The sequence below is a fragment of the Petrotoga sp. Shatin.DS.tank11.9.2.9.3 genome, assembly GCF_003665005.1.
Taxonomy (GTDB): domain Bacteria; phylum Thermotogota; class Thermotogae; order Petrotogales; family Petrotogaceae; genus Petrotoga; species Petrotoga mobilis.
Window position 1 is genome coordinate 57672 of sequence record NZ_JGVT01000006.1, and the last position, 115343, is coordinate 173014.

Sequence of the window (115343 nt, forward strand, 5' to 3'; positions counted from 1 at the left end):
TTGAAAAAGTTCTCTCAACATTTTTATTTTTGTGTAATAAATTATTCTGTTATATTTTATAATAGGTTTAACTAAAAAATCTTAGCAATGGTAATTCTCATTTCAATATATATCATATATACTTGAAAAGATAAGCAGTTTTTCTTATAACTTATATCACTCTGCAACTCTTTAGCTACAATCTAATGATACAAAAAATACATTTTTGTTTAAAAAGATTTTTAGCATGTTATTTACTTTTCCTACTGCTTATTAAAAGCAAAAACCATTAATCATTATTAAGATATTTTTTTTCTAATATTAATAAATCTTTTTTCCTATCTTTTATGGGTTTAGCAGGTATTCCAAAATAAATTTTCCATGGTATTGTTGATTTAGTAACTAATGAATAAGCACCGATAGAACATCCTTCTTCTACCCGCACGCCGGGGAAAATTGTACTACCTGTCCCCACAATTACGTGTCTTCCAATATAAACAGGGGCTTTTGTAACATTCTTGTATTTATTTGGAACAGTAGGATTAGTCAATGTTTTTCCACTATAATCGTCAGACCTCGTAAAAACATTACAAAAATAAGCTAATCCAGAAAAGTCCTCCATCTCGATCCCTTCTTCCCCTCCAGCTAAATTACAAAAAACTGCTATATGTACATTCCTACCTAATTTTATTTTTCCAGACAAAACACAGAAATCATCTACTCTACAATTATCTCCTAAAAAAATATTTTCAGGATCATAAAAACTAGCTTTTTTACTAAATTTAACGTTTTCCCCAACGTATTTAAAACCGATATTTTTAAGTTCTTCTTCTGAATAGAAACTCATTTTTCCTTCCTCCTATCGTACAAATTTTTATTGATCAACGGATATTTATTTATCGAAATAAGAAAATAAAATTTGAACCAACTTTCCTACAATTTGTGATTATCTAAATGAAGACAAAATCTACATGATGAGTACCTTATTTACCCTTTTTTCTGATAGATCTTAAAAATAAATCAAATTCTTAACTATCCATAAAGTTGGTAGGAGAAGACGTTACCCGTTCAAGATAATCTTGTATTTTTTCTACTATATATTTAACCTCTCTTAACTCTAAAGAATAATACATTGGCAATCTCAGCAATCTTCTACTTAGGTTTTCAGTTATAGGTAATTTAAAACTACCAAATCTTTCTTTTGAATATTTTGATTCGTGTAATGGAATATAATGAAAAACGCTATGTATACCGTTTTCTTTTAAGTAATCCATTAGATTGTCTCTTTCTTCTTCTGTGTTCAAAATTATATAAAACATGTGATAATTAGTTCTAGCATATTCATTTATTATGGGAAGTCTTAGCTTTCTTTTATGTTGTAGCGGCATTAGTCCGTTATAATAAGCTTCAAATATTTCCTTCCTTTTTTGGTTTATTTTCTCAATATTTTCAAGCTGATGATACAATACAGCAGCGTTTATATCTGAAAGTAAATAGCTAGATCCAATATCTACCCACGTATACTTATCTACTTCTCCTCTAAAAAATTGACTCCTGTTGGTTCCTTTTTCTCTTATTATTTCAGCTCTTTCTAAATATCGAGGATTGTTTACTGATACAGCTCCACCTTCTCCTGCTGAAAAGTTTTTTGTTTCATGAAAGCTATAACAACCAATGTCACCTATCGTTCCTAAATATTTGTCTTTATACTTTGCATCTACCCCCTGAGCTGCATCTTCTATAACTAAAAGATTATATTTTTTAGCAATTTTCATAATTTTATCCATATCACACGCGACTCCTGCATAATGAACGGGGACAATGGCTTTAGTCTTATCTGTTATTAGACCTTCGATTTTTTCTTCGTCAATGTTTAAGTTGTCTTCTCTTATATCGCAATATACTAATTTTGCTCCTCTTAATACAAAGGCATTTGCAGTAGATACAAAAGTGTAAGAAGGTAATATCACCTCATCACCTTCTTTAATATCAGATAATAATGCAGCTAATTCTAAGGCATCCGTTCCTGATGAAGTTAATAAAATCTTTTTTGATTTAAATCTTTCTTCCATGAAATTTGAACACAATTTCGTATATTTCCCATCGCCTGAAACCTTACCATTATCAAAGGCATCTTTTATATATTCTAACTCTTTTCCAAATAGATTTTGTTTATTAAAAGGTATCATTTCTTGTCATCTTCCTTCGCCAGTATAATTAGGTATTTCCCATATTCAGTATTTTCATATTCTTTTCCTAATTTATTCAATTCTTCTTTTGTGATCCATTTGTTCCTGTAAGCTATTTCTTCCAAACAAGCAATGTATAAACCAGTTCTTTTTTGAATAGTTCTAACAAAGTCAGCGGCGTTCGCAAGTCCATCGTAGGTGCCTGTGTCTAACCATGCAAATCCTCTTCCAAGAAGTTCAACTCTCAATTGTTGTTCTTTTAAATACACTCTGTTTAAATCAGTAATTTCTAATTCTCCTCTTGCGGAAGGTTTCAAATTCTTAGCCTTTTCAATCACAGAGTTATCGTAAAAATACAAACCGGGAATAGCGTAATTTGACTTAGGCTTTGAAGGCTTTTCCTCCAAACTTAAGACATTTCCCTGCTCGTCAAACTCTACAACACCAAACTCACTAGGATTAGTTACATAATAACCAAATATAAAAGCACCTTTTTTTGTCTCGGATGCCTTTTTGAGTTTTGGGCCAAAACCTTGACCATAAAACACATTATCCCCAAGGATTAAACAAACACTGTCTTCCTCGATAAAATCTTCCCCAACAATGAAAGCATCTGCAAGTCCTCTTGGCTTCTCTTGAACTTTGTAATCTATTTTTAGTCCTAAATGACTTCCATCGTTTAATAGCCTTTTGTACATATCAATATATTCTGGATTAGAAATTACTAGAATTTCTCTTATTCCAGAAAGCATGAGAACGGATAATGGATAATATATCATAGGCTTATCGTATATCGGAAGAAGTTGTTTACTTATTCCTTTAGTGATAGGGTATAATCTTGTACCATTTCCCCCTGCAAGGATTATGCCTTTCATCATAAAACCCCCCCTAAGACTCAAATATATTTTTCCACAGTTCAACACATTTTTCTTCTGAAAATTCTTTCGCTATGATTTCCCTGTTTCTTTCCCTCAAATTTTTATCCATATAAATGAGCTCATCAAAAGTTAAATTATCCAATCCATATGTATCGAACATAGTTAAGCCTTTTTCCTTAAAAAAGTCCCATGGCGTTATGTCGCTTTTTATAAAAACTTTCTTTCCTAAATAAAGGAGAGCTAATATATTACCAATGGCTTGTTGCCTATCATGATTAAAAATAGCTATATCTACAGAATTAAGTACTTTTCCATATTCTTCTGGAGATAAAAATTCCAGCAAAGGTTTATATTTTTCTCCATATAAATTCTTGCCAGCCTCATAAACCTTTTTCGCCCATTGCTGATCTCCGTAAGAGAGTGGCGTTATTATTTCAATGTCTTTTTCTTTAAATCTGGATAGTTTATTAAGTATTTCAGTGTGCTTATTTGCAGGGTCCGCAGAATTGCCAACTAGAATAACTTTTCTATCTGTTTCCTTTTTGCTATTTTTAATTTTATCCAAATAACTATAATTAACAGGATTAGGATAAAAAGCATAATGATACTTTGCTTCCGTTTTATACCATTTTTTAGCTAAATAATAATCGCCTGGAACTAAGGTAACTATATGTCCAAAATTTTTGATCACATCTTTTCTTGTAAGTTCATAAGAATCAAATTTTAGATTTTTATTCGTAAATTTGTGATAGTATAAATCTCCGCCCCATAGAACCCAATAAGATTTTTTTAATAAGTGAGACTGTAAAAATAAAAATAACACTAATTCACTAAAAAACAATGAATGAATAAAAATCTTTTCTGCTCTTTTCATTTGAAAAAGCAAAGTTCGTAGGTTTTCCACCTCATTTTGGGAATTTAATATAATCAAATTTTTCCTTCTTTTAAACCTTTGCTTTTCATAATTGCCTAACACAATAAAACAATGATTATTTTTAGGAAAGTTTTTCTCTATGAAATCAAAAAAAGGTTCTGAATATGTTTGGCTAATGCTATTGAATATATGTATAATTATGTTGTTAACTTTTTTTGGAAAATATATTTCCGAAACGATTGTGTTTATCACATCTAGATCGCTGTCTTTTCCTTTATCATTCAAAGGAATTTTTTGACCCTTTACTCTTTCTCTATTATCTGTGTTCAAAATTTCTTCAATCTCATATATCTCCTGCTCCAATGAGTAATTATCTTCAATAAACCTACGGTAACTTTCTGAATCGTAACTTTGTTCGGTTATTTTTTCTACCGCTTCATCAATTGTGTTGTATATAAGCTCATTAGGCCATTGCTCTTTTGAACCACTATAATTTAAAATTACTGGTTTTATCCCTCTTGCCATGCTTTCTATAATGTTATAAGGATAGCCTTCATGTATGCTTGTTGATATTATGTAGTTTTTATCTTCTAAAAATTTTTCTACATTGTTTATCCAGCCATGTAAGATGAAATTGTCTTCCATTTTCATTTCTTTTTTTATGTATTCAAAGTATTCTTTGTACAATGGATCTTGGAAGTCTCCACCTACATGTAATTTGTATTTGTTATCTAAATCTTTTAATTTACCTATTATTTGAATCCATGTTTCTGGATTTTTCCTATAATTTATGTGAGCTAACACTGCTAAATTGTATCCTGGTTTGTGTATAGAGAATTTGAATTTGTCTAAGTCAACCCCGTTGTAAACAATTTCTTCTTTGCACGATTGAAGATCAATGTTAAGATGTAATTGGTGAAATGTTAGTTTCATAGAATTTGCAACAAATATCAATCGATCGATATTTCTCCAATTTATTTTTTCAGGGAATTGTGTAAAGGCTTCGTATCTGTGTAATCTACAAATAACTTTTTTATTTGCTATTTCGGGCACTTTGTTTGTTGCAAATACGGCTAACTCATTTGCCCATTCAAGCCAGACTATGTCCGCCCATTTTATCGCTTGTGTTATTTCGTTTACGTCTGTTGATACTACGAGTTTGACATCGTATCCAAGCGAGAAGGTTTCTACTATGTCTTTTAGGAAGTTGTCTAAGCCAGGAAGGCAAAGGAAGGCTATCTTTGTGTCTTTTTTTATTTTGTTTCTTATTTCTAAGAACTTCTTTTTCATTTGCGGGTTATCTGTTAGCTCTGCTGCTTTTAGGTAAAATCTTAAAGATGCTAATTTGCTTCTGTTTTTGAATTCTATGTCTCCTAAGAGATCATAAGTTGCCCAGTCTTTGTCGTGTATCCTCATGAGGTATCTCCATGATTCCATTTCTTGATTCATTTCTTTTAGTAGATACCCATAGTTGAATAATAGGTCTGAGTCAACTGGGTTTATTTTTAATCCTTTTTCGAATTGTTCTTTGGCTTTTTCGAGTTCTTTTTTGTTGAAGTGTATTAGTCCTTTTAAGTTGTATTTTTTCGGGTCATCATCGGATATTTTTTCTATTTGTTCTTGAGCTTTGTTTATTTCTCCTTTGTTTATCAATTCAAAGATTTCTTCGTACATGGGAATCCTCCTTAGCTTTTGAAGTTGTCTTTAGAAGTTCTAAAACTTGTGTTAGCGCCCCTTCGCCCCGCAGCCCACCCTTTAAGGATGAGCAAAAGGCTTTGCCCTTCGCCCTGCAGCCAGTCCATAAGGATGATCGTATTTTTCATTGCCTTTTAATATTTCTTTTTAAGTAATTGTTTATCCTATTTTTATCGACTGAAATGGGGAAGTTTTTAGCATATTTTTTGGGAAGTGATATTTTCACTTAAAATTTTTGCTAAAAACTGTTGCTTTTAATTTTTAGTATGGTATAATATTTATAAGATTATTATATGTGTTGGTTATAGGTATAAGGGTTCCATTGACAGGGCTTTTGCCCGGAGGAGGAAGGGTCATGGCAGAGGAAAAAAAGAAAAAACAAGATAAGCCAAAAGATAAACCAAAGAAGTAGATAAGTGATATTGATCGGAAGGAAGGCAGATAATTATTTATCTGCCTTCTACTTTTTATTTTTTGCTTATCGCCCTGTACCCCTTTGAAAATCAAAAACTTATTTTTGAAAATTACGAAGTTTCTAAAATAATCATTCTATCTAAGTTTGCGCCCCTTCGCCCCGCTCCCCACCCATAAGGATGAGCAAAAGGCTTTTCCTTTCACCCTGCTCCCCACCCTATAAGGATGAATGAAAGAACTATTCATCCAATTGCTCGCCCAAAAGGATGAATGGAAGGGCTCTTCGCCCCGCAGCCCGCCCTTAAGGATAAGCAAAAGGCTGTGCCTTTCACCCAGCAGCCCGCCCATATGTTGACTTCTTAGGTAAAATTGTGTATAATGTTATATATACGTATGCCTAAGGAGGAAGTTTTATGTATTTTTTTGATAATCTTTTGGATATTAAAGGGCGGGAGGAGGAGTTTTTTAATAAGGAGATTAGTATAAAAGGCAAAATTTTTTATGTTGATGAGGCAAAGGATTTTTATTATTTGTTTGTTACTGATTATAGTTATTCTTTTTTGTGCAAGTCAGAAAGGAGGAAGACGCCCCGAACGAGCTCAAGGAAAGAAGAGTGGTTTAGATTTGAAGGAGTATTAGAGTACGATAGTGAAATGGGGAGTTATTCTTTGAATGTGGACACAATAAAAGTTGCTGTTCCATTGGCTTGGCACGATCTTTCGGTAGAAAAGAGGGTTGAACTTCATGCGCATTCAAAGATGAGCTCAAAGTTGTCCATATTGGATATGGAGGAGTTAGTGGATGCTGTTTCTTCGTTTGGGCAAAAGGCGGTTGCTATTACGGATAACGAGAATGTGCAGATAATTCCTTATTTCTATGAGTATGCTAAGAGAAAGGGTGTAAAAGCCATTTTTGGTTGTGAGTTGAATGTGCACGATGAGAGAAGAGGGATCGTGAAACATGTGAATGTGCTGGTCAAGAATAAAGAGGGGTTGAAGAATCTTTATAAGATAGTATCGATTTCTCATATGAACGTTGTGAATAAAAGTGCTATAATTTCACTTTCTGATTTGAAGAATTTAAGAAAAGGGCTACTTTTAGGCTCTTCACTGGATGGATTTTTGCTTTACGACTTTCTGAATAAGTATTCTACCGACAATTTAAAAGAATGGATAACCTTTTTTGATTATATAGAGCTTTTCCCGATGGATTGTTATAACGATTTATGTTTGGAGAAGGGTAAGATTATCGATTATTCTAAAACAGTATATGAGATTGCAAAAGCTTTCAAAAAGCCTGTTGTTATGTCCGGTGATGTTCATTATTTGAGAGAAGAAGATCGAGAGTATTTAAACGCTATGATCGTTGGTACCTCCACAAAGAGTAAACCAAGAAAGACTATGCGGAGTGTTAATTATTTTAGAAGCACTTCTCAGATGTACGATGAAGCGTTTGAGATCTTTAAAAAGCGTGGCATTGCAAAGGAAATCGTTGTGAAAAATCCAAATAAAATCGCTAGTGAAATAGAGGAGTTTGCTCCTTTTGATTTTAAATTGAAGGCGCCCAATATCCCCTCTGCCGACCAAAATTTGAGAGATATCGTATATAACAATGCAAAAAAGAGGTATGGGGAAAAGTTGCACCGTATAATTATAGATAGGATAGAGAAGGAATTGAAAAGTATAATAGATAATGGGTATGCTGTGATATTTTTGATCTCAGCCGATATGGTCAAAAAGTCTTTAGAGATGAGTTATCCAATCGGTTCGAGGGGTTCTGTTGGTTCTTCGCTTGTGGCTTTTCTTTTAGGAATAACAGAGGTTAATCCGTTGCCACCACATTATTTTTGTGAGAGTTGTGGGTTTATTGAGTTCAGCGAGGATTTGAACTTGAGTGGTTTTGATTTAAAAGAGAAGTCATGCCCAAATTGTGGTACGATTTTGAACTCCGATGGACATAATATAAGGTTTGAGGTTTTTATGGGGTATTCTGGTGAGAAGATCCCAGATATAGACGTGAATTTTTCGGCAGAGATCTTCAACGATATACAGAGGTTCTTGGAAGAGAAGTTTGGTAGGAACTATTGTTACAAGGCAGGTACGATAAGCACCATCTCAAGGTACAACGCTTTGAAGATGGCGTTCAATTATTTCAAGGATGAAGATATGAATTTTGCACATCTTTTTTGGATTTCTCAAAAAATAAAAGGGACAAAGTTGAATACAGGTCAACATCCATCGGCTATGATAATAATCCCTCAAGAGTACGATGTTCACGATTTTACTCCTTACCAATATTCTGCAAATTCTCCCGAGATTGGTATCGTTACGACACATTATGATTTTAAGGCTTTAGAAAATGATTTGCTGAAAATAGATGTGTTGTCTCACGATGGTCCAACATTTTTAAAAATGCTTAAGGACTTAACCAGTTATGATTACAACGATATTTCAATGCATGATGAGCGGGTTCTTTCACTTTTCTCTTCTACAAAGGAGTTGGGGGTGGATCTTTCGGAGATAGGTACGGAGATTGGAACGTTGGGTGTACCGGAAGTTTGGACGCCTTTTTCCCATAAGATGCTCACCGAGACAAAGCCTAAAACTTTTTACGATCTGTGTAGAACGAATTCACTTGCACACGGAACGGATATTTGGTTCAACAACGCCCGTGAGATAGTTTTGAAGAATGTTGCAGGTATCGATCAGATCGTTAGCTGCAGAGACGATATTTTGACAACGCTTGAATATTTCGGAGTGGAACCCAAAACAGCTTTTATGATTATGGAAAAAGTGAGAAAAGGGAAAGAGCTTACAGAGAAAGAGTTGAAGGCGATAGATGATTCAGAAGCTCCCGAATGGTATCTTGATTCTTTGAAGAAGATTCATTATCTATTCCCAAAAGCCCATGCGGTTGCCTACATGATAATGGCGTACAAGATAGCGTTTTACAAGCTTTATTATCCTCTTGAGTTTTACAGCGTTTATTTTACTATCAGAGCAAGGTTTTTTGATATTGATATTATAATGGATGAAGCATTGACGGTTCAGGCGATTAAAAAACTTTCAAAAAATGAATACCAACATAATTACGAAGAGTCCAACTTTTATTCCACACTTAAGACTGCCTACGAGATGAGAAAGAGAGGTTTTGGCTTTTTAAGACCGGATCTTTACAAGAGTGAAGCAAATGTTTTTAAAATTGAAGGGGAATATTTGAGGATTCCTCTGACCAAAGTGAGAAATATTGGGAGTAAGAATGCCCAGCGGATCCTGAAGGAAAGGGGAGGGCCCACAGAGAAAACTCTCCTTTCAAATTAATGTTATCACAATCAAAGAAATTAATAAAAATTTAATAAATTTATGATATTATATTAATGTTATGTTTTTCATTTTCAAAAAAATCAACATCAGGAGGGATCGGTATGAAAAAGATAGTGGTTTCTTTATTTGCTTTAATAGTTTTAACTGCGGTTGTTTTTTCGGCTCCATTAGGTTTAGGTGTAAAAGTTGGTGAACCAACGGGGTTGTATATAAGAAGTTACACTAGTAATACAAGTTTTGCCGGTATCACAGCTGCGTGGTCTTTTACTCACAACAGTTTCACCATACAAGCTGATTTTAACGGTGTTTCTCCAAATCTTTTTGGTGATATTGATTTTAGTTATGGTGCAGGCATTCATCTTGGTGTACAAGATAATTTAAATTTAGGATTACGCTTCCCATTGGGTTTGAATTTTGCTATTCCTGAAACTCCATTGATCACATTTTTGGAAATTGCACCAGGTTTTAAAGTTACCCCTGAAACAGATTTTGATTTAAGCGGAGGACTAGGTTTGTTTTATACTTTTTAATTTGACATAATTATCAGATTATGATATAATAAGTTGGTAAGAATTATAGATTAAGGAGTGTTAGACGTGAAACAAGGTATACATCCAGAAATGAAACTTATAACCGTAAAATGCGCCTGTGGTGCCGAACATACTTTGTATTCAACAGTTGACAATTTCAGATTAGATGTCTGTTCTGAGTGTCATCCTTTCTACAGAGGAGAATTAGGTTCACAAATATTGGATACAGAAGGTAGAGTTCAGAGGTTTAAGAACAAATACAAAGATTTTCTTGAAAACTAAAATCTCTAATTTTCTTGTTGGGGGGGATTTATTAGAGTTAAGGAATAAACTTATCAAGAGATAAAAAGCGTTATCCAGTTGGACCTTGCTATTGGCAAATTTTCACCAATATCCAGCTGGAAACATAACAAAAAATCTCGGAGGTGAAAACCAACGCCCGGACCCAGGCCATCCGTATATGAAGGGTGATATCACGACTTAGCAAGGTTCTCGTGGTTAAGAAAAAAGGGCAAGGTAATTATTTTGGTAAATGAAAGTTTAGCAACAGGGGATTCTGTGAAAGGCAAAGTGGTCGATATCAAAAAGTTTGGTGCTTTTTTGGAACTTGAAAATGGTGAAGAAGGATTTGTACACATTTCAAAGATTTCAAAAAAGTATGTTAGAGAGATATCCAGTTTTCTAAAAATCGGTGATGAAGTTCATGGGAAAATCATAGGAAGGACAAAAGACGGAAAGTATGAGTTGTCTTTGAAGGATTTTGATGAGGAAAAAGAGGATACGGGGAAATCACACAATTTTGAAAAAAGATTGAACCAGTATCTAAAAGACAGCGAAAAGAAGATATCCGAGTATAAAAAGCACTTAGATAAGAAAAAGAATACACGTAGAAGATAATTAATTATAGGTTATGCATATATAGAATAACATCTGAGAGGGAGATTTTCTCCCTCTCAATTATTTTTTATGTCAAAAAAATCTAAACTCTGACCTTTTCTTTTTAAAGTTACATACTTTGTGGTAAAATAATTGAGAAAGCTGGGAGCGGGACGAAGGGTCGCTCTAAAATAAGTTTTAAAGAGTCTAAAGACATTATAATAAAGTTCTAAGGAGGATTAGCATTTGAGTACATATACAAGAATAAAAGGTACAAAAGATATTTTTGGCGAAGAAGTTAAGTATTGGGAATACATAGAAAATACAGCAAAGAACCTTTTTAAAATATACGGATACAAAGAGATAAGAACCCCATTAATCGAAAAAACCGAACTTTTTAGCAGAGGAATAGGTCAAGAAACAGATATTGTCCAAAAAGAAATGTATACTTTTGATGATAAAAAAGGAAGGTCATTAACTTTAAGACCGGAAGGAACCGCTTCGGTAGCAAGGGCTTATATAGAAAACTCTTTAATAACCCTTGGATCTCCTCAAAAATTATTTTACATAGGTCCTATGTTCAGATATGAAAAGCCACAAGCTGGCCGTTATAGAGAGTTTTATCAAATAGGAGCAGAGATTTTTGGAACAGACCATCCTTTAGCAGATGCAGAATTAATCACATTTGTCCACGACTTCTTCAATAAGTTAAAATTGAGCAATTTTAAAGTGAAAATCAACAACATAGGTACGTTTGAAAGTAGAGAAAAATACAAAGAAGTATTGAAAACGTATTATCAACCATTGTTACCCAACCTATGTGAAGATTGTCAAAGACGTTTCAATACCAATATTATGCGCTTGTTGGATTGTAAAATCGACGTGGAAGCTGCAAAAAACGCTCCATCAATTTTGGATTATTTAGACGAAGAAAGTCGTGAACATTTCCACAATCTCCAAAAGTACTTGAAGGCTTACAATGTACCTTATCAAGTTGATCCAAAAATTGTTAGAGGTTTAGATTATTACACGAAAACAGCCTTTGAGGTAGAACATTCTGATTTGGGTGAGCAAGCGGTCATAGCAGGTGGTGGTAGATACGACGACCTCGTTGAACAATTAGAGGGTCCTAAAACTCAAGGGGTTGGTTTCGCGATAGGGATTGAAAGGGTAATAGAAGCCCTAAAAAGAGAAAATGTCGAGGTTGAAAGTGAAAGCGAAATAGATGTTTACGTGGCTTTTCAAGGTGAAAAGGGTGAGATGGCGGCTATTACTTTATCGAAAGAACTTAGAAAGAAAGGCATAAATACTTTTTTAAATATATCGAAAAGGAATTTATCAGGGCAATTTAAACATGCCAATAGATTAAACGCTAAATATGTGGTAGTAATAGGAGATGAAGAGATTTCTAGAGATATCGTCACAATAAAGAATATGAAAAGCGGAGAACAGACCCAGATTGAAAGAAATTGGGTGTCTGAAATCATTGTAGAGAAATTGAGAGAGGAATAAAGACTTTTTTAACTGGAGGAAATAAAATGATTTTGTTGAGACCTTTTATTATTTTTATAACCTTTGTTTTATCATACATACCTGTCCTACAATTCGTTGGAGTGGCGTTATTATTTTTTATTTATCACGTTTTGATCAGAAATAGAAATCTTCATATTGAACGAATGAAGAAGGTCTACCAATCGAATAATTTGAACTTTCCCGATATAAAAGAAAAGAACCCAATAATTTGGTTTGTTTTGTACATGATTTCTTTTTTGGTATTAAATATTTTTTATCTATACTTGATACAACAAGTAGGGAGTTTAACTTTAGAAGAAATACCAACTTTTACACTACCTAGTTGGCAGATTTATTTATTTTTAGGAAGCTTTCTATTAAGCTGGATCTCCTATGCTAGTATGATAAATAGGATTGACAAAGATCAATGGCAGCTTCAAGAGTCTGAAATTAGTAATAAAATAGTTAAAAATCGTTTCATTAAATTGAGAGACGGAAACGTCGTGATGTTATTGAGAATTGTTACCCTTGATGTATACCAGTGGTTTCTTTTGTTTTTCTTAATAAGAGAAACAACGATACATTATTTTGAAGATGGAACCGCTACGGGAAGATATCTTGAACTAATCAAAAAGGATGAGAAACAAACACAAAACGAAACTTCAACAAAAAACACAACGGAAAAACCGACACAAGAGGACCCTTATGAAAAAATAATCAATCAAATTAAAAATATGGGGGAAGATGAAAGATATAGCACAATTTTTTCTCATGTTACGTCCATATCAGACAAAAAGAAAGCCGAAGAGATATTAGAAAAGTTGCTGGAAGATGGTTATATAAAAGAGGAAGAATACAAAAAACTCCAACAATTTTTGTAATTTTTGTTGGGTGGGCAGCGGGGCGAAGGGGCGCTATATAAAGGATTATAAAATATTTTTGTAAGATCTTAAGGGGCAAAGCCCTCGTGCAGCTTTGTGCAAAAAAATTTTTTAAATAAAACTAGGTTTTGGGGATCTTAAGGGGCAAAGCCCCTTAACGCGTGGAGGCGATACCAACTATGTTTGTCCCATTATCAGGTGCAGATATTACTGACTTAGAGAAAAAAACCATCATGGATGTTTTGAATTCTGAAAGACTGGCTTTGGGCCCTTATTTAGAAAAGTTCCAAGAAATAATAAAAGAATATACTGGAATGAAATACGCTCTGGCTGTGAACAGCGGGACATCAGCCTTACATTTGGTTTTAAGGGCTTTAGATTTTCAACAAAATCAAAAGATGATCGTAACGCCTTTCACTTTTATTTCTTCAGCCAACGTGGCTTTGTTTGAGAAGGGAGTACCGGTCTTTGTTGATATAGATCCTCATACTTACAACTTATCCGTTAAAAATTTACAAGAATTCATAGACAAAGATTACAAAGACGACGTTACGACTTTTATGGGTGTGGATATTTTTGGAGTCCCCTTGGAATGGGATGAGATACTTGAGATTCTTCCAGATAAAATTAAAATAATTGAAGATTCTTGTGAAGCATTAGGTGGAGAATATAAAGGGCGTAAATTAGGAACTTTTGGAAAGGCTGGTACATACGCCTTTTACCCAAACAAGCAGATAACCACAGGTGAAGGTGGGGTTATCGTTACTGATGACGAAGAAATATTTGACTTATGTAAGTCCATGTGTAACCAAGGTAGAGGTAAAAATGGAGAGTGGTTAATCAGTGAAAGGCTCGGATACAATTATCGCATGGATGAAATGTCTGCAGCACTTGGTTTTGCTCAAATGAAACGGATAGAGGAAATAAGTTCTAAAAGAAAAGAGAAGGCTATGAATTATTTTGAGTTGTTCAAAAATGAAGAAAGAGTAGTTCTACCCTTTATTCCTCAAGAAGCTACCTCTCAAAGTTGGTTTGTTTTCGTTTTGAGATTGAACTTAGATTGGGTATCAGAGTTAATTCATATACCCGAATGGGTTAGAAATTTTGACTTACCTATAAAAATTGAATGGGAACAGAATCGAAAAGAATGGAAAGAATTAATAAATAAGATTAGAAATATCTTACAAACCTTCTTAAAAAAATTGAATGAAAAAGGTGTAGAATCCAAAAATTACTTTTATCCTGTTCACTTACAACCTTTTTATAGAAAAATGTTCGGCTATGAAGAAGGAGATTTCCCGGTCACGGAGCTGATCTCATCTTTAACTTTTGCGATCCCATTTTTCTCCAATATCAGTCTTGAAGAACAGAATTACGTATATCAAATAATAACAGAAAGCTTAACGGAGATAAAAAATGAAACATTTGTCTAAAAGATCTTTTAGATTGATGATAATTGACTATATTTTGTTTTTCCTTGCTTACATTGTTGCAATGTTCATAAGGTTTCAATTTGACTTTGTGGAGATGAGAAAGTACATCTCCCCCATCTTTTTCTTTCCTTTGCTTATGGTAATTGTTTTTTATTACTCTGGAATATATAGATACATTTGGAGATTTGCCACTCTCAACGAATTAAGACCTGTATTCAACAGTGGTTTCATAGGTTTTCTTATCAACTTTTTTGTTTTTGAGTTTGTAAGAAGATATATAAGCGATATTTTCACACTTCCTTTCAGTGTGGCTGCGACTGCATCAGTGGTTGGAGTTGTCTTTGTTTCAGCTAGTAGGATATATTGGTTTTCAAGGCATTCTCGAAATTATAAAAAGCGACTAAACGGCATTAAAAATATCCTTATAATCGGCGCAGGAGATGCGGGGACAGAATTGTTGGGAGAATATGAGAGGCATCCAGAAGAGGGATCAGTTGTTGGCTTTTTGGATGATGATCCAGAAAAGATAGGAAGAAATATTCGAGGCTATCCTGTACTGGGGAAGATAAACCAAGTTATGGATTTTGTTGAAAAATACAACGTTGAAGAGGTTATAATAGCTATTCCCAGTGCTTCATCAGATCAGATAAAAAAAATCATAGATTATGTTGATACAACAAAGGTTAGGCTAAAAACTTTGCCAGGAATCTTGGAAATTTTAGATAACAAGTTATCGCTTGGTTTTCTACGAGAGGTCGATATTTCCGATTTATTAGGTAGAAAGGAAGTTAGTGTTGATTTAAAAGAGATCAAAGATTACATAAAAGGCAAAAAAATACTCGTTACTGGTGCAGGGGGAAGTATAGGCTCTGAAATATGTAGACAGGTTTTACCAATGGGTCCTAAAGCTCTTTTCTTACTTGGAAAAGGTGAAAACAGTATTTTTGAAATATCAAATGAACTGAGAGACAAGTTCTCAGATGCGTTTATAGAAGAAATTATCGCAGATGTATCCGATGAAAACAGAATGAGATATTTGTTTTCAAAATATAAATTTGATGTTGTTTTTCACGCCGCTGCTCATAAACATGTACCCCTCATGCAAAAAAATCCAACAGAAGCCTTCAGGGTCAACACAATTGGAACTTACACTGTTGCAAAACTTTCAGGAGAATATAATGTAGAAAGATTTGTATTTATTTCTACCGACAAAGCTATTAAACCAACATCTATAATGGGTACTTCAAAGAGACTTGGAGAAATTATAGTAAAGACATTGTCTAATTTTTATCAAACAAAGTATGGAATAGTGAGGTTCGGCAACGTTTTAGGAAGTAGAGGGAGTGTAATTCCAATTTTCAAAGAACAGATACAAAAGGGTGGTCCCGTTACGGTCACACATCCCAATATGAAAAGGTATTTCATGACTATTCCGGAGGCTGTCTCTTTAGTATTACAATGTGGACAGTTTGCTCAAAAGGCTGAAATATTCGTTTTAGAAATGGGAGAGCCCGTAAATATTGATCGATTAGCCAGGGATTTGATCAGACTTTCGGGGTACATTCCTGATCAAGATATAAAAATAGTTTATACAGGAATCAGGCCTGGTGAGAAATTATACGAAGAAATATTTTTAGAAGATGAAGATTACGAAAAAACTAGAAACAAAAGAATCTTTATTTCAAAATCTAACAATCACGAAATAAACGAAGAAAAACTAAATGAATTGATAGAACGAATAAATATAATAATAAAAAATAACGATTACAACAGTGTTATTGAGATAATAAAAGATTACATACCAGATTCAAATATATCAGAGATCAGCTAAGAGGCGCTAACAACTACAACCATCATACAAGGAGGCAAAAAACTATGAAAGCATTAATACTCTGTGCGGGAAAAGGAACAAGACTTCGACCACTCACCTTCACAAACGCTAAACCATTGATACCAATAGCTAACAAACCAACCATCATGTACAGCTTAGAAAAAATAAGAGACGCAGGGGTAACAGAGATCGGTTTGGTAGTAAATTCAGAAAATATAGAAGATTTTAAAAACGTCTTAGGAGACGGTAGTCAATTAGGTATAAGATTATCATATATTATACAAGAACATCCAAAAGGTTTGGCTCATGCGGTAAAGGTATCAAAAGAATTCCTTGATAATGACGACTTTATAATGTATCTAGGGGATAACCTGATAAATTTTGATCTTAAAAATTTTATAGACCAGTTTAAGCAAGGAAATTATGAATCTTTTATACTATTGACTTCCGTAGATAACCCTTCCCAATTTGGAATAGCAGTGATGGAAGATTCGAAAGTGACAAAAGTTGTCGAAAAACCAAAAGATGCTCCATCGAATCTTGCAATAATTGGGGTTTATATATTTACCCCAAAGGTTTTTGAGGCAATTGAAAATATTCAACCTTCGTGGAGAGGGGAACTTGAAATAACCGATGCCATTCAATGGTTAATAGATAATTCAAACAATGTCGGAGCTCATATAGTGGAGGGATGGTGGAAAGATACAGGAAAACCTGAAGATTTAATCGAGGCAAATAGAACGATTCTCAGTAATTTAAAAGAGCAAAAAATAGAAGGAGAAATAAGATCAGATTCTTCGGTCCAAGGAATGGTCCACATAGGGAAAAATACGAAGATAATGAACTCTATCGTCAGAGGACCTGTAATAATTGGGGAAAACGTTACAATAAGCAATGCCTACATAGGACCATATACAAGCATCGGTGACAGTGCCTATATAAACTCTTCAGAGATTGAGAACAGTATAATCTTAAGTTATGCAAATATTTCAAATGTGTATATAAGGATAGAATCATCTATTATAGGAGAAAATTCAAAGATTTATTCAGCAGAACGAAAACCATATTCTCTAAAATTGATAATAGGCGATTATAGCAACATACAAATACCAAAATAATAGATAGTTAACTTGGGGGTGAAAATAATAGACGACAAAATAGAGATAATAACTGAACTTTGGAACAAACTGTATTCTGATAACCATAAATTGGAAATTCTTTTAGACTTTTTAAAATCAAAAAAAGATTCTTTCACGTACGCACCAAACGATAAATTTTGGTATAAGAAAGGTTTGGTCTATTCTACTTACGTGGATCTGTTCGCTGGTGATTTTGACAAAATGAAAGAAAAATTAGATTATTTGAGCAATTTAGGTGTAACTATATTATGGCTTCTTCCTATTTTACAGTCTCCAATGAAGGACCAAGGATTCGATATTTCTGATTTTTACAAAGTTCGAGATGAATTAGGTGGAAACGAAAGTTTTTTTGAATTTATCAATCTTGCTCACGAAAAAGGTATAAAAATTCTTTTTGATGTTGCAATAAATCATACTTCTGATGAGCATCCATGGTTTCAAGAGGCAAAAAGATCAAAAGATTCTAAGTATAGGGATTATTACATATGGAGTGACACAGATAAAAAATACTCCCAAGCCCGACTGCTTTTTAAAGGTATGGTAAACAGCAACTGGACCTACAACCCAGAAATGAAAGATTATTACTTTCATAGATTTTACGAAATACAGCCGGACTTAAATTACAAAAATCCTGATGTACTGATAGAGATGATAAAAATTTTTACCTTCTGGAAAGAACACGGTGTGGATGGTTTTAGAATGGATGCAGCACCGTTTTTATGGAAAGAAGAAGGTACTAACTGTGAAAATTTAATTCAAACCCACTGGATTTTAAAAATATTCAGAGCAGCTTTAGATTACCTAAAAGAAGGAACAGCATTGATCGCAGAAGCCAATCAGCCTCCTAAAGACGTTGTTGCTTATTTTGGTAATTCTGATGAATGCCAGGTTGCATACCATTTCCCAGTTATGCCAAAAATTTTTTTGTCTATTGCTGAAGGTAACCCCAATTATATAATAGAAACTCTTTCTGAAAGAGTTACCCCACCCATTCCAGAAAATTGTCAATGGTTCGTTTTTTTAAGGTGTCACGATGAATTAACCTTAGAATTCGTCGATCCAGAAGAAAGGGCAAAGATGTTGAAATACTACTTGCTCGATGAAAGATGGAATTTCAGAGAAGGAGAAGGGATCGCAGGAAGATTGTACAACCAAATGGGTAAGGATTATAAAAAAGTGCTTTTAGCTTATTCAATTTTGTTTTCTTTGGATGGAACACCCATAAATTATTATGGCGATGAAATAGGAATGGAAAATGATGAAGAATTCTATAGAAAAATGACTGAAAAAATAAGCCATAAAGATTCAAGATTTTTCAACAGAGGACCTTTCGATGAAGAGAAAAGAAAAGAGGCTCTTAACAACACTGACAGCGACAGTTATAAGATTTTTCATGGAATAAAAAAGATACTTGATTTGAAAAAGGAAAACGAAGATTTGTTTTCAGAAAAGCCAATCTATGAAAATATCGATGGAGTATTTAAAATTACTCGAAAAAAAGAAAATAAAAGTATTGTTATCTATAACAACTTGACCGCTGATAGCAAATCATTAGATAGTATCATTTTGCAACCTCATGAATATGTTTGGAAAATAAGTTAAAACGCTTTGATGAACCTAATGGAAGGTGCGAAATCCTCTTCCCTGCTGGGCTAGGGACCGCAGGTCCCTTCCTTAAATGGGCGGGAAGCGGGGCGAAGGGGCGCTATATATAAAGTTTCTAAAGATAGTCAAAACCGTTTTAGGAGGAAAAAAGATTGATAAAAAATGATTTCATTGAAATAAAAAGAATAGTCTCTGATGCAGGTGAAAAATTAAAAATGTGGAGCACCCAGAATTTCCATGTTAATTCAAAAAAGTCTCGAACCGATCTTGTAACCGATGTAGATTACCAAATACAGGAATATCTAATAGAAGAGATAAATAAAAGTTTCCCAAATTCATCATTTTTAGCAGAAGAATCAGGACTAACCGAAACCCCTGAGAAAAATGAATATTGGGTTATAGACCCCATAGATGGTACGGTTAATTTTTCAAGGGGCTTGCCAGAACATTGTATCTCGGTAGCCTATGTTGAAAATAAAGAACCAACGATAGGTATTATTTATTCACCTTTTATGAACCTTTTTTACTCTGCCACAAAAAACAATGGCGCTTATTTAAACGATAAAATATTGCGACCACATTGGGCTAAAATTTTTGAAGATGCTATGATTTCCCTTGGAAATGAGAGAGGGAAAACATACAAATATTTTAAAGCATTAGAAGAAAAAGTTATGAGGATTAGATTGTTTGGTACCGCTGCCTTGCAGATCGCTTATGTGGCCTCGGGTTATTTGGATGCCTTCATATCTATAAGATCTCATCCATGGGATGTAGCAGCAGGGCATCTAATATTAAAAGAAGCCGGCGGGGAAATTGTAGATCTCGAAGGGAAAAATGTAGATATTTTTCAATCTGATGCTCTTTACTGTAATCCTTACCTTATTCAAGATCTGATAAATAATTTAAAAAATATTCAAAAATTTCAATGATGGATAATTTGAATGAGCTTTTTCAGAAAATACTAAAAAAGGGAAGAGCTTACAAGTTCTTCCCTTATTGTATTTATAGAGGTTTATCAAAATTGGTTTATGTACCTACTAATCTCCCAATCAGTTACCGCTATCCTGAACTCTTCAATCTCCTTTTCTTTTAATTCTACAAATTTTTCAAATATATGTTTTCCCAAAACATCTTTTATAAGTTCATCATTTTTCAAAGCTTCCAAGGATTCTTGGAGTGACCCAGGTAAATATCTAATATTTTTTTCGTTCTTTTCTCTGTGGTCCATTTCGTAAATGTTTCCATCAACGGGTTGAGGAGGTTCGATCTTGTTTTTTATACCTTCTAAACCAGCTGAAAACACACTTGCTAGCAGTAAATAAGGATTTGCCGTTGGATCTGGAGATCTCAGTTCTAATCTAGTTCCTTCACCTCTTGACATCGGTATTCTTACTAAAGCACTTCTGTTTGATACTGACCACGCGATGTTAACAGGGGCTTCGTATCCCGGAACTAACCTTTTATATGAGTTTATCGTAGGATTTGCCAAAACGGTTATCGAATCAATATGTTTAAAAACACCACCAATAAACCATCTAAGCTCATTACTTAACTGATAAGTACCGTTTGGATCGTAAAATATATTTTTTCCGTCTTTAAAGATACTCAAGTGGGTATGCATCCCTGAACCGTTCATACCAAAAAATGGCTTAGGCATAAACGTTGCCCACAGCCCGTTCAATAGGGCTATCGTCCTTACAACCAATTTAAAAGTTTGAATATTGTCAGCGGTTCTTAAGGCGTTGTCGTACCTGAAATCAATCTCGTGCTGAGAATTGGCTACTTCGTGGTGAGCAGCCTCCACTCTAATACCCATACTTTGTAGAGTTTCCACCATGTTTTTTCTGACCCTTTCCCCTAAATCTATCGGAAGTAAATCAAAATAGCCTCCCTTATCAAGAGGAGATAATACTGGCTGCCTGGTTTCCTCATCTCTTGGGAGAATAAAAAATTCTGGTTCCGGACCGGCATATGGGGTATAACCGTACTCTTTCATCTCATTCATGACTTTCTTCAACACATATCTGGGGTCACCTTGGAAATGCTTCCCATCTGAAGCATAAATGTCGCAAATAAATCTACCCACTTTTTCTCTTTCGACTGTCCATGGTAGAACTGTAAATGTATCTAGGTCAGGTTTAAGTAACATATCCGATTCGTTGATTCTCACTAGTCCCTCAATTGATGAACCATCAAACATAGTCCCGTTTGTCAAAGAAGATTCCAATTCAGTAGATGGAATTTCTACGTTTTTTAATGCACCGTTGATATCTGTAATTTGGAGTCTAATAAACTTTATTCCTTGACTTTCTATCTGTTCCAATAGTTCCTCTTTTGTCATAAATTTTTTTCCCTCCCAATAAAGTAGAATTTTTGATGGACAATTATGAATTCAAATTGATCCAACTTTTACATATCTTGAGTCCTTCACTTGCATCTTTAGCGTAGGCATCACATCCAAAGGTTTCAGCAAGTTTTCTGTTCATCGAGGCACCGCCGGCAATAACTTTCACGTTAAGGTTCAATCTTTTCAGTTCATTTACCACCTCTTCTATTTTTCCCACGGTAGTTGTCATCATAGCCGAGAGCCCTAATATATTTGGTTTTTCTTTTTGTACAGCGTCGATTATTATAGAAGTTTCCACATCTTTGCCAAGATCTATAATTTTGAAGTTAGCGCTTCTTAATACTGCTGCTACTATATTTTTACCAATATCGTGTATATCTCCTTCTACCGTGGCTAGTACGACTTTAGCTTTTTTATCGTTTTGAGATTCAGGAATCAAATTGTTTAGGTAATCAAAAATGGGTTTGACAGTTTCGGCAGCTAACAATAACTCAGGAAGATATATGTTCCCTTGTGCGTAGAGGTCTCCGATCTTTTCCATCGCTTTACCCAGCACATCTTGACTAACTTCTAATGGACTTTTCTCTTTTAACTGATTTTCAATGATTCGTTTTACTTCACCTTCTTCACCTTGTAGGATTTTCTCGGTTAATTCATCTTGTTTTTCAACCTTAGTTGGTATTACAATATTTTTATCCAACAATAGGTTGCCATTCAACGTGTTCATAAGAAACTCATCTTCTGGATTTAAGATGGCTGAAGTCAAGCCTTTACTTTTTGCCCTTGAGAGAAAAGCTGCATTTATATAATTTCTGTTTGGTAAACCGAAACTAAGATTCGAAAGACCCATAGTGGTATTGAACCCATTTTGCGAGAGTAATTTTACCGTCTCCAAGGTAACGTTTGGATCGTTATTGGCAGCAAGGGACAGCACCAATGGGTCAACTATAATTCTATCTTTACTTATTCCTTTACTTTCTATGTATGGCCATTTTCTTAGCATTAGTTGCAGTCTTTCTTCTGCAGATTCTAAGATTTCTTTCTCAAGCGCTAATACTATTAATAACCCACCATATTTTTTAATCAACTCTAGTTTTCTGTCTAGATCTTTTTTACTCAATTTAGAAGAATTGATTATTGGTCTTCCTGGATACTCTTTTAAAGCGCTCTCTAAAAACCCAATATTTTGAATGTCAAAAGAAATAGGAAGAGAAGAGTGTTTGTCTAATTCTATGATAATTTGTTTGAAATGCTCTTCGTTCAAAATCTTTTCGATACCCAAGTTAACGTCTATTGCATGGGCTTTTGCATTTTTTTGATTGTTTGCCCTTTTTATTACATTATCGAAGTTGAATTCTTCAATTTCATTTTGAAATTTTTTGTTCCCCGCAGGATTTATTCTCTCTCCGATAACGGTAAAAGGATAAAATTTGTTTAAGATTGTTCTTGAAGAATACATAATAGGTATTTCTTTAACTATTTTTTTAGATCTTCTTTTTACCATATTCCTAATTACCTTTATGTGTTCTGGAGAGGTACCACAACAGCCTCCAATAATATTTACTCCTAAATCTAAATAGTCTTCAACAAACATTCCAAATATTTCGGGCGTCATTTTGTATTCCAAATTTTTTCCATCAAAAATGGGTTTACCAGCGTTTGGTTCGACTGATAAAAACTTGTTTGTTGAGAGTGATAGACGCTCAAAAACCTTTAAAAGATCCTCGGGACCCAAAGTACAGTTAATTCCTAGTACATCTACATCTAAATCATTAAAAACATTCGCAAAGATTTCCACAGAAGTCCCCGTAACGGAACGGCCGTTCTCTTCAAACGTCATATGAGCTATTAAAGGTAAATCTTCTGTAACTTTTCTTATTCCATATACAGCAGCCTTTAACTCTTTTATATCCGTCATTGTCTCTACGATAAATCCATCTACACCGCTTTCAAATAGAACTTTTGCTTGCTGAAAATACTCATCTATTGCTTCGTCCATTTCAAGAGCTCCCATAGGCTTTGGATACTCTCCTAGAGAAGATAGATCGCCAAAGACCAAAGCTTTGCCTTTTGATGCTTGCTTGGCAATTTCAACTGCTTTGACGTTGACCTTTTCGAATGCTTCTTCATAATTTAGCTCTTTGAGTTTTCGTCGATTTCCACTAAAAGTATTAGTTAAAAGAATGTCTGCTCCAGATTTTACGTATTCACTTTGTAGATTGTAAACTACTTCTGGATATTCGATGTTTAAAATCTCAGCAGGAATATTTTTATATCCTCTTTTTATAAATTCTGTTCCATATCCTCCGTCTAAAATGAGTATCTTTTCATTCAATATTTCTGCAAACTCTTTTCTATTCATCATACCACCCTATCATACATACAGTACTTTTTCTTGGAGTTATGATACCAGTTTCTTTGTTGACAACTACTATCTCTGTTTTGAGTAAATTACAGACGATATCCCAATTTTTTCTCACATCTATATCCGAATATCCAGGAGAAAATCTCCTGGTACCTTTACCGAAATCTTTTCTAAGTTTTTTATCGATAGATTCGTTGAACGCTTCTATGGCTTCTGAAGCCCAAGCATCCATTAACATGGAAGAGAGAGTATTGGCGTTTGATATATAGTTGTCTATTTCGTATCCTAAGGTGGATACAAAAAAAGTGATCGACTTAACACCTTCGAAAGATTTAGGAATCAGCTCTTTTGGAAGTGAGTCTACTTTATATGTGTCACATATGGCTTTTGGTTGTGCTAATTCTAAGCCGATCTTGTATATTTTATTTATTTCTTCTTTTAATTTGTCGTTGATTTGGAATTTAGATCCATTGAAGCCTGCTCGGAGTAAGTATATTTTTTTTTGAGGCATTATTTCATAAGTTTCTGGAATGTAGATTTTAATAAAATTCCCCCTCCTGTTATTTCGATAATAACATCTTTAGAAAGTCCTGTGATAGCGCCCCTTCGCCCCGCAGCCCGCCCATAAGGAAAAGGTTCTTTACCCTTTCATCCAACTCCCCACCCATAAGGAAAAGATTCTTTGTCCTTTTATCCATTTCCCCCCATCTACGGAAGAACAAAAGACTATGCCTTTAGCCACGTCCCCCATCTATGATTAGATCTGCAAGTTGTCCTAAATCGTCAACTACAAGATCCGGTTTTATTGCAGAATCTTTTAGGTCCTCTAATTTTGCTTCCCCGGTTAATACTAATGTAGATAACGTACCAGCGTTTATTCCAATTAATATATCAGTATACAACCTGTCTCCAACTATACAGGTTTTTTCTGGGGTTACTTGATAATCTTTCATTATCATTTCTAAAATCTTGGGATCTGGTTTCCCAAAGATGATGTCGGGTTCTTTATTGCATGCTTTAGATACTACACTTGCAATAGCAGCGGTATCGGGGATAGGCCCTTCTTCAGTTGGACAGTTCAAATCTGGATTAGTAACAAAAAAGAAGGCCCCTTTAGATACAAATATGGAGGCTTTTGCCAATTTATCATAGGTTAAACTTTTATCGAAAGTAACTACCACCATCTCAGGGAAATCTGTAACAATTTCATGGCCTAACTTTTCATACTCTTCTATCATTGAGGGAGTAGCCACCAAAAAAATTCTTTTTGTACCAAATTTATTTTTTATATACTCTGCAGCAGCGATACCTGCTGTGTAGATTTCGTTTTCTTTTATTGGATAGTTTAAAGCGTTAAACTCTTGTAAGTATTCTTTCTTTGATTTGTTGGAGTTGTTGGTTAAAAAGACAAGCTTTTTATTTTGCCTTTTTAAAAGGTTGGAGAATTTTAGTGCGCCGTTAACTAACTTTTGACTGACATAAAAAGTACCGTCTATATCTAAAACGAAGAGTTCTATTTGTTGTAATTTTTCGATTGTTTTTATATCGTTTATCAGAGTAAAAACCACCTTTTTTAAAATTTAATTCTGTTTTTAGAAACTCTAAACCTTTTATTAGCGCCCCTTCGCCCCGCTCCCCACCCATAAGGAAAAGATTCTTTTGTCATTTCATCCAGCTCCCCACCCATAAGGAAAAGGAGCCTTTACCCTTTTGACCCGCAGGCCTGCTTATGCATTTAATTATATCAAAAAATTAAAAGTTTGTTGCTTTTTTTCTATTTCAAACGATAGCTAAGAATAAAATATGTTATAATAAATGGAATAAAAAGTATTCAAATTCTTCTAGATCAAGAGGTGAAATAATGCAAGTCAACGTTTCTAATAGTGGTTTGTATTTATCAAGAATAGTACAAGGGATGATGAGACTTAGAGACTGGAATTTTTCAACAGAACAAACAGAAAAATTTATTATGAAAGCGATAGATTTAGGAGTAACTACTTTCGATCATGCCGATATTTATGGAAATTATACTTGTGAAGGCTTATTTGGAGAAGTTTTAAAGTCAAATCCTTCTTTAAGAGATAAGATGCAAATTGTAACTAAGTGTGGCATAGTACTTCCTAACAAGGAGACAAAAAGAATTCATTATTACGATACTAGCAAAGAACATATTTTGAAATCTGTAGATAATTCCCTTCGTAGTCTTCATACCGATTATATCGATTTACTACTGATACATCGCCCAGATCCCTTCATGAACCCAGAAGAAATTGCAGAAGCCTTCTTAGAATTACACAAATCTGGTAAAGTTCGTTTCTTCGGAGTGTCAAACTTCACCATCAATCAGTTTGAAGCTTTACAATCGAAATTGAATCTTCCTTTGGTGACTAATCAGATAGAAATCTCTCCATTCAACTTAGAACATTTTGAAAACGATAATATTTATTTTCTAAAAGGGAAAAATATCAATCCAATGGCTTGGTCACCTTTGGCGGGTGGGAAGTTATTCGATGGTTCAAACGATAAATCGGTAAGAATATTGACGACGTTGAAAGAAGTTGGCAAAGAACTCGGTATCGATTCTGTAGATACTGTTGTATACGCATGGCTTTTAAACCATACTGTCGGTGTAATCCCTATTTCAGGAAGCGGTAGGTTAGAAAGACTTAAGAACGCTGTTGAAGCTCTGAACGTAGAAATGACGAGAGAACATTGGTTTAAGATCTATGAAGCAGCCCTCGGCCATGATGTACCGTAAAGGAGACGATGATTTTATATGATATTTACAATAACGCTTAATCCATGTTTAGATAGGTACCTTTATGTAGATAAATTAAAAACAGATGATACTACCCGAGTTAAAAAGATAAAAGACTATCCTGCAGGAAAAGGAATAGATGTTTCAAGAGCAATTAAAGAATTGGAAGGTAAATCCGTAGCTATTTCTTTTCTTGGTGGTGAAAACGGAAGAAAGATTGAGGAAATGTTGGACAAAGAAGGGGTAATATACACAGCTGTTAGAATTACAAAAGAAACGAGAATGAACATCATTCTACAGGAACGAAATTCTCAATACCGGCTGAGTGTTCAGGGCCCAAAGATTCCAAAAACTGATTTGAACCAACTGTATGAGACTCTCAAACTTTTAATCAGAGAAAATGATACCGTTGTTATTTCAGGAAGTTTGCCACCAGGAGTAACCCCAAATTTTTATGCAGAAATAATTTCTTACCTTAAAAGGAAAAACGCTAAGGTATATTTTGATGCCGATGGTGAAAATTTAAAAGTCGGAATCGAATCACACCCTGATTGTATCAAACCTAATTTATACGAGTTTCAAAGGGTTCTTGATAAAAAAATAAATGAGATTGACCAAGACGAACTTGCTAAATATGGTTTGGAGCTAATTGATAAGTACGGAATAAAAGAAATATTGCTTACTCTAGGATCAAACGGAGCTATGTTTATCTCAAAGGAGAGTTGCCTATACGCTCCTTCCATAGATGTCCCTGTTCAAAGTGCGGTTGGATCCGGAGATTCCTTTCTTGCCGCTTACGTTTTAAAACGTGAAGAAGGCGCAAATGTAGAAGAAGCCTTTAAATGGGCAAATGCCTCAGGTAATGCCTCAGTCATAACTCCAGGAACAGAACTTTGTAGAAAAAATGACGTTTTGAGGCTTTTAGATGAAGTCAAAATCGAGAAGATATTTTAACAAAGATTTGGGAGGTGCAAATTTTAAATGAATAATCTTCACGTCGTTGATCATCCTTTGATAAAACACAAACTTTCTATAATGAGAAATAAAGACACAGGACCTAAAGAATTCCGGGAACTTTTGAAGGAGATAACCCTTTTGCTAACCTATGAAGCAGCCAGAAATCTCCCTACGATGGAAGTTGAAGTTGAAACGCCAATTGCACAGACAAAGGGAGAAATGGTTGAAGATAAAAAAGTTACCATAGTTCCTATATTGCGAGCAGGCTTAGGTATGCTGGATGGTGTTCTTTCATTGGTTCCAAACGCCAGTGTGGGCTTTCTGGGTGTGTATAGAGATCCCGAAACCCTCAATGCAATAGAGTATTATGTGAAGTTTCCACCTTTGACAGAAGACCATCAAATCTTTATTCTCGATCCTATGCTTGCCACAGGACATTCTATGAATCATGCTATAAAACAAGTGAAAAAACGAGGTGGACAAAATATCACTATTATGTCCTTGATAGCCGCTCCTGAAGGGGTTAACGTAGTTGTAAGTGAAAACCCAGATGTGATTATTTATACTGCTGCTTTGGATAATAAACTCAATTCAAAAGCGTATATTGTTCCCGGATTAGGGGATGCAGGAGACAGATTGTACAGGACCAAATAAAGAATATCGGGGGCATTTGGATGTCGAAATTGTTGAGGCATACATTTCTTTTCTCTTTGGCAACTCTTATAAGTAGACTTTTAGGCCTTTTGCGGGATGCTACCTTTGCTCATTATTTTGGGATTAGTGCAGAGTACGATGCATATTTAGTTGCCATTCTTCTACCTTTTTTTCTTCGGAAAATCTTCGCTGATGGAGCCCTCTCCTCAGCTTTTATTCCTTTATTTACAAGAAAACAAGGAAAAGATTCTCAGGTTTTTCTTAGCACCACAATATGGTTTGTATTAATAACGACTGTTTTATTATATATACCTGTATATCTCTTTTCCGACCAAATAGTTTTAGTTTTGGGAACAGGTTTGTCCGAATCAACTATGGAATTAACCTCTTATTTGTTGAAAATTACATATCCATTTATAATTTTTATCTCTTTGTGGGCAATAGCTACCGGTGTTTTAAATAGTAAAGATATCTATTTTGGGCCTGCTTTCGCTCCAGCTTTATCCAACCTTTGCAGTATCGTTTTTATCTTTTTATCTTCTTACTTTTCCCCAAGAATATTGGGACCAACTATAGGATTCACAGTGGGTGGAGTTTTACAGTTTTTGTTGGTTTATTATCTTTTGAGAAAGATACACTTCCGGATGACACTTGATTTTAATTTCAAAGATCTGAAAAGTATAATGAACTTGTTTGGTCCCGCATTATTAGGAGTAGCCGTAGCTTCCTTGAATACATTGGTCGATACCAATATCGCAACCTGGACCGGTACTGGCGGTGTCTCGACCATTCAATACGCCTTAAGAGTTTATCAGCTTCCTTTGAGTATATTTGCCATCAGCGTTGCAAACGCTCTTTTACCTAAATTATCGTATTCTTCGAGTATAAAAGATGAAAAAGAATACAACAAGAATTTGAAAGATAGTATAGAACTAACTTTGTTCTTTGCAATTCCTTCCATGTTCGGTTTGATATTTTTAAACAATGAGATCGTGGCTTTGATATATCAACATGGTAGTTTTACCTTTGAAGATACGTTGATAACAGCAAAAACTTTGTTGTATTATTCTATAGGGCTTCCATTTTATTCTTTACATACCATCTTCATTAGGACTTATCACTCTAAATTGAATACAAGGTATCCTTCTTTAGTCGCAGTTGTAATGCTTTCAGTGAACGCAATTCTCGATGTTTTGTTGGCTTTCAGATATGGTGTTGTTGGAATTGCCTTTGCAACTTCTATTTCTGGAATTATCGGCATGTTTATGACTGGTTTCAATATTATTAAAGGTTTGACTGGTGAAGATTGGGTAGAAATATTTAAAATTTTCATCGCAAGCGCTTTTATGTCCATATTTATTGTGACTTGTAAAGGATTTTTCGATTCGAGATTGTTAGTTGTTCTCCTGATTGCTCTTAGTGTCATCGTCTACTTCCTATCAGCGTACCTTATAGGTTCTAAAAAGTTAAAATTAGCAATAAACCTTTTCTTGAAAAGAAAATAAGATCTAAACGGCACTCTTTTCATATTCTGAATCATAGAGATGACAGGCAACTTCTTGGTTTTCAACATTTTTCAAAATGGGTTCTTTAATTTTACAAATTTCTTTTGCATACGGGCATCGAGGATGAAACCTACAACCTGTAGGGATGTTAACGGCATTTGGAACTTCCCCTTGAGGTATTATTCTTCTTTTCTTGCTCTTGGGGTCAGGTTCAGGAACGGCTGATATTAGAGCTTGAGTGTACGGATGTTTGGGTTTTGTATATATTTGCTCAAAATTTCCAACTTCGATAATTTTGCCCAAGTACATTACGGCGATTCTGTCACATATATATTTGGTTGTAGCTAAATCATGTGTGATGAAAAGATAAGTCAGATCAAAATCGTTTTTTAAGTTGATCATCAGTTGCAACAATTGGGATCTAACAGAGACATCCAACATCGCAACTGCTTCATCCGCCACAACAAAAGTAGGCTTTAAGATCAAAGCTCTTGCTATTACAACCCTTTGCCTTTGACCACCAGATAAATCACGAGGATATCTATAATAATACTCACTTGCAGGTGATAACTGTACCCTTTCCAACATCTCCATAACAAGCTTTTGTCTTTCGGAATGGTCTTTGCCAATATTGTGTATTTCTAGAGGATGCATCACAGCCTCACCGATCCTCATATGAGGGTTCAAGGCTGCAAGTGGGTCTTGAAAGATTATTTGAATCTCTTTTCTTATGTGTTTTAATTCTTTTTTTGTTAATGTACTGATGTCTTTTTCTTTGAATAAAATTTTTCCTTCAGTGGGATCTTCTAACCTTGTAATCAGCCTACCTGTAGTTGTTTTCCCGCTTCCTGATTCACCAACTAAACCAAGAGTTTCACCTTTTTTTACTTCAAAATTAATCTCATCTACCGCCCTTACGTATTTTGGTGGAGTTCTAGTTAAAACTTCCCCCACCGTTCTTTTTAGAGGAAAATATTTTTTCAAACCTTGAACTTTTAAGATTGTATTTTCAGTCATTAGTACCACCTACATTTACATTATTTAAATCTTGAGAATTTTCATAAAGCCAGCACTTAACTTCCGATCCTTCGATTAAAAAACTTGGGGGCTCCTGCTCATGGCAGATATCCATAGCATACTCACACCGAGGGGCGAATCGGCATCCTTTTGGAGGTTTACCTAAATCTGGAGGACTTCCAGGAATATATTTTAAATCTTTGTCGTTGATGTCCGTATTTGGAATGGACTCTAAAAGAGCTTTTGTATAAGGGTGCTTGGGATTGTAATAAATATTTTCCTTTGAAGATATTTCCACCAAATGACCGGCATACATTACTCCAATCTTATCTGCAAGTTGAGCAACTACACCTAAATCATGTGTTATAAGCAACATAGACATTTGATATTCATCCCTTAATTTATTCATCAACTCTATTATTTGTGCTTGAACTATGACATCCAAAGAAGTTGTTGGCTCATCAGAAATGACAAAGGACGGTTTTAAAACAAGACCTAGGGCGATCATCACCCTTTGTCTCATACCACCACTGAATTGAAATGTATATTGGTTCATCCTGCTTGGGTCTATTCCCACATCCTTTAGGACACCACCACCCATTTCTATAGCTTTTTCTTTAGATATATCGGGAAAATGAGCTCTTACAATTTCAACAAACAGGTCTTTGACTTTCATGATGGGATTGAGAGAAGTCATCGGATCTTGAAAGATCATGGTAATATCTCTACCACGAATTTCTCGCATTTGTTTTTCGTTCATTTTAATAATATTTTGACCATTTAATATAATTTCGCCGTACAATCGTGCATTTAACGGTAATATTTTCATTATAGCTTGTCCTAAGGTAGACTTCCCACAGCCCGATTCTCCCACTAGGCCCAGGGTTTCTCCGTCTTTTACCTTAAAACTAACATCGTCAACCGCTTTTATAATCCCTTCTTCACTTTTATAATAAACTTTCAGATTTTTCACTTCAAGCACTCTTACTACCTTCTTTCCCTAATTGTAGGATTCAGCATCTCGTTCAAACCTTCGCTGAACATGGAAAATCCTAGTGTAACAGTCATTATAGCAACACCGGGAAACGTCAAAGCCCACCAAGCACCACTCAAAATGAATCTTTGACCGTTGCTCAAATCAAAACCCCAATCGGGAGTTGGAGGAGCTATGCCTAATCCCAAAAAGCTCAACCCAGCTTCTGTCATTATGGCGTCTGCCAGGTTCATAGAAAGCACAACCACTACGGATGGAAGTACATTTGGAAGTATGTACCTTCCCAAAATAGATAAGTTTGAAGCGCCTATAGCTCTGGCTCCATCGACATAAAGTTCATTTTTAACTGAAGATACTTGATTTCTAATGACCCTAAAGTATGTGGGTATGTAAACAACGGCTATAGAAATTGCGATATTCATGATACCTGGTCCTAAAAATGCCGCTATCGCTATGGCAAGAATCAAACCTGGAAAAGAATATATAGCATCCATAACTATGGTCATTATTCTATCGAATATTCCGCCCACAAATCCAGATAATAAACCTAACGGTATACCAATAGCAGAAGCTATTGCCACAGAAACAAAAGCTATTGTTAAGGCTATTCTAGCCCCATAAACGACCCTACTAAATACGTCCCTACCGAGGTTGTCTGTTCCAAACCAAAATTCATTACTCGGAGGGGTTAAAGATCTTCCAACCCTTTCTGTAGGGTCGTAAGGAGCTATTTGAGGTGAAAAAATGGCTAAAAAAATGTAAAAAATTAAAATAACCATACCTATGAAGGTAAGCCATGCATTGGAACCTCTAAAGAATCTGGAGAAGCCCTTTCCAATCTTCGATGAAATGAATTTATGTTCTTCCAATTTTATACCCTCCTCAGTACCTTACTCTTGGGTCTATTAACGCGTTGATAATTTCTACTATGATGTTAATTATAATTACGAAAATTGCGAAAAAAACTATCGTTCCTTGAATGGCGGGAAAATCTCTGTATCTGATTTTCATGATGAGGTAACTCCCTATCCCTGGCCAAGAAAAAGTTGTTTCAGTTAAAACAGCTCCAGCCATCAATAGTGCGAGCTGTAATCCCATTACTGTTAAAATAGGAACTAAAGCGTTCCTTAAAGCATGCCTGTACAATATTCTATTTTCAGGTATCCCCCTTGCTTTAGCAGATTTAACATAATCAGAGGTTAACGTTAAAATTGTATTATTTCGAACCATTCTTAAAAAAATACTTGAGATAACAAGGCCTAGAGTAATACCAGGTAACAACAGATGTTGTAGGACATCCCAGAAAGCAGTCCAGTTGCCTCTTAAAAGAGAATCCAGTAAAAACAAACCTGTAATCTCTTCAAATTGAACTGTAGCTCCGATCCTTCCAGCAATAGGCAACCATTTCAATTGCATTCCAAAAATGAACTGCATCATCAGACCAAACCAAAAAACAGGTACGGCATACATAAGCATTGAAAACCCTCTGGCAATTATATCTACGGGTTTGTCTCTTTTTTGTGCGGCTTTTGAACCCCAAAAGATCCCTATAACTACTGCTACAATAAACGCAAAAATTGTTAATTCAAGTGTAGCGGGAAATCTTTCTAATATCTCATCAAGTACAGGTCTTCCTGTCATTGTTGAAGTTCCCAAGTCACCTCTGAACAGTCCCCCTACGTATTTAAAAAATTGAACCAAGATGGGATCGTTAAGTCCTAGTTCTGCTCTCCTGGCTTCAATAACCTCTTGAGAAGCTCTTCCACCTAACATCGCTGCAACGGGATCTCCGGGAATTATCCTAATAACAAAAAATATTATTATTTAAATTAAGTTATTTTAAATTAACATAATATATATTAACATTTCTTATTATTCAAAAATTAATACGTTTGTATATTATACATTTTTATTTTTTAAAACAAAGATTTAACAATTTTTGTTCTTCAAGTTGTCTCTTAAATCTTTTTAAGATGAGGGATCTAAAAATTTTAAGTTCTAGATTTAGCATAAATAGCCTTTAATCAGATTTTTAATCAAAAATTTTCTTGATTAAGTTGACCCCTTATGATAAAGTATATATTGGGTTTTATTCCAAGGGGTGAAAATAATGGAAAAGCATGAACTAATAGAAAAACTTCGTTCCAACATGTCTAGAGATACCTGGAATAATTGGCTAACAACGGCTCAAATTTTGGAATTAGAAGACAAAAAGGTCGTTGTTGGATTAGGAAATTTATTTATTAAAGAAGCTGTCGAGAAAAGATTCGGTTCAATAATAAAAGAAACTATAAATAATATCTTAGGTAAGTCTGTAGAGGTTGTTTTTAAGGAAATCCCTATTAGTAAAGAACAAAAAAATGCAGTAAATGGTCCAATAATAAAAAACAGACCTTTGAAACTATCAGAATTTAATCCTGAGTTCACCTTTGACAGCTTTGTTACGGGAAATTCCAATAGAATAGCTTATTATTCAGCCTTGGAAGTTTGCAAGAATCCTGGTAAATATAATCCTTTATTTATATATGGAGATGTTGGACTAGGTAAAACACATCTTTTACATGCAATAGGGAACTTTTTGATGGAAAATGCCCCTGATTTGAAGGTTAAGTATGTAACAGCCGAGGATTTTATGAATCAAATGATGGATGGAATAAGAGCTAGCGATATGGAGAACTTCCGAGAACGCTTTAGAAGAAATGTAGATTTTTTATTGATAGATGATGTTCAATTTTTAATTGGAAAAAATACCGTGCAAAGCGAACTTTTTCATACCTTTAATTCTCTTTTTAACTCAAGAAAACAGATAGTAATATGTTCCGATAGAACCCCTGATGAATTGGCAACCTTTCATCCTAGATTGATTAGTAGGTTTGAAATGGGTTTGATAACTGATATACAAGCACCTGATAAGGCAACGAAGTACTTAATAGCTAAGAAAATGGCACAAATGATTTCTCTTCAACTTACCGATGATGTTGCTTATTACTTGGCTGAACACGTTGATACAAATTTAAGAAAACTTCGCGGCGCCATTATGAACCTTTTATTGCAAAGTCAAATTTCAGGTGCGCCAGTGAATATTGAATCCGCAAAAACAATAGTCAATTCAATGATGAGAATGAACGCAAACAAAGTTAGGTTCCAGTCACCAGAAGTTCTTGAAACTGTGAAAATAGATACCGTTATAGATCTGGTCGCCGCTGAATTTAATATAAATAGAAAGGATATCTTCTCATCATCTAGAAAAAAAGAAATAGCATTAGCACGTCAAGTTTTAGCTTATCTTTTTAAGACTACTATGAAGTTGAAAACCAAAGATATCTCCGAAAAATTAGATAAAAATCATTCTACTATTATTCATTCCATCAAAAAAATAGAACATTCTTTGCTGATGGGAAATGAAATGATAAAAAATAAGATCAATAACATCAAGAACAAATTGGAAGACGAAAAAGGGATTCTTACTTTATAAAAATAGAAGAAATCGGCCTCAAATTATGATTTAACCGAGAACAAATTGAGGCCGATTTTTTTATTTATAATAAGCAGGTTGTTTCAGCAAATGTTTTTTAAAAGTAATTTACATTTCTAAACCAACTATAGCTTCCGGTGTTACTACGTGGAAGGTTAAACTTTCAGTGAAGAAAAATTTGAGTTGCTCGTCAAATTTGCTTTCATATCCTAAGGAAATATCTTGACCTAAAATTAATTTAAAGTCTCCACCACGGTTAGAAATTACAAAACTTTCATCTACTTCATGCATAGGTTTAACTTTGGCGTCTATAATTTCTTTAACAACTAAATCCAAAGGATAAGATAGATTCATGGTAAACAAATCTTGCCATAGTTCTTTGTTGATCACTAAGGTATACGGTCCCTCAATCCCTTGCTCCATGAATCTCTTTTTTACTTCAAATAAAGATTTAACAAAATCTTTAACGCTTTCTTTAGAACTTTCCACTGAATTTTGTTTAGCAAGCGTTTGCAACCCAATTATATTGGCTTTTTCTATGCCTTTTAAAATTAATTTATTTTCGAACGAAGCCAACTGCTTAGCAGCGGTTTCTAACCCTTCCAAATCCGGAGTTTTTAAACCCCTTTCGATATTATCAAGCTCCCATTGTTTCAAAACAAATGGGTTTCTAATCTCTACTATAGGTAAAACTTGTCTTATTCCCCATCCCAATCCATCTCTCGGGTTTTCAACGAGTTCGTTTGTACCTAAATTGTATGAAGAATATTCCCATCCATAAGGACCTTCTACATCAATAATTGGTCTTATTTTTAATTTGTTCTTAAAAATCTCCTTTGCCCTTTCGTCTAATTCTTCCCAAGCTTCTTCAGTTATTGGAGCTAAATCCCTTTTAAGAAAATCCATTTTTTACCCTCCTTCATCTTTGAAATTTTTTCTACTTCAATCCTCTTAGTCCCAAATCACCTTTTTTATTTGAAGAAGACTCTTCTTTGCTTTCTCCTTCAACAGCTTCTTCCTCTACTTCTAGCAATGGTTTTTCTGTGAAAAGATAAGTCTTCAGTTCTTCATCCCATCCATCCATGTTTCTTCTTAACCACTCGATAAGCATTACCGCATGTTCAATTTCTTCATCTCTATTGTGCTCCATAATTTCTTTGATGGTTGGATCTTTAGAAACAGCCGCCCTTTGGTTGTACCAATCTATTGCTTCAATCTCCTCTTTTAAACTGTTTAATGCGTATACATAAGAACGATCTTTGTCACTTAGTTCTTCATAAGGTTCGTGGTAATCTTGCATTTAGTTTCCCTCCTTTTAATTTTTGATTGATTGCTCTTTTAAGCAACGTCCTACAAAAACAAAGTTTCTACATCCTTTATCCTCTCAAAATCCTTGTCCATTGTAACTATTTTCAATCCATGGTATTTAGCTATGCTATATTGATAGGCATCATCAAAATCTAATTTCAGGATTTTTCTTACATTTACAACTTCCCTGTACAGTTCCATTGGCAAAAACAGAAGTTTGGTGTGAGGAGAATTTCTAAAAATACGTTCGTATCCACTAAAAACATTATCTCCACTCCAAAGCCTTGTGTTGCAGCTCAACAGAAGTAAATTCCTCTCTTATCTCTGATAGACCTCCTTCCCAGTCGAACTTGAATTTACCTCTCGAATTTTCTCTGCCTTGATACTTACTTAGTAGAAAATCCACATAATCTAAAACCTCTCTCCTCAAATCTTCGGGAAGCTTTTCCATTTTTCCCTCGATTTCTTTATCATGCATAATCTTTGACTCCTTTTAATTTTTGATTGACTATCTCTAGAAACTTTTTATATAGCACCCTACAAATTTACTTTTTCATTTAAAATTATACCATTTTTTTATTTTTTTCAAAAAATTCCTAGATAGATCACAATATATGTTATAATTAACGTAGATGAGACATATTTTCTTTGAAACTTTGTTTGGAGGAATGTATTATGAGCGATTACGATGATGAAGATTTTAAAAAATTTTTAGATAGATTGTTTAAGGAACATCCAGAGCTTCAAAAGTTCAATCTTGAATTTTTAAAAAACGCAGATCCCAGTGAAATGGACGAGATTATAGAAAATCTAAAAGAGGCTGCTTATAAATTCAAAGAAGCAGAGATCAGTGTAAGGTCAGAAGTGGAGGAAAAATTAAATTACAATATCGATGATTTAGAAATTAATTTCGATAACTTCTTAGAGACTATAACTATATTTCCGTTCGCATTAACTATCAACAGTGAGATGTTGAAAGAAAAAGATGCCAAAGGGAGATTGAGCGGTAAATTTTTTGGAATGTATATTGATTTTAAATACGATAACGTTTTTGAACTTTTATCTATTAGAAAGGTTGGAGCAATGAAGGTTGCTAGTTTGATGAGAAACAATTTTTTTAAATTTTTACCAATAAAACAAAAGATATATGATTACATAAAAACCGCCGTAAATAATTATTTAAAGACCACCGGGCTCATAAAATATTTTGAAATAGATGAGATTAGAGAATTCAATATGTTAGTTATATTGAGGAATAAACTTAATATTTCTAACGATAAATTGTTTGAAGAGGTTTTAAGTAATGAGGAAAACGAAAAATATTATATGATGAAAGCATATTTTATTACGGAGTTCGCTATTGCTGTAGTTGAAAAAGATAATATTTAAATTTCCGACTTTTTTGCAAATTTATTGCTAATATAAAAGATAAAGAAGATTATAATTATGTTCAGCCCACTTAAGGCATTTGCTTCCTGATACAATCTCCCTGAGGAAAGAGAATAGTTAACCACACTTACAAGAGGAAAGTAATCCCTTACTTGCATAGTGTAGCTGATGGTGAATTCACCAAAAATTATTGCAAATATCTGAAGAAACGCACTCGTAATGGAAGAAAGCAGAAGAGGTAATTCTACTTTTAGAAAGATAGTCAGTTTGTTTGCCCCGTCGATTTTTGCAGCTTCAATTATTTTATTGTCAAATCCTCGAACCGGCTGGAATAAAAATGAATACGCAATGGGTATGGTTATCAAGAAATATCCCAAAATCAACAACAATACGTACGGAATATTAAATAGTATATTTAAATAAAGTAAAGCCATACCCAAAAATGCAGATGATATTCCTAAAGTAGCCATTACACTGACATTGATGAGCTTACTGTAATTTTTCAATAAAAAATATGCTGTTATTACAGCAAAGAAAGCTGATACCGTGGATACTAAAAAGGAATTTAAAATCGATCTAACAACTGGATATACACTATTCAACTCTTTAGAGAATAAATTCAAAAATGAAGATATATCAAATTTCATATTTATAAAATCGAAAAAAGAAGCTGCAATACCAATTAAGACGATAGAATATTCAAAGATTAAGTAAAATATCGATATTGTCCTGCTTAGGTATCCGGATTTTTTTTGAGATAATGGCTCAAATTCGAAAGATATAGGTTCAAATTTTGATATAAAGATATTAAGCATCGTGAGGATTATGAGTTGAATTAATGCATAAGATAAAGCCTTGGGAAAGTCCAAGGAGCTTCTTAATGTTGTAGAAATAGCTACTTCCAAAGTAGAATATCTTACTCCACCTAAACTCAAAACAATCGCGAAACTTGTGAAATTATATGTAAATACTAGAAATAAAGCCCTTGAAATGGATGGAATGATCAAAGGTAATTCTGCGTTTATAAAAGTCTTAAATTTTCCCGCTCCTTCCATACTGGCTGTTTCAATAAAACTTGCTGGCACCCTTCTAAGAGCCTCCGATATGTAACGAACAAATATGGGAGAGTTATAAAAGATATGAGCTAAAATTATCGCTTTCAACGTGTACATAATATTTAAATTAAAACCTAATTTTGAAAGTATACCAACTGAAGAATAAACAAGAGTGAAAGCCATAACTGCCGAGACCGGAGGAAAAAAGAAAGGGATGAAAATCGTGTTGTCTAATAATTTAGATATGATCCCTTCATTTCTTGAAGTAAAATACGCCGGAATCAAAGTTATAAACATTGACAACACAGATGAAAGAAAGGCTTGATAAAAAGTAAAACCAAGGATCCGCCACGTACGCGGATCCAGGAAATTAACTAAACCTTCCAAACGAAAAAAATCTTTAAATAAAAAAGAAAAAGGAATCAACCACAAACTCAAAAATAAAATAAACAGCAAATTCTTGCTTCTTCTATTGTTCATAAGTTCAGTATAATAGATCCTCCCATTCTTTCAGCCATATTTCTAGATTGTTTGAAATTTCTTGGGCTGGTATAGTCAGAATTTTTTCGGGAACCACTGCATATTGGTAAACCTCAGGTAGTTCAACATCAATTACAGGGAACATCCATTGATTTAAAGGTATTTCTTTTTGAAAATCTTCTGTCAACATAAATTCTATGAATTTCTGAGCTAAATCTAAATTATCAGTACCTTTAACGATACCTGCACCTTCTATTTGAACATATGCACCTTCTTTGGGGATAAAAACCTTGTACTTACTAGATCCGTAATAATATTGCGAATATGCGCTATCAGTTGCATAGCTGACCATCATAGGCGCCTCACCAATTTCGAATTTTGCAAAAGAATCATCCCAGCTAGGACTCACCGTTAATATTGCAGGCTTAAGTCTTTCCCAAAAATCTTTCCACTCATTTTCATAAACGGCTATTGTCCATAGTAAAAAAGCCTGACCGGTGCTTGATGCTCTTGGATCCTGAATTATCAAAGAATTTTTATATTTCGTTAGGTCTTCAAAAGATACTAATTCTTCTTGTATCTTTTCAGGATCATAAATGATGGCAATAGCTCCATAGTCGTAAGGAATTACATAATATTCGGGATCAAATATCAAGGCTTTGTCTGCAACATTTTCAATGTTTTTTGGCTTGTAAGGGATCAATAGATCTTCTTCAACAGCTTTTGCAGCTAAAGACTGATCAAGCCCAATGACTACATCCGCTCTAGGATTTTTCTTTTCCAAAACTAGCCGTGTAAGTACATTACCTGCATCACCCAATTTTACCACTTTTACATCGCAGCCGTACATCTCTTCGAACTTTTGAACCGTACCTTGCTCAATCCAACTGAAACTTTCATAAACATAGACAGTCAATTCCTCAGAAAAAGCAAAAGATAACAAAACAACTATAACACCCAACATCGCTAAAAACTTTTTCACCTTAACTCACCTCTTTTAAATAGTTATTTAGTTAGCTTAAATGAGATAATTTCCAACATGGAATCTCCTATTATTACCCTGTTGTGAAAAATAAAAATCCTGTTCTTCACCAGCAAAGTGAGAACAGGATCAAATTGAATACATATTTTTAGCCTCCCTTCGCTGGTATTATCCAGATCAGGTAGTCAGGGTCGATACCTTTTTGGCATCCTCTCAGCCTTTCAGCTCCCCTGGCCATTTATTATTTACTTTCAAGATTATTATACCACATTTTTTTAAAATATGATAAAATATTTCAGAAATTATTTTCGAAAGACAATCTTATTATTTAAGGGAAGGAGCCAAAACATGAGAATTTCAGAATTAGAAAAGATAATCAAAAATGAAACAAGAAGGGTTGAAAAGGAATTCACTTTTGAGGAAAGACAGGCAGATTTAAAACCCCAAGAAGTGGCAAAATATATTGATCATACCATGCTTAAAGCTACCTCAACACCTTTAGATATCGAAACTCTCTGTAAAGAAGCTAAAGATAACAATTTCTACGCGGTTTGCATTAATCCAACTTATGTAAGTTTATCAAAAGAAATCCTTACAGATAGTGAAGTAAAAGTAGCAACAGTGATTGGATTCCCTCTGGGAGCCAATACTATACAAACAAAAGTTTACGAATCTGAAAATTCGATTAAAGATGGCGCTGATGAATTAGATATGGTGTTGAATATAGGAAGGCTTAAGGTGCAACAGTATGATTATATCTATGAAGAAATACATGCTATTTCTTCATTGACTAAAGATGCTAAAAAATTGTTAAAAGTTATAATTGAAACCTGTTATCTTTCGAAGGAAGAAAAGATAGCTGCCGTTGTAATTTCAAAACTAGCTGGAGCGGATTTTGTTAAAACTTCTACAGGCTTTGGAAGTGGAGGGGCTGAATTAGAGGACGTGGCATTGATGAATTTCCTCGCAGGAAATGAAATGAAAGTAAAAGCATCCGGAGGTATTAAAGACTTGGAAACAGCTTTAAAAATGATAGGTTGTGGAGCTGATAGAATAGGAACAAGCTCAGGATTAAAGATAATTCAAGAGAGCAAATAAATAAAGGAGCGCTTTCGCGCTCCTTGGTGTATTTTGGGTTTAGATTATGGTATACACTTATAAGGGTTATAAGGGTCTTACATTTGAAGCTTGAGGACCTTTGTCACCTTCGACAACTTCAAATTCAACTTCTTGATCTTCTTCTAACTTTCTGTAGCCATCCATTTGAACAGCTGAGAAGTGTACAAATACATCGTTCCCATCTTCCCCTGTGATGAAGCCATAACCTTTCTTTGAATCAAACCACTTTACTTTACCTTTCACTTTGTTACCTCCAAATTTCTACCGCGCCACCCATTGCAGCATACGGAATGTGTTGCAAAAGTATTATAATACAAAATGGATAGGAATGCAAGTTAATTTTTTATAAACAGTATATGAATTATGAGTAAACCTAGCTAAAAGATAATTAGGTACAACATTTTAAACAAACGTACAAGAAAAGACTTGACAAGTTAAAAAATAATTGCTAAATTTATTCTGTAGTGAAGTTTTGCCTATTATTAGTCATCATTAAAAAAATATAATTAAAATGAATTTGTGGGGTTTTAGTTTTTTTATGCCCCTTTAATTGAGATTAACTGAAAATCAAGGAGGAAATTGAATGATCGATGTAGGAGACTTAAGAAAAGGAGATTTTATAGTTTATCAAAACGAAATGTACCGTGTAATTGAAGCCAATAAGCATTTTATGGGAAGAGGCAGCGGATTAATTAGAACCCGCCTAAAAAGTGTCATGACAGGATTAATAAAAGAGGTTAGTTTTTCTAGTGGTGAGAAGGTTGAAGAAGCTGATATAAGTTTTAGTAAAGCCCAGTATTTATACAACGATGACGATCATTATTACTTTATGCTACTCGACACCTATGAACAATATTCTTTGCCTTCTCAAGAGTTAGAAGATGAAAAATTTTATTTAACCGAAAATTTGGAAGTCGATCTAGTCTTTTTTAATGGAAATCCTGTTTCTATTCAACTTCCCACAGTTGTGGTTCTAACCGTTATTGACACAGAACCTAATTTTAAAGGAAACACCGTGTCTGGTGGTGGCAAACCGGCAACATTAGAAACAGGATTGAAAACCACTGTCCCTTTTTTTGTGGAAAGAGGTCAAAAAATAAAAGTAGACACTCGTACAGGAGATTACTTAGAAAGAGCATAAAAAGCGTATATATTAAAGGCTCGATATATTTTTATCGAGCCTTATTATTTTTCTTGGGGTTGGTATTCATGCTTACCTTCCGATGTATAAGATTCCTCAATTTCTTTTTCTTCATCGTTAATTTGAACTTGCTTTTTCTGTAGAGTATTCAAAATTTTTATCTCTCTAATCACAAAAAGTAATGTTAACAATGCTGATAAAACATCTGAAATAGGAAATGTGTACCAAATGCCCATTAATCCAAAAAAGTGTGACATTACAAACACCATTGGAATAAATATCAATATTTGTCTTGACATTGATAACAATAGTGCAGGACCAGCTCTACCAATAGCTTGAAATAAAGATGATCCAACAACTTGAAAGCCAACAACCCATATAAACATCGCGTCTATTCTTAGAGCAGGAATACCTTCACTAATCAAGGACGTATCTGTTGAAAATATTGACAGTAGAAAACCAGGAAACAATTGAACTAAAAAGAATGAAACTATGGACCATGTAAGAGCAGCAATTGTTGCTTTTTTCAAAACTTCTTTTACTCTGTCATATCTTTTGGCTCCATAATTATAACCAGCTATTGGTAAAAAACCTTGCGCTATACCAAACATAGGCAAAAAAAAGAACATTAAAAGTCTATTTATTACCCCAAAAATTGCTATATGCAGAGAACTCCCGTACGTACCTAGCAAATTATTTAAAACTATTGCTAGTAAACTTCCAGCAACTTGTCTAACAAAAGCAGAAGCTCCAACCCCTAGCGTTTCAGACATGATATGCCTATCTAATATGAAATTCTTTCTGTGAAATTTCAAAGAACTTTTTCCACTGAAAAAGTAATATCCTATATAAATAACACCAACAAGCTGAGAAAGAACAGTAGCTACTGCTGCGCCTTTTACTTCCATATTCAATACAAATATAAAAATAGGATCAAGAATAATGTTCAATACTCCTGGAACGATCATAGCTATCATGGCATATTTCGCATTACCTTCTGCTCTCATAACGTTGTGACTTGCCATTCCAATTGTAAAGAGTATTGCTCCATACAGGATTACACTCATGTAATCCTCTGCGTATGAAAGGATATCAGGTGTGGCCCCGAAGAGATTTAAAATAGGATCTAAAAAGATAGTACCAAGAATAGTAAGAGCTATGCTTAAAACGAAGATAGCAGAAAAAATATTCCCTAAAGCGTTTTCTGCCCGCTCAACATCTTTGGCTCCTAAACTTCGAGATATTAATGTTCCCCCACCGATTCCTATCATTCCACCAAAAGCCATAATGATCATCTGAATTGGAAAGGCAACAGATACTCCAGCTATTCCAAGTGTACCAACACCTCGGGCAATGTATATAGTATCGACAAAATTGTACAAAGCTTGGACCAACATGGCAACTATTGCTGGTAATGACAGTTCCATTAATAGCTTCCCTATCTTCTTGTCTTCAAGCTTATTGGTATTTTCTTCCAATTACGACACCTCCTCATGATCTTTAGCTTTGTATTTTAGTATGTTAGTGAGCATTTTATCCAATATATGTTGAACGATTTCTTTTTCCTCAGTTGAAAGATTGTCTGTTATAATTCTTTCCCAATAATCATTCATCTTAACCATTTCGTTATAGATTTGGTAAGCTTTATTTGTCAAAAATATTCTATTGATTCGATGATCATTATCATCGATTTTTTTTGTAAGATAACCATTTTTTATAAGCTTCTTGATTGCTCTTGCGGTAGTTGCTTTATCGAAATTTAGATGCTCGTTTAATTCTTCTTGACTTATTCCATCTCCATTTTTAAGTAAGTACATAAGAAACTGAAATTGACCTCTTCCAATGTCAAACCTTTGAAGTTCTTTTTTCATCATCGAATTCATGGTTCTGAATAAACATGATATCTTGCTAATAACCGATGGATCTTGCTCTAAATTAAGCAACTTTTGATTTTGCCTCCTTTAAAAATCAGCTCTCCACTCTTCTAAGGAAGAGCCCAGTGATCAATTGAAACCTACAGCCTGACCATAAGGGAGAAATGGAAACAAAAATAATTATAGAAAAAAATTGTTGCATATACAACCATTTTCCCGTTAAAATTTGGTTGCATGTGCAACTAATATTTTCTGGTTTTATATTTTACTACCATGCTTTTTTCTCTTTCCATCTTCCCTTTTGATAAAAATAAAAAAGGATGAAAGATTCTGCGATATCCCCGAACATATAAGAAAGCCACACCCATGTTAAGGGCTGGTTAAAAATATTAATAGCTACGATTAAAATGCATAATTGTATTCCCCACCTTGAAATAATGCTCGATAAAAGAAACGGAAAATTGTACCCCGATGCAGAAAAAGCACTTGCAAGGCCATAACCATATCCTAATACAACTAAACCTACTGATCCATACTTTAGAAATTCAGTTCCATATTTAATCACAATAGCGTCGTTTGTGAAGAGAGAAATCACACTTTCACCAAAACCAAACGCCATTACAATGAAAAATAACATTGCAACTGAACCTAATATTCCCGTGATATTTGCAGCTCTTTCAGATCTTTTTATATCTCCGGCTCCTATCGCCTGACCAACCACAGAAGATGCCCCCATAGTAAGACCAAACAAAGGGACGAAGGCAAATCCAAAAATCCTGCCAGCGATCCCATTTGCTGCGATAGCCTGATTACCAAAAAGTGAGACAAAACCTAATATAGCTATATTTGAAAGATTTCTAAAAAGTATTTCTACACCGTTTGGCATTCCTATAGTTATTAATTTTATATCAATATCTTTATTTAGTCTAAATAAACCTTTTATACGAGGTTTGACTTCATGAGTTCTGGAAAAAAGAATTAAAAAGCCTATAAGAAAAGCAATGGACTGAGAAACCACGGTTGCAATTGCTGCTCCCAAAACTCCAAAACCCAAGCCTGGTAAGTTGATAAAAGGTACCGTTTCAAAGATAAAAATAGGATCAAGAAAAAGGTTTAGTATGCTAACAAATATCATTATAATCATTGGTGTTTTAGCATCCCCCAAACATCTAAAAACAGTGTTTACAGAGTAGGAAGAGAACATTATCGGTAAAAAGAACAATCTTAAATAACCATACTCTAAACCATAATTCACCACAGTTTCATCTGCAAAAAGAGACATCAATGGTTCCAAAAACACTGCCATGAAGGTTGCAGCTATCAATGCAACCAAAAATTTGAAACTTATAGTTTGTTCAATTGATCTTGCAGTTTGATTATAATCTTTTTTACCGTAAGCTTGAGATACCAATGAGATTGAACTTACACCAATAATCTCATTTAATGAATCCACCATCCAAAAAATAGTTGAAAAAATGGTCACCCCCGCTATCGCCTCACTGGAAATCATGCCTATCCAAAAGATATCAACAAGATCGTAAACCATTTGGGCTGCCATACCAAACATTGTAGGTAGTGCCATCAACAAAATATGCTTTATTACACTACCTTTTGTTAGATCTTTTTCCATATATTCCTCCCATAAACATTAAAATAATTTAATTAATAGCGCCCCTCACCCCTTCCCCACCCTTAAAAATTCTTTTTAAGAACCTTTGATTATTTTACCATTAATGTATAAATAACTCAACTTTGTAAATTGTCAGATTGATTTTTCAAGAATATGATATACTATATTAGATATTGCGTTTTGATCATGACTGAATCCAGAAAATTAGAGAAATACTTCATAATCTGGGGAGGAATAAAATGGAAAATAACCCTTCAATTCAAATGGAAAAGATGATTAGAGAGATTTGCTCAAAAGTAAAAAGTGAAGGAAGAAAAGTTTTAAAAGAGTTCAACATTTCTCCGGCTCAGTTTGATGTTTTACAAACCGTTTATTTCAAAGGTCCTAAAATGCTCAGTGACATCAGTAAAAGATTGGGGGTAACAAAAAGCACAACAACTGGACTCATTAGAAGATTGGAAATTGCAGGATATTTGGTTAGGGAAAAATCAAAGAAGGATAAAAGGGTATATGTTGTTCAAATTACTCAAGACGGGACTAATATAATAGAAAACGTGATAAAAAACAGGGTAATATTGATGGAAAAAGTATATGAAAAATTGGGAGAAAAAGAAAGAAGTGTAGAAATATTAAATGAAATCAATAAAATTTTGAATGAAAATCAAGGTGGGATATAACAGTGTATAGAAGGTTTTTAGTGTTTCTCGTATTAATCTTTACAACATTTCTTTTTTCTTACACAATAAATCTAATAGCATTACCTGGTAGTGAAGTTTATTTTGATTCTCAATTTATGGGAACTGTTACAGAAACACCTTTTACAATCGAAGTACCTAATGATACGGATGGTTATCTCCATGTAAAAAAACTGGGATACAGCGATTTTATTGTCCGTATAGAGCTTTTAGGAAGTGAATCCCAAATTACAGCTGAACAAGTTCCTTTAGCCAAACTTATTTTTGATATCAACGTTGATTCTGCCAATATAAAATACACCTTTTTAAATCAAGATTACAATATAGCCTTACCCACATCTAATGAAGTTGATATTCCGTACAACGTAGAAAAAATAATTATAGAAAAAGATGGATTTTTTGCAAAAGAACTAAACCTTGAGTTGAAACCATTTGATAAGAAAAATTTAAGGGTCTCTCTAATTCCTTCTAATGAAATATTGATTGAATCAAATCCTAACCAAGCAAACGTTTTTGTAGATGGAAAGTTAATTGGAACAACTCCTATTACCGTAAAAAGAGATAATTTCGATATAATTTTGTTGGAAAAAGAAGGTTATTTAGTTAAAACAATAAAAAATTTGCCTCAAGATGATAGAATCTTAATTGATTTAGAAAAAGGAATAGAACTCTTTGTTGATAGCGAACCAAAAGATGTGGGGGTATTTTTGGATGGTGAATATGTAGGAAGTACACCAATGAAAGGTTTATTCCCAACTGGCACATATAATTTAACATTATCTAAATTAGGATACGAATCTAAAGAAATGCTGATTGAATTAACCCAAAACGGCTTGAACAGATATTATGTTGAATTGAATCCATTTTTAAATACAATAAATTTTCTAAATTCTGAAAATTATGAATTCAATATCGATGGTAAATACGTAGGGAAAGGAATTGATTCGATTATTTTGGATGATTCACCACATTTTGTTAGAATTGTATCCGGAACAAAAAGTTTAGAATTTCCTATTTATAGAGATTTTTATGACAAAATGGAAAGTATAGATCTAAATAAACTTAGCACAGTAAATGTTTATGCTATGTCCAATACGAATGTGAGCTTTTTAGGAAAAACTCAAAAGACTCCTGCATTCTTTCTTTACAATATGTTAAACAATGCCCAGTTTGTTAACTTAAGGACACTAAATAGAACGTACAGTGTACTTTTGGAACCTTCTGAAAGTGTAGATATTTATACCGGAAGTGATTTTGGTAATATTTTTATTACTACTAACGTTAAAGATCCACTTATCTACATTGACGGTCAGTATTTGAATTTAAATGATCGGTTTGGTTACCCTCTTAAATCTGGAGTCTATACGGTAGAGGTTAGAAAGTTTAACGAAATAAAACAACGAAAAGTAACCATAAACCCGGGAGAAAAAAGTTTCGTACATTTTGAATTTGACTCTCCTGTACCTGTAAAGGTCAATTTTACAGGGGAGAAGTATACTATCAACGGTGAAGAATATACCAACTCTCAGAAAACATTCTTTTTACCGTCAGGTCCAACTCTGTTTTCAAATGGAGTCGTATCTGTAGTTCTTTTTGTAAACGAACCTATGTATGTTGATCTAGATAAACTTTTTGGAGGGTTATAACGATGGCAAAAAAAATAGTTTTATTTTTACTTTTTACTTTTATTTCATTGAGTTTGTTATCCCAAACCAACATATCAGATTTACAACCATCCTCGCCAATATATCCTCAAGTGGTGAGAATGGTTGAATCAGGAATCATGTATCTGGACAATCAAGGCCGGTTTAGGGGTTCTCAACAAGTTTTAAGATATGATTTGGCCGAATTTGGTTCAAACATGCTCGATTATGTAGATGGACTTTATGGTCAAGATCTACAAGAAATAAGTAATAGATTACTTAAGCTCGAAAATTTAAATACTGAAATAAGACTGTACAATTTAGAAAGTACCGTTTTTGCCCACGATGACCGATTATCTTATTTGGACTCTACTATCCAAAATTTGGGGAAAAATGTATCGGATATTTTAAAAGTAATTGATCCCAGTCAACCAATTAACGAAGACAATATTATCTTCCAAGAGATTTCTCAAGGAGCAATTGATATTGCAAAAAAAACTGCACAAGATGAAGTTCAAATGATTGCTGACTCTTCAATGGCATCTTTAACAATTTTTCAAGAACAACTTCACAATTTTGATCAAGAGGTAAAGAACTTAAACACCAAATACGATCAAACTATTGAAAGTTTGGAATCTGTATTGCTAACTTCTACACAAGAAAATAGAGAAGAACTAAAAAATTATATAGACATGTTGTTAAATCTCGAAATAGACGGATTGAGAACATCTTTGACAAACATCGCTAAAAATGAAGTTTATCTATATAACGACACATTGTCTGCTACACTGAATAATCTTGATCAAAGAATTTTAAGGATAGAAAGTGAGATACTTCCATATGAAAACAGTTATAATGAACTGAGTAAAAAGATTAATGAAAACGAAGCCAAGCTGAATTTCATTCTCTCAAATGTTTCAACAAGTATTTCATCAGAAACATTAAACGATGAACTATTGTTGGGAATAAGAGCCGATATCGAAGGGTTGAAAGTAAAAACTAATAATCTCTCAAACGATCTAACTGTATTATATGATCAAGTGTCTTCTAACCAATCTTACATAGGAACTTTCGATGCAAGGCATGCCTACTACAACTCTAAAATATTAGATTTGCAAAATAAATATAACACTCTTTCTGGGCAAATAATAATTCAGAACAAAAAATTGGATAACATAATTTTTGAATTATCAAAGCTTACGCCAACGTCATCAGAGATGGTTGCTCCTCAGTATGCTGTAGATATCAAAAATCTTCAAGAAAGAGTTTCAAGTTTAGAAAGAACTATTGGTGCTTATTATGATCAAATTGGTGAGCTGACTGTATATGCTACGATGTTTGAAGAATTTAATGATAATTTGAACGAACTTTATTTTGCATTAGAAAAAAATAACGGTGATATTCAAACTTTAAAAGAACAAACAGAAGCGTTAAATGCTCAAATATCGTCTTTAGCAACTTTGACTAATTTAAATAAAGATACATTATCACAAATAGGTGATATTACAAAAATAGCTGAAACAGTAGATTATTTGAATGATAACTATCAAGATTTGAACAGAACAAATGGGCAATTACAAAACAACTTAATACAAGTAGAGAATAGATTATACAATATTGAAAATACTTTGAACAATTTTCAAATAACTTCTTCTGAGATAGAAGAACTTAAAAATTCTTATAATTCTTTACTTGAAAAATACTATGAAATTAAAAGTGAGTCTGAATATTTGAATGATCCTATGATGTTAAAAAACGATCTCAAGGCAGAACTATCTCAGCAGTTAGCAACGGAGTTAGTTTCCCTCGAAAAAGAATTGAAAAATATCGAAGATGAACTTTCAAGTGTTGAATCAAGAATTTCTAACCTTGAAAAAACCGTTTTTCTTCACGATGAAAGTATTGCCATGCTTTCACAAAAAACTGATGAGACAGTAGAAAAAATTAATAATTTAGAAAGTTCTGTACAACAGATTGAAAAACCTAATCAAACTTATATTTCATCAATAATTATAGGACTTGTGGGGGTTTTGGTTGGTGCAGGAATTGTTTTATTATTCCAATAATTTTAGGAGGGGACAATGGTTTACGGAATAGCTTTAGGGAGTGGTGGCGCTAGAGGAGCCGCTCACGTTGCCTTAATAGATGAACTGAAAGAAAGAACAGTAAAGATCGAAGTAGTAACAGGATCGAGCGTAGGTGCATTAGTTGGTGCCCTTTATGCTTTAAATCCCAATGTAGACCTATTTAAAATATTCAAAGACTTGACACTTAAAAAGAAAAAGACAATAGATTCACAGTTTAGAACTCTAAACAACAGAATTACTAATTTCCCTAAAATGGTTGCAGGTAAAAGTTTTTTAAAAAGTGATTTCGTTTACGATATTTACAAGCAGTTGTATGGACGTAAACGTTTTTCCGATTGTAAGATAAAATTAGGAATCGTTTCATATGATTTAGAAAGCGGTGAAGAAGTGGAGATCACGGAAGGGTACATAATCGATGCTGTTATGGCTTCCTCAAGTGTTCCCGGTGTTTTCCCTCCTTTAAGGTTAGGGGGCATGAGCCTGTTGGATGGAGGCGTTTTAACTCCTGTTCCAGTAAAATTAGCTAAAAAACTAGGAGCAGATTATGTAATAGCAAGTAATTTAAATGGTGAAGTTAAGAATGATTTTAAGTTTAACGACGGATTAGATTATATTATTTCCATTGAAGATTTTAAAAATGATCTTATGGTTAACTATGAAATAAATATAGCCGAAGAGGTTTATACATTCCCAATAGAGTATTCTTGGGAAGGATTTTCTTATTTTAACGAAATATACCAAGATGCTAAAAATTTTTTAAAATCCATACAAAATAAAGCGAGGGAACAACTTTGAACTTAGTAATGGGTGGCTTTTTTGAAGGATTTTATTGGGAATCTGGCGTTTTAGAGTCTATAGCAAAAAAAGAAAACGCCTTAAATCTATATACTTCTAGTCTAGGAAGTTTAAGAGGATTATTTTATGCATTGTACGGAGTAAATTTTTTCGGACGTTTAAAAGATTTCATATACGAAAAAAATAATCCTTTACGCGAAGTAATAACTAATACAGAATTATACAACAGTAGATACGCCCAAACAACAGCATTGATAAGATTGGGAAGAGGGAAAATGTCGCTTTACAACCCTGATAATTTAAAAAAATTTTTGGAAGGTTATTTTGGTAACCAAACACTTTCTTCACTTCGGAAAAACGTAAGTTTCGAAGTCTTCGAGCTAAAAAATAAAGAAGTAATTATACTGAAAAATGAAACAAAAATCGTTGATATGTTAATGATGGAATTAGCGTTCCCGCCTTATTACAGTTATTATGAATATCAAGGTGGATTTTTTATTCCAACCTCATATTTATCGTTTATTCCTCAAAAATTTCCTAAAGATGCAGTAATTATATCATTTGATCCCGCTTTAACTTATCCAGATCCAAAAAATACCGTCGAAATTCTTTTAAAAACCTCCTATTCTAGAACGTTAAAAAATTATCGTTTATTGACCGAAGACTTTAGTACTATCGAACCGCAAAAACAGTTGAAAGATTATTTTAATATGTCCGCTTTTTTTGATGGTCAAAATCATGCTAATAATTTTTTGGAGGCAAAAGTATGAAGCGTTTCACTTTATTTTTTTTAATGCTTATATTAACAAATTTGATTATTTATTCTGCACAAATAAATGTAAGAGCAGATGAAGTAAAAGGTGAAGAAAGTAGGTACATATTGAAAAATAATGTCCTTATACAGAAAGAAGATCTTTCTATTTCAACGGATTTTGCTACCATTACACTCGTTAACGACGAGTGGCGAGAAGTAAACACCGACAAGGTTTATATAACTGCCGACACGTTTGAAGCCACATCCTCTTCTATGAACTTTGACCTTCAGACTGAAAAAGGAAAACTTTCAGGGAATGTTTTAGCTAAGATTTTTTTGGAAGAATCAGAGATCGAGATAAATTCTGACGAACTTCAGATTGATAACAATAACAAAAGATACGAGGGAAGATCTGAAAATATGGTTTTGATTAAAAAAGGGGATTATATAATAAACGCAAAATCCTTTGTTTTTGTTGAAAAAGAAAACTTGCTCACACTTTCCGAAAATGTACATATAGTCAATTCTGTGGAAAAAATTGATATGAAATCAGCATATGCCACATTCAATACCCAGACCAACGATATAGAAGCCCAGCAGGTTAATTTAATTTTGGAAGTAGCAGATGAGGAGGAATAGTTGTGAAAAAATTTTTTGTTGTTTTTTTCTTAGTTTCTCTATTTATTTCCGTCTTTTCTCAAACATATTATGAGATGGGTTTTTCTTTGCTGAATTATCCCGATGATTTCAAATTTGCTTTAAGGAGTGGTTTGGAATCAGATTCCTTCAACCTTAATTTTGATCTTAGCCCAACTTTTGGAGAAACGCTCTCTTTGATCACGGTTACTGATGTTTCTGCTAAAATTTTGGATATAAACTCGAACACTTTTTTAGATGTTGGTTTATTATGGGTCTACGGTGAAGATTTTCCAGGTACTCTTGCATATGGAGGTTTCAATCTGAATTTTAACAACATTTTAGGAAAATTGTACGTGGGATACCCATTCAATGCTACTGAGGATCTTTTGAACTATTTCGCAATAAAATTGGGTTATGTAGTTCCAAAACCTGCCGATTTCATCGATGATTTAAAGTTAGAGTTAAGGGTGGTAAATGGAAGGATTGACTTTTCAATCTTTTTGGTTGAACCTTTGTGAAATGAATAAAAATCAAGGGTTTCTACTGATAGAGAGTGTATTTGAAATTTTTATTGTTTCTTTAACAATGTTGATTGTAATAGGTACTTTTTCCGGTACATTGAACATTTTAAAAAGTTCACTGGAGGAAATGATTAATATAAATCTTATTTCAAATGCCATTATGGAAGTGATAGTTGTCGCAAAAAATGAGATGACTAATGTGACCTCCTACGATTCTGATTCTTCAACCGTCTTAGGAAATTCATCTGATGGTGAAACAGTTGGTTTTTCCTACAATAGATTTGCACAAAAGATCAACCGTTACAAAGACTCTGGGTGGGATAAAGGATCTACATTAATTTCAGAAAATATAACTGCTTTTTCATACGATGGAAAATTTTTAAAGGTAACATGGAATGATGAGTATGAATTAAAACTTTTCATCCCTGGCCGTGTTACAAAGGAGCGCTAAATAAAGATGAGACTTAGGAGGAAAACATTAATCAATGGCAAATGAAATAATCGAAACATATAAAATTTTAGAAGAAAGAATAAAGTCAGAAAACATTCAAATATACTTTGATATGTTGGATTCTCCTTATCCTTCTTTTAAATCCAAGGCTATTCAGGAACTAACAAAGCAAAAAATTGATGCCCCAAGGATTAAAGAATACTTAAAAGATCCCGATAAAAATGTCAGATTTTCTGCATATAGGTACTTAGATAAAATGGGTCTTTTGGATGAGAATAATATAAAAGAAGCTTTGAAAGACATTTCAGCAAACCTCAGAAAAGAAGCAATCATCAGCTACATTCAAATGGGTATAAAACCTATAGAATTTATTTTGGAGTTTACCGAAGATCCAGATCCAATTGTTAGATATCAACTCATATCCACATTTTTGGAATTCTACCCAGAAGACTCAGAAAAAATTATTAGCAAAATGAAAAATGATCCCTACGTTAAGATAAAACAATTGATTTCAGCTTTGGAAAACATCTCTGAAACCTTAAAATCCGAACAAGTAGATAAAAGCGTTAAGGTTATGGCGCTAAGAAGATTTTATGAAAGAGACGATGCCTATACTTTTTTTAATTCACTAAAAGAAACATACTTTGATTGCAACAATGAAACTAAAGGTATAATAATTAAATTCTTTTCAGGTTTACCATGTGAAGTTATAAATAAATTCATAGAAAAAATCGTGCAAGAAGAAAAGGATATTCACATTCTTCAACTAACTGCAAATACCTCAAAGAAAGTTTGTGGAATTGATTTTGTTCCTACTTGGTTGATCGGCAAATTGGTAAACAGCGAAGAGGCAAAAGTCGTAAAGTTTGGATTAAAGTTAGCTTCTGAAAAGGAAGATATGGGGTATGTGGAATTTTGTAGGGACTTGTTATCGGCAGTAGATGATGACTTAGTCATCGGAGCGAGTGATTATCTTATTTATTTTCAAGACTATATGCTTAAAGATTACGTTCCGAACTTTCTCAATTCATTGTCCTCCAAACGAATAAGGGAAGGATTAAAAATAATCAGAAAATTAAAGTTAGATAATTTTTTAGAAGAAATATCATTAATCGCTCTCAACAAAATGTATCCTATTTCCTTGAGAAAAGCCGCCGTCAATCTACTGAAATTTTTTAAAGCCAAAGATTATTGGGAAGTACCAAATCAAATACTCAAAGACCCTTACGAAAACGGGAATTTAAAACTTGCTGCGTTAAATGCACTTCTACGTCTAAATGCGGAGATGGTAGTTAATTTTTAAAAAGATAATGACCACAATTTTTGAACCTCACTGTCTTGTTTGCAAAAAACCTATTGCCTTTGGAGAACTTATTTGTGACAATTGCAAAGGAAAGCTTTACTCTCCTTCTTTTTCAGAAGGTGATTTTAAAGTTTATCATTATGGTAAATATGAGTACCCTTTATCTAACTTAATAAAAGAGTTCAAATACAATTCACATCCAAAAATTGCACGGCTTTTGGGGAATATGTTAGCAAAGTTTTTTATAGATTTAAAATTTCCAGAACTAAATTATACTGTGTCATATGTACCTTCAAATTTCTCAAGTGTTCATGAAAAAGGCTTTGTACCTGCTCACTTAATTGCTAAGCATTTTTCAGACATCTTAGGCTTTCCCTTAATAAATCTCTTTTCCTCAAAAACTCTTAAAAGACAAGTTCAATTGGATTATAAAAAGAGAAATGAAAACGTTAAAAACAAGATAAAATTGATTCAGGATCCCCCAAAGAACATTATTATTATAGATGATGTGTACACTACAGGGGCTTCAATGAACGAAGTAGGTAATCTACTCATTAAGAAATGTGATGTTTTAGTTGGCATCACTGTAGCAAAAGCTTATAGGTATTCTTTTAATAAATCTTTATAGTTTTTTATATCACAGATTGCACCAACATATTTTAATTTTTCCGCTGAAAATGCATTCCCTAACTTTGCAGCTTTTATAGCATCCAAACCTATAATCGTTCCTATGTATAAACCTGACCAAAATGCATCCCCTGCTCCCGTTGTGTCTATTACCTCTTTTGCATAGGAGTCAAAATGAGTAATTTTTTTACCGTCCGAAAATACAAATCCCTTTTCACCTAAGGTAAGAATTACGTTTTTTACTCCCCATTCATGAAAAATATTTATGTATTCTTCTTCATTCTTATTTTCTTCGAAAATATGTGTACAATCATCTAAAGAAGGCTTAATAAAATCCACGTAAGGCATAATCAATTTTAGAACATCTTCTATTTCTAAGGATGTTTTCCACAAGATCTTTCGATAATTTGGATCAAATCCTATTAAAACATTATTATTTTTGGCAACTTTTAACAATTTAAGCGTGTTTTTTAGGTTTTTATCAGAAGATAATGACCAAGAAGAAAAATGAAAGATATTTGCTTTTTTCACAATATCAAAGAATGAATCTTGAATTTCTAAATTTAAAGAGGCAGATCTCAATGGATAAAATTCTGGAGATGATTTAGACTTCAAAACATAAACAATATCTGTAGAAAATCCTTCATCTTGTAAGATGCCTTTTATATCAACATTATAATTTTTTAATTGTTCAAGGATAAATTCTCCAAAAGGATCCTTACCTATCCTTGAAATTATAGCGGATTTAAAACCCTGTTTAGAGATATTAACAGCTATGTTACTGGGGGAGCCACCTAAAAATTTGTCAAAAGAAGTTGCATTTTTTAATCCTCTTACATAATCTTTAGAGATGAAGTCTATCAATACCTCTCCAAACGAGACAAAATTAACCATACACTAATCCACCTTCTTTTTTTATCTTAGCTTATCGCTCCACTCTCCGCCTTATCTTTGAAAACTTCTTTTATTTCGCATAAGGCTATTTTTTATCGTCAGTTTTCAGGTAATGCAAAAGAATAGTATCTTCATTTAATTTTTTAAAATCATTCAGCTTGAAATTATATTTATCATTCACGTATTTGAAAATCGATAGATCACCTTCAATAATTACTGGTTCGATAGTTAGAAAGATTTCATCAATTAAATTTTTCTCTAAAAACAAGGAGTTTATCGTAGAACCACCTATTAATGCAACTTCAGGGTATCCTTTCTTCTCTAGTTTATCCAACAATATCTCTGGAGGATTATCTGTAAAGTAGAGATATTTGTCATATTTTAACTCAACTTCTTTATATTTTTCAGGATTTCCTGTCAACACAATATTAATTCTATTTTTTAAAGGAGATCCTATCTCTTCAAATGTTTTTCTCCCCATAAGTATTATGCCAATATCTTTGGTTATATTATAGAAATGTTCCTTATCTTCTGCTGAGGACCAACTTCTCTGAGAATCATCTGACATTCGGATTTTTCCATTGATACTTTGAACCATAATTAACTTTACTCTCATAAAATTAATCCTCCCCAAACTTAAATTCTCTTAAAATTAATATTTTTTAGAATTTACAAAACTTCTTACCGCCCTAAGCACCCTAGATTAGTTCGAAATGTTAAATTATTTTTGTTTTTTTAATAATAGTTATAACAGAATTTATCATTTTCAAGGAAAACTAAGATTTTTGGCTCTAATCGTCTTTATTCGGATTTAATTGGTTCTAACAGCTTCTAATTTCATATAATTACCTTTTGAGATGAAGGTTACATGTGATAAAATAACTAATGATTAATTTGTTTATTTAATTTATTATATCATATCAGGAGGTGGCAGTAGTATGAAAAAAGTAGTTGTTTTATTTGCTATATTGACGATGGTGTTGAGTGCCTTTTCTATTACCATTACAATGACAGCGGGTGCAGTAGGAAGGGAATTAGAAGTTCTCAATGAACAAGTTGAGATGTTTATGAAAGAAAACCCAGACATAACGGTAAATGTTCTTCCAATGCCCAACAGCTCTACGGATAGGCACGATCTTTACGTTACTTACTTAGCTTCAGGTACACCGGATCCAGATGTATTAATGCTTGACGTTATCTGGCCAGCAGAATTTTCGCCATTCTTAGTAGATTTGACTGATGACTATGATTATTTTGGACTTGATGGATTTTTCCCTGGAACCGTTGCTTCAAATACCGTCGATGGCAGTTTGGTAGCAGTTCCTTGGTTTACTGATGCAGGTATTCTTTATTACCGAAAAGATTTGTTGGAAAAGTACGGTTACGATGTTCCAGAAACATGGGATGAACTTTATACAATTGCAAAAGATATATCCCAGAAAGAAGGAATCGAAGGTTTTGTATGGCAAGGAGCCAGGTATGAAGGTTTAACCTGTGACGTTATGGAATTCGTCCATAGTTTTGGTGGAGAAATAATGAAAGATGGAGAAGTTGTCGTTGATGATCCTGAATATTACGATAACAATGTTGCAGCAATAACCTTTATGGATAAATTAATAGAAGATGGCGTAAGTCCAAGGGGAGTAACTACCTACATGGAAGAAGAAGCTAGAAGAATTTTCCAAAATGGTGACGCAGTTTTTATGAGAAACTGGCCATACGCATGGTCCTTAGTTAACGCTCCCGAGTCACCAGTTGCTGGAAAAGTTGGTATAACGGTTCTTCCAAAAGGGCCCGAACCAGATGGAAGGAATTCTGCTACTTTGGGTGGATGGAACCTTGGTATAAACGCAAACTCTTCTGCTGCAGAGGTAGAAGCTTCTAAAAAACTGATCAAATTCTTGCTTAGTAAAGAACAACAAGTTTACAAAGCGGTTTATTCAGGTCAAACACCAACTATGATCGAAGCATACAACGATCCAAGAACTATTGAAGCAAATCCTTTCTATGCTGATCTTTTAGATGTTTTCTTGAATGCTGAACCAAGACCAATTTCTCCAATATATGCTGAAATTTCTTACGAGATACAAGTTGCTGTTCACGAAGTTTTAACGCAGCAAGCTGAACCTGAAGATGCTCTAAACAACTTAGCAGAAAATCTCAAATCTATAGTTGAATGAAAAAGAAGAATTTGATATAATTTTTCATAGGTGGGCGGTAAACGGAGTTCCTCCGTCTACCGCCTTTCTGTATAATATAGTAGACTATAATTAGGGGGTGCGCTAATGAAAGTAAAAGGTACGTATAAGAGATCCGATATCTGGCTTGCCTTTTGGCTCATTATTCCAACTTTAATTGCTATCGGTATTACCGCCTTCTATCCTCTAGGACAAACTCTTTATGATAGTTTCTTCAAATGGTCTCTCAGACCAGGATTTGAAAGAGAGTTTGTAGGATTTCAAAATTATGTCAATTTGTTTCAAGATCCCAGATTTTTGAGTTCTTTGTGGAATACAATTTATTTCACTTTTTTTTCTGTACTTATAGAATTCCTTTTGGGATTAGGAACAGCTTTAATATTGAATGCGGATTTTAAATTGAGAGGTTTGGTAAGAGCAGCAGTTTTAATACCATGGGCAATACCTACAGCGGTCTCTTCCCAAATGTGGAAATGGATGTATAATGACCAATATGGTGTGATAAGTTTAATGCTATACAATCTTGGAATACTTGAGGAAGGTACCCCCATTCTAGGAACTCCAGGTATGGCTATGGCTGCGATTATAGGCGTTGATGTCTGGAAAACTACTCCATTTGTTGCTCTTTTACTCCTTGCAGGACTTCAAATCATACCTAATGAGTTATACGAAGCAGCTAGAATTGATGGCGCCACTATATGGAAGCAATTCACTTCTATCACTTTACCTGTGTTAAGGCCTACGATTGGTGTAACGTTGATCTTCAGAACTTTGGACGCTTTGAGGGTTTTCGATATTGTTTACATCATGACACAAGGAGCAGTGGGAACGGAAACTCTCGCAGTTTACAATAGGTCACTTTTAATGGATAATATCTTCTCTCCAAGAGGTTTGTTTGGTTATGGCTCTGCATTATCGGTTGTAATATTTTTGATAATTGGTATATTTACAATAATCTATATGCGCTCGTTGAACATTAAATTAGATTGAGGAGGGCAAAAATATGAGATGGGGAATGCGAGCAAAAAGAAATACTCAACGTACAATTTTATATATTCTGGTTATACTGATGGTTATCTTTTACATTTTCCCTTTCTATTGGGCAATTAAAAGTTCTTTTACTGCCGATCAGTACCTTTTTACAAAAAACATTACACTCTGGCCTCAAGGTTTTACCTTTGAAAACTATATAAAGGTTTTCACAGAGAGACCTTTCGGATTAAATATATTAAATTCTATTATAGTTGCTGGAGCTACGACTATTTTCTCAATAATCGTTGGTTCTTTTGCAGCGTACGCAATAGCTCGTTTAAAGATTCCTGGGAAAGGACCTTTGATGTTACTGATACTTGCGGTAAGTATGTTCCCTCAAGTTTCTATATTGGGTGGTCTTTTTCAGTTGCTCAGAAATTTAGGATTGATAAACACTTATGCTGGGTTGATAATCCCATATATTGCATTGAACTTGCCTTTAACAACGTGGATTTTACAAAATTTCTTCAGAGAGCTTCCTAAAGAAATAGAAGAATCTGCTTATATAGACGGATGTTCTAAATTTGAAACTTTGTGGAGAATTGTTTTACCTCTTTCCGCCCCAGGTTTGGTCACAACTGGTTTGTTAGCTTTTATTCAAGCTTGGAATGAGTTCTTATTTGCTTTAACTTTCATGCAAACTCCAGAAAAATATACAGTTCCTGTGGCAATCGCTATGTTTACAGGTAAAACCTTCTATGAAGTTCCTTGGGGACAACTAATGGCGGCGTCTGTAATAGTTACGATGCCTTTAGTTATTTTAGTTTTAGTGTTCCAAAACAGGATAGTTCAAGGTTTAACGGCCGGTAGCGTAAAAGGATGATGTAGATGAAGTTTTTATTCGGTACAGACGGCATAAGAGAGGTCGTTAATGAAAAGCTGACCGTTGACTTGGCGATGAAACTCGGAAACGCACTTGCTAACCTTTTTGGTTCAGAGTATAAAAAATTGTATATTGCAAGAGACACACGAAATTCAGGAAAGGTATTGGAAATGGCTTTAGCTTCTGGAGCATTGGTAGGTGGAATGAATGTAGAGTCATGTGGAGTTCTGACTACACCAGGATTAGCATTTATAACGAAAATAGAAAAATCTATAGGTGTTGTCATTTCTGCATCTCATAATCCTCCAATGTACAACGGATTAAAAGTTTTTTGTGAAGGATTTAAAATTTCAGATGAAACAGAAGAAAAGTTAGAAGAAAAAATTTTGAAAGGTCTACTTAAATACAGTGATTATAGAGATATTGGAAGATACATAGAAGACTCTTCAAAAAAAGAATATGTTGATTATGTGGTTTCTCTATATAAAAAGAACTTACAATGTAATGATTTAAAAATTGCTGTTGATGTCGCTAACGGAGCTGCTGGAGCGATAATAAACGATATCTTTGGTGAACTTGGCTTGAATTATACGGTATACCAAAATGCCCCAGATGGTTTCAATATCAACGAAAACTGTGGTTCTACATCACCTCAAACATTATCTAAAATCGTTAAGGAAGAAAAATATGACTTTGGCATCTTGTTCGACGGGGATGCAGACAGATGCCTTTTTATTGATCGCTTCGGTAATCTTGTAGATGGTGATGTTTTGATGGCTATCAACGCTCTGAAATTAAAGGCTCAAGAAAGACTAAAAAACAAAATTGTTGTTTCAACAATTATGAGTAATTTAGGTTTGGAAGAGTATTTAAAGAAAAATGAAATACATCTTATACGTACAGACGTAGGAGATAAATACGTTTTGGAAAAAATGCTACAAGAAAATGCTACAATCGGTGGTGAGCAATCAGGACACATTATATTTCTTGATAGATCCACTACCGGCGACGGAATAATTACCGCTTTAGAGACTTTGGAAACGCTGAAATATTTTTCTAAGTCGCTTGATGACTTTCTCCAAGAAATTCCTAAATATCCACAACACTTGGAAAACGTTACAGTAAAAGATAAAGTAAAAATCATGAAGGACAGCAGAATTGAAAATTTAATAAGAAAATATCAAAGTATTGAAGGATTCAGAATTGTAGTCAGACCTTCAGGAACTGAACCAAAAATAAGAATCATGACAGAAGGGTCCAATGAAGAAACAATTAAAACATGCGTCACAGAATTTAGCCAACTTATACAAAGTATTGATAACGAGTGAAATAGCTTAAAAAAAACGGGGTTAGTGTTAAAAAGCCCCGTTTTTTAATTGATTATTCTGGTTTACCTATAGAAGAATTGAACAACGTACCTCACATTATTTCTATAAACTATCAATGCCACATAACTGTTCTTTTCAACTGAGGAAGCTATTTTTTCCCAGTCAGATACGTTCTGTATGTCGTAATACACTCCATTAACCGCTATCTCTGTAATAACATCACCTGCTCTTAGCCCAAGCGCGTATGTATCGTCTTGTATTTCTTCAACAATAACTCCTTGAATGCTACTTCTTATACTGTATTTTTGACGATCTTCTGAAGTTATGTCCCTAACTACGATTCCAAAATAGGCTTCTACGACTTCAGGCGTTTGGCTCCCCAAAGTTACATTGAAAGTAATCCTTTCTCCAAACCTATCGACAACAACCTCTACAGTATTCCCTGCTGGATAAGTAGCCAACAATGAAGTTAAATCGTCTGTATTTTCAATTTTTTTACCGTCCACTTCAACTATTACGTCATTCGCTTTTATACCTGCTTTCTCAGCAGCTCCTCCTGGTACCAAATCTTGGACATAGGCTCCTTTGTCTACTTTTAACCCCAAAGATTTTTTCAATTCTTCAGTTATATCGCTGATGTATACACCTAAATAAGCTCTTTGAAAGGTCCCTGTTTCCATTACAGAATCAGCAAATCTTTTCGCTATGTTAATAGGAATGGCGAACCCTATGTTCACGCTTCCTAACTGAGGATCTACTGCGATTGCAGTGTTGATCCCAATGACTTCCCCATGTATATTCAGTAAGGGACCTCCACTATTACCTGGATTAATAGTTGCATCAGTCTGTATTAAATCAACATAATTCCCATTTCCATCGGGTTTTGGAATGCTCCTATTGGTTGCACTTATAACCCCTGCCGTAACAGTATTTTGTAAACCCAGTGGATTGCCTATAGCTATAGCATCCTCTCCAATCCTAATCTTGTCTGAATCACCTAAAGGTAGCGTTGGTAAATCTTCATCAGCACTTATTTTTATTATTGCTAAATCGAGATCTTCATCACCACCTACCAACTCGGCGTCATACTCCTTTCCATTCGGCAAGGATACAGATATCTTTTCTGCACTATCTATCACATGGTAATTTGTCAATATATAACCTCTTTTATCGAAAATAAAGCCAGACCCCACTCCTTTTGTTTGATACTCTGGCATTTGTTGACCAAAAAATCTTTCAAAAAAATCTTGAATGTATGGGTCCACAGGAACTGGAGCTGAACGAGTGGATTCAATATTTACAACCGCTGGAGCGGCCTCTTCAACCACATTAACTATGGGGCTTTCGTATCCTTCATTCACAATTGAAAACGAAGATATGGAAAGCAAAAATACTGTCAAAATCAAAACGATAGATTTTTTCATACTAGCACCTCCGATTATTCTATTTATTTAAATTATAAACCAACTTCTTAAAAGAAACTTAAAAGCTTGAATTTTCAGTTTTGTTGTTTCTATTGTTTTCTACTACCTGGTTTTACTAATTGTAAACCTTGGATACATAAAGGACAGTTTTCTGAGGAGTAGGTAGCAGCTTGTATCTTAACTAGAGATATGATTTCTCTGTTTTCTAAAACAATTTTATCAGACCTATTGACGATACAGGCGAATGAAGTCACGTATCCTCCGTTACTTTCAACCAATTTTGCAACTTCCAGTGTGGATTTTCCTGTAGTTATTACATCTTCTACTATTAGTATTTTGCTGTTATTATTGATGACCTGATCTCTACGTAAACTCATGTTCCCTTTTTCATCTCTCTCTGCGAATAAAAATGGAACTTTTAAAGCTCTCGCCACTTCGTATCCTATGATAATTCCTCCCAATGCAGGGGAAACAACGTAGTCTATTTTTGAGGCTACTTTATCAGCAATTAATTTGCCAAGAAGTTCCGAATACTCTGGATATTTAAGAACTTTTGCACATTGAATATATGTGTCTGAATGTAATCCGGAAGATAATAAAAAGTGCCCCTTTAAAAAGGCCCCGGTGTCTTGCAGTATTTTTAATACTTTAGTTTCATCATTTTTTGTGTTATCTATCATTAAGATTTTTACCTCCTGGTATCTCTATTTTATATACTCTAAAATTATGTTAGCGCCCCTTTGCCCGATCGTTAAGGGGAACCCCCTTAAAAACCCCAAATCAAGGTCAAAATCATTTAAAAACATAGTTTGCATACTGCAGCAAACCCCTACCCAATTTTTATTTCTAAAGAATTTATCTCTATTTTAAAAATTCGAAAATCTTATCATAAAATTTATTTTTATTGTAAATGCATTCAAATAACTCATGTTTACCTTTGGAAAAAGAAATTTTGGAAATGTTTGAATTCTTTATCTTCTTATACTCTTCGATGTTGACTATTTTATCTTCCTCTCCAAAAAGCAACAATGTGGGAATATCAACCTTTTCGATTTCATTCAATGCAATATCAGCTTCGTCAAACATTTGTCGAGCAGTTCGAACGGTTATTTTATCGTGTACCAGGGGATCTTTTTCATAAAATTCACAAGCTTTTTCATCCGTCGATAGATCATAAGGATTTATCCGATTTGAAAAAGACAGGGTAGGAAATATTGAGAAAAGGTTTAAAAGCCAACTCAATTGTTTAATATCACCCAAGGCAGGAGAAGAAAGTATAAGTTTTTTCGGTTTTTTCTCTGTTATTTCAACAAATCTTGTGGCGACCAACCCACCAAGAGAGTGTCCGAATAGAATATATTCTTCTTGAACATAATTTTCCAAAAAAGAATAAACTTCGTAAAAATTCTCTATATCACCTTTTTTCCCAGAAGTATAACCGTGCCCGGGAAGATCAAAGGTATACACAGCAATCCCTTTTTCATTTAATTGCTTAATGAAATTCACATATCTTCCAGAATATTCTCCGAGACCGTGAATCAGATATAAAGTTTTATAGTTATAGGTGTTTGGCATGTAGTATCTATGATATATTTTCATAAACAAATTATATCACAGTTCACAAAGCTTTTTGATTTTCTATCGCTTCCATTATTTCATCATTAGTTTTATGCTTTCGTAATAAACTCAAGATGAATTCCAAGGCTTCTTTTGGGGACATATCGTTAATGAACTTTCTTAGAATGATTGTATTTTTCATCTCATCAGGACTATATAACAATTCTTCTTTTCGGGTACCCGATAATTTTAAGTTTATGGCAGGAAATATTCTCTCATTAGACATTTCTCTAGCTAACACCAGTTCCATATTTCCTGTACCTTTAAATTCTTCAAATATCACTTCATCCATCTTCGATCCTGTTTCTATTAATGCAGTGGCTAAAATAGTAAGACTACCGCCTTCTCTAATCTTTCTTGCAGCACCAAAAAATTTCTTTGGGAAAATTACAGCGGCAGGGTCAAGACCTCCACTCAGCAATTTCCCACTGGATGGTACATAAAGGTTGTATTCGCGTGCAACTCTCGTCAAACTATCAACAAGGACAACTACATCGTGGCCAAACTCAACCAACCTCTTAAAATGTTCCAAAGCCATTTCTGCGATTCTTATTTGATTTTCTGGGTCCATATCGAACGGTGCTGCTATGACGTTAGCATCTACTGTATCACGAATATCCGTTACCTCTTCAGGTCGTTCGTCTATTAAAAGTATGTACCTTCTAGTATCGGGGTAATTTTCAGCAATGGAGTTAGCAATATCTTTTAACAGCGTGGTTTTACCAGCCTTAGGGGGAGCAACTATTAAACCTCTTTGCCCAAAACCTATAGGAGAGAATAGATCAATAATTCTGGAACTGTATGGTGCGTTTTTATGTTCCAAAACCATTCTGGTTTTGGGATACTCGGGAGTCAAATTTTCGAAAGAGACTCTATCCCGAGCGTTTTCGGGAGGTAAAGAATTTACCGCTTCTACTCTTAATAAGGCAAAAAATCTTTCACCTTCTTTTGGAGGTCTTATTTGACCAGCTATTATGTCTCCCGTGAAAAGGTTGAATTTTCTAATCTGTGATTGAGAAACATATATATCATCGGTTCCAGGCAACAACGAGTTGTCTACGCTTCTCAAGAAACCGTAACCATCCGGCAATACTTCCAAAATTCCTTCATAGAAGAAGTATCCGATTGATTCAGTTTGCTTTCTTAAAATAGCAAACTTTAATTCGCTTTTTGTCATCTTGGAATAATTTGATATTTCGAGTTTACGAGCTAATTCGTATAATTCTTTTCTGGTCATTTCGTTTAATTTAGCCATATTAATTTCAATGGCTTGGATATTATCCCTACTTTGTTTCTTTGATACTAAATTGTTAGTATTTTCATCCATGTGAATCCTCCTTATTACCTTTAGTATATACTGTGTTTAGGAATCCTAAAACTGTACTAGCGCCCCTTCGGCCCGCAGCCTACCCTTCTAAGGAAAGTAGTTTTACCCTTTCATTGCGAAGCTCAACCCACAAATTATCCTTTATAAATGTAGGCATTTGACTTCTAGAGTAAGAATATAACATACAGATCATAATATATTAATGAATTTTGTGGGGATACCACAACATAAGAATGAAGTAATCCCTCAAAAGCAAAAAGGGTTAAAATCAAAAATAGTATTGTGAGGAGAACAATAAACGTTCTTGGGAGAATCTAAAAGAAGTTCAATCGTAATTCAGAAAATATAATATAAAAAATTATCAAACACGATAAAACTTTTTAAAAGCCAAGCAATTTATTTTAAGACATTAAGAATCGACTTTGAAAGAAGTTACGCCTGGAGCTAAGACTTTGCTTTCGGTACCTTGATTTTCAAGTAGGTTTCCATGTTTATCTAAAAGTATTTCCCCATCAAAATTTTCTTTGAGGGCATATTCTAAAGATATGAGCCCTATTTCCAATTGTTCTTTTTCAGGTTCCTTGGTAGTAATTTTTTGAAGCAACAAACCCGGATAGGCAAGAATTTTTCCTATTTTTGTGTCGATGATTTTTGCGGTGAACCTTTGAAATTCGTAAGCTAAGCCTGCAACTAATGGAAGAAGCACTATTCTAGATATTACTTTCTGTAAAGTTGAATTGAAGCCTAATCCTCCCGTTATGGCAAAAACAATAATCGAAGCAAAAACTGTAATTATCAAGAAACTAGTACCACATCGAGGATGTAAAGTTGTGTATTTTCGGGCGTATTTGACCTCTAAAGGTTCGTTGTTTTCGTAGGTATATACACTTTTGTGTTCGGCTCCGTGGTACTGAAAAACCCTTTTTATATCTTTCATGAAAGAAATACCCCAGATGTAGGCGACAACCAAAAACGCTCTTATAAAACCTTCAACAAATGCAAACCAAAATTCAGATTTAATATTGAAAGGTCTGGTTAAAAATACAGGTAAAACACCAAACCCTAATGTTGCAACTGCAACCGCAAGCAATATGGCGATAACCATATCTTTTGTAGTTAATTCTTCATCTTCTTCTCCAGATACTTTAGCCGAATAAGATAATGCGTTCATACCAATTATCATTGAATGTAGCAATACAAAAAAACCTCTTATAATGGGTATTTTTTCCCAAATTCCCCATGAGTTATCCTTTAATCTTTTAACTGCAATACTTCCGTCTTTTCTTTTTACCGCGACTACGGTATTTATTCCTTTCATCATTACGCCTTCGATAACCGCTTGTCCACCTACTGTTTTAGGTTTTGGTTTCACTAGATTGGATCCTCCTTAAAATTTCTTCTGCAACACCTTGTTCAGTGACTACATAGTAAAATTTTATAGCCTCTTTGTCTATTCCATTGTTCTTATTAAGCACTTGAGACGCCTTTCTTCTCAATTTGTACCTTTCATCATTATTCAATTTTGTAATGTCTTTTATTATATCAAAAAGGTGCGTGTTTTGTGAACACGCTTCAATGATTTCCAATATTGCTTTCTCATTTTCATTCATTTTTACTGTTGAGAATATTCTTCTGGGGAAATACTTTCAGAAACCCTTGCAACGACTTTAAACTTAATACCAGTTCTTTTTTCTGAACCTACTTCAACCTCCACAAAACCAGGGATAACGTATATCTCCTTGCCTTTAGCCTCGATAAATCTCTTTGCAATGGCAATAGCCTTCACTGCTTGATTAACCGCTCCAGCTCCAATAGCTTGTAGCTCAACCTCGTCTGTTTTTGACAGAACTCCTGCTATAGCTCCAGCAACTTTGTTCGGTGCAGATGAATGACTGACTTTCAACACTTCCATGTCTTGGCTCCTCCTTTGTGGACAGGCTATATATATTTATTCTATCATAAATTTTAATAATGTCAAAGAAAAAATTGAAAAAAGAATATCTAAATGATATAATTGAAAAAGAAACAGCCTTACGGCAAATAAGGAAAAACAGCCTCACGGCAAGTAAGGAAACAGCCTCACGGCAAGTAATGAAGTTAATATTTACTGCATTATTTTAAGGGAAAACGGTGAAAATCCGTTACGGTCGCGCCACCGTAATCGGGGACGAAACTTACAAAAAGCCACTGGAGAGATCCGGGAAGGCGTAAGGAGTAGAGTGATCCGAAAGTCGGGAGACCTGAATAATGCTGTTTTTTCTATCTCTTCGCGCCAAAGAGATAGAAAAAATGTTTAAATGGCGCTAATTTATACAAGGAGGCCATTTGGTATGAGGAAGGTGTTATTTACTTTTTTTACAGTTTTGTTGTCGGTTGTTTTGAGCGCTGAGTATTTATTGGTGGACGACCTTGGAAGATTAGTTCCTTTTGAAGAGGAGGTCAACAGGGTTATTTCCGCCGCACCAGCTGTATCTGATTACATCAAATATCTAGGTTTAGAGGACAAAGTTGTGGGCGTTACAGATTGGGATATTAACATTGATGCCGAGAAAATTGGTAATTTAGTACCTTTAAACCTGGAGAAAATAGTTTCTTTAAGTCCTGATGTTGTATTTTTAACCGGAGGATTTCAAGAGCCTGAGATTAGTAGGTTGGAAAGGTACAATATTAAATCGTTGGTGATTAATCCAGTGAGTTTCAACGATATTTACAGGGAAATTGTATTAATTGGCAGTATTTTGGGGGAAAGAGAAAAAGCCCAGGCTCTTTCAAATGAACTGAGGCAAAGTGTTTTAAATATTGCCAAAAACTCTTTCACTTGGAAAGATAAACCAACAGTTTTATATTTAATGGTTCAAAATAATGTATCTGAAATTTGGACAGCAGGAACCGGTTCATATATAAATGAGTTAATTGCCTACGCTGGAGGATTAAATTTAGCCGCTCCATATACTGGGAACAATGGTTTTTTACTGGTTGGACCTGAATTCGTCGTTGCTCAAAATCCTGATATAATAATTGTTTCCTCGTATTATGAAGGCGACGAAACCTCTAAAAATACTATCTTAAATGCCGAACAGTTTAAAAACGTAAAAGCTGTTAAAGAAGGAAAAATAGTAATGGTCGATGGTAACAAAATGCATCAAGCTTCTCCATCATTGATCGATATACTTGAACAATTATACGAGTATTTTGGTGAAAATAGATGAAACAGATCAAAAAACGAGGGGAGTTTCCCCTTGTTTTATTTCTCATAATCTCGAGCTTTTTATTAATTTTACTTTTCACATCCTTTGGAAGTGTCAAGGTTCCCGTTAAAGACATTTTCACCTCTTTAATAGCTAAAAACAACAACGATATTTACAACAATTTGATTTTAAACATAAGGCTTCCAAGAGTGGTTGGAAGTTTTCTTGTTGGAAGCATATTAGCAGTTTCCGGGAATGTTTTACAATTGGTAGTACAAAATCCTCTCGCAGATCCATACATTTTAGGAATCTCGTCGGGGGCAAGCTTTGGTGCTGTGTTATACACCGCGTTGAGCAGTATTTATGGTCTTTCTCTTTTTCTCGGGCTGGAAACTTTTTCCTTTCTTTTTGGTATCTTAGCGACATTTATTGTTTTAATATTGGCTCGACAGGGTAAAAAACTCCCTGTTTTATCTCTAATACTAAGCGGGGTGATAATTAGTTTTTTGTTTAATTCTTTTACAACACTTTTTACCGTGATGTATTGGGGAAACTTAATTCACGTCAATACATGGTTGATGGGAAGTACAGCAGATTTAATTTGGAGCGACAATTTTAAATTTATTTTTACACTTATCTTTCAATTTATTTTAGTTTTATTATTTTCTAAACAACTGAACGTTCTTTCTATGGGGGATGACATGGCTGTATTCTCAGGGATAAACCCCGATAGATTGAAGCTTTTTTTGATTGTAATAAACGTTTTTGCAGTATCTTTTACTGTGTCGCAGGTAGGAATAATTGGTTTTGTAGGACTTATTATCCCTCATATAGTTCGAATGATTAAAGGGCCGTACTCGTTTGTTTCAAATTTGTATTCACTCTTCATTGGAGGAATGTTTTTAATGTCTGCCGATTTTGTTTCCAGAACACTATTTGCTCCAACAGAACTTCCTATCGGTGTAGTGACCTCGATAGTAGGTGCCCCAATTTTCATTTTTGTAATGAGGAGAAAAGAGAAAATATGATAACATTTAACAACGTCAGTTTCACTTATGGAAATGGCTTTTTTTTGAAAATCGATGATTTAAAAATAATAAAAGGAGATATTATTTCTATAATTGGTCCCAATGGAGCGGGTAAAAGTACTCTGATCAAGATTCTTTCAGGGATCATCAGAAATTACAAAGGAGAAATAATACTAAACGATAGTGAATTAAAGAATTATTCTAACAAAGAACTATCTAAGAAGGTAGCAGTTGTACCCCAAGAATTCAACACCTCTTTCGATTACGATTTGGAAAGCATCGTTTCAACGTCAAGAATACCTTTCTCAAAGAGAATAAGCTTTTTTGAATCCGAACAGGACAAGAGGATTATCGATGAAGCCCTTCAAACTGTTGGACTAATAAATTATAAGAACAAGCCATTTTCATCTATGTCTGGAGGAGAAAAGCAAAAAGTTATGATAGCTCGAGCAATTGCCCAAAGAACTCCCATATTGCTTTTGGATGAATTCTCTTCGCATTTAGACCCAGGTTATACCCAAAGTCTTTTGAAATTAGTTAAGGAAATGGTCACCAAAGAAAAGAAAACGGTCCTAGCAGTATTTCATGATGTGAACAATGCTGCATTATTCTCCGATAAAATAATCATTATGAAGGATGGAACTGTTAAATATTCAGGAACACCTGCAGAGGTGTTAACTGAATCCATCATGGGGGAAATCTTTGAAATGGATGCTTATATTATAAAACATCCGATAAAAAAAGTCCCTCAAATTTTATTCAAATAAGGTGTGAAAAATGGCTACTATCGACGTAATCGGTGGGATTTTTTTAGACATTTATATAGTTAAAAATGATGGTTTTCACAATTCTGAAATTTTACAACTTCCGGGAGGATCGGCACTAAATGTGGCTATCGGTCTTTCTCAATTAGGCCATAATGTGAGGATGTTCGGTAATGTGGGAAAAGATTTCGTTGGAGAGTACTTGTTGGAAAAACTATCCTTTCATTCTGTTAATGTTGAATGGATAAAGATGGTTGATAAAAACACTGCTACTTTTATTACATTAAATGAAAAACCAATTGCAATAGATAGAAGAATAAATGATTTAGATTTGTTTATACCAAAGAATAAATCAGAGTATCTCTTCATCACTACCGAAACTAATGAACGAATAATAAACAGCGATATTTTTCTGAATTACAAAAAAATCTTTTTTGATATAGGTCCCAGGCCAAAGTTAATAGATAAAAGGTGTGAAAATGTGTTTTTTATTGGTAACGAAAAAGAGTGTGAAAATTTTCTGTTTACCTGTGATGTTGTGAAGATGGGAGAAAAAGGGGCCAAATGGGGTGAAAAAATAGTAGCATTATCTGGCCAAAAGGCTTCATATGAAATCGGTATGGGTGACGTGTTTGATACAGTCTTAATAGACGGAATTTTGAATAATTTAGAGAAAGAACAAATTCTACAAAATGCCGTGGACGCTACTCAGAAAATCTCAGAATACTTAGGAGCTTACAACAAAATTATCAATATGAAGTTTAAATAATAATATTATTGACTTTTAGATGCTAAAGCTTCCTTCTTCTCACCGTATTCTATCACGTCTTTTAACGTAATTTTAGATAGTTCATTGAATATTGCATTTTGTACCCTTTTCCAGACAAATTCGACAGGACAATTTTTTTGGTTTTCACATTCACCCTCGGAAATACAATCATACGAGTTCAACGGCACTTCTAAGACCTCTACAATTTCCGAAAGGACGATTTCTTCAGGTGCTTTTGTAAAATAAAACCCTCCAAATTTACCTTTTTCCGAAGAAACTATATTGGCTTTTTTTAACTCGGCAAATATCTTTGCCAAAAATTCTTGAGAAATACCAGAACTTTCAGCAATCTTCGCTATTGAGATTTTGTTGTTTTTCTCATCTTCGTTTCTGTTTTGAAGTTTATACATTTCATACAAACCACGTATGGCATAACAACTTTTTACTGTTAACGACATTAAACTCCTCCGCCTTTATTTTTTTTATAGTCCCTTGAAGAATTCTAAGACCCTTTTAAGCGCCCCTTCGCCCCGCTCCCCACCCATAAGGAAAAGGTTTTATTATTTTGACCCAAACCCAGAAAATCATAGGAGTCTTTACCTTTTCGCTCCTCTATCTGCTCTAACAGAAAACGGCATTCTTTTCACAATCATCGGTATAAATAACAGTTGAAGAATTATACCGGGAATTCCGAACATATAACTCATCAAAATTGAAGTTAGAGGACTAAGGTTTATGTTAAGTATTAGTCCTATGGTGTAATAAGCTATCATATATACACCTCTACCTATCAACATTGATACTATAAGATTAAAATATATGTTTTTCTTATTTAAAAGTCCTGATATAAAACCGTAGGTTGCAACTTCTATAGTCATAAATATAAAAACAGGGAATGGTGGCATACCAAAAAGCAAAAAATTTAAAACAGGCATCAAAGCCCCTACAAGTAATCCAATCGTTGCCCCTTCCATGATACCAGCCATTAAAGCAACAAAATGCAACGGTAAGATTATTGTTCCCAGCATTGGATTGCCAATACCATGAACCAAAAAAGAAAAAATAACAACACCCAATGCTATATATACAGGCGATCTTGCGACTCTTCTTAGGGTTGTCTGGCGAGCAGTAGTGTTTTCCATCTAAATCACTCCTATTTTGATGTATGAGCTAAATTGTAATTAAATTTTTGAACGTATAACTGTTTTGTTTTGAATAAGGTACTACTTGAAACAAATCCATGTTGAAACAAAATTCCAGATCATCTTTGAGCCCAAGATTTTTAAGCCTTTTGGCATGATCGGAATTCATAATTAAACTTCTCTTGCTATTTGTTAAATTTAAAGATACTTTTGCGCCATCGTTCAAGTGGTAAGTTTGCTTTTCCATGATTCTTTGAACAAATAATCCAGCTAAATATGAATCTTCTAAAGAAACGACCCCATTGGTACCAGAGCACACTATGCCAATATTTTGAAAATCCCTCTGTATTATGAAATCTACGACAGAAGAGAAATTTAGCAACGAAAGGGCAATCGTATCCCCAAGTTCGTTTATTTTTTTCATAGCTTTAGATCCGTTGGAAGTGGTTAGTACAATCGATTTTTTCCTTATTTTATCAGAATTATTTAAAAATTCCAACGGAGAATTGCCAAAATCAAAACCTTCTAACTTTATAGCCCCTCGTTCTCCAGCGAGTAAATATCCCATATTTTTCAATTCTTTTGCCATGTTGATGTCGTCTGTTACAAAAATTTCTTCAGCACCACAATGTAGTAATGCTGATATGCTAGAAGTAGCCCTTAAAAGATCGATAAGGACATAGATCTGATGATTTTTTATATTCTCATTCGGTAGAAAATAGACATTCAATTCTCGTTCAAAAAGACTTTCTTCTGTTATCTTAATCGATCTCCTTTTCTTCTGGAGTGAGATAGGTTTCTAGCCCGTAATATTCGAGATGCCACGTTTCGTTTAAAGAAGCTAAAACGTATCTATAATCTCCTTCATATATAACGTGTGAGACAGACGTATTGTCAACTCTAAAAGAAGTGTGTTGATTAAGTGGAATATTGAGAATCCATGAAATAATGGTCCTAATGGTTAAACCATGTGCAACTACCACTATTCTATCCTCTAAGTTATGCTCCTTAACTATCCTTTTTATTGCCCTTACCGCTCTTCTTTGAACATCACCTAAAGCCTCAACACCTTCCACCAATGCCCAGATATCTTTATGCCAATATTCTAATTCTTCTTTGTAATTAAGAAGTATCTCTTCTAACTTTTTCCCATCCCAACTTCCTATATTACATTCGTTCAAATCAGGATCTTTTACTATTTGCAAATTGTGGTATTGATTGATGATTTCTCCCGTTTTAATAGCTCTTTTTAGAGCGGATGTATACATTGCATCTATTTTCATATCTTTAAATCTTTCTGCGGTTGCCTTCGCCTGACTAATTCCTTCTTCATCAAGCTCTACGTCTCTTTGACCTTGCCAAATTCCCATTTTGTTCCAAAGTGTAGCTCCATGTCTTACTAAATAAATATCCAAAACTCAAACACCTCCAATTATTCCCATTCTATTGTAGCAGGGGGTTTTGATGAAATATCGTAAACCACTCTTGTAATTTCTTCAACTTCGTTGGTTATTCTGCTGGAAACTAAGTCCAAAATTTCAAAGGGAACCTTAGACCAATCTGCAGTCATTCCTTCCACACTATCAACGGATCTTAAAGCTGCCACATAGCCATAACTTCTTTTATCCCCAGTTATACCAACCGTTTTTACCGGTATTAAAACAGCGAAAGCCTGCCATACTTTATCGTACCAGCCTGTTTCTTTAAGGGTGTTTATAAAAATATTGTCTACCTTTTTTAAAATGGTGAGTTTTTCATCGTTTATTTCTCCCATGATTCGAATCGCCAATCCCGGTCCTGGAAATGGATGCCTGTACAGTATCTCTCTTGGGAGACCTAAGATTTCTCCAACGCTTCTAACTTCGTCTTTGAAAAGTTCTTTAAGTGGTTCCACTATTTTTAAATCTATATCCTCTGGAAGCCCTCCCACGTTGTGATGGCTCTTTATCTTGAATGTCTTTTTCCCGGATTTTGCACTTTCTATGACATCTGAATATATTGTTCCCTGTATTAAATACTCGCAACCTTCTTCTTTTTTTGCTTCTTGCTCAAAAACCCTTATAAACTCTTCCCCTATGATCTTACGTTTTTGTTCGGGATCGGTGACCCCTTTTAATTTGCTTAAAAATCGCTCCTGGGCGTCTACTGTTGTCAAATTCAAACCCATATAATCTCTGAACGTGCTTTCAACTTCTTCAACTTCGTTCATTCTCAAAAAACCATGGTTTACAAAGATAGCTTTCAGGTTGTTGCCAATAGCCCTGTGGGTTAGTACAGCGGCAACCGATGAATCTACTCCACCTGATAAAGCTATAATTGCCTTTTTATCACCTATTGTATCTTTTATTTCTTTTATCTTATTTTCAACAAAATCCATCAAGGTCCAAGAACCTTTCAAACCACATATACCCTGAATGAAATTTTTCAATATATCAGTTCCGAATTCAGTGTGTCTAACTTCCGGGTGAAATTGAATGCCGTATATATTTTCTAATTCGTTTTCAAAAGAAGAGATGATATTGTTTGAGGTGAGAGAAGTAATTTTAAATTTCTCAGGAACCTTACTCACCATATCCTTATGGCTCATCCAAACGTTAAATGTACTAGGAATCTTTTTAAATAAGAGGGATTGATCGGTTATGTTAATCTTCGTTTTTCCATACTCAGCTATACCTCTTTGTTCAACCTTCCCGCCAAGTTTCTTCGCTATAAGTTGCATTCCATAACAAATACCTAAAATAGGTAGTTCAGCGTTCAAAATTTCATCTGATATATCGGGTGCATCGATATTATAAACACTGTCAGGTCCACCGGATAAGATTATGCCTTTCACATTGCTAAGGGATATATTATCGTCATACTGAATTACTTCTGAAAATACCCCCAGATCCCTAATCCTTTTTGCTAAAAGCTGAGTGTACTGAGAACCATAATCGATAACAAGAATCTTTTCCATTGAAGAACCTCCGAAAACGAAATGTTTTGATTATAACATTATAACCCTTTGCTTTTTATCAGGTTCATATGAAGATAAATCCCTGTTTTTGAATAATAAGGTGTAAATATTACTTGCCAAAAAATCGTATTCAATCTGATTTAAATAGATTTCAGGAATACTTTGATACCTTTTTTTGCTTGATAATAAATTGTCGTTTAATCTATTATATATTTTTCTGTATGTCGATGGGGTAGTAATAATTGGATAAGCAGAAAGATCTTTCATTTTACCAAGTAACTCTTGCCCCTTCTCTGTGAAGGCTAAAACCCTTAAATATTGTGGTCCGTGATTGTTGTATAATTTCACGTCTCTTTCTTTTAAATCAAAAAAAATCTTTAAAAGCGTTCTTTTTACTCGCGTCAACGTAAACCTTTTCGTCTTGACGTGGTTTACTAATTCTGTGAGGTTGGAACTTATTTTCGAAAATTTTGAATATCTAGTTTCTAATCCTTCTTTTACACCGTCTATTTGTATTAATTCTTCTTTTTTCATCATTCGCAGCTTACCTAAAATCATATCTCTCATATCTTCAAACATGATTGGAGCCTTACCTTTCTCAATCTCCCTGCGAAGAACTTCATATGAAAGGGATGGAACCCCCTGTCTAACTTTGTTCATCTCGTTTTTTTCTATAAGATTTCGTATCGCAGTGGCACTGGAAATTTCACCTGTGAATTCTTTTTGATTATATTCAGCTTTTATTCTTTGAATAGTGTGTGGAATAATCTTTGAATCATATAATTTTAAGGCATTTAAATACTCTAAACCTAAGATATCGTTTGATTGTTCTAATATGTCTATCACATTGGGTTCGTAATTTGAAGATTCTAAATACTCGACTAAGGCAAACTTTCGAGCATTTGGAAAAGATAAACCTTTTTTTAAATGTTTATTGAGTAACTTTTTAAAAGTTTTGGGTTGTTCGTATAAAATGTTCGATATTTTATCCAAAACTTCTAAATTACTCGATTCACTACCAAAAACTATATCTGTAACAACATTGGTTCTCTCTAATACGCCTATGGACCCCATAGCGAAGCCACTTGCATCTTGTATACAATAGACAAAAGGCAATTCGAAGACGATGTCTACTCCCATATTTACCGCAACTTCTGCACGCGAAAACTTATCCAAGATCGCAGGTTCTCCTCTTTGGACAAAATTCCCACTCATCACAGCGATTGTGTAATCAGGGTTAATTAAAGTTTTAGCTTCTCTCAAATGATGAAGGTGTCCATTATGAAAGGGATTGTATTCAACAACTACACCTAAAACTTTCAAAATTGGTCTCCTTATGTAAAATATTGCCTTTTATATTTATTATACCAGATTTGTGTACGTCATTTGCAAACATCATTTGCAAACATCATTTGCGAAGCAAGTGAGCTATTGGTAATTATTTCTAAGGCATTACAAAAAGGCATTTTGCACAGTTCAGCAAAATTAATTAAGTATTTAATGAATTATAATCTAAATATGTTAAAATTATAAAAAGCAAATTAATAGATATATTTAAAAAAGGAGTAGAAAGACTTGTGAATATTTTACTTTCAAATGATGATGGAATAATGTCTCCAGGTATTATCACACTAAAAACTTATCTCCAGCAAAAGCATGATGTTTACGTTGTCGCTCCCGACATCGAAAGAAGTGCAACAGGGCATGGAATTACAGTGAGAAACCCTCTTTGGGCTAAAAAAGTTAAGTTTGGAGATACTTTCTTTGGTCACGCAGTGAATGGAACACCTGCCGATTGTGTTAAAATTGGATTAGACGCGATATATAAAGACATACATTTCGACGTGGTAATCTCCGGTATAAATAGGGGAGCCAATCTTGGAACAGATGTCCTTTATTCTGGTACCGTTTCTGCGGCGTTGGAAGGCGCTGTTGGTGGTTATCCTTCTATCGCTGTTTCATGTGTTGACTTTTCCAATCCTAACTTTGAAGATGGAGCAAAGGTTGTTTTGAACATATTGGAAAAATTAGATTTGAACAATTGGCCAGAATTTACTACATTAAATGTCAATATCCCAAAAATCCCTTACGATGAAATGAAGGGGATAAAAATTACCAAGCAGAGTAGAAGAAGATACCAAGATTACTTTGAAGAAAGAAAAGATCCTTTTGGGAATTCTTATTATTGGATGTTGGGAAATATCATAGAAGATGATAACGATGACAATTCAGATTACAACGTAATAAATCTAGGTTATGTTGCTGTAACGCCGCTAAGTGTTTTCATGACAAAATATGATTTTATAGATGAATTAAAATCACGGTTGGAGGTTTAAAGAGATGGAAATTAGACTTATTGGAGACCCTGTTTTAAGAAAAAGGGCAAAAAAAGTGGAAAATTTCGATGACAATTTAAAAGATGTCATTGATGAGATGTTTTCTACAATGTATCTATACGATGGAGTTGGTTTAGCTGCACCTCAAGTGGGAATATCTTTGAGGTTTTTCATCATGGATTCTCGGGAAGAAAATGAAAAGGGCAAAAAAGTTGTTATTAATCCCGAAATAATAGAGTTCTTAGGAGAAGAGGTTAGCTTTGAAGAAGGATGCCTAAGCATTCCTGATATATTTGAAGATGTTGTTAGACCTGAAGGTGTGAGGGTGCGTTATCAGGATTTAAGTGGCAACGTTATAGAGGAAGAACTTCACGGGTATCAGGCAAGAATATTTCAACATGAAACAGATCATCTCGATGGTATTTTATTCACAGACAAATTATCTATCGTAAAGAAAGCCCGATTGAAAAAGGAACTGAACAGACTTATAGAAAAAGGTAAAGAACGTGCATTAGAGTTAGGTGAAACGGTAAAAACATGACAAATAGTAAGGATTTTAAAATTGTTTTCATGGGAACACCTGATTTTGGTGCCCAAGTTTTGGAAGAATTAATAAAAAACAATTTCAATGTTGTTGGAGTATTTTCCCAACCTGACAAACCTAAAGGGCGGGGAAAAAAGTTTCAACCACCAGCGGTTAAGGAAGTTGCCCTAAAATACAATGTCCCGGTATTTCAACCAAAAAGCGTTAATAAGGGAGAGGGGTTTAATTTTTTGAAAGAACTGAACCCTGACATTATTATCACCGCTGCTTTTGGGAAAATATTAAAAACAAATGTTTTAAAACTGCCAACAAAAGGGTGTTGGAACGTACATGCTTCTCTACTTCCGAAATATAGAGGAGCAGCCCCAATTCAACGAGCTATAGAAAATGGAGAAAAAGAAACAGGAATCAGTATTTTCAAGATGGTAGAAATTCTGGATGCAGGAGATATTGCCATTCAAAAACGTGTCCCCATTGAAATAAACGACAACTATGGTGTTGTTTATGAAAAATTATTATCACTTGCAAAAGAAACTGTTTTAGAGTTTTTGAACTCATTCGATCATTTAACTTTGAAACTACAAAACGAAGAAGAAGCCTCATATGCAGAAAAAATTACAAAAGAAGATCTAATTGTAGATTTTAATAATGATGCTATAAAGGTTCATAACAAGATTAGAGCTTACGATCCATACCCCGGGGTAAGAAGCGTCTACGAAAAAGAAGAGGTAAAGATATTTGGGTCAGAATTTTCTGCTAATTTGTTGACCATAGAAAATAAAGAAGGATCTGGAACAATAATAGGTATTGAAAAAGACGGAATACTTGTAAAATGTAAAAATGGGGCTGTAAAGATAAAAGAGATACAATTCCCTGGTAAAAAAAGAATATCTACAATAGATGCCATCAATGGGAAAAAACTAAAATTATTGGGACACTTTAACCCTTATTAAAGAAAAACTTTTCAGCATTGCTTTTTGTGATCTCTTTCAAAGTTTCAACATCAATCCCTTTTATTTCTGATATTTTCTCATAAACATATTTTACGTACGTCGGGTTGTTTCTTTTTCCTCTGTATGGTACGGGAGGTAAAAATGGTGAGTCTGTTTCAGGTAAAATTCTTTCAACAGGTGTTTTTTCAACCACTTCCCTCAATTTATTATTTTTTGGATAAGTAATCGGCCCATCAAAACCTAAATATAATCCCAAATCCAAGAATTTCTCAGCCATTTCCCAATCACTTGAAAAACAATGAACGACACCTTTTCTTGCTGGCAACCCTTTTTTCTGCAAGAAATTGTATGCCTCTTCATATGCGTCTCTAATATGGAAAACTACCGGTAAGCCCATTTCTTCAGCAATATCTAATTGTGCATCCAAACTTTTATACTGATCTTGTTTATTCGTTTCCCAATAAAAATCCAATCCAATTTCTCCAATAGCTACAATCTTAGGCTTTCCTGCCAGTTCTTTTATTTTATCTAAATCTGTTTCCTTTAAATCCTGGCTTTCAGTGGGATGTATTCCGACAGCTCCAAATATTTTTTCCTCATCTTTTACAAAATCAACGACACTTTTTGAAGACTCTACATTTATACCAACTTCTATCAACAGATCCAACTCTTCATTAGCTTTTTTCAACATCTCTTGCCTATCATCATCAAACTGTTTGAGTAACAAATGGCAATGAGTATCAATAAAATTCAAATTATTTGCTCCCTTCTCAAAATAGACTTCACTATCACCTAAAATTATACAAATTGAGACCAACTTCTGAATCAAATTTTCTATCTACTGCACCCTCTATACTTTCAACTACTATTTCAGCGGTTCCGCTAACTATTGCAGAATTCAAATGGCCACCATAAGAATGAAGATCAGAATCTGAGATACTCACATGTAAATGCAAATAAGTTTCTCCATTCATAGTAGATATGTTACCTGTGAGATTCAAAATTTCAAAATCTCCTTTAAACTCTTTTGAAAAGTATTTCTTTTCATGAGTATTGAACAAACCAATAGTTATAGCGTTCGTGGAACCCAAACCATATACAGTGCCCAATTTTATTGAATTTTTTGAACAAAAGTCTTTCAACGTTGAAACGATTTCTTCTCCCTTATCCAACCTAACTATGTATTTACTACCAAATTTAGCAAAATCCATCTGGCACTCCCCCTTCAATTAGATTATAAAAATCATACCACACATTTGTTATGATGGCTTTAAGCAAAAGAAAAACATTGTTAGTTTGCTTTATTAATTTATAATTAATGATTTATATGGTAAAATAGTATAAAAGAAGGGGCGCTAATACTCATAAAAGAAGAAATTTGTTTTTAAAAAAGTTACAGTTTGGAAAGGGGAAGAATATGAAAAAAACCTTTGTTTTTGATTTAGATGGAACTCTTTTAAATTCTGAGGTAAGAATTTCGCCAAAAACATACCAAGCTTTGAAAAAGTTGAAAGAAGAAGGACATATTATAATAATAGCAAGTGGAAGAATGTACGCTTCAACTATGTACGTAGTGGAAAACTTTCTACCTTTTTTGAAAGGGAATGTGATTATTTCCTCATACAACGGGGGATATATAGTCGATCACAATGGAAAAGTAGTTTTTGAAAAAGGTGTAGCAAATGAAAGTGCAATTAAATGTATAAAATTTCTTAGAGACCTTAATATCCACAGACATATCTATATAAACGATAAACTTATTTCGGAAATAGACGATAAAGAGATTAGAGATTACTCTAAACATTCATTTGTTGATTACGTACTGATAGATGATTTAATAGCTGAAATAGAAAACTCATCTCACCCAACATTAAAAATATTAGCAATTGGAGAGTCTGATAAAATAGACCTCGTTAAAAAATTAGCGGAAAAAGAATTCCAAAGAGAGTTTAACCTAATGAAATCTTGGGATACCTACTTGGACTTTATTCCTTACGGTGTCTCCAAAGGAAATAGCTTGAAGATAATTTCAAAAATCTACAACTTAGATCCAAATACTCTTTACGTTTTTGGTGATTCCGAAAACGATATAGACATGCTTGAATTAACAAAAAACAGTTTCGCGATGGGAAACGCTAAAGAAGATGTAAAAAAAGTAGCAAATTACTTGTTACCAAGTAACGATGAGGATGGTGTGGCATATGCCATTGAAAAGATACTGGCTGATGATCTCGACAATGTTAATTCTTAGCTTTACTTTTGGAAGTATATACGATATAATACAAGAGGATAATCAAATAGTTGGAAAATTTTTTCATACTTTAACCGATATTGAAAATGCTGAATTAGACCCAAATTACATCGTGGGCTATTTTTTGGATTTAAATGAGATAGATCCCGAACTTTGTTATTTGGCGTTAGGAGCAGTTAGAAACTTTTCTTTAATTCAGAATTTTTCAAGAGAATTAGGTTATCACCTTAAAAATTTGGGAATTGATTTTGTTGTTTTTGGTAATTTAATGGTTTTGGAAGAAGATACTGATGAACCTTTAAAGTATATTGGAAATTCACCTTATTTGATATCTGAAATCCTCTATAGAATGATAAGAGGATTAGAAACAAGTGGTGTCACCCCTGTAATCATTATAACCTCCAAAGACGATAGAAATGCCACACAATCATTACTTCAAAAGAGTGGATCGTTTTATACTTATTCAGATCAAATAAAAAATGTGGATATCTTTTTTGATGGTAATAATCTTTATTTGCAGAAAAACAATCTATTTTCACTTCCGTGGAATTACGGTAAAGATACTCTCGAAGAAACAATTCAGGAAATTTTTAACAATAGCATCGTATTAACGGGATGGCGAGATGAAGGAGAAAACTTATTATATAGAAAAATAAATACTACAGATTTAAAATCGGTAACGTATTTTTCCAAATCAGTTGAAGAAAGTGCAAGGAAGGTTTTTTCTGGTGAATTATTACCTACCGGAAATAAAAATTGGTAAATGTTCTTTCATTATTTCTTAGGGGGGCTTAAATTGAAAAGTATTGGATTAGATACATCTGGAAAAATGATCATAAAAGGACCTCAAAAGGCACAAGGCACTTTGACCGTTTCCGGCTCAAAAAATGCTGTGTTGCCAATAATGGGAGCTTCTTTACTCACTGATGATGACATTGAGTTAAGGAATGTTCCAGATTTAGCCGACGTTAGAACTATGATTGAAATACTAGAAAGTGCGGGGAAAGAAATCGAACGTTTCGATGATCAACTTATAATTAAAAGCTCCGGAACTATCAATTCTGAGATCCCGTATGAACCCGTAAGAAAAATGAGGGCTTCTTTCAACGTTTACGGTCCATTAACCCTTAGAAATGGTTATGCAAAAGTTGCCCTTCCAGGTGGTTGTTCGATCGGTGCAAGACCTGTGGACTTTCATTTAGAGGGTTTAAAGAAGTTGGGTGTTGAAAGTTCTATAGAACACGGTTTCGTAACAAGTAAATTGAACAAACCCAACAACCAAATAAATATATCTCTACCGTTTCCAAGTGTTGGAGCTACAGAACACGTTTTGACCACCGCTTGCTTATTAGAAGGCGTAAAAACGACTATCACCAATTGCGCTATAGAGCCAGAAGTAACTGATTTAGTAAACTTTCTAAATAAAATGGGAGCTAAGATAACAGGCGGTGGAACCTCAATATTGAAGATTGAAGGCGTAAAAAAATTATCGGGGGTAAAATACACCATAATTCCTGACAGAATTGAAGCTGGTACATACATCATACTAGGTAAACTCGTGGGCGAAAAACTAACCATAAAAAATGTATCTGCTGAACATCTAAATAGTTTATTCTCAGTGTTTGATAATATTGGAAGCCCAATAGATTACGACGAGAAAAAAAGAGAAGTAAAAGTAGCGGAAACTCTTCTTAACACCTTGAATAGTATCAGCATGGAGACAGCTCCTTTTCCAGGCTTTCCAACAGATTTGCAGCCTCAGATCACAACATTTTTATCTTTGGTCCCAGGGAGATCTACAATAACGGAAACTGTGTTTAAAAGTAGATTTTACCATATTGACGAATTGAACAGAATGGGTGCTAAGATTAGGGTAGAAGACAACACGGCAATTATAGAAGGAGTAAACAAACTATCGGGAGCGCCTGTAGAAGCTACAGATCTTAGAGCCGCAGCAGCTTTACTTATAGCTGGACTCGTTGCAGAAGGAGAAACAATTATTTCGAATGTGGATCATATCTTTAGAGGATATGAAAACATACACGAAAAATTGGAACAAGTGGGTATAGAATTAATTTATGAAAAATAAGATTTTTTTCTAAAACTTCAAATAATAAAAAAGCTGGCTTTTTTAAAGCCAGCTTTTTGATTTATCAATTATCTTAGAATTCAAACTCAGCTTTGAGATATAGATACCAATGTAAGTCTGTTAATTCGGCGGCTCCTACTAAATTACCATCAGCATCCAAAGTTTCATTGCCAAGGTGAGCTCCAGCAGAAACATTGTCAGTGAAAGCATAAGATACGTTAGCTATATACGCTATTGGGTTTGCTGCTTGTTCTCCATCTTCAAAGAAATAGTAAACATCGGCACCTAAAGTTACAGGAACTTCAGTTACACCATAGGTTAAATATCCATGAGGCGTAATAGATAATGTACTTGCGAAGTCAGTTAAGTCAGCAATTGTAACAGGTACCTCTACTCCTGCGGAACTTAGATCGGAAATAGCGTAATCAACGGCTGGAGTAAGAGCCAAGGAATACACAGGAGTTGCTTCTAACAAGTTTATTGTTAATGTATCAGTTAAATCAACAGTCAATGGGTCCGCAAGATAGCTCAAATCTGCTCCTGCTGTAACTGCTTGTGTGTCTGCAACGGAAAAATCGGCGCCATTTGTAACTTCTTCGGCATAAACCGTTCCTAAATTATTCTGCCATGTGAAACCAACGTGAGGTGTAACTGTTATTGGTTCCATTTTGTATGGGTATTCATAGGCCGCATCTACCCTATATGCCGTAGCAGATGAAGCGGCGCCAGAATCATCGAAATTCAACATGCCAAAGACTAAATCGGCACTTAACTCACCTGGAACTGGTACTTCTGTAACTTTCCCTTCAACGGTAACTCTGTTGTTAGTAGCATCTACAAATTTGAAAGCTCCAGCCACAAGTCCCTTTACTCCACTTACGTCGAGATCGTAACTAGCACCTAAAATCCAGTTTGCAGGAATAGCGAAGTCTCCTGTAGCATGCTCGGTAACGTCTCCAGCTACTCTATCTGCTAATACTACATTAACTCCGTAATCTGTCAAACCGAGTTTTAAAGAACCCACACCCGTAGTAAACCCGCTCATAGTGTAGTTACTTAAACCAATAACATTGGGTTCGAATCTTAATAACCATGCTTCTTGTTCAGATTGAACGTAGTTTAAGGATAATGCTGGTGATACATCAGTAACATAACCTGAGGCATCCTTAGTAACAGTTACAGGTGAAAACGTAAAACCTGCTGTTAAAGTTGCCGGAAGTGTTGTAGTAAAACTAATATCCATACTAACATCATAGTCCAACACCGATTCAATATCCAATGCACTTTCATCCATTTTGAACTCAAAACCCGCCGTACCACTAACATCATACACTGGCTCTAACGCAAAAAGCGCTAGTGCAGAAAAAACTACCAACAAAGACAATAAAACTTTCTTCATACAAAAACCCCCTTCTACTTTTGATTTAATTTTTTAAAAAATCCTTACTATTATAGCAAACATCCATAGTACTTGTCAATATGAATCATATATTTGTTAATATTTTATTGAGGCATGAAAATTCCAACGGCACCTAAAATAACTCCCAAACCAGCGACTAGCCATAACATTGTTTTATCTTGCGCTTTTGCTATTTCTGCATTTTGAGCTTCAACTTGTTGACTTAACTCTGTTATCTTTGCTTCGTTAGCAGTTACTTGTTTCGAAAGATTGGGTAATAAAGACGTAGCATACATCTGATTTTGGTGGGCTAAAGTTTGTACTTCTGCTAACTCTTGAGACAAAGATGCGATTTGCTCTTCATTTGTAGATACCCTGTTGCTTAATTCGTCGATCTTGTCGTAAGTATCGTATTTGAGATTCAAATGTTGCTTTGCCATGGTTGTTTTGAATTCTTCAAGTGAAGCAATCCTTTCTTCGTTTGAAGCTACTTTCTGAGAAAGCGAAGGCAATGCTTTGACAAACATTTGGTTTTGTTCAGCTAAACTCTTTGTTTCTTCTACCGTTACCTCTAATTGACTAACCGTTGCCTTTAAACCAGCTACGTCCTGACTAACTGCCAACAGATCAGTCTCTAAAGCATCACCAATGTTTTTGGCTCTATAGGCTGTCTTTTTAACATCTTGATACGTTGCCTGCAGATCAGATAAAAGATCATTCGCTTGCAACTGCTCATTCAATGAATTGAACTGACTTTCAACGCTATTTACTTTCTTTGAAAGATCGTCTACTTTGACTTCCAAATAGGCTAAATCGCTCGTCTTTGCGATTTCAGGAGAGTTTTCTAAATAAGTTACCAACCTCGACATCCAAACTGCTGCATCCGACCTTGTCAAAGGTTCATAGCCTCTAAATGTTGGTTCGTCTACAGGAATTACACCTTTTTCTACCAGCTTCGTAACGTAATCATACGCCCAATGATCCTCTCCTACGTCGGTGAAGCCAAGTGAAAAAGCAGACACCACAAATACCATTACTGCAAATAAAGCAAGCGTTTTCTTCATTCTTCCTTACCCCCTTTTATGATTTTGATTTGATAAAAAACTACTTTTCTCAAAAAACCGTCACTATATTATACTATATTTAAAGAAATTTTGCAAAATCTATTTCATCTTTTTTATTTTAAAAAAACTCTTTTTCCCAACTCTTAATATAGCTCCATCATCACAATCAACAACATCTTTGAAATCCTTTATTTTTTCGTCGTTGATTCTAATGGCACCTTGCATTATAGCCCTTTTTATTTCACTGTTGCTATCGTAAACGTTGGTCTTGGAAACTATGTCTAAAATCGTTTCTCCACTTTTAATTTGAATCTCTGGCAAATCTTCGGGCATTTCTCTTTTCTGGAAGATTGAGACAAAGTTTTGTTTAGCTTTTTCTGCTTCTTCTTTATTATATAACAAATTAACTATTTCTTCTGCTAAAACCATTTTAATATCTCTTGGATTCACTTCTTCACTCTTCATTTGATTTTCAATATCTTTTATTTTATCTTTTGGAGTATCTGTTAAATATTTCATATACTTAATAATAAGATGATCAGGAATAGACATAACTTTACCGAAAATATCTTGTGGAGAATCGTTAAAAGCTATATAATTGTCGTAACTTTTACTCATCTTTAGGTACCCATCTGTTCCTTCAATCAAAGGCATTGTAAGCACCACTTGTGGGGACTGACCGAACTCTTCTTGAAGCTTTCTTCCAACTAAAAGATTGAAAAGTTGGTCTGTACCTCCAAGTTCCACATCAGCTTCAATAACAATAGAATCATACGCTTGTGCTAAAGGATACAAAAATTCAGATATACTTATAGGCTGATTTTCTTTTAACCTTTTACTGAAATCATCTCTTTCAAGCATCCTGGCAACTGTGTATCTTGATGATAGGTTAATTATATCAGCAAAAGATAATTTGGAAAGCCATTCGCTGTTAAATTTTACCACAGTTTTATCGGGGTGAAGAATTCTAAAAGCTTGTTCAACGTATGTCTTTGAATTTTCTCGGACTTCATCTTCAGAAAGTAAAGGCCTAGTTTTTGATCTTCCAGAAGGGTCTCCTATTCTTGCCGTGAAATCCCCGATTATTAAGTAAACTATATGACCTAACTCTTGAAACTGTTTTAACTTTCTTAAAACAACAGCATGGCCTAAGTGAAGATCTGCTCTAGAAGGATCCACTCCCAACTTAACTTTTAATTGGCCTTTTTCTCTTAATTTGTTCAAAAAATCTTCTGGTGTAATAAGATCGACGGAATCTTCTTGTATAATTCTAAGTTGGTCTTCAGGGTTCAAATATTGGTTCCTCCTTTAAGCTATTATCCAAGTTACCAAAAAACAGTTGATCATGAAAAGTATGCCAAAAGCTAGAGCAATTTTGGAGGTTTTATCTAGCCCTTTTTCTCTTCCAAAATTGGTGGCAGAACCGCCTGCACCAAATGCCCCACCTATTTCACTGTTTTTTTGCATTCTTTGCAGTGCAAAGTAGATTACTCCTAAAGCTAAAATGATATGAATAATTATAAGCAAGACTCCTAGAAAACCCATAAATTTCCTCCTCTTTATAACTTAGATTATCAATGAAATTTTATAATTCCTTTTTTATTATATCATACGAATAAACGTTATGCAAACCTTTTTCAAATTTCTTAAAATAGAGAAAAACGAAGTTTTTCTCACTTATTCGATGATAATCGCCTATAATCGTCTCTAATCAGGAATAATTTGATTAGCTTTTTTTTAATCAAAAAGGTAAAATAAGATTGAGTAAAAAAGGAAACGGTTCCTTATTGGTGGAAAGCGGGGCGAAGGGGCAAATACTCCTTTATCCTTTAGGTAAAGGAGCTTGGAGAAGGGGCAAAAACTCTTTTATCTTTTAGGGTGGGGAGCGTTTGCTGCAATTTGCAAACTATGTTTTTTTGCAGTTTTATGCAAAATGGTTTTTTTCGTAATGTTTTTGAATAACTTTCCTAATCTCATTTGCTTTGCAAATGATGTATTGAATTCGGGGTTTTTAAGGGGCTTGCCCCTTAATGTAGGGCTGAAGCTCCGCTATATATATAATTATGATTCCGAGGTGAATATTGTGAAAGAGAAAAAGAGAAATCCAAATCCCACTATTAAAGACGTAGCACGACTCGCCAACGTCGGAATAGCAACAGTTTCAAGGGTATTAAATAATTCCGAAAAGGTAAGCGAAAAGACCAAAGAAAAAGTTCTAGAAATTATAGAAGAGTTGGGATATTCTCCCAACATTAACGCTAGAACGTTATCTTCAAAAAATATAAATTCTCTTTCTTTTGTGACACCAGACATGGGAAACGAATTTTATGGAATCATGTATTCTCTACTTGAAAAGAAAATTTCTCGAAATAATTATAGGTTGATAGTTTTTCCTCTTATAGATCAGATATCTCTGGAAAAAATCAAGCAAAATACCGATTTAATTTATCAAACAGACGGGGTATTCATCTCTTCTCTTTCCGTTTCAAGCATTTTTCAGAACAGAATTCCCCCTAAGAAAATAATATTGATCGATTCATATGATGAGAGATTCGATTCTGTATACGTTGATAATTATCAAGTTGGGAAAACAGCCGCTCAATATCTCATAAATAATTCACCTGCAAATAGTACTTTCTATTTAGTTACTTTTAAGGAGCTCAACAATGAATTTACCTCTTTTGTCTTCAAAAAAAGAGACGAAGGTTTTTTAGAAGTTATGGAAGAGCACAATAAAAAAGTAAATGTTATATACAGCGATTTATTGTGGGATGGGGGGTATAAAGCGATTGGAACCCTTATAAAAAGGCGCCCCAGAAAATATTCATCCATTTTTGCAACATGTGACATGATTGGAGTAGGTGTCAAAAAATACTTGGAAGAAATGAATATGTATCCAAAAAAGGATTATTCATTGATAGCTGTTGACAATCTTCCTATCAGTAGGCTATTTCAATTAACAACGATTAGACAACCGATTAGCGAAATGGTCGAAATTGCTTATGAGATGTTCGTCTCTTCCATGGAAGGAAGAGAAAAAGCTGAACATTACAAATTGGAAGCAAAAATAGTAGAAAGAGAAACATAGAAGATATTATTATTTTTTTCTATATTGTGGAAACCTTTTCACTATATCACAACTTCAAAAGGAGGTCGGTATTTATGAGGAAAGTAGGTTACTTTTTGCTAGTATTCTTCTTAATTTCTTTGTTGTTAGGTTGTTCCGCGCAAGCAGATCAAGCCACACAAACTCAAGCTTTGCCTAAAGAGGTTGAAAGTACAAATCCTAACAATTTTGTAAGCCTTTCTGAAGGGAAAACCGCTGCTAACTTTGACGCACAGACCGTTTTGATCGTACACTATCACAGACCTGATGGTGATTATGAACCTTGGAATCTTTGGATTTGGCCAAGTAAACCTGTTTCCAAAGAAGGCGCTAGATATTTATTTGAAGGTGAGGATAGTTTTGGTAAGTATGCGATTGTCAAATTTGAGGAAAAACATGAGGAGTTGGGGTTCATTGTAAGAACAGATAGTTGGGAAAAAGATATTTCAATGGATAGATTCGTGAGTATACCTGAAAGCGGAGTTGCTGAAATATGGGTCTTATCTGGAGTAGAGAATTACTATACCGATCCTAAAAACCTTGACTTAAGTCCCCGAGTAAATGCAGCTATCATGGATTCTTTCGATGAAATAAAGGTTAGTCTAACGGTACCCTTTGATACAAAAGAGTGGGAAGGAAAAGTCCACTTTTATCAGGTCGATGGTTCTGATCCTATTGCTATGGATGTATCAGATGTTTATAAAACCGATCCCACCGATATTTCTGTTACCTCAAATATTACAATAAAACTAGCTAATCCAATATCTTCCCAGGATGTGGATAAATTGTATAAAATAGATATAGAAGGATATGTATCAGAAAATTATGTGATTATGCGTAATATTTTAGATGATGAGGTTTTTCATTACTATGGGAACGATTTAGGAGCGGTTTATTCTCCAGCTAAAACAGAATTTAAAGTTTGGTCCCCAGTATCCTCAGAAGCAAAGGTACTACTTTTCCATGATTATTTGGATGAAGAACCCTATAAAGAAGTTCCCATGTCAAAAAACGATAACGGAGTTTGGCATGCCACTATGAACGGTGATTTAAAAGGGCAATATTATCTATATGAGTTCGTATCTTATGGCGAAACAAGAAGAACAATAGATATTTATTCCACAGCTCTTGCCGTCAATTCCGCGAAATCAGCTATTATAGATTTGAATGATACAGACCCAGTAGGTTGGAATAACGATACAAGACCTGTTCTTAAAAATCCTGAAGATGCAATTGTTTATGAAATTCATGTAAAAGATTTTACAATAGATGAAAGCTCTGGAGTTCCAGAAGAGTACAGGGGTAAATATCTTGGATTGACTGTAGACAATACACAATCCCCCACAGGTGTGAAAACAGGATTATCACACCTAAAGGAACTTGGAGTTACTCACGTTCACATTATGCCTATTCAAGATGCTGGTTCTTTAGATGAAACTAAATTCGATGAGCAATACGGTTGGGGATACGATCCCTTAGTATACAATGTTCCAGAAGGTATTTATTCGACAGATCCATACGATCCATTAAAGAGAATAAATGAAGTGAAAACCGTAGTCAAAACTTTTCACGAAAACGGTATAAGGGTTGTGATGGATGTTGTGTACAACCATACATACCAAGTTGGAAAAAATTCACCTTTCGATCAAACGGTTCCTTACTTCTATTACCGTACTGATCAATCTGGGAAATATACAAATGGATCTGGAGTGGGGAACGAAGTAGCCACGGAAAGGTTCATGGTGAGAAAATACATAGTAGATAGTTTAAAGTATTGGGTCGATGAGTATCATGTTGATGGATTCAGATTCGATTTATTAGGATTATTCGACAAAGAAACGGTAAAAACAATATCAGAAGAATTACATGCCCTACTACCAGACGTACTTTTGTATGGAGAACCATGGACTGGTGGCGGTCAAATAACGTTTGGCAAAGGAGACCAAAAAGGTTTAGAGGTAGCTGTATTCAACGATGATGTTAGAGACGCTATTAGGGGAAGCGTATTTGAACCTGAGGTCAAAGGTTTTGGATTAGGGGCTGCAGGACAACAAACAAAGATAAAAAGAGGTGTTGTCGGATCTATTGAATACGACAGCACAATAAGATCATGGGCACAAGACCCACAAGAAACTATGAACTACGTTTCCAACCATGATAACCATACCTTATGGGATAAAAATGCACTTGCTCTCGGTGTAAAACCGTGGGAAGAAGAGTTAGACCCACAAACTTTAGAAACCTTAAAAGCCTCTCAAAAATTCTCCAATGCAATGATCTTAACGATGCAGGGTATACCCTTCTTACACGGTGGGGTGGATTTTGCAAGGACTAAGAACGGTAATCATAACCCATACAATGTTTTAGAACCAAACGTATACGACTGGAACAGGAAAAGCGAATTTTACGATATATTTGAGTATTACCAAGGTATGATAGAATTAAGAAAAGCTCATCCTGCTTTTAGAATGACCAATAGTGAAGATATAATAGCTCACATTGAATTTTTCGAACTACCTAAAGAATATAGAAAAACCGTTGCTTTTATCATAAAAGATAATGCAAACAACGATCCATGGAAAAATATTGTGGCTGTCTACAATGCAGAACCAGAATCTTCTGTTCAAATCACACTACCTGAAGGCGAATGGAATTTAGTTGTAAATGAAAACACAGCTGGTACCGAAACACTGGATGTAGTGGAAGGAACAATCGAAGTGTCACCTTTATCCGCTTACGTTTTATATCAAAACTAATAAACTTTAGAAAATCAAAGGGGCGAATTTTTTCGCCCTTTTTTAATTCTTACAAATTGATAAAATGAATCGTTGATATCTAAGGTCATATATGTTAAAATATCAATAGATTTATTAATTTAGATTTAATTAAGGGGGTGTTCATGTGGCATCAGGCTTTTCCCAAAAACAGGTTATGATGAGAAGGGTACTGTACTCACTGATACCTGTCTACGCTTTTGCTTTTTACATGTACGGATGGAGATTGATTTTTCTATCTATATTTGTTTATGGTTTTGGGATTTTGACAGAGTACATTATGGAAAAAAGACAAAAACGGCAAGTTAGCGAAGCTGTATTAGTCACCAGTACTTTATTCGTCTTATCCCTTCCTCCTGCAACGCCTTGGTGGATCGCCAGTATTGGGATTATTTTTGGTGTTTTATTTGCAAAAGAAGTTTATGGGGGTTTTGGAAGAAATATTTTTAATCCAGCCATTGCTGGTAGACTTTTTATTTACATAACCTTTCCAAATATTATGACCCAATCATGGCTTCAACCGGGAAATTTTGGGAGAGCGACATCTGATATCTTAACCTCAGCAACACCTCTACAAGTTTTAGCAAATGGTGAAAGTTTCGGCTTGTTTGAATTATTTTTTGGACTCAGATCAGGTTCAATGGGAGAAGGTCCTATATTTCTAATACTTATCGCTGCAATTTATCTCATCGCCACAAAAACCGCTAGTTGGAAAATTATGTTATCCACATTCTTGAGTGCTTCTATATTGACAGGCCTTTTTTCTTTAATAGGCATACCGGAAGCCTCTTATCCTTTAGAATTCTTACTTTCTGGAAGCTTCATGTTTGTGACCGTTTTTATGGCAACAGATCCTGTAACTGCACCAAAAAATGAAACTTCTAAATGGTTTTATGGCATTATAATAGGAGTTACGGCTGTACTTATTAGAACGTTTTCTCTTTTCCCTGAAGGTACGAGTTTTGGAGTGTTAATGGGTAACACCTTTGCTGCTTTGTTGGATACAGCTTTTGCTCAAAAGAAGGTGAAAGCATGAAAAGGGAAGGTAGAGTTTATACCATTATATTCACATTTATTATTTCTTTTGTGTTTGTTTTCGTTTTGGCAGTAGCAAATGAACTAACAAAAGATACTGTAGCAAGGAATCAAGAATTGTTCCAAATTAAAGCAATATTATCTGCAATGGGTATATCTTATGAAAGTGATGAAGAAGCCTTTCAAAAATACAACTCTATGGTTTCAACTGAATCTATTAATGGCTCTCAACTATACACTGCCGAAGTAAACGGACAAAATGTCTATGCTACCATCTTCACTGGTAGTGGACTATGGGGCACTATCACGGGTGTCTTAGCTGTGAACGAAGATGTTTCTAGAATTGTTGGCATTGATTTTATATCTCAAAACGAAACACCTGGATTGGGAGGAAGGATAGAAGAAGATTGGTTCAAAAGGCAGTTTTCCGGTCTTAAAATTATAGACAGTCAAATAAGAGTAGTAACTGGGCAAGGTTCCGGGGACTACGACTACGAAAACGGACAAGTTGATGCAATAACCGGTGCAACAAGAACTTCTGAGTCTATTCAAAGAATTGTAAACGAGACGATTGCAAATTTGAAAGATATTCTGGGGGTGAATAGTTAATGGCTCAGAAAAGTTGGATAGAAATTGCTAAAGATAATTTATGGTATAACAATCCTGTATTCATCCAAATACTCGGAATATGTTCCACATTAGCGGTAACTAACACTTTAATAAACACATCCATTATGACTCTGGGAGTCGTTTTTGTGACAGGCTTATCGGCGTTGACGGTTTCTTTGTTAAAATCTTTCATTCCTAGGAAAGTCAGAATGATAGCCCAAACTTTGATAATATCTTTTTATGTTATAATTGTTGATATCGTTCTACGGGCTTATGTACCTGATGTCAGTAGAGCCTTGGGACCTTACGTAGGTTTGATCATAACTAATTGTATAATAATGGGAAGAACAGAAGCTTTTGCTCAATCTAACCCTCCATTACTTTCTCTGTGGGATGGTTTAACTAGTGGAATAGGGTATATGTATGTTCTTTTGATGGTTGCATTTGTGAGGGAGTTATTGGGCTTTGGAACAGTTTTTGGATTTCAAGTATTACCAGATAACTTTGTAAATTGGACTATAATGGTTATGCCTCCAAGTGCCTTCTTTATGTTAGCTATTTTTATATGGATACTCAAAGGTTACATGTTTAGAAAGGAGGTTAAAAAATAATGTCCCCTGACGTAGGTTTGATATCTTTATTCTTTGCTTCTATTTTTACAAGCAACATACTTCTTGCAAATTTTTTAGGAATGTGTTCCTTTATATCGGTTTCAAAGGATTTCACTTCTTCTAATGGGTTGGGTCTTGCAGTAACCTTTGTTATGACTATAACTACCGCAATTAATTGGCTTGTATACCATTATTTGTTGATTCCTTTCGGTTTAGAATATCTTAGATACATAGTGTTCATAATAGTTATTGCCGCAATAGTTCAGATATCAGAAATGGTTATAGAGAGGATGTCAACTAATTTGTACATGAGCTTAGGTATTTTTCTTCCATTGATCACTGTTAATTGTGCTATACTGGGTGTAGCTCTTTTTATGCAGATTAGAAATTATAATTTCCTTCAATCAGTTATATTTGGACTTGGTTCAGGCTTAGGTTGGTGGTTAGCAATCATATCACTAGCCGCAATAAGAAAAAAGGTTGATAAATCTCCCGTACCGGGACCGTTAAAAGGACCTGGAATTACCTTAATCACGATTGGACTTATGGCGATGGCTTTTATGGGATTTTCCGGTATGCTAAACGTACAGTGAGGTGATTGATGTGAACGCAATTTTAGTTGCTTCATTTATAATAGGTGGATTGAGTGCGGTTTTAGCTGCTATGATTGTGGTTGTTGATAGCGTAGTTAACAATTATGGTGAAGTTAAGATCGATATCAATAATGGAAAAAAGGAGTTAAAGGTAAATGGAGGCGCTCCACTACTTACTACTCTTTCCGAGCAAGGCATCTTTATCCCTTCAGCATGTGGTGGTAGGGGAAGTTGTGGGGCATGCAAGGTAAAAGTTTTATCAGATATAGGACCAATTTTACCTACAGAAGCACCCCTTTTAAACGAAGAAGAAATGAAACAAAATATAAGATTATCATGTCAAGTGAAAGTAAAATCTGACATAGCGATAGAAATTCCAGAAGAGTTATTTTCTGCAAAAATTTTTAAAGGTGTGGTTGAAAAAATAAATGATTTGACATATGATATAAAAGAAGTTAAAATTAAACTTGTCGAGCCCAATGAAATTGAGTTTAAAGCTGGACAGTATATGCAATTGGTTATACCTCCCTACGAGAAAATAAACGAATATACACAAAGGGCATATTCCATTGCATCGTCGCCAAGTCAAAAAGATTCCATAGAATTTTTTATCAGACTTGTTCCAGGTGGAATTGCGACAACTTATGTTCACAAATATCTAAAAGAAAATGATCAAATGGAATTGGTTGGTCCTTTCGGTGAATTTTATATGAGAGATACGGATGCAGATATGATATGTGTTGCAGGAGGTTCAGGGTTAGCTCCGATAAAATCTATCGTTGCAGATATGTTCGAAAGGGAAATAACCAACAGAAACGTCTGGTTGTTTTTCGGGGCAAGAAGCTTGAAAGATCTTTATTATCTGGATTTCTTTCAAGACATGGAAAAGAAATGGGACAGATTCCATTTTGTTCCTGCACTTTCAGAACCACAACCTGAAGATAATTGGAAAGGAGAAACGGGACTTATAACAGATGTATTGGGAAAATATTTTAAAGAAAAAATGGACCAAAATACCCAAAAGGAAGGATATTTGTGTGGAAGCCCCGGTATGATAAATGCCTGTGTTAAAGTAATGACAGCGAACGGCATATCCGAGGATAAAATATATTATGATAAGTTCGCGTAATTAAAAGGAGGTGTTTTTCCTCAATGAAAATGACTGAAGATTTAAAGAAAGCCTATGAAAACATGAAGCCCGGAGTTATAACCGCTGATGGATTTTTAGGTGATGATGAAAGACTTTTGGTTGACATAATTGAAAGTGATGAAGAAAAAATTAGGGCTTTAAACATAAATTTACAAGATGACCTTAAAAAGATTAGATACCTTTTTGAAAAAGGGAAAGAAACCTTTGAAGAACCTGTAACCGTTGACAATAAATGGCTTATAAAAGTGGATGAAGCTAGAGGACATTTACCTTGTCCCTTTGAAGACGGTATTTTTAGGAAAGTTAATTTAAGAATTAAAAATTTAGATAACAAAGAAGAACTTCTTATCACAGAATTATCGCTACACTTAATAGAAAAACATCATTTTTTCCAGGGTAAGGGTTCAGCATTCAGGGTAGAACCTGAGAAACTAAAAAAAGTTTTGGAAGAATAAAAAGGAGGAATTAAAGAAGCATGCCTATCAATTTAAGAGGAAGAAGCCTTTTAACGTTGAAAGATTTCACACCAGAAGAGATAAAGTATCTTCTGGATCTTTCAAAAGATCTAAAAGCCAAAAAGCGAATGGGTATTAAGGGCGATTTATTAAAAGGTAAGAACATAGTTTTGCTATTTGAAAAAACATCAACTAGAACAAGATGCGCCTTTGAAGTAGCTGCCTTCGATGAAGGGGCAAACGTTACATTTCTAACTAACAGTCAAATGGGTAAGAAAGAGTCAATAGAAGATACGGCAAGAGTTTTAGGAAGATTTTACGATGGTATAGAATTTAGAGGCTTCAAGCAAGAAACGGTAGAAATTTTAGCAAAATATTCAGGTGTTCCCGTGTGGAATGGTTTGACAGATGAAGATCATCCCACCCAAGTGTTGGCAGATTTCTTAACCATTATGGAAAACTTTGAAAAACCTCTTAATAAGATCAAGTTTGTGTACGTTGGTGATGGAAGAAACAATATGGCAAACGCACTCATGATTGGTGCCTCTAAAATGGGCATGGATTTTGTAATTATTTCTCCAAAAGAACTTTTTCCAAGTAAAGAACTGATAAGCGAAATGGAAATGACAGCTAGTGAAAACGGTGGAAAAATCACCATCACAGACAAAGTTGATGCTGTTGCTAACGCGGATGTGATTTATACTGATGTCTGGATTTCTATGGGAGAAGAAAGTAAAGTTGAAGAGAGGATCAAATTACTTAAACCTTACCAAGTAAATATGGAATTGATAAAAAAGGCTAACAATCCTGAAGTTATTTTCCTTCATTGTTTGCCTTCTTTTCATGATACAAAAACCGATATGGGATACGATGTTTACCAGAAATACGGTATTAAAGAAATGGAAGTTACGGATGAAGTGTTTCAAAGTAAGTACTCAAAAGTTTTTGACCAAGCAGAAAATAGAATGCATACCATAAAAGCAGTTATGGTAGCAACGTTGGTAGGTTGATAGGAATGGCTGAAAAACTTGCAATTGTAGCAATAGGAGGAAATGCCTTATCCCAACCAAAAGAATCTCCTACCGCTGAAAATATGCTAAAAAACTTAGAGAACACGGCAAAATGCCTAGTTGAGCTAGTAAAAAAAAATTATAAAATAGTTATAACTCACGGAAATGGCCCTCAAGTAGGAAACATTCTAGTTCAACAAGATATAGCCAAAGAGGTTATTCCTCCATTTCCTTTAGATGTTAACGGAGCTATGACTCAGGGATATATAGGATACATGATTTCCCAAATGTTAAAAAATGTTTTAACAGCAGAACATATTGAAAAAGATGTTTCAAGTATCGTTACCCAAGTACTTGTTGATAAGAATGATCCAGCCTTTAACAACCCTTCAAAACCTATTGGACCCTTTTACACCGAAGAAGAAGCTAACACTTTCATTAAAGAAAAAGGTTGGAGCATGGTAGAAGACGCCGGAAGAGGTTGGCGAAGAGTAGTACCTTCTCCAGAACCGTTAGAGATTGTAGAGATAAGAGCTATTAAACAATTGGTAAAGGACAACAATATAACCATAGCAGCGGGTGGTGGGGGTATCCCAGTAGTAAAAGAAGAGAACAAATTAAAAGGCGTGGAAGGTGTTATAGACAAGGATAGAGCCTCTGCTTTGTTAGCTATAGAATTGGACGCCGATGAGTTCATAATTCTAACCGCTGTAGAAAAGGTATTTATAAATTTCAATAAACCCAATCAACAAGCTATATCTTCAATGACTGTGAACCAAGCAATACAATATATGAAAGAAGGGCATTTCTCAAAAGGGAGTATGTTGCCGAAGATAGAGGCATGCACAAATTTTGTTCTCAAGACTGGAAGATCAGCTTTAATTACAGATTTAACGAAATTGGTTGATGCTTTGGAAGGAAAAACGGGAACTATTATAACTAAATAAGGGGGGATTACCCCCCTTTTTTGTTAATTGAATTTTTTTGTCTTCATCGCTTGACTTATTCTACTTTCTTTGTTTTTGAGGGACATCTTAGAAGCAACTGAATTGTACAAAAGTTCCACCATGAACATTTCTCCGATTCTGCTAACGGTAAATTCGCTTTCTTGAGGCATTTCAGCTGAGGTATATAAAACTAGATTAACTATTTTTGATAAAGGTGAGTTAACCCCTGCAGTCATGCCTATGGTGAAAGCACCAGCTTCCTTGGCTACTTGGGCGGATTTATAAGTATCTCTGATAACTCCAGAATGACTGATAGCAATTACTACGTCATCTTTTTCAAGATTGGAAGCCACGATAACTTGCATATGTGGATCAGAATATGCAGTGGAGGCAAATCCTAAGGCAGCAAACTTCAAAGAAGCATCTAAAGCAATAGGAAAAGATCTTCCTACCGCATAGAATAGTAGTTTTTTACTGTTCATAATTATTTCGGAGGCATGAGTAATTTTATCTCTATCCACTTGCCTTAGAATATCGGTCAAGGCGTTTACAGTCCTATTGTAAATCATATCAAAAAGATCTTTTGACTCTTTTGAGTCAAGTGTAGGGGTGCTCAATTCCCTTGCCAATTCCAACTTAAATTTTTGATATCCCGAGTAACCAACCTTTTTTAAAACTCTGTATATCGTAGTTTCACTAGTTCCGGCCCAATTGGATAATTCTGTGATGCTGTAGTGTATTACATCGCCAGGCCTTTCGATTATATACTGAGCTGCCTGCTTTTCTTTATTAGTTAAAGAATTGTATATCCCTTTGATTTTGGAAGTTACCAACTTCCTCACCTCTTATCGACTATAACTTTTCTATCAATTCGTCTTTTTTATTAACAAACAGATTTATTTGATCTTTGATAACTTTTTCAGCTTCTACTTCGTTCATATCTTTTGTCAATTCAGCGAAATCAGCTACTCTCCCAAAATAGAGAGGTACTAAGGATTCCACCAACTTTTTGTCTTTGTTTTTTGAATACTCTATTAATGCATTGAATAAGATATCCACCCAGATTTGAAGTGGTACTTTCTTCTTTTCCATTATGAATCCTAAATGATCATTTGCCAATCTTTTGGATTCTTCGTTTTTTAAACCTTCTAAAAGTTGCTTTTTCAAATTTTCTATGTTGATGTTGATAGGTTCAACAGCAACTTGGGGTATTTCACCATATATTGGGGCTTCTTCAATAGAATCGATATCTTTCCATTTGGAAGCGCTATCTACAATAATATCGAATAAGGTCCCAACTACCTGCTTAAACATAGGGGATAGATCAGCTCCTGGATCTTTAGGATCGTGAACTTTTGCACCTAAAGCAGCCTGATAAACCTTCTTGTTGGAGTTGAGTATGGCATTTATAGTCATCCAAATATCTATCCCAAACCTTGCAACCTCTGTTTTGGCAACACTTGAGGCAGCTTTCAAATAAACATCTATCATATTTTTACCTACTCCGAAATCTCCCCCTATTGGTTGCCTGATGGCTTGCCCAAATAAAGAAGAAACCAAAGGATAACATACTTGGTTTGTGATCGTACCGTCGTACTTGTGCCTCACATAATAAGGCGTAACATAATCGGAAAGTCCCTTCATTATAGGTCCAGTTAATCTTTCAATCCACCATGGTCGAACACTTTTTAAATCAGAATCTAAAAATACAATCGCTTCTGCGTCTAAGTTTTTAGCAAGTTCTATGACAGAAAGCATTGCACTTCCTTTACCTGGCAAACCTATATAATCGTAAGCGATTTTTGGGACGCTTTTTGTGTCTGTTTTCATAAAAACTTCTTTTGTTCCATCTTTTGAACCCCCGTCAGCGTTAACAATTATCCCATCTGAATCAAAATATTCAACTATACCTTCTGCAGCGGTTTTAGAAACAAAGGAAATCGTTTCAGCATTATTATAGCTGGGAATACCAACAACTACTTTTACCTTTTTTGGTAAATTTTGTAAAATTTTATCATCGAAAAATATTGACATTTCAACTTCCTCCCTTTTGTCACCTTTTCACTTTTATTCTTTGACTCCACCAGCAGTTAAACCTGCTGTTAGATATTTTTCTACGGTCATAAACAATACAATGACTGGAACGGCCGTCAATACTGAAGCTGCCATCATTTTAGCCCATACGGCATGTTCAGAAAAGAAAATCTCCCTCAAACCTACGGGCAGCGTATAAGCTGAAGGATAAGGCCTTATGAAAATAGAAGCAAACAGATACTCATTCCATCCTATCATAAAGGCATATATGAAAACTGTTATTATAGCCGGCATTGATAGAGGAATAATTATCCTCATAATAGTTCCAATTCTTGTACTACCATCAATTAAGGCGGCTTCTTCAATTGATTCAGGAATCGTTCTGAAATAATTACCAAGCATGTACATCGAAACAGGCAACGTCTGAATTATATATATTATATACAAAGCAAACATTGAGGTTCCTCCTGAATTAGTTAATCCTATTCTTACAAACAAATCATACAAAGGAACAGATAATATCACTCCACCGACTAGGTATACCAGCAATACCCCTCTTTGAACAAGAGTTCTTCCAGGATACCAAACTCTGCTGAAAGAATAGGCACCAAATATACCTATTATCAAACTTGTCAAAGCGCTTAATCCAGCCAATAATAAACTATTACCAAACCACCTTAAAAAAGGAAATGATTCACGCCTTCTTGATGATTGTATATTCTGAAGAACTTGCTCTCTTTGTTCTTCTGGAAGAGATTCTAATAGTTTCATGAGTTGTTGCTCTTCTTCACTCATCTGTTGCCTAATTGACTCCTGAAATCCTAATAGTTGAGCATACTGTGTCAATGTTGGATTCTCAGGAATCAATCCCCGATCAAACGCGTCTGAATCATACCTGAAGGAAACCGAAACCATATATGCAAAAGGATAGGCAACAAATATTACAACTAAAGCTATAAAAAACCAAAATAAAAATGTTTTTATGAAAGATCTTTTTCTTACTACCATTTTAACACCTTCCTCACATAGATGGATATGAGCGCCATCATAACTACAAAGAGGACAGTTGCTATCGCCGCTGCAACTCCAAGTTCTGGCAAACCTGTGAAGGCTTTTTCATATAGGTATATAGGTAGAGTCCTAGCCTCTTTAGACAACAAATATACCTCTTCAAATTTGTAAAAATTCCATATTCCTCTCAAAAGAACTAAAGAGCCTATTACATAATATAATTCAGGTAAAGTTATATGATGGAATTTTTGCCAACCATTGGCACCATCAATATCAGCTGCCTCATAATAATCTTGAGGTATTGATTGTAACCTCGATAAAATCATCAAATAAATAAAAGGAAAATTCTTCCAAATACTATAAAATGAAACAACTATGAAGGCGTTATTTGGATCATTAACTAGGTCTTTTGTCACATCCATGATACCTAAATTACTTAAAAGTATTGTTAAAGGACCATTTAAAGGCATTAAAACATATTGCCATGCAAAAACAGTTGAAATAACCGGTGCAACATATGGAAACAGTATAAGGGCTCTGACTATACCTCTGCCGGGAAATTCTTTATTCATAAGCAAAGCAACCCCTAAACCAACTAAAATACTTCCAACGACAGTAATCAAAACATACAAAATAGTTATACCAAAGGAATTCCAAAAGGTAGGATCGGTTAACAGTTCTCTATAATTTTGAAAACCCACAAACTTGTTTGGTGCTCCGGGTGTCAAAGATACTTCAAAAAAACTCAAGTAAATATTGTATAAAACTGGATACATAATAAAAAGACCTATCAAAATAACCGCAGGTGATACTAACTTCCATCCAAAGGTTGCTTCTTTCTTCTTTAAAGGAGATAAATCTCGAAATCGTTGCATATCTCTCTCCTCCCCATTTTTAGTAAAAAAGGGGAATAAAGCATTCCCCTTTCAATAGCTCAGACGCATTTAATCACTTAACAATCTTTCCGCTTCTTCTTGTGCCCATTGAGCGGTTTGCTGTGGTGTCCAATCGTTAGCGAACATCCTGTTTATTGCTCTACCAATTACAAAGTTACCAGACAGGATACTCATTTCTTCAATGATTTCTCCTTCCATGAACTCAAATCTTTCTACAGTATCTAAGGCAGAAATAATAGTAGTTATTTGATCTTTCCCATATCTTTCTAAAACAGGATTATCTAAAAATTCGTCCATCTGTGCTATAGAACTTCTGGTTGGATTCATTCCGCCAGGTGCCATGTGTAACCAGTAAATATAATTGCTGCCACTCATAAGAAATTTTACCCACTGTTCTGCCGCATTTTTATTTTCGGACGTGTTAAGTATACCCAATCCAACAACTTCTCCAAATGAAGACGGTCTTATGTTAACCATAAAATTTGCAAAACCTGTATTCTCAACAAGTTTAGGATCAAACTGTTCTACTCTTTGCTTTTGAACCTCTTCTACAGCAATGTCGTCCATAATATAGGTCGAGTAGAATACCATAGCGGCTTCATTGTTCAAATAACCATTCAATGCTTCTGGAACAGCAGTAAAACCAGGTCTGGAGTATTTGCCCAGTTCTTTATAAAATCTAAATGATTCGATCATCTCGGGAGTATTAAAAAGAATATTTCCGTCTTTATCAATTGGTCTTGCACCATTTGATAGAGCAATTTGTGAAAATACCTGTTCAGTATAAGCGTCAGCTTTCTTAGGCAATATTATACCGTAGAAACCATTAGCAGGATCGTTTAATGCTTTTGCAGCTGTAAGTATATTGTACCAAGATGTTGGAGCTCCTAGGTCTCTTTCTTCAAACAAATTCGCCTTATACCAAATCCCTTGAACCCAAGCATGGAAAGGTACACCATAATATCCTCCATCTGGTGCCTGCATCAATCTTGAAACACCGTCATAAACATCACCAAAATCTTCGATAATTTTTGCATTCAGTTCTGTATCCATAAAGCCCTGGCTCCCCAGCAAGAGTATAGGAGAGATACCGCCTTCTACAACGTCTGGTAAAGTTCCAGCTTGAACTGCTCTTGGAATCTGTTCTAAGATCTCATTTTCCTCAATAGGGACTAAGTTTACCTTTATACCAGTTTGTGCTTCAAAAATCTGTGCTAAGGCTCTTATCCTTTGTTGCCTATCTGTTTCTACCTGAGTGTGCCAAAACGTAATCGTTTGAGTGAACACCATCGCACTAACCAACACTGCTAAAATAACCACTGTAAGTTTCTTCACCATACACACCTCCTCCAATTTAGGTTCTTATTGTGAATAAAAAATTTTTTCAAAGATATAAGATAAAAAGAAAATTTTCGTTTTTATTATACAGAAAAAAATATTATTTTCAAAATCTGATTATTCGTGATTAGAATCGATTATAGGTAATTATTTGCGATTATAACCAAAAATCTTTGATTTTCTCATTATTGGATTTTGTTTGGGTTGGTCTACTAACTTTTGATATAATAAAAGAAACATCAACTATAATGACTGAAAAGACCCTTTTCCTTATGGGTGGGGAGCGTTTGCTGCATTGTGCAAACTATGTTTTTAAATGATTTTGGCCTTGATTTGGGGTTTTTAAGGGGGTTCCCCTTAACGATCGGCGCTAAAACAAGTTTTAGATCTTCTTCTAAAGAGAGTAAATCAAAAATTAAACGGAGGCGTTAATGTATGAACAAAATTATAAAACAACTAAAAGTCAACAACGTTGAAATTAAATTGGTATCTGGAGATATAACTATCGAAGAAACAGACGCTATTGTAAATGCTGCTAATTCGCATTTGCAACATGGTGGTGGAGTGGCTGGAGCAATATCCAGAAAAGGAGGACCAGGTATTCAAAAAGAATCGAACGAATATATCCAAAAATACTGTAAAGTCGAAACGGGAAACGTTGCTGTAACATCTGGAGGAAAGTTAAAATGTAAATACTTAATCCATGCAGTTGGACCTATTTGGAGAGGGGGCAGTCAACAAGAAGAAAAGTTATTGTATGATGCAGTTTTCAATTCTTTGAAAAAAGCAGAAGAATTAAAATTGAATTCAATAGCCTTACCTGCAATAAGTGCAGGTATATACGGTTATCCAATAGAAAAAGCGGTTCTCGTTTACAAAAAAGCAGTCTATGATTTTATTAATACCAATCCACAATTTGTAAAAGAAATCAGATTTGTAATATATGACGAAGCCCATTTAGATTATTTTTTGAAAGAATTTTGAGAGTATGAGTTTTCTAACAACTGTACACTATTATTATTCTCTACGAAAAAATCTTAATTATTCAAGAAAAAAGATATTAGCATTAAGGGAAAAGAAATTTAGAAAGCTATTAAAGTACGCGTATAAAAAAATACCGTTTTATAAAGATTTTTATACTTCTAACGGGATAAAAGAAAGCATGCTGGAAGAGATCCCCATATACGAATTACCAACGATCAATAAAAATCTTATTGTTGCTAATTTTGATAAGTTCTTTAAAGATAACCAAATTACTAAAAACAAAGTTGAAGATTTTTTAAAAAATAACCCGAATCCAACTTCTTTGCTTTTTAACAAGTATCATGTGATACACAGTTCTGGATCAACAGGCACGGTAGGATACTATTTGTATAGTGAAAAAGAGTGGGATTTCATCAAAGCTATCTCAACAAGGATGTTCTCAAATTTCACTCTCAAAAGAAAGAAATATGCTTTTATAGGTGCAGTTGATGGACATTATGCTGCCATAAGCTTGTTCCTCTCTCCACTAAATCAACCTGAAGAGTTTTTCTATAAAGGTTATATGGTAATGGATATAAACAAACCTATCAAATCCTACTTAAAAGACCTAAACGATTTTCAACCTGATAATCTCACAGGGTATCCCTTTGGTATAAGATCTTTGGCACAGTTTCAAAATGAAGGCATTTTGAATATTCACCCAGAAGTGATAGTTTGTGGTGGAGAGCCTTTATTAAAAAATGTAAAACAGTTTTTAAAAGATGTTTGGAAAGATACTGAAATAGTAGATAGTTATGCAACATCTGAGTCTTTGGCGATGGGTGTTTCTAGGGAAGATTTAAAAGGTATGTACATATACGATGATGCGGTTTATCTTGAAATTCAAGAGGATAAAACAATTTTGACGAACTTGTACAATTACACTCAACCTATAGTAAGGTATGAATTAACAGATATCCTTAAAAAATCAAAAGATAACGAAGGGAAATGGCCCTTTACAAAGATCGAACAAATTACGGGAAGAAACGAGTTAATTCCTTTTTTTATTAACGAAAACGGTGAAAAAGATTTCATTCACCCCATAGTAATTGCTGAATTTTTTGTTAAAGGCGTGGCTAAGTTTCAATTTGTTCAAAAAGATCAATCATCTTTTGTCTTTAAAATAGTCGTTTCACAAAAAGAGCCTTTAGATGAAATTGTAGAAGAAGTTAGAAACAAACTTAACGATATTTTAGAAAAGAAAAAAATGCAAAACGTCAATTTTGATGTAAAAATCGTGGAAGATATCAAGCCAGATGAAAAAACCGGAAAATATAAATTAATTGTAATTTAGTAAAAAATCAAAAGAAAAGAAGGTGCTTCACATGGCAAATTTATATTTAATAGACGGCTCAGGAATTGCATATAGAGCCTTTTTTGCGCTAGGAGACTGGATGAGCACTTCGGATGGTTTGCCGACAAACGCCATTTATGGTGTAGCTAGAATGCTTCTAAAGTTACTCAAAGAGTACGTTAAAAAAGGTGAAGATTCAATAATATTTGTTATGGACAAAAAAACCACCACATATAGACATGAATTATTAGAAAGTTATAAAGCCCAGAGACCCGAAACACCCGAAAAATATATACAACAGATCCCATACATATACGAAATGGTTGAAAAATTAGGCATAAAATTAGTTGCCATGGATAATTACGAAGCCGACGATGTTATAGCCACGATAGTGTCCAAAAAGAAAAGAAACTACGATAATGTTTATATAATTACCTCGGATAAAGATATGATGCAACTTGTTAAGGATAACGTATATATCTTAAGACCAGAACAAGGAATAACAGAAATGGTGAAATACGATGCACAGCAAGTAGAAAAAAAGATGGGAGTCCCTCCAGAAAAAATTGCAGATTTACTAGCTTTAATGGGGGATAGTTCTGACAATATCCCAGGTGTAAAAGGTATTGGAATAAAAACAGCCCAAAAATTGCTGCAAGATTACGATAACATAGACGATCTTTATCAACATTTGGATGAGATTAAAGGTTCAACAAAAAACAAGCTAAAAAATGAAAAGGAAACCGCATATCTCAGTAAAAAACTAGTCCAATTGATGGTAGATGCACCAATAGAAGAAATATTTGAAGATGAAGAAATTATATATCAAGGATTCAGAAACAATCTACGAGATTTTCTCAAGAAATTAGATTTCAATTCAATATTAAAAGAGTTAGATATGCCTGATACAACTACTAACTCAACTAAAGTTACAGCAGAGACAAAAGCAGAAAAAAAAGATTATTCGACGAAAGGTAAGTATTACGAATATAACGCACAAGATTACAAAGAACTATTAAAGACTTTAGAAAAATACGAAATAATATCTTTTGACCTTGAAACTTCTTCTCTTGATCCATATCAAGCAGATATAGTAGGAATCGCTTTAAGCTGCAAACCATTTGAAGGATATTTTTTGTATCTGTACAAAGAAAAAGATAGGTGGGAAATAACAAAGGAGATAGTCGATCTTTTAAACACTAAGAAGATCATTGGCCAAAATTTAAAGTACGATATGACGGTTTTGAAAGTAAATGGAATTGAATTAAACAAAGTATATTTTGACAGTATGATAGCTGCTTATTTGTTGAATCCGGACAGCAGAAGGTTCAATATGGACGATCTCGCAAAAGAATATTTGGATTATAAAACAATTAAATACAAAGAAGTGATGGGAAAAGATATCAAACTGTTAACCCTTGGAGACATTGATAAGAAAAGGGTTGTTGAGTACGCTGGAGAAGATGCTGATATTGCTTATCGATTATTTGAAGTATTAAAGCCTAAATTAGAAGAATTTGAACTATTTGAATTGTTTGAAAAAATCGAAATGTCAACTATAAATGTTTTATCAGAAATGGAAATGAACGGCGTGTATTTTGATTTAAAAGAACTACAAAAATTGGAAGAAGAATATAACAAAAAGCTAAACTCGTTAATGTATGAAATGAAAAAAATCGTCGGTTATGACTTCAATCCAAACTCCCCAAAACAAGTTGGAGAACTACTTTTTGAAAACTTAGGATTGAAGGGGAAAAGAAAAACTAAGAGCGGATCATATTCAACAGATGCAGATTCTTTAGAAGCCCTAAGAGATGAACATCCAATAATAGAAAAGCTCTTAGAATACAGAAAATACCAAAAACTTCTATCTACATACATAATCGCTATACCAAAACTAGTTAACAAAAAAACTGGAAGGGTTCACACATCTTTCAACCAAACTGGAACAGCTACCGGTAGATTAAGTAGCAGCGAACCGAATCTTCAAAATCTCCCCATACGAGAAGAAGATGGAGAAAGAATAAGGAGCACCGTTAAGGCACAAAAAGATGATTATGTGCTACTGAGTGCCGATTATTCTCAAATTGAATTGAGGGTTTTAGCTCATCTAACTAACGATGAAACTTTAATAAATGCTTTTAACAATGGTGAAGACATACATGCTTTAACCGCAGCTGCAATATTCGGTGTAAAAATCGACGATGTTGACTACAACATGAGAAGGGTAGGAAAAGTAGTTAATTTTTCCCTGGTGTATGGATCATCTCCGTATGGATTAGCCGAGAATTTAAAGATACCTGTCGAAGATGCAAAAGATTTCATGAACAGATACTTTAAAACTTACCAAAAAGTCAAAGAATATCAAGAATCAAGTTTAAAGATTGCAACGCAAAAAGGCTACGTTGAAACCATATTTGGAAGGAAAAGATTTTTGAAAAACATAAAAACAGGTAAATCAGAGTTGAAACGAATAGTCATAAATACCCCTATCCAAGGTAGTGCTGCAGATATCATGAAATTGGCGATGATCAATTTATACAAAAAACTTCCAAAAGAAGCAAAATTGATACTTCAGGTGCACGATGAAGTTGTAATAGAATTACCTGAAAAAATCGTAGAAGAAACCAAAAAAATGGTTCAAGATTGTATGGAAAATGCGGTCAAATTGAATATACCTTTAAAAGTAGATATCAGTGTCGGAAAAAATTGGCAAAAATGATAATTATAATTATGTATAATTAAATTATTAAAATTTTTTCATTTTTTCAAGAAAATCTGATATAATCTAAATAACTATTTAAACATTCATAGATAAAAAGAAAGTGCAGAACACGGGTGAAGCTTTAATCCTTTTTCCTTCCTTAGATGGGTGGGGAGTGTTTGCCGCAGTGTGCAAACCATGTTTTTAAATGATTTTGATCTTGAATTCGGGGTTTTTAAGGGGCTTGCCCCTTAACGCTTCGGCGAAGGGGCGCTATATAATTAGATTTTAAAAGCAATATATTATAATGAAATTATCGGAGGAATCGAATGAAAAAGTTTCACATCGTAAAATTAGGGTGTCCAAAAAATGATGCAGATATGGAAATATTCAAAGGGTTGCTCCAAAGCAAGGGGTATAAATACGAGAGTAATCCTCAATTAGCTAATTATATTTTCATCGATACATGTGGTTTCATCGAAGAAGCTAAAAAAGAAAGCATCGAAACCATATTTGAATATGTATCCCTAAAAGATAATAACAAAAACCTAAAAGTTATACCAATAGGTTGTCTAACTCAAAGATATTTCGACGATATTCTTAAAGACATCCCTGAGATTGATGGATTATATGGTGTGTTATCTCCAAAAACCATAGTTGAAAAAATTGAAAATGGTGAATATTTTTTTAAAAGGGATATTCCTGAAACTCTGTACGATTGTAAAATTAGAGCGATTCCAGACTCACACTACGCATACGTAAAAATCGGAGATGGATGTAGTAGAAATTGTGCTTTTTGCTCTATACCCACTTTCAAAGGGAAACCAAAAAGCAGAAGTATCGAAGAAATAAACGAAGAAGTTGAATTTTTGGTATCCAAAGGTGTAAAAGAAATCATTCTCGTATCCCAAGACAATACCTTGTACGGCATAGACAATTACCAAAAGCAGGCATTACCGGATTTACTAGACAAACTTAACAATATAAAAGGAAAATTTTGGATCAGGGTGATGTACTTACATCCGGATTTTTTAAGTGAAGAAATCATAGAAAGCATACATAGAAATGAAAAAGTATTAAACTATTTCGATGTTCCAATTCAACATATCTCTGATAAAATTTTGCAAAGTATGGGTAGACATAAGAAAAGAAATGAATTAATTAAACTATTTGAGAAAATCAGAAAAGAACCATCTGCCATAAGAACCACGTTAATGGTAGGGTTCCCAGGAGAAAAAGCTGAAGATTTTGAAGAATTAGTAGATTTTGTAAAAGAGATAAAATTTGAAAGAATGGGCAGTTTTATTTTCTCAAAAGAAGAAAACACCAAGTCATTCACATTACCAGAACAAATTGATGAACAAATAAAAAAACAAAGGCAAAATGAACTAATGACTGTTCAAAGTGAAATTTCTAAAAACATCATGGAAAAATATATAGGTGAAACTTTAGAAGTTCTTTTGGAAGAAAAAGAAGACAACGTTTATGTCGGAAGAAGCTATTTAGACGCTCCAGAGATTGATGGGAATGTATATATAAAAAATTTTGGTGACAAAGAACTAACTTTTGGGAATTTTGTCAAGGTGACAATTACTGGTTCATACGAATATGATCTGGAAGGAGAAATAGTTGAATGAACATACCAAATTTATTGAGTTTTTCTAGGATAATATTAGCCATTCCAATATTCATCCTAACTGTCTTTGGAGAACAGTTTTATACCGCAGCCTTGGTTTTGTTTATTATAGCTTCCTTAACCGATTGGTTAGACGGTTATGTCGCCAGAAAGACTGGTCAGGTTACCGATATCGGCAAATTTTTTGATCAAATATCTGACAAAATACTTATAAACTCGGTTTTTATTGCGATGTTGGGTGTAGGAATTTTGCCTGCCTGGTTTGTTGCAATAATTGTATCAAGAGACACCTTTGTCAGCGGTTTAAGGATGGCAGCTGCAAATAAAAACATCGTTGTCCCTGCTGATAAGTTTGGTAAACTAAAAACCGTCTTAGAAATCGCTTTAATTATTGTAATATATTTGATGCTATGGAATTTTCTAATTACTACTTTGATCTATTTGACCGTTATAATCAGTCTATTATCGGGAGTTAATTATACTGTCAAAACCGCCAAACAATTCTAAAAAAGAAAGGAGTCCTAGTATATGACACAGCTAAAAAATGTAAATAACCACAATACCGACAAATTAAGATCCTTCATCGCCATCGAAACTAATGAAAAATTAGAAGGGTTGTTGACTGATTTAATCGAAAGGTTTCAAAGGATGGGATTTAAAGCAAATTGGACAAATGCGAAAAATGTCCATTTAACCTTGTTTTTCCTTGGGGATCAAAAGATGGAAAAGATAGCTCAATTAGCTTATAAAATTGGCGAAAGAGTATCCGGATTTCCTACTTTTCATTTTAATATCCACAAGATGGGCTTCTTTGAAAATGATTCTCAGCCAAAGGTCTTATGGCTGGGAATAGAAGAAGACAATACCTTAATCGGTTTGTACGAAGAAATAAAGAAGGTACTAAAGATTTCAGAATTAGAGGTTAAAGATACCAATTTTTTACCTCATATTACAGTCGGAAGAGTTAAATCGTTCCCTAACCACTGGAAAGAACTAATTAATTCTGTCACTTTTGATCAAATCCAAGTATACGTAAATTCTATCGGAATATACTCTTCTGAACTCACAAGAAAAGGTCCAATATATAAAAAACTTTACACTATCGACTTTGAAGGAGGCGTCATCATTAATGGCTAAAAATGATTCTAAAGACGCAAATAAAGAAGAATTGTTAGAAAAGCTTGTTAAAGAGTTAGAAAAAAATCATGGAACAGGATCAGTCATGTTAATGGGTAAGGGATTGGATAATAGCAATCTAGCCGTTGTCCCAAGTGGATGTTTATCGCTGGATATAGCTTTAGGAGTTGGTGGATATCCAAGAGGAAGAATTATAGAAATATACGGAAACGAATCATCAGGTAAAACTACTCTCGCTCTTCATTCCTTAGCAGAAGTTCAAAAATTGAATGGGATAGTGGCTTTTGTTGATGCCGAACATGCTTTAGATGTTGAATATGCAAGAAAGTTAGGTGTGGATGTCGACAAATTGATAGTTTCTCAACCGGATTATGGTGAACAAGCCCTTGAAATTGTAGACTCGCTGGTAAGATCTAACATAGTAGACCTAATTGTAGTAGACTCTGTAGCCGCTTTGGTACCGAAAGCAGAAATAGAAGGAGCTATGGGAGATTCTCACATGGGACTTCAGGCAAGGTTGATGTCTCAAGCTCTAAGAAAACTAGCTGGAAGTATAAACAAATCCAAATCTATAGTAATATTTATAAACCAGGTAAGGATGAAAATAGGGGTAGTGTATGGTAACCCAGAAACTACCACTGGAGGAATTGCACTAAAATTTTATGCTACTATAAGGGTAGAAGTAAGAAAGGGCAATCCAATAAGAGAAGGAAAAGATCAGATAGGGAATGAAACAACCTTAAAAGTCGTAAAAAATAAAGTTGCTCCACCATTTAAACAGGCAAATGTAGACATGATCTTTGGACGAGGTATCCCAAAAGAAAATGACATCTTTAACATAGCCGTAGAGGAAGAATTAATTCAAAGAAAAGGTGCTTGGTTCTCTTTTATCAACGAAAATGGTGAAGAAATTAGTTTAGGACAGGGTAAAACCAATTCAGTTAGTTATCTCATGGAAAATCCTGACATACTTGATTATTTAGAATATACGATTCGTAAGAAACACAATTTAATTATTCCAGATTATTTGATAGAAAAGTTCGAGTCTAATTCATCAAAAGGGAAAAAAGTAAAAAGTGAAGAATTACAAGAAAATTGATCCAAAAGATGAGAAAGCAGCCGAAAAATCTGCGTTGAATTTAATAAAGTACCGTGCCAGGTCAGAAAAAGAGCTCTCAAGCCGTCTAAAAGAAAAAGGCTTTGATGAAGAAGTTATTGCTAAAGTAGTAGAAAAATGCAAGAAGAGCGGTTTGATAGATGATAAACTTTTTGCATATTTATATGCATATGACAAGTTAACTTTAGACAATAAAGGTCCCATGTTTATACAGTATGAATTAAAACGGTTGGGAGTAGATGAAAGATTAATTCTCGAGGCACTCGAAAAAGTAAAAAGCGAAGTAGATATAAATACAATTGCTTTAGAATTGGCAAAAAATTATTATGAAAAAACACAAGACACTCTCAAAACTAAAGCTTACTTGTATAGAAGAGGTTTTGAGCCAGACATTATAAACTGTGTTATTGAAGACATACGAGGTGATTAAAATTGGAAATTCTGGTATATATAATTATAGGAATAGCTATATTTATCTTATCTCTGCTTGTTGGAATTAATATTGGAAATAGAAGGATGATCTCCACACTAGCAACCAAAAAAGAAGAATTGGAAGTTGAAATAAAAAACAAACAAAAAGAAATAGAAAAGATGTTAAAAAATGCAGAAGAAGAAGCTAAGGCATTAAAACAAAAAGAATTACTTGAGGCAAAAGAAGAGATACATAGGCTCAGGCAAGAATTTGATTCAGAAGCAAAGCAACAAAGAGAAGAACTTAAAGCCAATGAAGAGAGATTAATTAGAAAAGAAGAAAGCTTAGCAAAAAAAGAAGAGAATTTAGAAAAACTAAAAGAAAAATTGGAAGTCCAGCATGAAAACGTCTTGAAATTGGAGAAAGAATTAGAAACTAAATTAAATGAAATTGCAAAAATGACCGAAGAAGAAGCACGTCAAGTAGTAATAAACGAAGCAAGGGATAAATATGAAAGAGAAATTGCCCAAAAGTTCAAAGAAATAAAAGATCATTACGAAGAAGAATCAAAAAAATACGCCAGATGGGTTATCACTACTGCTATTCAAAGATATGCATCAGATGTCACCAACGAAATAACAACCTCAACCGTAGCTTTGCCCACAGATGACATGAAAGGAAGAATAATAGGTAGAGAGGGAAGAAACATCAGAACTTTTGAAAAACTCACAGGTACCGATTTGATAATTGATGATACCCCAGAGATAGTTGTAATCTCATCGTTCAACCCATTACGAAGAGAAATAGCAAAAAGAACACTTGAAATGCTTGTAGCCGATGGAAGAATACATCCTGCTAGAATAGAAGAGCTCTATGAGAAATCAAAAAATGAAATCCAAGAATACATAAAAGAAGTAGGAAAAGAAGCGGTAATGAGAGTAGGTATAAAACAGCCGCACCTTGAAATAATTAAACTTCTAGGTAGATTAAAATTTAGAACCAGTTATGGACAAGATGTATTGGAACATTCAATAGAAGTAGCACAATTTGCTGGAATGATGGCAAGCGAATTAGGATTGAATGTTGAACTAGCTAAAAGAGCGGCTTTATTCCATGATTTGGGTAAGGCTGTTGATCATGAAGTTGAAGGATCACATGCTATTGTTGGAGGGCAAATTGCTAAGAGATACGGAGAAAAATTAGAAGTAGTTAACGCGATACAGTATCACCATAACGAAGTTGACCCAATGACACCCGAAGCTGTTTTAGTTGCTGCAAGTGATGCGTTATCGGCATCCAGGCCTGGTGCACGTAAAGAAACTCTGGAAAATTACATTCGAAGAATCGAGCAACTTGAGGAGATCGCAAAATCATTCAGATACGTTGATAAAGCTTATGCAATACAAGCAGGAAGAGAATTGAGAATAATAGTTCAACCAGATAAAGTTGAAGATGAAATCGCAGAAAAATTGGCACACGATATATCTGTTCAAATAGAGGAAAAGGTTCAATATCCGGGAGTAATCAAAGTAACCGTAATTAGAGAAAAAAGAAGTATATCTTATGCAAGTTAGAAATCTTAGACGCCCTTTAAAGTTAAA

Annotated in this window: 109 protein-coding genes, 1 pseudogene and 2 riboswitches; of the genes and pseudogenes, 62 read left to right on the forward strand and 48 right to left on the reverse strand. The window is 34.3% G+C overall.

Features of this window, described 5'->3' with window-relative positions; translation table 11 throughout:
- Positions 1 to 268 precede the first annotated feature (268 nt).
- From BZ25_RS06930 to BZ25_RS06945, 4 genes are all read right to left on the reverse strand, one after another.
- Entirely contained in the window at positions 269 to 826 is a 558-nt protein-coding gene (locus BZ25_RS06930) for an acyltransferase (protein ID WP_121567485.1), read from the reverse strand.
- Positions 827 to 1007: 181 nt separating this feature from the next.
- Positions 1008 to 2168 (reverse strand): dTDP-4-amino-4,6-dideoxygalactose transaminase, encoded by a 1161-nt coding sequence (rffA, locus tag BZ25_RS06935; protein WP_121567486.1) that lies wholly within the window; start codon positions 2166 to 2168, stop codon positions 1008 to 1010.
- Positions 2165 to 3043 (reverse strand): glucose-1-phosphate thymidylyltransferase RfbA, encoded by an 879-nt coding sequence (rfbA, locus tag BZ25_RS06940; RefSeq protein WP_121567487.1) that lies wholly within the window; start codon positions 3041 to 3043, stop codon positions 2165 to 2167. Before rfbA ends, rffA begins: the two co-directional genes overlap by 4 nt.
- Before the next feature lie 13 nt (positions 3044 to 3056).
- Positions 3057 to 5594 (reverse strand): TDP-N-acetylfucosamine:lipid II N-acetylfucosaminyltransferase, encoded by a 2538-nt coding sequence (locus BZ25_RS06945; protein ID WP_121567488.1) that lies wholly within the window; start codon positions 5592 to 5594, stop codon positions 3057 to 3059.
- Between the two features lie 848 nt (positions 5595 to 6442).
- Between BZ25_RS06945 and BZ25_RS06950 the strand changes: the two genes are divergently transcribed.
- The 11 genes from BZ25_RS06950 to BZ25_RS07000 all read left to right on the forward strand — a co-directional run bounded on the left by BZ25_RS06950 (position 6443) and on the right by BZ25_RS07000 (position 20088).
- The gene (locus BZ25_RS06950; protein ID WP_121567489.1) at positions 6443 to 9349 is read left to right on the forward strand and encodes a PolC-type DNA polymerase III; all 2907 of its coding nucleotides are present in this window, start codon (positions 6443 to 6445) and stop codon (positions 9347 to 9349) included.
- A 104-nt stretch (positions 9350 to 9453) separates the two neighbouring features.
- Positions 9454 to 9882 carry a hypothetical protein gene (locus BZ25_RS06955; protein ID WP_121567490.1) on the forward strand — a complete coding sequence of 143 codons (429 nt, stop codon included), beginning with the start codon at positions 9454 to 9456 and terminating at the stop codon, positions 9880 to 9882.
- 66 nt (positions 9883 to 9948) lie between these two features.
- Positions 9949 to 10164, forward strand: coding sequence for a 50S ribosomal protein L31 (rpmE, locus tag BZ25_RS06960; RefSeq protein WP_121567491.1), 216 nt, complete (start codon positions 9949 to 9951; stop codon positions 10162 to 10164).
- 243 nt (positions 10165 to 10407) lie between these two features.
- Positions 10408 to 10779, forward strand: coding sequence for a S1 RNA-binding domain-containing protein (locus BZ25_RS06965; RefSeq protein WP_121567492.1), 372 nt, complete (start codon positions 10408 to 10410; stop codon positions 10777 to 10779).
- Between the two features lie 225 nt (positions 10780 to 11004).
- Positions 11005 to 12270 (forward strand): histidine--tRNA ligase, encoded by a 1266-nt coding sequence (gene hisS, locus BZ25_RS06970; RefSeq protein ID WP_121567493.1) that lies wholly within the window; start codon positions 11005 to 11007, stop codon positions 12268 to 12270.
- A 26-nt stretch (positions 12271 to 12296) separates the two neighbouring features.
- Positions 12297 to 13151, forward strand: coding sequence for a hypothetical protein (locus BZ25_RS06975; RefSeq protein ID WP_121567494.1), 855 nt, complete (start codon positions 12297 to 12299; stop codon positions 13149 to 13151).
- A 179-nt stretch (positions 13152 to 13330) separates the two neighbouring features.
- Entirely contained in the window at positions 13331 to 14584 is a 1254-nt protein-coding gene (locus BZ25_RS06980) for a DegT/DnrJ/EryC1/StrS aminotransferase family protein (RefSeq protein WP_121567495.1), read from the forward strand.
- Positions 14568 to 16415, forward strand: coding sequence for a nucleoside-diphosphate sugar epimerase/dehydratase (locus tag BZ25_RS06985; protein ID WP_121567496.1), 1848 nt, complete (start codon positions 14568 to 14570; stop codon positions 16413 to 16415). Before BZ25_RS06980 ends, BZ25_RS06985 begins: the two co-directional genes overlap by 17 nt.
- Positions 16416 to 16459: 44 nt before the next feature.
- Entirely contained in the window at positions 16460 to 17533 is a 1074-nt protein-coding gene (locus BZ25_RS06990) for a glucose-1-phosphate thymidylyltransferase (protein WP_121567497.1), read from the forward strand.
- An 18-nt stretch (positions 17534 to 17551) separates the two neighbouring features.
- Entirely contained in the window at positions 17552 to 19156 is a 1605-nt protein-coding gene (locus BZ25_RS06995; RefSeq protein WP_121567516.1) for an alpha-amylase family glycosyl hydrolase, read from the forward strand.
- 155 nt (positions 19157 to 19311) lie between these two features.
- A complete protein-coding gene (locus tag BZ25_RS07000; protein WP_121567498.1) occupies positions 19312 to 20088 on the forward strand; it encodes an inositol monophosphatase in 777 nt (258 codons plus the stop codon).
- A gap of 86 nt (positions 20089 to 20174) precedes the next feature.
- Here BZ25_RS07000 and glnA read toward each other — a convergent pair whose 3' ends face one another.
- From glnA to BZ25_RS07020, 4 genes are all read right to left on the reverse strand, one after another.
- Positions 20175 to 21500, reverse strand: a complete 1326-nt coding sequence (gene glnA, locus BZ25_RS07005) for a type I glutamate--ammonia ligase (protein ID WP_121567499.1) — start codon at positions 21498 to 21500, stop codon at positions 20175 to 20177.
- 43 nt (positions 21501 to 21543) lie between these two features.
- Positions 21544 to 23871, reverse strand: a complete 2328-nt coding sequence (locus tag BZ25_RS07010; RefSeq protein ID WP_233552369.1) for a homocysteine S-methyltransferase family protein — start codon at positions 23869 to 23871, stop codon at positions 21544 to 21546.
- Entirely contained in the window at positions 23861 to 24382 is a 522-nt protein-coding gene (locus BZ25_RS07015) for a vitamin B12 dependent methionine synthase activation region (protein ID WP_012209577.1), read from the reverse strand. Before BZ25_RS07015 ends, BZ25_RS07010 begins: the two co-directional genes overlap by 11 nt.
- 223 nt (positions 24383 to 24605) lie before the next feature.
- Complete coding sequence (locus BZ25_RS07020) at positions 24606 to 25439, reverse strand: HAD-IIA family hydrolase (protein WP_121567501.1); 834 nt, start codon at positions 25437 to 25439, stop codon at positions 24606 to 24608.
- A 293-nt stretch (positions 25440 to 25732) separates the two neighbouring features.
- On the opposite strand from BZ25_RS07020, the gene BZ25_RS07025 reads away from it, so the two are divergent.
- The 4 genes from BZ25_RS07025 to murJ are packed head-to-tail and all read left to right on the forward strand — an operon-like array spanning position 25733 to position 29745.
- Positions 25733 to 26629 (forward strand): aldo/keto reductase family oxidoreductase, encoded by an 897-nt coding sequence (locus tag BZ25_RS07025; RefSeq protein ID WP_199676876.1) that lies wholly within the window; start codon positions 25733 to 25735, stop codon positions 26627 to 26629.
- An 18-nt stretch (positions 26630 to 26647) separates the two neighbouring features.
- A complete protein-coding gene (locus BZ25_RS07030; protein ID WP_121567503.1) occupies positions 26648 to 27583 on the forward strand; it encodes a 1-phosphofructokinase family hexose kinase in 936 nt (311 codons plus the stop codon).
- A gap of 27 nt (positions 27584 to 27610) precedes the next feature.
- On the forward strand, positions 27611 to 28240 hold the full coding sequence (gene upp, locus BZ25_RS07035) for a uracil phosphoribosyltransferase (protein WP_121567504.1): 630 nt from the start codon (positions 27611 to 27613) through the stop codon (positions 28238 to 28240).
- A gap of 20 nt (positions 28241 to 28260) precedes the next feature.
- On the forward strand, positions 28261 to 29745 hold the full coding sequence (gene murJ / locus BZ25_RS07040; RefSeq protein ID WP_121567505.1) for a murein biosynthesis integral membrane protein MurJ: 1485 nt from the start codon (positions 28261 to 28263) through the stop codon (positions 29743 to 29745).
- 3 nt (positions 29746 to 29748) lie between these two features.
- Here the strand turns inward: murJ and BZ25_RS07045 are convergent, their stop codons facing one another.
- From BZ25_RS07045 to BZ25_RS07060, 4 genes and pseudogenes are all read right to left on the reverse strand, one after another.
- Positions 29749 to 30762 carry an ABC transporter ATP-binding protein gene (locus BZ25_RS07045; RefSeq protein WP_103064742.1) on the reverse strand — a complete coding sequence of 338 codons (1014 nt, stop codon included), beginning with the start codon at positions 30760 to 30762 and terminating at the stop codon, positions 29749 to 29751.
- Positions 30755 to 31744 (reverse strand): ABC transporter ATP-binding protein, encoded by a 990-nt coding sequence (locus BZ25_RS07050; protein ID WP_121567506.1) that lies wholly within the window; start codon positions 31742 to 31744, stop codon positions 30755 to 30757. Before BZ25_RS07050 ends, BZ25_RS07045 begins: the two co-directional genes overlap by 8 nt.
- A 5-nt stretch (positions 31745 to 31749) precedes the next feature.
- Positions 31750 to 32625 (reverse strand): ABC transporter permease, encoded by an 876-nt coding sequence (locus BZ25_RS07055; RefSeq protein ID WP_012209569.1) that lies wholly within the window; start codon positions 32623 to 32625, stop codon positions 31750 to 31752.
- Between the two features lie 13 nt (positions 32626 to 32638).
- Positions 32639 to 33577: pseudogene (locus tag BZ25_RS07060) on the reverse strand (ABC transporter permease); the annotation flags it as partial.
- A 289-nt stretch (positions 33578 to 33866) separates the two neighbouring features.
- On the opposite strand from BZ25_RS07060, the gene dnaA reads away from it, so the two are divergent.
- Entirely contained in the window at positions 33867 to 35231 is a 1365-nt protein-coding gene (gene dnaA, locus BZ25_RS07065; RefSeq protein WP_121514296.1) for a chromosomal replication initiator protein DnaA, read from the forward strand.
- Between the two features lie 108 nt (positions 35232 to 35339).
- On the opposite strand, the gene BZ25_RS07070 is transcribed toward dnaA, so the two are convergent.
- The 4 genes from BZ25_RS07070 to BZ25_RS07085 are packed head-to-tail and all read right to left on the reverse strand — an operon-like array spanning position 35340 to position 37017.
- Positions 35340 to 36137 carry a family 1 encapsulin nanocompartment shell protein gene (locus BZ25_RS07070; protein WP_103064745.1) on the reverse strand — a complete coding sequence of 266 codons (798 nt, stop codon included), beginning with the start codon at positions 36135 to 36137 and terminating at the stop codon, positions 35340 to 35342.
- Between the two features lie 31 nt (positions 36138 to 36168).
- Positions 36169 to 36531 carry an encapsulin-associated ferritin-like protein gene (locus tag BZ25_RS07075; RefSeq protein ID WP_012207859.1) on the reverse strand — a complete coding sequence of 121 codons (363 nt, stop codon included), beginning with the start codon at positions 36529 to 36531 and terminating at the stop codon, positions 36169 to 36171.
- Positions 36532 to 36581: 50 nt separating this feature from the next.
- On the reverse strand, positions 36582 to 36839 hold the full coding sequence (locus BZ25_RS07080; protein ID WP_121567507.1) for a PIN domain-containing protein: 258 nt from the start codon (positions 36837 to 36839) through the stop codon (positions 36582 to 36584).
- Positions 36805 to 37017, reverse strand: a complete 213-nt coding sequence (locus tag BZ25_RS07085) for a DUF2281 domain-containing protein (protein WP_012207861.1) — start codon at positions 37015 to 37017, stop codon at positions 36805 to 36807. Before BZ25_RS07085 ends, BZ25_RS07080 begins: the two co-directional genes overlap by 35 nt.
- A 197-nt stretch (positions 37018 to 37214) precedes the next feature.
- On the opposite strand from BZ25_RS07085, the gene BZ25_RS07090 reads away from it, so the two are divergent.
- Entirely contained in the window at positions 37215 to 37928 is a 714-nt protein-coding gene (locus BZ25_RS07090) for a hypothetical protein (RefSeq protein ID WP_121514297.1), read from the forward strand.
- Here BZ25_RS07090 and BZ25_RS07095 read toward each other — a convergent pair.
- Together BZ25_RS07095 and BZ25_RS07100 are read right to left on the reverse strand one after the other, a co-directional pair.
- Positions 37925 to 39463, reverse strand: coding sequence for an iron ABC transporter permease (locus BZ25_RS07095; protein WP_121567508.1), 1539 nt, complete (start codon positions 39461 to 39463; stop codon positions 37925 to 37927). The two genes, BZ25_RS07090 and BZ25_RS07095, sit on opposite strands and share 4 nt — an antisense overlap.
- 4 nt (positions 39464 to 39467) lie before the next feature.
- Entirely contained in the window at positions 39468 to 40445 is a 978-nt protein-coding gene (locus tag BZ25_RS07100) for a thiamine ABC transporter substrate binding subunit (protein WP_121567509.1), read from the reverse strand.
- 137 nt (positions 40446 to 40582) lie between these two features.
- Positions 40583 to 40687: riboswitch (TPP riboswitch) on the reverse strand.
- A 106-nt stretch (positions 40688 to 40793) separates the two neighbouring features.
- Between BZ25_RS07100 and deoC the strand changes: the two genes are divergently transcribed.
- Entirely contained in the window at positions 40794 to 41543 is a 750-nt protein-coding gene (gene deoC, locus BZ25_RS07105; RefSeq protein WP_121567510.1) for a deoxyribose-phosphate aldolase, read from the forward strand.
- 66 nt (positions 41544 to 41609) lie between these two features.
- On the opposite strand, the gene BZ25_RS07110 is transcribed toward deoC, so the two are convergent.
- Positions 41610 to 41807: a cold-shock protein gene (locus tag BZ25_RS07110; RefSeq protein WP_012207866.1), complete on the reverse strand. Its 198-nt coding sequence runs from the start codon at positions 41805 to 41807 to the stop codon at positions 41610 to 41612.
- Positions 41808 to 42147: 340 nt separating this feature from the next.
- Between BZ25_RS07110 and efp the strand changes: the two genes are divergently transcribed.
- The gene (gene efp, locus BZ25_RS07115) at positions 42148 to 42705 is read left to right on the forward strand and encodes an elongation factor P (RefSeq protein WP_103064751.1); all 558 of its coding nucleotides are present in this window, start codon (positions 42148 to 42150) and stop codon (positions 42703 to 42705) included.
- Between the two features lie 44 nt (positions 42706 to 42749).
- Here the strand turns inward: efp and BZ25_RS07120 are convergent, their stop codons facing one another.
- The 3 genes from BZ25_RS07120 to BZ25_RS07130 form a co-directional block, all read right to left on the reverse strand.
- Entirely contained in the window at positions 42750 to 44183 is a 1434-nt protein-coding gene (locus BZ25_RS07120; RefSeq protein WP_121567511.1) for an MATE family efflux transporter, read from the reverse strand.
- Positions 44184 to 44648, reverse strand: coding sequence for a MarR family winged helix-turn-helix transcriptional regulator (locus tag BZ25_RS07125; protein WP_121567512.1), 465 nt, complete (start codon positions 44646 to 44648; stop codon positions 44184 to 44186).
- Positions 44649 to 44847: 199 nt separating this feature from the next.
- Positions 44848 to 46209, reverse strand: a complete 1362-nt coding sequence (locus tag BZ25_RS07130) for an MATE family efflux transporter (RefSeq protein ID WP_199171155.1) — start codon at positions 46207 to 46209, stop codon at positions 44848 to 44850.
- A 239-nt stretch (positions 46210 to 46448) separates the two neighbouring features.
- Between BZ25_RS07130 and BZ25_RS07135 the strand changes: the two genes are divergently transcribed.
- The 10 genes from BZ25_RS07135 to BZ25_RS07180 are packed head-to-tail and all read left to right on the forward strand — an operon-like array spanning position 46449 to position 55725.
- Positions 46449 to 46886 (forward strand): MarR family winged helix-turn-helix transcriptional regulator, encoded by a 438-nt coding sequence (locus BZ25_RS07135; protein WP_012207871.1) that lies wholly within the window; start codon positions 46449 to 46451, stop codon positions 46884 to 46886.
- A 2-nt stretch (positions 46887 to 46888) separates the two neighbouring features.
- Positions 46889 to 48550 carry a PEGA domain-containing protein gene (locus BZ25_RS07140; RefSeq protein ID WP_121567513.1) on the forward strand — a complete coding sequence of 554 codons (1662 nt, stop codon included), beginning with the start codon at positions 46889 to 46891 and terminating at the stop codon, positions 48548 to 48550.
- 2 nt (positions 48551 to 48552) lie between these two features.
- The gene (locus tag BZ25_RS07145) at positions 48553 to 50613 is read left to right on the forward strand and encodes a hypothetical protein (RefSeq protein WP_121567514.1); all 2061 of its coding nucleotides are present in this window, start codon (positions 48553 to 48555) and stop codon (positions 50611 to 50613) included.
- Positions 50614 to 50628: 15 nt separating this feature from the next.
- Positions 50629 to 51429 carry a patatin-like phospholipase family protein gene (locus BZ25_RS07150; RefSeq protein WP_121514304.1) on the forward strand — a complete coding sequence of 267 codons (801 nt, stop codon included), beginning with the start codon at positions 50629 to 50631 and terminating at the stop codon, positions 51427 to 51429.
- Positions 51426 to 52199: a patatin-like phospholipase family protein gene (locus BZ25_RS07155; protein WP_012207875.1), complete on the forward strand. Its 774-nt coding sequence runs from the start codon at positions 51426 to 51428 to the stop codon at positions 52197 to 52199. The genes BZ25_RS07150 and BZ25_RS07155 overlap by 4 nt, the downstream gene beginning before the upstream one ends.
- Positions 52196 to 52822, forward strand: a complete 627-nt coding sequence (locus BZ25_RS07160; RefSeq protein WP_012207876.1) for an LptA/OstA family protein — start codon at positions 52196 to 52198, stop codon at positions 52820 to 52822. Before BZ25_RS07155 ends, BZ25_RS07160 begins: the two co-directional genes overlap by 4 nt.
- A gap of 2 nt (positions 52823 to 52824) precedes the next feature.
- Positions 52825 to 53340, forward strand: a complete 516-nt coding sequence (locus BZ25_RS07165; RefSeq protein WP_121514305.1) for a hypothetical protein — start codon at positions 52825 to 52827, stop codon at positions 53338 to 53340.
- 1 nt (position 53341) lies between these two features.
- On the forward strand, positions 53342 to 53794 hold the full coding sequence (locus BZ25_RS07170; protein ID WP_012207878.1) for a type II secretion system protein: 453 nt from the start codon (positions 53342 to 53344) through the stop codon (positions 53792 to 53794).
- A gap of 34 nt (positions 53795 to 53828) precedes the next feature.
- The gene (locus BZ25_RS07175) at positions 53829 to 55097 is read left to right on the forward strand and encodes a HEAT repeat domain-containing protein (RefSeq protein WP_121514306.1); all 1269 of its coding nucleotides are present in this window, start codon (positions 53829 to 53831) and stop codon (positions 55095 to 55097) included.
- 7 nt (positions 55098 to 55104) lie between these two features.
- A complete protein-coding gene (locus BZ25_RS07180; protein ID WP_121514307.1) occupies positions 55105 to 55725 on the forward strand; it encodes a ComF family protein in 621 nt (206 codons plus the stop codon).
- Here BZ25_RS07180 and BZ25_RS07185 read toward each other — a convergent pair.
- Together BZ25_RS07185 and BZ25_RS07190 are read right to left on the reverse strand one after the other, a co-directional pair.
- Positions 55695 to 56618, reverse strand: a complete 924-nt coding sequence (locus BZ25_RS07185; RefSeq protein WP_121514308.1) for a carbohydrate kinase family protein — start codon at positions 56616 to 56618, stop codon at positions 55695 to 55697. The genes BZ25_RS07180 and BZ25_RS07185 overlap by 31 nt on opposite strands.
- A gap of 85 nt (positions 56619 to 56703) precedes the next feature.
- Positions 56704 to 57234, reverse strand: a complete 531-nt coding sequence (locus BZ25_RS07190; protein WP_121514309.1) for a dihydrofolate reductase family protein — start codon at positions 57232 to 57234, stop codon at positions 56704 to 56706.
- 322 nt (positions 57235 to 57556) lie between these two features.
- Here BZ25_RS07190 and BZ25_RS07195 point away from each other — a divergent pair, with 322 nt between their 5' ends.
- From BZ25_RS07195 to glmM, 4 genes are all read left to right on the forward strand, one after another.
- Positions 57557 to 58798 carry an ABC transporter substrate-binding protein gene (locus BZ25_RS07195; protein WP_012207883.1) on the forward strand — a complete coding sequence of 414 codons (1242 nt, stop codon included), beginning with the start codon at positions 57557 to 57559 and terminating at the stop codon, positions 58796 to 58798.
- 105 nt (positions 58799 to 58903) lie between these two features.
- Positions 58904 to 59806, forward strand: a complete 903-nt coding sequence (locus tag BZ25_RS07200; RefSeq protein WP_012207884.1) for a carbohydrate ABC transporter permease — start codon at positions 58904 to 58906, stop codon at positions 59804 to 59806.
- A gap of 13 nt (positions 59807 to 59819) precedes the next feature.
- Positions 59820 to 60671, forward strand: a complete 852-nt coding sequence (locus BZ25_RS07205) for a carbohydrate ABC transporter permease (protein WP_012207885.1) — start codon at positions 59820 to 59822, stop codon at positions 60669 to 60671.
- Between the two features lie 5 nt (positions 60672 to 60676).
- Positions 60677 to 61999 carry a phosphoglucosamine mutase gene (gene glmM, locus BZ25_RS07210; RefSeq protein WP_121514310.1) on the forward strand — a complete coding sequence of 441 codons (1323 nt, stop codon included), beginning with the start codon at positions 60677 to 60679 and terminating at the stop codon, positions 61997 to 61999.
- A 62-nt stretch (positions 62000 to 62061) separates the two neighbouring features.
- On the opposite strand, the gene BZ25_RS07215 is transcribed toward glmM, so the two are convergent.
- The 7 genes from BZ25_RS07215 to BZ25_RS07245 form a co-directional block, all read right to left on the reverse strand.
- Positions 62062 to 63423: a Do family serine endopeptidase gene (locus tag BZ25_RS07215; RefSeq protein WP_121514311.1), complete on the reverse strand. Its 1362-nt coding sequence runs from the start codon at positions 63421 to 63423 to the stop codon at positions 62062 to 62064.
- A gap of 89 nt (positions 63424 to 63512) precedes the next feature.
- The gene (pyrE, locus tag BZ25_RS07220; RefSeq protein ID WP_121514312.1) at positions 63513 to 64103 is read right to left on the reverse strand and encodes an orotate phosphoribosyltransferase; all 591 of its coding nucleotides are present in this window, start codon (positions 64101 to 64103) and stop codon (positions 63513 to 63515) included.
- 181 nt (positions 64104 to 64284) lie between these two features.
- Positions 64285 to 65022: an alpha/beta hydrolase gene (locus BZ25_RS07225; protein ID WP_146026678.1), complete on the reverse strand. Its 738-nt coding sequence runs from the start codon at positions 65020 to 65022 to the stop codon at positions 64285 to 64287.
- Positions 65023 to 65041: 19 nt separating this feature from the next.
- Positions 65042 to 66367 carry a transcription termination factor Rho gene (gene rho / locus BZ25_RS07230; RefSeq protein ID WP_012207890.1) on the reverse strand — a complete coding sequence of 442 codons (1326 nt, stop codon included), beginning with the start codon at positions 66365 to 66367 and terminating at the stop codon, positions 65042 to 65044.
- Positions 66368 to 66776: 409 nt separating this feature from the next.
- A complete protein-coding gene (locus tag BZ25_RS07235) occupies positions 66777 to 67739 on the reverse strand; it encodes a DUF1385 domain-containing protein (RefSeq protein WP_012207891.1) in 963 nt (320 codons plus the stop codon).
- Positions 67723 to 67953 (reverse strand): hypothetical protein, encoded by a 231-nt coding sequence (locus BZ25_RS07240; RefSeq protein WP_231282472.1) that lies wholly within the window; start codon positions 67951 to 67953, stop codon positions 67723 to 67725. Before BZ25_RS07240 ends, BZ25_RS07235 begins: the two co-directional genes overlap by 17 nt.
- Before the next feature lie 26 nt (positions 67954 to 67979).
- Positions 67980 to 68279 (reverse strand): stage V sporulation protein S, encoded by a 300-nt coding sequence (locus BZ25_RS07245; protein ID WP_012207893.1) that lies wholly within the window; start codon positions 68277 to 68279, stop codon positions 67980 to 67982.
- Between the two features lie 185 nt (positions 68280 to 68464).
- Positions 68465 to 68630: riboswitch (cobalamin riboswitch) on the forward strand.
- A 67-nt stretch (positions 68631 to 68697) separates the two neighbouring features.
- Here BZ25_RS07245 and BZ25_RS07250 point away from each other — a divergent pair.
- From BZ25_RS07250 to BZ25_RS07265, 4 genes are read left to right on the forward strand one after another with little or no spacing between them, the layout of a single operon-like run.
- Complete coding sequence (locus tag BZ25_RS07250) at positions 68698 to 69576, forward strand: ABC transporter substrate-binding protein (RefSeq protein ID WP_121514314.1); 879 nt, start codon at positions 68698 to 68700, stop codon at positions 69574 to 69576.
- Positions 69573 to 70583: an iron ABC transporter permease gene (locus BZ25_RS07255; protein ID WP_012207895.1), complete on the forward strand. Its 1011-nt coding sequence runs from the start codon at positions 69573 to 69575 to the stop codon at positions 70581 to 70583. The genes BZ25_RS07250 and BZ25_RS07255 overlap by 4 nt, the downstream gene beginning before the upstream one ends.
- Positions 70580 to 71350, forward strand: a complete 771-nt coding sequence (locus tag BZ25_RS07260) for an ABC transporter ATP-binding protein (protein WP_121514315.1) — start codon at positions 70580 to 70582, stop codon at positions 71348 to 71350. Before BZ25_RS07255 ends, BZ25_RS07260 begins: the two co-directional genes overlap by 4 nt.
- Positions 71351 to 71360: 10 nt before the next feature.
- A complete protein-coding gene (locus tag BZ25_RS07265; protein ID WP_121514316.1) occupies positions 71361 to 72116 on the forward strand; it encodes a PfkB family carbohydrate kinase in 756 nt (251 codons plus the stop codon).
- A gap of 5 nt (positions 72117 to 72121) precedes the next feature.
- On the opposite strand, the gene BZ25_RS07270 is transcribed toward BZ25_RS07265, so the two are convergent.
- The 6 genes from BZ25_RS07270 to BZ25_RS07295 form a co-directional block, all read right to left on the reverse strand.
- Positions 72122 to 72574, reverse strand: coding sequence for an Rrf2 family transcriptional regulator (locus BZ25_RS07270; protein WP_103064773.1), 453 nt, complete (start codon positions 72572 to 72574; stop codon positions 72122 to 72124).
- Between the two features lie 138 nt (positions 72575 to 72712).
- Positions 72713 to 73258: an ECF transporter S component gene (locus BZ25_RS07275; protein WP_012207899.1), complete on the reverse strand. Its 546-nt coding sequence runs from the start codon at positions 73256 to 73258 to the stop codon at positions 72713 to 72715.
- Between the two features lie 28 nt (positions 73259 to 73286).
- Complete coding sequence (locus BZ25_RS07280) at positions 73287 to 73988, reverse strand: 2-phosphosulfolactate phosphatase (protein ID WP_012207900.1); 702 nt, start codon at positions 73986 to 73988, stop codon at positions 73287 to 73289.
- 31 nt (positions 73989 to 74019) lie between these two features.
- A complete protein-coding gene (locus BZ25_RS07285) occupies positions 74020 to 74673 on the reverse strand; it encodes a histidine phosphatase family protein (protein WP_012207901.1) in 654 nt (217 codons plus the stop codon).
- Positions 74674 to 74690: 17 nt separating this feature from the next.
- Positions 74691 to 76214, reverse strand: coding sequence for a glutamine-hydrolyzing GMP synthase (gene guaA / locus BZ25_RS07290; protein WP_121514317.1), 1524 nt, complete (start codon positions 76212 to 76214; stop codon positions 74691 to 74693).
- Between the two features lie 30 nt (positions 76215 to 76244).
- The gene (locus tag BZ25_RS07295) at positions 76245 to 77537 is read right to left on the reverse strand and encodes a nucleotidyltransferase (RefSeq protein WP_012207903.1); all 1293 of its coding nucleotides are present in this window, start codon (positions 77535 to 77537) and stop codon (positions 76245 to 76247) included.
- Positions 77538 to 77791: 254 nt separating this feature from the next.
- On the opposite strand from BZ25_RS07295, the gene surE reads away from it, so the two are divergent.
- Genes surE through fmt form a run of 3 tightly spaced genes read left to right on the forward strand, consistent with a single transcriptional unit; the run spans position 77792 to position 80047 of the window.
- On the forward strand, positions 77792 to 78550 hold the full coding sequence (surE, locus tag BZ25_RS07300; protein ID WP_121514318.1) for a 5'/3'-nucleotidase SurE: 759 nt from the start codon (positions 77792 to 77794) through the stop codon (positions 78548 to 78550).
- Between the two features lie 4 nt (positions 78551 to 78554).
- A complete protein-coding gene (gene def / locus BZ25_RS07305; RefSeq protein WP_121514319.1) occupies positions 78555 to 79091 on the forward strand; it encodes a peptide deformylase in 537 nt (178 codons plus the stop codon).
- Positions 79088 to 80047, forward strand: coding sequence for a methionyl-tRNA formyltransferase (gene fmt / locus BZ25_RS07310; RefSeq protein ID WP_121514320.1), 960 nt, complete (start codon positions 79088 to 79090; stop codon positions 80045 to 80047). Before def ends, fmt begins: the two co-directional genes overlap by 4 nt.
- On the opposite strand, the gene BZ25_RS07315 is transcribed toward fmt, so the two are convergent.
- Positions 80034 to 80801 (reverse strand): TatD family hydrolase, encoded by a 768-nt coding sequence (locus BZ25_RS07315; RefSeq protein ID WP_121514376.1) that lies wholly within the window; start codon positions 80799 to 80801, stop codon positions 80034 to 80036. The genes fmt and BZ25_RS07315 overlap by 14 nt on opposite strands.
- 34 nt (positions 80802 to 80835) lie before the next feature.
- Positions 80836 to 81258: a PPC domain-containing DNA-binding protein gene (locus BZ25_RS07320; RefSeq protein ID WP_121514321.1), complete on the reverse strand. Its 423-nt coding sequence runs from the start codon at positions 81256 to 81258 to the stop codon at positions 80836 to 80838.
- Between the two features lie 206 nt (positions 81259 to 81464).
- Here BZ25_RS07320 and BZ25_RS07325 point away from each other — a divergent pair, with 206 nt between their 5' ends.
- The 3 genes from BZ25_RS07325 to murA are packed head-to-tail and all read left to right on the forward strand — an operon-like array spanning position 81465 to position 84387.
- Entirely contained in the window at positions 81465 to 82298 is an 834-nt protein-coding gene (locus BZ25_RS07325; protein WP_121514322.1) for a Cof-type HAD-IIB family hydrolase, read from the forward strand.
- The gene (locus BZ25_RS07330; protein WP_147429939.1) at positions 82249 to 83061 is read left to right on the forward strand and encodes a hypothetical protein; all 813 of its coding nucleotides are present in this window, start codon (positions 82249 to 82251) and stop codon (positions 83059 to 83061) included. Before BZ25_RS07325 ends, BZ25_RS07330 begins: the two co-directional genes overlap by 50 nt.
- Before the next feature lie 33 nt (positions 83062 to 83094).
- Positions 83095 to 84387: a UDP-N-acetylglucosamine 1-carboxyvinyltransferase gene (murA, locus tag BZ25_RS07335; protein ID WP_103064785.1), complete on the forward strand. Its 1293-nt coding sequence runs from the start codon at positions 83095 to 83097 to the stop codon at positions 84385 to 84387.
- A 73-nt stretch (positions 84388 to 84460) separates the two neighbouring features.
- On the opposite strand, the gene BZ25_RS07340 is transcribed toward murA, so the two are convergent.
- The 4 genes from BZ25_RS07340 to secG form a co-directional block, all read right to left on the reverse strand.
- Entirely contained in the window at positions 84461 to 85786 is a 1326-nt protein-coding gene (locus tag BZ25_RS07340; RefSeq protein WP_121514324.1) for a hypothetical protein, read from the reverse strand.
- 104 nt (positions 85787 to 85890) lie between these two features.
- A complete protein-coding gene (locus BZ25_RS07345) occupies positions 85891 to 86850 on the reverse strand; it encodes an S-layer homology domain-containing protein (protein ID WP_103064787.1) in 960 nt (319 codons plus the stop codon).
- 99 nt (positions 86851 to 86949) lie between these two features.
- A complete protein-coding gene (gene tyrS, locus BZ25_RS07350) occupies positions 86950 to 88143 on the reverse strand; it encodes a tyrosine--tRNA ligase (RefSeq protein WP_121514325.1) in 1194 nt (397 codons plus the stop codon).
- A gap of 15 nt (positions 88144 to 88158) precedes the next feature.
- Positions 88159 to 88395, reverse strand: coding sequence for a preprotein translocase subunit SecG (gene secG / locus BZ25_RS07355; RefSeq protein WP_103064788.1), 237 nt, complete (start codon positions 88393 to 88395; stop codon positions 88159 to 88161).
- A 538-nt stretch (positions 88396 to 88933) separates the two neighbouring features.
- On the opposite strand from secG, the gene BZ25_RS07360 reads away from it, so the two are divergent.
- The 10 genes from BZ25_RS07360 to arcC all read left to right on the forward strand — a co-directional run bounded on the left by BZ25_RS07360 (position 88934) and on the right by arcC (position 99140).
- Positions 88934 to 89938, forward strand: a complete 1005-nt coding sequence (locus BZ25_RS07360) for a LacI family DNA-binding transcriptional regulator (protein ID WP_158245395.1) — start codon at positions 88934 to 88936, stop codon at positions 89936 to 89938.
- Positions 89939 to 90012: 74 nt separating this feature from the next.
- Entirely contained in the window at positions 90013 to 92712 is a 2700-nt protein-coding gene (gene pulA / locus BZ25_RS07365; protein ID WP_121514327.1) for a type I pullulanase, read from the forward strand.
- A 145-nt stretch (positions 92713 to 92857) separates the two neighbouring features.
- Positions 92858 to 93766, forward strand: coding sequence for an RnfABCDGE type electron transport complex subunit D (locus BZ25_RS07370; protein WP_121514328.1), 909 nt, complete (start codon positions 92858 to 92860; stop codon positions 93764 to 93766).
- Positions 93763 to 94374 carry an FMN-binding protein gene (locus BZ25_RS07375; protein WP_121514329.1) on the forward strand — a complete coding sequence of 204 codons (612 nt, stop codon included), beginning with the start codon at positions 93763 to 93765 and terminating at the stop codon, positions 94372 to 94374. The genes BZ25_RS07370 and BZ25_RS07375 overlap by 4 nt, the downstream gene beginning before the upstream one ends.
- On the forward strand, positions 94374 to 94985 hold the full coding sequence (locus BZ25_RS07380) for an Rnf-Nqr domain containing protein (RefSeq protein WP_121514330.1): 612 nt from the start codon (positions 94374 to 94376) through the stop codon (positions 94983 to 94985). The genes BZ25_RS07375 and BZ25_RS07380 overlap by 1 nt, the downstream gene beginning before the upstream one ends.
- Positions 94985 to 95578 (forward strand): NADH:ubiquinone reductase (Na(+)-transporting) subunit E, encoded by a 594-nt coding sequence (locus BZ25_RS07385; RefSeq protein ID WP_012207921.1) that lies wholly within the window; start codon positions 94985 to 94987, stop codon positions 95576 to 95578. Before BZ25_RS07380 ends, BZ25_RS07385 begins: the two co-directional genes overlap by 1 nt.
- A gap of 10 nt (positions 95579 to 95588) precedes the next feature.
- On the forward strand, positions 95589 to 96707 hold the full coding sequence (locus tag BZ25_RS07390) for an NADH:ubiquinone reductase (Na(+)-transporting) subunit F (RefSeq protein WP_199171472.1): 1119 nt from the start codon (positions 95589 to 95591) through the stop codon (positions 96705 to 96707).
- A gap of 23 nt (positions 96708 to 96730) precedes the next feature.
- Positions 96731 to 97183 carry a hypothetical protein gene (locus BZ25_RS07395; protein WP_121514331.1) on the forward strand — a complete coding sequence of 151 codons (453 nt, stop codon included), beginning with the start codon at positions 96731 to 96733 and terminating at the stop codon, positions 97181 to 97183.
- Between the two features lie 20 nt (positions 97184 to 97203).
- On the forward strand, positions 97204 to 98193 hold the full coding sequence (gene argF, locus BZ25_RS07400; RefSeq protein WP_121514332.1) for an ornithine carbamoyltransferase: 990 nt from the start codon (positions 97204 to 97206) through the stop codon (positions 98191 to 98193).
- A gap of 5 nt (positions 98194 to 98198) precedes the next feature.
- Positions 98199 to 99140, forward strand: coding sequence for a carbamate kinase (gene arcC, locus BZ25_RS07405; RefSeq protein WP_121514333.1), 942 nt, complete (start codon positions 98199 to 98201; stop codon positions 99138 to 99140).
- 23 nt (positions 99141 to 99163) lie between these two features.
- Here arcC and BZ25_RS07410 read toward each other — a convergent pair whose 3' ends face one another.
- The 5 genes from BZ25_RS07410 to BZ25_RS07430 all read right to left on the reverse strand — a co-directional run bounded on the left by BZ25_RS07410 (position 99164) and on the right by BZ25_RS07430 (position 104419).
- Positions 99164 to 99973 (reverse strand): MurR/RpiR family transcriptional regulator, encoded by an 810-nt coding sequence (locus BZ25_RS07410; protein WP_012207926.1) that lies wholly within the window; start codon positions 99971 to 99973, stop codon positions 99164 to 99166.
- Between the two features lie 19 nt (positions 99974 to 99992).
- On the reverse strand, positions 99993 to 101174 hold the full coding sequence (locus BZ25_RS07415) for a glycosyltransferase (RefSeq protein ID WP_121514334.1): 1182 nt from the start codon (positions 101172 to 101174) through the stop codon (positions 99993 to 99995).
- Between the two features lie 33 nt (positions 101175 to 101207).
- Positions 101208 to 102182 carry a carbohydrate ABC transporter permease gene (locus tag BZ25_RS07420; RefSeq protein WP_121514335.1) on the reverse strand — a complete coding sequence of 325 codons (975 nt, stop codon included), beginning with the start codon at positions 102180 to 102182 and terminating at the stop codon, positions 101208 to 101210.
- Positions 102176 to 103060: a carbohydrate ABC transporter permease gene (locus tag BZ25_RS07425; protein ID WP_103064797.1), complete on the reverse strand. Its 885-nt coding sequence runs from the start codon at positions 103058 to 103060 to the stop codon at positions 102176 to 102178. Before BZ25_RS07425 ends, BZ25_RS07420 begins: the two co-directional genes overlap by 7 nt.
- 69 nt (positions 103061 to 103129) lie before the next feature.
- Positions 103130 to 104419: an ABC transporter substrate-binding protein gene (locus BZ25_RS07430; protein ID WP_012207930.1), complete on the reverse strand. Its 1290-nt coding sequence runs from the start codon at positions 104417 to 104419 to the stop codon at positions 103130 to 103132.
- A 435-nt stretch (positions 104420 to 104854) separates the two neighbouring features.
- Here BZ25_RS07430 and BZ25_RS07435 point away from each other — a divergent pair, with 435 nt between their 5' ends.
- From BZ25_RS07435 to rny, 9 genes are all read left to right on the forward strand, one after another.
- A complete protein-coding gene (locus tag BZ25_RS07435) occupies positions 104855 to 105403 on the forward strand; it encodes a macro domain-containing protein (protein WP_121514336.1) in 549 nt (182 codons plus the stop codon).
- A gap of 4 nt (positions 105404 to 105407) precedes the next feature.
- Positions 105408 to 106736, forward strand: coding sequence for a phenylacetate--CoA ligase family protein (locus BZ25_RS07440; protein WP_121514337.1), 1329 nt, complete (start codon positions 105408 to 105410; stop codon positions 106734 to 106736).
- A 31-nt stretch (positions 106737 to 106767) separates the two neighbouring features.
- Positions 106768 to 109458 carry a DNA polymerase I gene (gene polA / locus BZ25_RS07445; RefSeq protein ID WP_121514338.1) on the forward strand — a complete coding sequence of 897 codons (2691 nt, stop codon included), beginning with the start codon at positions 106768 to 106770 and terminating at the stop codon, positions 109456 to 109458.
- 311 nt (positions 109459 to 109769) lie between these two features.
- On the forward strand, positions 109770 to 111077 hold the full coding sequence (gene rimO, locus BZ25_RS07450) for a 30S ribosomal protein S12 methylthiotransferase RimO (RefSeq protein ID WP_012207934.1): 1308 nt from the start codon (positions 109770 to 109772) through the stop codon (positions 111075 to 111077).
- A complete protein-coding gene (gene pgsA, locus BZ25_RS07455) occupies positions 111074 to 111583 on the forward strand; it encodes a CDP-diacylglycerol--glycerol-3-phosphate 3-phosphatidyltransferase (RefSeq protein ID WP_012207935.1) in 510 nt (169 codons plus the stop codon). Before rimO ends, pgsA begins: the two co-directional genes overlap by 4 nt.
- Positions 111584 to 111604: 21 nt before the next feature.
- Positions 111605 to 112213 (forward strand): RNA 2',3'-cyclic phosphodiesterase, encoded by a 609-nt coding sequence (gene thpR / locus BZ25_RS07460; protein WP_012207936.1) that lies wholly within the window; start codon positions 111605 to 111607, stop codon positions 112211 to 112213.
- Positions 112206 to 113312 (forward strand): recombinase RecA, encoded by a 1107-nt coding sequence (recA, locus tag BZ25_RS07465; protein ID WP_012207937.1) that lies wholly within the window; start codon positions 112206 to 112208, stop codon positions 113310 to 113312. Before thpR ends, recA begins: the two co-directional genes overlap by 8 nt.
- Positions 113290 to 113760, forward strand: a complete 471-nt coding sequence (locus tag BZ25_RS07470) for a regulatory protein RecX (RefSeq protein WP_012207938.1) — start codon at positions 113290 to 113292, stop codon at positions 113758 to 113760. The genes recA and BZ25_RS07470 overlap by 23 nt, the downstream gene beginning before the upstream one ends.
- 8 nt (positions 113761 to 113768) lie before the next feature.
- Positions 113769 to 115316: a ribonuclease Y gene (rny, locus tag BZ25_RS07475; protein ID WP_370034944.1), complete on the forward strand. Its 1548-nt coding sequence runs from the start codon at positions 113769 to 113771 to the stop codon at positions 115314 to 115316.
- Positions 115317 to 115343 lie beyond the last annotated feature (27 nt).

What these genes read in the sequence shown, in the direction of transcription:
- BZ25_RS07135 (WP_012207871.1), top strand. Translation starts at nt 46,449, where the DNA reads ATGGAAAATAACCCTTCAATTCAAATGGAAAAGATGATTAGAGAGATT.
- rimO (WP_012207934.1), top strand. Translation starts at nt 109,770, where the DNA reads ATGAAAAAGTTTCACATCGTAAAATTAGGGTGTCCAAAAAATGATGCA.
- BZ25_RS07430 (WP_012207930.1), bottom strand. Translation starts at nt 104,419, where the DNA reads ATGGTGAAGAAACTTACAGTGGTTATTTTAGCAGTGTTGGTTAGTGCG.
- glmM (WP_121514310.1), top strand. Translation starts at nt 60,677, where the DNA reads ATGAAGTTTTTATTCGGTACAGACGGCATAAGAGAGGTCGTTAATGAA.
- BZ25_RS07435 (WP_121514336.1), top strand. Translation starts at nt 104,855, where the DNA reads ATGAACAAAATTATAAAACAACTAAAAGTCAACAACGTTGAAATTAAA.
- BZ25_RS07215 (WP_121514311.1), bottom strand. Translation starts at nt 63,423, where the DNA reads ATGAAAAAATCTATCGTTTTGATTTTGACAGTATTTTTGCTTTCCATA.
- BZ25_RS07330 (WP_147429939.1), top strand. Translation starts at nt 82,249, where the DNA reads ATGCCATTGAAAAGATACTGGCTGATGATCTCGACAATGTTAATTCTT.
- BZ25_RS07085 (WP_012207861.1), bottom strand. Translation starts at nt 37,017, where the DNA reads ATGCATGATAAAGAAATCGAGGGAAAAATGGAAAAGCTTCCCGAAGAT.
- pulA (WP_121514327.1), top strand. Translation starts at nt 90,013, where the DNA reads ATGAGGAAAGTAGGTTACTTTTTGCTAGTATTCTTCTTAATTTCTTTG.
- BZ25_RS07440 (WP_121514337.1), top strand. Translation starts at nt 105,408, where the DNA reads ATGAGTTTTCTAACAACTGTACACTATTATTATTCTCTACGAAAAAAT.
- deoC (WP_121567510.1), top strand. Translation starts at nt 40,794, where the DNA reads ATGAGAATTTCAGAATTAGAAAAGATAATCAAAAATGAAACAAGAAGG.
- pgsA (WP_012207935.1), top strand. Translation starts at nt 111,074, where the DNA reads ATGAACATACCAAATTTATTGAGTTTTTCTAGGATAATATTAGCCATT.
- BZ25_RS07010 (WP_233552369.1), bottom strand. Translation starts at nt 23,871, where the DNA reads ATGATGAATAGAAAAGAGTTTGCAGAAATATTGAATGAAAAGATACTC.
- murJ (WP_121567505.1), top strand. Translation starts at nt 28,261, where the DNA reads ATGTCGAAATTGTTGAGGCATACATTTCTTTTCTCTTTGGCAACTCTT.
- BZ25_RS06945 (WP_121567488.1), bottom strand. Translation starts at nt 5,594, where the DNA reads ATGTACGAAGAAATCTTTGAATTGATAAACAAAGGAGAAATAAACAAA.
- rfbA (WP_121567487.1), bottom strand. Translation starts at nt 3,043, where the DNA reads ATGAAAGGCATAATCCTTGCAGGGGGAAATGGTACAAGATTATACCCT.
- argF (WP_121514332.1), top strand. Translation starts at nt 97,204, where the DNA reads ATGCCTATCAATTTAAGAGGAAGAAGCCTTTTAACGTTGAAAGATTTC.
- BZ25_RS07260 (WP_121514315.1), top strand. Translation starts at nt 70,580, where the DNA reads ATGATAACATTTAACAACGTCAGTTTCACTTATGGAAATGGCTTTTTT.
- BZ25_RS07025 (WP_199676876.1), top strand. Translation starts at nt 25,733, where the DNA reads ATGCAAGTCAACGTTTCTAATAGTGGTTTGTATTTATCAAGAATAGTA.
- BZ25_RS07185 (WP_121514308.1), bottom strand. Translation starts at nt 56,618, where the DNA reads ATGGTTAATTTTGTCTCGTTTGGAGAGGTATTGATAGACTTCATCTCT.
- BZ25_RS07015 (WP_012209577.1), bottom strand. Translation starts at nt 24,382, where the DNA reads ATGCCTCAAAAAAAAATATACTTACTCCGAGCAGGCTTCAATGGATCT.
- BZ25_RS07340 (WP_121514324.1), bottom strand. Translation starts at nt 85,786, where the DNA reads ATGAAGAAAGTTTTATTGTCTTTGTTGGTAGTTTTTTCTGCACTAGCG.
- efp (WP_103064751.1), top strand. Translation starts at nt 42,148, where the DNA reads ATGATCGATGTAGGAGACTTAAGAAAAGGAGATTTTATAGTTTATCAA.
- BZ25_RS07130 (WP_199171155.1), bottom strand. Translation starts at nt 46,209, where the DNA reads ATGGAAAAAGATCTAACAAAAGGTAGTGTAATAAAGCATATTTTGTTG.
- BZ25_RS07075 (WP_012207859.1), bottom strand. Translation starts at nt 36,531, where the DNA reads ATGCAAGATTACCACGAACCTTATGAAGAACTAAGTGACAAAGATCGT.
- arcC (WP_121514333.1), top strand. Translation starts at nt 98,199, where the DNA reads ATGGCTGAAAAACTTGCAATTGTAGCAATAGGAGGAAATGCCTTATCC.
- BZ25_RS07045 (WP_103064742.1), bottom strand. Translation starts at nt 30,762, where the DNA reads ATGACTGAAAATACAATCTTAAAAGTTCAAGGTTTGAAAAAATATTTT.
- BZ25_RS07030 (WP_121567503.1), top strand. Translation starts at nt 26,648, where the DNA reads ATGATATTTACAATAACGCTTAATCCATGTTTAGATAGGTACCTTTAT.
- BZ25_RS06950 (WP_121567489.1), top strand. Translation starts at nt 6,443, where the DNA reads ATGTATTTTTTTGATAATCTTTTGGATATTAAAGGGCGGGAGGAGGAG.
- BZ25_RS07420 (WP_121514335.1), bottom strand. Translation starts at nt 102,182, where the DNA reads ATGGTAGTAAGAAAAAGATCTTTCATAAAAACATTTTTATTTTGGTTT.
- thpR (WP_012207936.1), top strand. Translation starts at nt 111,605, where the DNA reads ATGACACAGCTAAAAAATGTAAATAACCACAATACCGACAAATTAAGA.
- polA (WP_121514338.1), top strand. Translation starts at nt 106,768, where the DNA reads ATGGCAAATTTATATTTAATAGACGGCTCAGGAATTGCATATAGAGCC.
- guaA (WP_121514317.1), bottom strand. Translation starts at nt 76,214, where the DNA reads ATGGAAAAGATTCTTGTTATCGATTATGGTTCTCAGTACACTCAGCTT.
- BZ25_RS07395 (WP_121514331.1), top strand. Translation starts at nt 96,731, where the DNA reads ATGAAAATGACTGAAGATTTAAAGAAAGCCTATGAAAACATGAAGCCC.
- BZ25_RS07345 (WP_103064787.1), bottom strand. Translation starts at nt 86,850, where the DNA reads ATGAAGAAAACGCTTGCTTTATTTGCAGTAATGGTATTTGTGGTGTCT.
- upp (WP_121567504.1), top strand. Translation starts at nt 27,611, where the DNA reads ATGAATAATCTTCACGTCGTTGATCATCCTTTGATAAAACACAAACTT.
- pyrE (WP_121514312.1), bottom strand. Translation starts at nt 64,103, where the DNA reads ATGATAGATAACACAAAAAATGATGAAACTAAAGTATTAAAAATACTG.
- BZ25_RS07425 (WP_103064797.1), bottom strand. Translation starts at nt 103,060, where the DNA reads ATGCAACGATTTCGAGATTTATCTCCTTTAAAGAAGAAAGAAGCAACC.
- BZ25_RS07180 (WP_121514307.1), top strand. Translation starts at nt 55,105, where the DNA reads ATGACCACAATTTTTGAACCTCACTGTCTTGTTTGCAAAAAACCTATT.
- BZ25_RS07170 (WP_012207878.1), top strand. Translation starts at nt 53,342, where the DNA reads ATGAATAAAAATCAAGGGTTTCTACTGATAGAGAGTGTATTTGAAATT.
- BZ25_RS07225 (WP_146026678.1), bottom strand. Translation starts at nt 65,022, where the DNA reads ATGAAAATATATCATAGATACTACATGCCAAACACCTATAACTATAAA.
- BZ25_RS07245 (WP_012207893.1), bottom strand. Translation starts at nt 68,279, where the DNA reads ATGGAAGTGTTGAAAGTCAGTCATTCATCTGCACCGAACAAAGTTGCT.
- BZ25_RS07175 (WP_121514306.1), top strand. Translation starts at nt 53,829, where the DNA reads ATGGCAAATGAAATAATCGAAACATATAAAATTTTAGAAGAAAGAATA.
- BZ25_RS07265 (WP_121514316.1), top strand. Translation starts at nt 71,361, where the DNA reads ATGGCTACTATCGACGTAATCGGTGGGATTTTTTTAGACATTTATATA.
- secG (WP_103064788.1), bottom strand. Translation starts at nt 88,395, where the DNA reads ATGGGTTTTCTAGGAGTCTTGCTTATAATTATTCATATCATTTTAGCT.
- BZ25_RS07200 (WP_012207884.1), top strand. Translation starts at nt 58,904, where the DNA reads ATGAAAGTAAAAGGTACGTATAAGAGATCCGATATCTGGCTTGCCTTT.
- BZ25_RS07095 (WP_121567508.1), bottom strand. Translation starts at nt 39,463, where the DNA reads ATGAACAATAGAAGAAGCAAGAATTTGCTGTTTATTTTATTTTTGAGT.
- recA (WP_012207937.1), top strand. Translation starts at nt 112,206, where the DNA reads ATGGCTAAAAATGATTCTAAAGACGCAAATAAAGAAGAATTGTTAGAA.
- BZ25_RS07090 (WP_121514297.1), top strand. Translation starts at nt 37,215, where the DNA reads ATGAGCGATTACGATGATGAAGATTTTAAAAAATTTTTAGATAGATTG.
- BZ25_RS07325 (WP_121514322.1), top strand. Translation starts at nt 81,465, where the DNA reads ATGAAAAAAACCTTTGTTTTTGATTTAGATGGAACTCTTTTAAATTCT.
- glnA (WP_121567499.1), bottom strand. Translation starts at nt 21,500, where the DNA reads ATGACAAAAGAGGAACTATTGGAACAGATAGAAAGTCAAGGAATAAAG.
- BZ25_RS07160 (WP_012207876.1), top strand. Translation starts at nt 52,196, where the DNA reads ATGAAGCGTTTCACTTTATTTTTTTTAATGCTTATATTAACAAATTTG.
- BZ25_RS07275 (WP_012207899.1), bottom strand. Translation starts at nt 73,258, where the DNA reads ATGGAAAACACTACTGCTCGCCAGACAACCCTAAGAAGAGTCGCAAGA.
- BZ25_RS06980 (WP_121567495.1), top strand. Translation starts at nt 13,331, where the DNA reads ATGTTTGTCCCATTATCAGGTGCAGATATTACTGACTTAGAGAAAAAA.
- rho (WP_012207890.1), bottom strand. Translation starts at nt 66,367, where the DNA reads ATGGATGAAAATACTAACAATTTAGTATCAAAGAAACAAAGTAGGGAT.
- fmt (WP_121514320.1), top strand. Translation starts at nt 79,088, where the DNA reads ATGACAAATAGTAAGGATTTTAAAATTGTTTTCATGGGAACACCTGAT.
- BZ25_RS07415 (WP_121514334.1), bottom strand. Translation starts at nt 101,174, where the DNA reads ATGTCAATATTTTTCGATGATAAAATTTTACAAAATTTACCAAAAAAG.
- BZ25_RS06955 (WP_121567490.1), top strand. Translation starts at nt 9,454, where the DNA reads ATGAAAAAGATAGTGGTTTCTTTATTTGCTTTAATAGTTTTAACTGCG.
- BZ25_RS07205 (WP_012207885.1), top strand. Translation starts at nt 59,820, where the DNA reads ATGAGATGGGGAATGCGAGCAAAAAGAAATACTCAACGTACAATTTTA.
- BZ25_RS06975 (WP_121567494.1), top strand. Translation starts at nt 12,297, where the DNA reads ATGATTTTGTTGAGACCTTTTATTATTTTTATAACCTTTGTTTTATCA.
- BZ25_RS06990 (WP_121567497.1), top strand. Translation starts at nt 16,460, where the DNA reads ATGAAAGCATTAATACTCTGTGCGGGAAAAGGAACAAGACTTCGACCA.
- BZ25_RS07375 (WP_121514329.1), top strand. Translation starts at nt 93,763, where the DNA reads ATGAAAAGGGAAGGTAGAGTTTATACCATTATATTCACATTTATTATT.
- rffA (WP_121567486.1), bottom strand. Translation starts at nt 2,168, where the DNA reads ATGATACCTTTTAATAAACAAAATCTATTTGGAAAAGAGTTAGAATAT.
- BZ25_RS06930 (WP_121567485.1), bottom strand. Translation starts at nt 826, where the DNA reads ATGAGTTTCTATTCAGAAGAAGAACTTAAAAATATCGGTTTTAAATAC.
- BZ25_RS06985 (WP_121567496.1), top strand. Translation starts at nt 14,568, where the DNA reads ATGAAACATTTGTCTAAAAGATCTTTTAGATTGATGATAATTGACTAT.
- dnaA (WP_121514296.1), top strand. Translation starts at nt 33,867, where the DNA reads ATGGAAAAGCATGAACTAATAGAAAAACTTCGTTCCAACATGTCTAGA.
- BZ25_RS07380 (WP_121514330.1), top strand. Translation starts at nt 94,374, where the DNA reads ATGGCTCAGAAAAGTTGGATAGAAATTGCTAAAGATAATTTATGGTAT.
- BZ25_RS07070 (WP_103064745.1), bottom strand. Translation starts at nt 36,137, where the DNA reads ATGGATTTTCTTAAAAGGGATTTAGCTCCAATAACTGAAGAAGCTTGG.
- BZ25_RS07150 (WP_121514304.1), top strand. Translation starts at nt 50,629, where the DNA reads ATGGTTTACGGAATAGCTTTAGGGAGTGGTGGCGCTAGAGGAGCCGCT.
- BZ25_RS07195 (WP_012207883.1), top strand. Translation starts at nt 57,557, where the DNA reads ATGAAAAAAGTAGTTGTTTTATTTGCTATATTGACGATGGTGTTGAGT.
- BZ25_RS07270 (WP_103064773.1), bottom strand. Translation starts at nt 72,574, where the DNA reads ATGTCGTTAACAGTAAAAAGTTGTTATGCCATACGTGGTTTGTATGAA.
- BZ25_RS07250 (WP_121514314.1), top strand. Translation starts at nt 68,698, where the DNA reads ATGAGGAAGGTGTTATTTACTTTTTTTACAGTTTTGTTGTCGGTTGTT.
- BZ25_RS07385 (WP_012207921.1), top strand. Translation starts at nt 94,985, where the DNA reads ATGTCCCCTGACGTAGGTTTGATATCTTTATTCTTTGCTTCTATTTTT.
- BZ25_RS07255 (WP_012207895.1), top strand. Translation starts at nt 69,573, where the DNA reads ATGAAACAGATCAAAAAACGAGGGGAGTTTCCCCTTGTTTTATTTCTC.
- BZ25_RS07145 (WP_121567514.1), top strand. Translation starts at nt 48,553, where the DNA reads ATGGCAAAAAAAATAGTTTTATTTTTACTTTTTACTTTTATTTCATTG.
- def (WP_121514319.1), top strand. Translation starts at nt 78,555, where the DNA reads ATGGAAATTAGACTTATTGGAGACCCTGTTTTAAGAAAAAGGGCAAAA.
- BZ25_RS07320 (WP_121514321.1), bottom strand. Translation starts at nt 81,258, where the DNA reads ATGGATTTTGCTAAATTTGGTAGTAAATACATAGTTAGGTTGGATAAG.
- BZ25_RS07190 (WP_121514309.1), bottom strand. Translation starts at nt 57,234, where the DNA reads ATGAGAGTAAAGTTAATTATGGTTCAAAGTATCAATGGAAAAATCCGA.